The 115,343-nt window shown below is 71.7% G+C and carries 100 protein-coding genes and 1 tRNA gene (2 of these 101 running past the window's edge); 55 read left to right on the top strand and 46 right to left on the bottom strand.

Going from position 1 to position 115,343, the window contains the following annotated elements; genetic code table 11:
* From IE272_RS06215 to IE272_RS06200, 4 genes are all read right to left on the bottom strand, one after another.
* Positions 1-3,559, bottom strand: partial view of a multifunctional oxoglutarate decarboxylase/oxoglutarate dehydrogenase thiamine pyrophosphate-binding subunit/dihydrolipoyllysine-residue succinyltransferase subunit gene (locus tag IE272_RS06215; RefSeq protein ID WP_190006423.1) — the 5' portion only. 236 nt of this gene lie to the left of the window's left edge; the window shows 3,559 of its 3,795 coding nt (coding positions 1-3,559); it begins with the start codon at positions 3,557-3,559; its stop codon lies beyond the left edge, outside the window.
* 282 nt (positions 3,560-3,841) lie between these two features.
* Positions 3,842-4,918, bottom strand: a complete 1,077-nt coding sequence (locus IE272_RS06210; protein ID WP_007447635.1) for a HAMP domain-containing sensor histidine kinase — start codon at positions 4,916-4,918, stop codon at positions 3,842-3,844.
* Positions 4,915-5,652 carry a response regulator transcription factor gene (locus IE272_RS06205; protein WP_030079431.1) on the bottom strand — a complete coding sequence of 246 codons (738 nt, stop codon included), beginning with the start codon at positions 5,650-5,652 and terminating at the stop codon, positions 4,915-4,917. The genes IE272_RS06210 and IE272_RS06205 overlap by 4 nt, the downstream gene beginning before the upstream one ends.
* Positions 5,653-5,885: 233 nt before the next feature.
* On the bottom strand, positions 5,886-6,569 hold the full coding sequence (locus IE272_RS06200) for a spermidine synthase family protein (protein WP_056702484.1): 684 nt from the start codon (positions 6,567-6,569) through the stop codon (positions 5,886-5,888).
* A gap of 272 nt (positions 6,570-6,841) precedes the next feature.
* Here IE272_RS06200 and lon point away from each other — a divergent pair, with 272 nt between their 5' ends.
* Positions 6,842-9,262, top strand: coding sequence for an endopeptidase La (gene lon / locus IE272_RS06195; RefSeq protein WP_057665735.1), 2,421 nt, complete (start codon positions 6,842-6,844; stop codon positions 9,260-9,262).
* Positions 9,263-9,367: 105 nt separating this feature from the next.
* On the opposite strand, the gene IE272_RS06190 is transcribed toward lon, so the two are convergent.
* Positions 9,368-10,120, bottom strand: a complete 753-nt coding sequence (locus IE272_RS06190; protein WP_190006557.1) for a polysaccharide deacetylase family protein — start codon at positions 10,118-10,120, stop codon at positions 9,368-9,370.
* A 180-nt stretch (positions 10,121-10,300) separates the two neighbouring features.
* Complete coding sequence (locus IE272_RS06185; RefSeq protein ID WP_190006422.1) at positions 10,301-11,146, bottom strand: lysozyme; 846 nt, start codon at positions 11,144-11,146, stop codon at positions 10,301-10,303.
* A gap of 254 nt (positions 11,147-11,400) precedes the next feature.
* On the opposite strand from IE272_RS06185, the gene IE272_RS06180 reads away from it, so the two are divergent.
* Positions 11,401-11,883, top strand: a complete 483-nt coding sequence (locus IE272_RS06180) for a MarR family winged helix-turn-helix transcriptional regulator (RefSeq protein ID WP_047178779.1) — start codon at positions 11,401-11,403, stop codon at positions 11,881-11,883.
* Positions 11,884-11,904: 21 nt separating this feature from the next.
* Here the strand turns inward: IE272_RS06180 and IE272_RS06175 are convergent, their stop codons facing one another.
* Positions 11,905-12,699 carry a protein phosphatase 2C domain-containing protein gene (locus IE272_RS06175; RefSeq protein ID WP_190006421.1) on the bottom strand — a complete coding sequence of 265 codons (795 nt, stop codon included), beginning with the start codon at positions 12,697-12,699 and terminating at the stop codon, positions 11,905-11,907.
* A gap of 363 nt (positions 12,700-13,062) precedes the next feature.
* On the opposite strand from IE272_RS06175, the gene IE272_RS06170 reads away from it, so the two are divergent.
* The 5 genes from IE272_RS06170 to IE272_RS06150 are packed head-to-tail and all read left to right on the top strand — an operon-like array spanning position 13,063 to position 19,136.
* Complete coding sequence (locus IE272_RS06170; RefSeq protein ID WP_190006556.1) at positions 13,063-16,311, top strand: sensor histidine kinase; 3,249 nt, start codon at positions 13,063-13,065, stop codon at positions 16,309-16,311.
* Positions 16,308-16,799: a roadblock/LC7 domain-containing protein gene (locus IE272_RS06165; RefSeq protein ID WP_032790453.1), complete on the top strand. Its 492-nt coding sequence runs from the start codon at positions 16,308-16,310 to the stop codon at positions 16,797-16,799. The genes IE272_RS06170 and IE272_RS06165 overlap by 4 nt, the downstream gene beginning before the upstream one ends.
* Positions 16,796-17,212, top strand: a complete 417-nt coding sequence (locus IE272_RS06160) for a DUF742 domain-containing protein (protein ID WP_007447651.1) — start codon at positions 16,796-16,798, stop codon at positions 17,210-17,212. The genes IE272_RS06165 and IE272_RS06160 overlap by 4 nt, the downstream gene beginning before the upstream one ends.
* Positions 17,193-17,843, top strand: a complete 651-nt coding sequence (locus IE272_RS06155; RefSeq protein ID WP_050360430.1) for a GTP-binding protein — start codon at positions 17,193-17,195, stop codon at positions 17,841-17,843. Before IE272_RS06160 ends, IE272_RS06155 begins: the two co-directional genes overlap by 20 nt.
* 57 nt (positions 17,844-17,900) lie before the next feature.
* Positions 17,901-19,136 (top strand): styrene monooxygenase/indole monooxygenase family protein, encoded by a 1,236-nt coding sequence (locus IE272_RS06150; RefSeq protein WP_190006420.1) that lies wholly within the window; start codon positions 17,901-17,903, stop codon positions 19,134-19,136.
* An 89-nt stretch (positions 19,137-19,225) separates the two neighbouring features.
* Here IE272_RS06150 and IE272_RS06145 read toward each other — a convergent pair whose 3' ends face one another.
* The 5 genes from IE272_RS06145 to IE272_RS06125 all read right to left on the bottom strand — a co-directional run bounded on the left by IE272_RS06145 (position 19,226) and on the right by IE272_RS06125 (position 25,733).
* The gene (locus IE272_RS06145; protein WP_190006419.1) at positions 19,226-20,545 is read right to left on the bottom strand and encodes a C40 family peptidase; all 1,320 of its coding nucleotides are present in this window, start codon (positions 20,543-20,545) and stop codon (positions 19,226-19,228) included.
* Between the two features lie 171 nt (positions 20,546-20,716).
* Entirely contained in the window at positions 20,717-23,581 is a 2,865-nt protein-coding gene (locus tag IE272_RS06140; RefSeq protein ID WP_190006418.1) for an outer membrane protein assembly factor BamB family protein, read from the bottom strand.
* A 103-nt stretch (positions 23,582-23,684) separates the two neighbouring features.
* A complete protein-coding gene (locus tag IE272_RS06135) occupies positions 23,685-23,972 on the bottom strand; it encodes a DUF8847 domain-containing protein (RefSeq protein ID WP_050360426.1) in 288 nt (95 codons plus the stop codon).
* A 4-nt stretch (positions 23,973-23,976) separates the two neighbouring features.
* Positions 23,977-24,747 (bottom strand): TetR/AcrR family transcriptional regulator, encoded by a 771-nt coding sequence (locus IE272_RS06130; RefSeq protein WP_050360425.1) that lies wholly within the window; start codon positions 24,745-24,747, stop codon positions 23,977-23,979.
* Positions 24,748-24,797: 50 nt separating this feature from the next.
* On the bottom strand, positions 24,798-25,733 hold the full coding sequence (locus IE272_RS06125; protein ID WP_190006417.1) for an AurF N-oxygenase family protein: 936 nt from the start codon (positions 25,731-25,733) through the stop codon (positions 24,798-24,800).
* 237 nt (positions 25,734-25,970) lie between these two features.
* Here IE272_RS06125 and IE272_RS06120 point away from each other — a divergent pair, with 237 nt between their 5' ends.
* A complete protein-coding gene (locus tag IE272_RS06120; protein WP_050360422.1) occupies positions 25,971-27,080 on the top strand; it encodes a ferritin-like domain-containing protein in 1,110 nt (369 codons plus the stop codon).
* Positions 27,081-27,131: 51 nt separating this feature from the next.
* On the opposite strand, the gene IE272_RS06115 is transcribed toward IE272_RS06120, so the two are convergent.
* Complete coding sequence (locus IE272_RS06115) at positions 27,132-28,019, bottom strand: alpha/beta fold hydrolase (RefSeq protein WP_190006416.1); 888 nt, start codon at positions 28,017-28,019, stop codon at positions 27,132-27,134.
* A gap of 119 nt (positions 28,020-28,138) precedes the next feature.
* Here IE272_RS06115 and IE272_RS06110 point away from each other — a divergent pair, with 119 nt between their 5' ends.
* Both IE272_RS06110 and IE272_RS06105 read left to right on the top strand, forming a co-directional pair.
* Positions 28,139-29,038 carry an ADP-ribosylglycohydrolase family protein gene (locus tag IE272_RS06110; RefSeq protein WP_190006415.1) on the top strand — a complete coding sequence of 300 codons (900 nt, stop codon included), beginning with the start codon at positions 28,139-28,141 and terminating at the stop codon, positions 29,036-29,038.
* Positions 29,039-29,255: 217 nt separating this feature from the next.
* Positions 29,256-30,128 carry a hypothetical protein gene (locus tag IE272_RS06105; RefSeq protein WP_056700588.1) on the top strand — a complete coding sequence of 291 codons (873 nt, stop codon included), beginning with the start codon at positions 29,256-29,258 and terminating at the stop codon, positions 30,126-30,128.
* A 31-nt stretch (positions 30,129-30,159) separates the two neighbouring features.
* On the opposite strand, the gene IE272_RS06100 is transcribed toward IE272_RS06105, so the two are convergent.
* The 9 genes from IE272_RS06100 to ligD all read right to left on the bottom strand — a co-directional run bounded on the left by IE272_RS06100 (position 30,160) and on the right by ligD (position 40,777).
* Entirely contained in the window at positions 30,160-31,293 is a 1,134-nt protein-coding gene (locus IE272_RS06100; RefSeq protein ID WP_190006414.1) for an amidase, read from the bottom strand.
* 38 nt (positions 31,294-31,331) lie between these two features.
* Entirely contained in the window at positions 31,332-32,789 is a 1,458-nt protein-coding gene (locus IE272_RS06095; protein ID WP_190006413.1) for a peptidoglycan D,D-transpeptidase FtsI family protein, read from the bottom strand.
* Positions 32,786-34,165, bottom strand: a complete 1,380-nt coding sequence (locus IE272_RS06090; RefSeq protein ID WP_032790459.1) for an FtsW/RodA/SpoVE family cell cycle protein — start codon at positions 34,163-34,165, stop codon at positions 32,786-32,788. The genes IE272_RS06095 and IE272_RS06090 overlap by 4 nt, the downstream gene beginning before the upstream one ends.
* A gap of 190 nt (positions 34,166-34,355) precedes the next feature.
* Positions 34,356-34,856: an SH3 domain-containing protein gene (locus IE272_RS06085; protein ID WP_056700582.1), complete on the bottom strand. Its 501-nt coding sequence runs from the start codon at positions 34,854-34,856 to the stop codon at positions 34,356-34,358.
* A gap of 92 nt (positions 34,857-34,948) precedes the next feature.
* Positions 34,949-36,328 (bottom strand): ATP-binding protein, encoded by a 1,380-nt coding sequence (locus IE272_RS06080; protein WP_190006412.1) that lies wholly within the window; start codon positions 36,326-36,328, stop codon positions 34,949-34,951.
* The gene (locus IE272_RS06075; protein WP_050360413.1) at positions 36,325-37,050 is read right to left on the bottom strand and encodes a hypothetical protein; all 726 of its coding nucleotides are present in this window, start codon (positions 37,048-37,050) and stop codon (positions 36,325-36,327) included. Before IE272_RS06075 ends, IE272_RS06080 begins: the two co-directional genes overlap by 4 nt.
* A 145-nt stretch (positions 37,051-37,195) precedes the next feature.
* Complete coding sequence (locus IE272_RS06070) at positions 37,196-37,510, bottom strand: zinc ribbon domain-containing protein (RefSeq protein WP_050360412.1); 315 nt, start codon at positions 37,508-37,510, stop codon at positions 37,196-37,198.
* Positions 37,507-39,663 carry a HEAT repeat domain-containing protein gene (locus IE272_RS06065; RefSeq protein ID WP_190006411.1) on the bottom strand — a complete coding sequence of 719 codons (2,157 nt, stop codon included), beginning with the start codon at positions 39,661-39,663 and terminating at the stop codon, positions 37,507-37,509. Before IE272_RS06065 ends, IE272_RS06070 begins: the two co-directional genes overlap by 4 nt.
* 223 nt (positions 39,664-39,886) lie before the next feature.
* Positions 39,887-40,777, bottom strand: coding sequence for a non-homologous end-joining DNA ligase (ligD, locus tag IE272_RS06060; protein WP_190006410.1), 891 nt, complete (start codon positions 40,775-40,777; stop codon positions 39,887-39,889).
* Between the two features lie 78 nt (positions 40,778-40,855).
* Here ligD and ku point away from each other — a divergent pair, with 78 nt between their 5' ends.
* Both ku and IE272_RS06050 read left to right on the top strand, forming a co-directional pair.
* Complete coding sequence (gene ku, locus IE272_RS06055; RefSeq protein WP_190006409.1) at positions 40,856-42,046, top strand: non-homologous end joining protein Ku; 1,191 nt, start codon at positions 40,856-40,858, stop codon at positions 42,044-42,046.
* Positions 42,047-42,236: 190 nt separating this feature from the next.
* Positions 42,237-44,135 (top strand): serine/threonine-protein kinase, encoded by a 1,899-nt coding sequence (locus tag IE272_RS06050; protein ID WP_190006408.1) that lies wholly within the window; start codon positions 42,237-42,239, stop codon positions 44,133-44,135.
* Here the strand turns inward: IE272_RS06050 and IE272_RS06045 are convergent.
* Both IE272_RS06045 and IE272_RS06040 read right to left on the bottom strand, forming a co-directional pair.
* On the bottom strand, positions 44,104-45,771 hold the full coding sequence (locus IE272_RS06045) for a hypothetical protein (RefSeq protein WP_229897217.1): 1,668 nt from the start codon (positions 45,769-45,771) through the stop codon (positions 44,104-44,106). The two genes, IE272_RS06050 and IE272_RS06045, sit on opposite strands and share 32 nt — an antisense overlap.
* A gap of 128 nt (positions 45,772-45,899) precedes the next feature.
* Entirely contained in the window at positions 45,900-46,241 is a 342-nt protein-coding gene (locus IE272_RS06040; RefSeq protein ID WP_229897216.1) for a hypothetical protein, read from the bottom strand.
* 397 nt (positions 46,242-46,638) lie between these two features.
* Between IE272_RS06040 and IE272_RS06035 the strand changes: the two genes are divergently transcribed.
* The gene (locus tag IE272_RS06035) at positions 46,639-46,968 is read left to right on the top strand and encodes a hypothetical protein (RefSeq protein ID WP_056702478.1); all 330 of its coding nucleotides are present in this window, start codon (positions 46,639-46,641) and stop codon (positions 46,966-46,968) included.
* 215 nt (positions 46,969-47,183) lie between these two features.
* Positions 47,184-47,801 carry a hypothetical protein gene (locus IE272_RS06030; protein WP_050360407.1) on the top strand — a complete coding sequence of 206 codons (618 nt, stop codon included), beginning with the start codon at positions 47,184-47,186 and terminating at the stop codon, positions 47,799-47,801.
* Between the two features lie 158 nt (positions 47,802-47,959).
* Here the strand turns inward: IE272_RS06030 and IE272_RS06025 are convergent.
* Positions 47,960-48,031 (bottom strand) — tRNA-Arg (locus IE272_RS06025).
* A gap of 211 nt (positions 48,032-48,242) precedes the next feature.
* Between IE272_RS06025 and IE272_RS06020 the strand changes: the two genes are divergently transcribed.
* The 26 genes from IE272_RS06020 to IE272_RS05895 all read left to right on the top strand — a co-directional run bounded on the left by IE272_RS06020 (position 48,243) and on the right by IE272_RS05895 (position 76,523).
* Positions 48,243-48,656: a response regulator gene (locus IE272_RS06020; protein WP_050360406.1), complete on the top strand. Its 414-nt coding sequence runs from the start codon at positions 48,243-48,245 to the stop codon at positions 48,654-48,656.
* Between the two features lie 82 nt (positions 48,657-48,738).
* Positions 48,739-49,914 (top strand): ArgS-related anticodon-binding protein NrtL, encoded by a 1,176-nt coding sequence (gene nrtL, locus IE272_RS06015; RefSeq protein ID WP_190006407.1) that lies wholly within the window; start codon positions 48,739-48,741, stop codon positions 49,912-49,914.
* Positions 49,915-49,946: 32 nt separating this feature from the next.
* Entirely contained in the window at positions 49,947-51,338 is a 1,392-nt protein-coding gene (lysA, locus tag IE272_RS06010; RefSeq protein WP_050360404.1) for a diaminopimelate decarboxylase, read from the top strand.
* A 256-nt stretch (positions 51,339-51,594) separates the two neighbouring features.
* Entirely contained in the window at positions 51,595-52,896 is a 1,302-nt protein-coding gene (locus tag IE272_RS06005) for a homoserine dehydrogenase (protein ID WP_179233741.1), read from the top strand.
* A 7-nt stretch (positions 52,897-52,903) separates the two neighbouring features.
* On the top strand, positions 52,904-53,974 hold the full coding sequence (gene thrC / locus IE272_RS06000) for a threonine synthase (protein ID WP_007447697.1): 1,071 nt from the start codon (positions 52,904-52,906) through the stop codon (positions 53,972-53,974).
* A gap of 373 nt (positions 53,975-54,347) precedes the next feature.
* Positions 54,348-55,265: a homoserine kinase gene (thrB, locus tag IE272_RS05995; RefSeq protein ID WP_056700569.1), complete on the top strand. Its 918-nt coding sequence runs from the start codon at positions 54,348-54,350 to the stop codon at positions 55,263-55,265.
* A gap of 391 nt (positions 55,266-55,656) precedes the next feature.
* On the top strand, positions 55,657-57,708 hold the full coding sequence (gene rho, locus IE272_RS05990) for a transcription termination factor Rho (RefSeq protein ID WP_056700566.1): 2,052 nt from the start codon (positions 55,657-55,659) through the stop codon (positions 57,706-57,708).
* Positions 57,709-58,013: 305 nt separating this feature from the next.
* Complete coding sequence (locus IE272_RS05985) at positions 58,014-59,789, top strand: trypsin-like serine protease (RefSeq protein WP_050360401.1); 1,776 nt, start codon at positions 58,014-58,016, stop codon at positions 59,787-59,789.
* A 273-nt stretch (positions 59,790-60,062) separates the two neighbouring features.
* Positions 60,063-61,166 carry an LCP family protein gene (locus IE272_RS05980; protein ID WP_190006406.1) on the top strand — a complete coding sequence of 368 codons (1,104 nt, stop codon included), beginning with the start codon at positions 60,063-60,065 and terminating at the stop codon, positions 61,164-61,166.
* A gap of 154 nt (positions 61,167-61,320) precedes the next feature.
* The gene (rpmE, locus tag IE272_RS05975) at positions 61,321-61,545 is read left to right on the top strand and encodes a 50S ribosomal protein L31 (protein WP_003966263.1); all 225 of its coding nucleotides are present in this window, start codon (positions 61,321-61,323) and stop codon (positions 61,543-61,545) included.
* A 157-nt stretch (positions 61,546-61,702) separates the two neighbouring features.
* Positions 61,703-62,779 carry a peptide chain release factor 1 gene (gene prfA / locus IE272_RS05970; protein ID WP_007447709.1) on the top strand — a complete coding sequence of 359 codons (1,077 nt, stop codon included), beginning with the start codon at positions 61,703-61,705 and terminating at the stop codon, positions 62,777-62,779.
* Between the two features lie 46 nt (positions 62,780-62,825).
* The gene (gene prmC, locus IE272_RS05965) at positions 62,826-63,671 is read left to right on the top strand and encodes a peptide chain release factor N(5)-glutamine methyltransferase (RefSeq protein WP_050360399.1); all 846 of its coding nucleotides are present in this window, start codon (positions 62,826-62,828) and stop codon (positions 63,669-63,671) included.
* A gap of 52 nt (positions 63,672-63,723) precedes the next feature.
* Positions 63,724-64,371 (top strand): L-threonylcarbamoyladenylate synthase, encoded by a 648-nt coding sequence (locus IE272_RS05960; RefSeq protein WP_032763084.1) that lies wholly within the window; start codon positions 63,724-63,726, stop codon positions 64,369-64,371.
* Positions 64,368-65,009 carry an arsenate reductase/protein-tyrosine-phosphatase family protein gene (locus IE272_RS05955; protein WP_047178825.1) on the top strand — a complete coding sequence of 214 codons (642 nt, stop codon included), beginning with the start codon at positions 64,368-64,370 and terminating at the stop codon, positions 65,007-65,009. Before IE272_RS05960 ends, IE272_RS05955 begins: the two co-directional genes overlap by 4 nt.
* A gap of 150 nt (positions 65,010-65,159) precedes the next feature.
* On the top strand, positions 65,160-66,440 hold the full coding sequence (gene glyA, locus IE272_RS05950; RefSeq protein WP_069755415.1) for a serine hydroxymethyltransferase: 1,281 nt from the start codon (positions 65,160-65,162) through the stop codon (positions 66,438-66,440).
* A 108-nt stretch (positions 66,441-66,548) separates the two neighbouring features.
* Positions 66,549-67,943 (top strand): MraY family glycosyltransferase, encoded by a 1,395-nt coding sequence (locus IE272_RS05945; protein ID WP_179890796.1) that lies wholly within the window; start codon positions 66,549-66,551, stop codon positions 67,941-67,943.
* A 267-nt stretch (positions 67,944-68,210) separates the two neighbouring features.
* Entirely contained in the window at positions 68,211-68,651 is a 441-nt protein-coding gene (locus tag IE272_RS05940; RefSeq protein WP_050360396.1) for a Cg1360 family ATP-synthase-associated protein, read from the top strand.
* Positions 68,652-68,851: 200 nt separating this feature from the next.
* Positions 68,852-69,679, top strand: coding sequence for a F0F1 ATP synthase subunit A (gene atpB / locus IE272_RS05935; RefSeq protein WP_003966255.1), 828 nt, complete (start codon positions 68,852-68,854; stop codon positions 69,677-69,679).
* 94 nt (positions 69,680-69,773) lie between these two features.
* Positions 69,774-70,010 carry an ATP synthase F0 subunit C gene (atpE, locus tag IE272_RS05930; protein ID WP_003966254.1) on the top strand — a complete coding sequence of 79 codons (237 nt, stop codon included), beginning with the start codon at positions 69,774-69,776 and terminating at the stop codon, positions 70,008-70,010.
* Between the two features lie 37 nt (positions 70,011-70,047).
* Positions 70,048-70,584, top strand: coding sequence for a F0F1 ATP synthase subunit B (locus IE272_RS05925; protein ID WP_003966253.1), 537 nt, complete (start codon positions 70,048-70,050; stop codon positions 70,582-70,584).
* A complete protein-coding gene (locus IE272_RS05920) occupies positions 70,581-71,396 on the top strand; it encodes a F0F1 ATP synthase subunit delta (protein ID WP_007447728.1) in 816 nt (271 codons plus the stop codon). The genes IE272_RS05925 and IE272_RS05920 overlap by 4 nt, the downstream gene beginning before the upstream one ends.
* 128 nt (positions 71,397-71,524) lie before the next feature.
* On the top strand, positions 71,525-73,096 hold the full coding sequence (atpA, locus tag IE272_RS05915; RefSeq protein ID WP_007447730.1) for a F0F1 ATP synthase subunit alpha: 1,572 nt from the start codon (positions 71,525-71,527) through the stop codon (positions 73,094-73,096).
* A gap of 3 nt (positions 73,097-73,099) precedes the next feature.
* Complete coding sequence (locus IE272_RS05910) at positions 73,100-74,017, top strand: F0F1 ATP synthase subunit gamma (RefSeq protein ID WP_057665804.1); 918 nt, start codon at positions 73,100-73,102, stop codon at positions 74,015-74,017.
* The gene (gene atpD / locus IE272_RS05905) at positions 74,017-75,459 is read left to right on the top strand and encodes a F0F1 ATP synthase subunit beta (RefSeq protein WP_050360394.1); all 1,443 of its coding nucleotides are present in this window, start codon (positions 74,017-74,019) and stop codon (positions 75,457-75,459) included. Before IE272_RS05910 ends, atpD begins: the two co-directional genes overlap by 1 nt.
* Positions 75,460-75,568: 109 nt before the next feature.
* The gene (locus IE272_RS05900; RefSeq protein WP_003966248.1) at positions 75,569-75,943 is read left to right on the top strand and encodes a F0F1 ATP synthase subunit epsilon; all 375 of its coding nucleotides are present in this window, start codon (positions 75,569-75,571) and stop codon (positions 75,941-75,943) included.
* Positions 75,944-76,076: 133 nt separating this feature from the next.
* Positions 76,077-76,523, top strand: a complete 447-nt coding sequence (locus IE272_RS05895; RefSeq protein WP_056702475.1) for a DUF2550 domain-containing protein — start codon at positions 76,077-76,079, stop codon at positions 76,521-76,523.
* A 182-nt stretch (positions 76,524-76,705) separates the two neighbouring features.
* On the opposite strand, the gene IE272_RS05890 is transcribed toward IE272_RS05895, so the two are convergent.
* The 3 genes from IE272_RS05890 to IE272_RS05880 all read right to left on the bottom strand — a co-directional run bounded on the left by IE272_RS05890 (position 76,706) and on the right by IE272_RS05880 (position 80,604).
* Positions 76,706-78,580, bottom strand: a complete 1,875-nt coding sequence (locus IE272_RS05890; RefSeq protein ID WP_097932271.1) for a glycoside hydrolase family 18 chitinase — start codon at positions 78,578-78,580, stop codon at positions 76,706-76,708.
* Between the two features lie 153 nt (positions 78,581-78,733).
* Positions 78,734-79,396, bottom strand: a complete 663-nt coding sequence (locus IE272_RS05885; RefSeq protein WP_050360392.1) for a response regulator — start codon at positions 79,394-79,396, stop codon at positions 78,734-78,736.
* Complete coding sequence (locus IE272_RS05880; protein ID WP_190006405.1) at positions 79,393-80,604, bottom strand: sensor histidine kinase; 1,212 nt, start codon at positions 80,602-80,604, stop codon at positions 79,393-79,395. Before IE272_RS05880 ends, IE272_RS05885 begins: the two co-directional genes overlap by 4 nt.
* Before the next feature lie 150 nt (positions 80,605-80,754).
* Here IE272_RS05880 and IE272_RS05875 point away from each other — a divergent pair, with 150 nt between their 5' ends.
* Positions 80,755-81,324, top strand: coding sequence for a hypothetical protein (locus tag IE272_RS05875; RefSeq protein ID WP_057665806.1), 570 nt, complete (start codon positions 80,755-80,757; stop codon positions 81,322-81,324).
* A gap of 21 nt (positions 81,325-81,345) precedes the next feature.
* Here IE272_RS05875 and IE272_RS05870 read toward each other — a convergent pair whose 3' ends face one another.
* The 3 genes from IE272_RS05870 to IE272_RS05860 are packed head-to-tail and all read right to left on the bottom strand — an operon-like array spanning position 81,346 to position 83,474.
* Complete coding sequence (locus IE272_RS05870; RefSeq protein WP_050360390.1) at positions 81,346-81,918, bottom strand: cob(I)yrinic acid a,c-diamide adenosyltransferase; 573 nt, start codon at positions 81,916-81,918, stop codon at positions 81,346-81,348.
* 13 nt (positions 81,919-81,931) lie between these two features.
* Positions 81,932-82,681 (bottom strand): ABC transporter permease, encoded by a 750-nt coding sequence (locus tag IE272_RS05865; protein WP_050360389.1) that lies wholly within the window; start codon positions 82,679-82,681, stop codon positions 81,932-81,934.
* A 10-nt stretch (positions 82,682-82,691) separates the two neighbouring features.
* Positions 82,692-83,474 (bottom strand): ABC transporter ATP-binding protein, encoded by a 783-nt coding sequence (locus IE272_RS05860; RefSeq protein WP_190006404.1) that lies wholly within the window; start codon positions 83,472-83,474, stop codon positions 82,692-82,694.
* Between the two features lie 90 nt (positions 83,475-83,564).
* Here IE272_RS05860 and IE272_RS05855 point away from each other — a divergent pair, with 90 nt between their 5' ends.
* From IE272_RS05855 to IE272_RS05840, 4 genes are all read left to right on the top strand, one after another.
* Complete coding sequence (locus IE272_RS05855) at positions 83,565-84,206, top strand: TetR/AcrR family transcriptional regulator (protein WP_056700550.1); 642 nt, start codon at positions 83,565-83,567, stop codon at positions 84,204-84,206.
* 149 nt (positions 84,207-84,355) lie between these two features.
* Complete coding sequence (locus tag IE272_RS05850; protein ID WP_050360386.1) at positions 84,356-85,204, top strand: 3-hydroxyacyl-CoA dehydrogenase family protein; 849 nt, start codon at positions 84,356-84,358, stop codon at positions 85,202-85,204.
* Positions 85,205-85,475: 271 nt separating this feature from the next.
* Complete coding sequence (locus IE272_RS05845) at positions 85,476-85,799, top strand: STAS domain-containing protein (protein ID WP_003966237.1); 324 nt, start codon at positions 85,476-85,478, stop codon at positions 85,797-85,799.
* A gap of 271 nt (positions 85,800-86,070) precedes the next feature.
* Complete coding sequence (locus tag IE272_RS05840; RefSeq protein WP_190006403.1) at positions 86,071-88,566, top strand: ATP-binding protein; 2,496 nt, start codon at positions 86,071-86,073, stop codon at positions 88,564-88,566.
* A gap of 125 nt (positions 88,567-88,691) precedes the next feature.
* Here IE272_RS05840 and nucS read toward each other — a convergent pair whose 3' ends face one another.
* On the bottom strand, positions 88,692-89,363 hold the full coding sequence (gene nucS / locus IE272_RS05835; protein ID WP_030579851.1) for an endonuclease NucS: 672 nt from the start codon (positions 89,361-89,363) through the stop codon (positions 88,692-88,694).
* A gap of 275 nt (positions 89,364-89,638) precedes the next feature.
* Between nucS and IE272_RS05830 the strand changes: the two genes are divergently transcribed.
* Complete coding sequence (locus IE272_RS05830; protein WP_003966234.1) at positions 89,639-90,031, top strand: SCO5389 family protein; 393 nt, start codon at positions 89,639-89,641, stop codon at positions 90,029-90,031.
* A 124-nt stretch (positions 90,032-90,155) separates the two neighbouring features.
* Here IE272_RS05830 and IE272_RS05825 read toward each other — a convergent pair whose 3' ends face one another.
* On the bottom strand, positions 90,156-91,205 hold the full coding sequence (locus tag IE272_RS05825) for an LLM class flavin-dependent oxidoreductase (RefSeq protein WP_056700546.1): 1,050 nt from the start codon (positions 91,203-91,205) through the stop codon (positions 90,156-90,158).
* Positions 91,206-91,417: 212 nt separating this feature from the next.
* Between IE272_RS05825 and IE272_RS05820 the strand changes: the two genes are divergently transcribed.
* Positions 91,418-91,747: an Rv1322 family protein gene (locus tag IE272_RS05820; RefSeq protein WP_050360383.1), complete on the top strand. Its 330-nt coding sequence runs from the start codon at positions 91,418-91,420 to the stop codon at positions 91,745-91,747.
* A gap of 85 nt (positions 91,748-91,832) precedes the next feature.
* On the opposite strand, the gene IE272_RS05815 is transcribed toward IE272_RS05820, so the two are convergent.
* The 7 genes from IE272_RS05815 to mce form a co-directional block, all read right to left on the bottom strand.
* Positions 91,833-92,681 (bottom strand): ABC transporter permease subunit, encoded by an 849-nt coding sequence (locus IE272_RS05815; protein ID WP_056700544.1) that lies wholly within the window; start codon positions 92,679-92,681, stop codon positions 91,833-91,835.
* Positions 92,678-93,823, bottom strand: a complete 1,146-nt coding sequence (locus tag IE272_RS05810) for an ABC transporter ATP-binding protein (RefSeq protein WP_190006402.1) — start codon at positions 93,821-93,823, stop codon at positions 92,678-92,680. The genes IE272_RS05815 and IE272_RS05810 overlap by 4 nt, the downstream gene beginning before the upstream one ends.
* Positions 93,824-93,997: 174 nt before the next feature.
* Entirely contained in the window at positions 93,998-94,777 is a 780-nt protein-coding gene (locus IE272_RS05805; protein ID WP_050360700.1) for an ABC transporter permease, read from the bottom strand.
* Positions 94,778-94,782: 5 nt separating this feature from the next.
* A complete protein-coding gene (locus IE272_RS05800) occupies positions 94,783-95,787 on the bottom strand; it encodes an ABC transporter ATP-binding protein (RefSeq protein WP_190006401.1) in 1,005 nt (334 codons plus the stop codon).
* Positions 95,788-95,871: 84 nt separating this feature from the next.
* Positions 95,872-96,810 carry a coiled-coil domain-containing protein gene (locus IE272_RS05795; RefSeq protein ID WP_056700540.1) on the bottom strand — a complete coding sequence of 313 codons (939 nt, stop codon included), beginning with the start codon at positions 96,808-96,810 and terminating at the stop codon, positions 95,872-95,874.
* A gap of 184 nt (positions 96,811-96,994) precedes the next feature.
* Positions 96,995-100,888 carry a polarized growth protein Scy gene (scy, locus tag IE272_RS05790; RefSeq protein WP_190006400.1) on the bottom strand — a complete coding sequence of 1,298 codons (3,894 nt, stop codon included), beginning with the start codon at positions 100,886-100,888 and terminating at the stop codon, positions 96,995-96,997.
* 198 nt (positions 100,889-101,086) lie between these two features.
* On the bottom strand, positions 101,087-101,515 hold the full coding sequence (mce, locus tag IE272_RS05785) for a methylmalonyl-CoA epimerase (protein WP_018958964.1): 429 nt from the start codon (positions 101,513-101,515) through the stop codon (positions 101,087-101,089).
* A gap of 164 nt (positions 101,516-101,679) precedes the next feature.
* On the opposite strand from mce, the gene IE272_RS05780 reads away from it, so the two are divergent.
* A complete protein-coding gene (locus IE272_RS05780) occupies positions 101,680-102,855 on the top strand; it encodes an acetyl-CoA C-acetyltransferase (RefSeq protein WP_056700537.1) in 1,176 nt (391 codons plus the stop codon).
* A gap of 58 nt (positions 102,856-102,913) precedes the next feature.
* A complete protein-coding gene (gene meaB / locus IE272_RS05775; RefSeq protein WP_007452421.1) occupies positions 102,914-103,882 on the top strand; it encodes a methylmalonyl Co-A mutase-associated GTPase MeaB in 969 nt (322 codons plus the stop codon).
* A gap of 82 nt (positions 103,883-103,964) precedes the next feature.
* On the opposite strand, the gene IE272_RS05770 is transcribed toward meaB, so the two are convergent.
* Positions 103,965-104,708, bottom strand: a complete 744-nt coding sequence (locus tag IE272_RS05770; RefSeq protein WP_190006399.1) for a PepSY domain-containing protein — start codon at positions 104,706-104,708, stop codon at positions 103,965-103,967.
* Positions 104,709-104,825: 117 nt separating this feature from the next.
* Between IE272_RS05770 and IE272_RS05765 the strand changes: the two genes are divergently transcribed.
* Positions 104,826-105,488: a response regulator transcription factor gene (locus IE272_RS05765; protein ID WP_050360375.1), complete on the top strand. Its 663-nt coding sequence runs from the start codon at positions 104,826-104,828 to the stop codon at positions 105,486-105,488.
* Entirely contained in the window at positions 105,485-106,933 is a 1,449-nt protein-coding gene (locus IE272_RS05760) for a sensor histidine kinase (protein WP_073957648.1), read from the top strand. Before IE272_RS05765 ends, IE272_RS05760 begins: the two co-directional genes overlap by 4 nt.
* Before the next feature lie 12 nt (positions 106,934-106,945).
* Here the strand turns inward: IE272_RS05760 and IE272_RS05755 are convergent, their stop codons facing one another.
* From IE272_RS05755 to IE272_RS05740, 4 genes are all read right to left on the bottom strand, one after another.
* Positions 106,946-107,422, bottom strand: coding sequence for a MarR family winged helix-turn-helix transcriptional regulator (locus IE272_RS05755; protein WP_003966219.1), 477 nt, complete (start codon positions 107,420-107,422; stop codon positions 106,946-106,948).
* 149 nt (positions 107,423-107,571) lie between these two features.
* Positions 107,572-108,336: an AIM24 family protein gene (locus IE272_RS05750; protein ID WP_190006398.1), complete on the bottom strand. Its 765-nt coding sequence runs from the start codon at positions 108,334-108,336 to the stop codon at positions 107,572-107,574.
* A complete protein-coding gene (locus IE272_RS05745) occupies positions 108,333-108,983 on the bottom strand; it encodes an AIM24 family protein (RefSeq protein ID WP_050360372.1) in 651 nt (216 codons plus the stop codon). The genes IE272_RS05750 and IE272_RS05745 overlap by 4 nt, the downstream gene beginning before the upstream one ends.
* Positions 108,983-109,615: an AIM24 family protein gene (locus tag IE272_RS05740; RefSeq protein WP_190006554.1), complete on the bottom strand. Its 633-nt coding sequence runs from the start codon at positions 109,613-109,615 to the stop codon at positions 108,983-108,985. Before IE272_RS05740 ends, IE272_RS05745 begins: the two co-directional genes overlap by 1 nt.
* A gap of 222 nt (positions 109,616-109,837) precedes the next feature.
* Here IE272_RS05740 and IE272_RS05735 point away from each other — a divergent pair, with 222 nt between their 5' ends.
* The 4 genes from IE272_RS05735 to glxA all read left to right on the top strand — a co-directional run bounded on the left by IE272_RS05735 (position 109,838) and on the right by glxA (position 114,438).
* The gene (locus IE272_RS05735; RefSeq protein WP_007448011.1) at positions 109,838-110,188 is read left to right on the top strand and encodes a DUF3817 domain-containing protein; all 351 of its coding nucleotides are present in this window, start codon (positions 109,838-109,840) and stop codon (positions 110,186-110,188) included.
* Complete coding sequence (locus IE272_RS05730; protein ID WP_056700528.1) at positions 110,185-110,481, top strand: MTH1187 family thiamine-binding protein; 297 nt, start codon at positions 110,185-110,187, stop codon at positions 110,479-110,481. The genes IE272_RS05735 and IE272_RS05730 overlap by 4 nt, the downstream gene beginning before the upstream one ends.
* Before the next feature lie 189 nt (positions 110,482-110,670).
* A complete protein-coding gene (locus tag IE272_RS05725; RefSeq protein WP_179890799.1) occupies positions 110,671-112,479 on the top strand; it encodes a glycosyltransferase family 2 protein in 1,809 nt (602 codons plus the stop codon).
* 3 nt (positions 112,480-112,482) lie between these two features.
* The gene (gene glxA, locus IE272_RS05720) at positions 112,483-114,438 is read left to right on the top strand and encodes a radical copper oxidase GlxA (protein WP_057665821.1); all 1,956 of its coding nucleotides are present in this window, start codon (positions 112,483-112,485) and stop codon (positions 114,436-114,438) included.
* 24 nt (positions 114,439-114,462) lie between these two features.
* On the opposite strand, the gene IE272_RS05715 is transcribed toward glxA, so the two are convergent.
* Positions 114,463-115,343 carry the 3' portion of a glycoside hydrolase family 6 protein gene (locus IE272_RS05715; RefSeq protein ID WP_050360367.1) on the bottom strand. The gene runs 169 nt beyond the window's last position, so 881 of the gene's 1,050 nt are visible here — the last part of the coding sequence; its start codon lies beyond the right edge, outside the window; its stop codon occupies positions 114,463-114,465.

The raw sequence follows: 115,343 nt of genomic DNA, 5'->3' as shown, positions 1-115,343 counted from the left end.
ACTTCGCGATCTCGGCCTGGATCTCCGCACCCGGCAGCGGGTACAGGCGCTCCAGCCGGATGATCGCCGTCTCCGTGTCGCCGCGCTTCTCCCGCTCGGCGTCCAGGTCGTAGTACAGCTTGCCCGCGCAGAAGACGACCTTGCGGACGCTCGAAGGCTTGACCGACGCGTCGCCGATCACCGGACGGAAGCCGCCGGTGGTGAACTCCTCGATGGACGAGGCCGCGGCCTTCAGACGCAGCATCGACTTCGGGGTGAAGACGATCAGCGGCTTGTGGTGCGGGTTGTGCACCTGCCAGCGCAGCAGGTGGAAGTAGTTCGACGGGAGGGTCGGCATCGCGACCGTCATGTTGTCCTGCGCGCACATCTGGAGGAAGCGCTCGGGGCGGGCGGAGCTGTGGTCCGGGCCCTGGCCCTCGTAACCGTGCGGCAGCAGCAGCGTGACGCCGGAGGTCTGGCCCCACTTCTGCTCGGCCGAGGAGATGAACTCGTCCACGACGGTCTGCGCGCCGTTGACGAAGTCACCGAACTGGGCCTCCCAGATGACCAGCGACTCCGGACGGGCCAGCGAGTAGCCGTACTCGAAGCCCATCGCCGCGTACTCCGAGAGCAGCGAGTCGTAGACGTTGTACCGGGCCTGGTCGTCGGCCAGGTACAGCAGCGGGGTGTAGTCCTCGCCGGTGACCTGGTCGACCAGGACCGCGTGGCGCTGGCCGAACGTGCCGCGGCGGGTGTCCTGGCCGGCGAGCCGGACCGGGGTGCCCTCCATCAGCAGCGAACCGATGGCCAGCGTCTCGCCCATGCCCCAGTCGATGGTGGCGTTGTCCACCGAGGCCGCGCGACGCTGCATCTGCGGCATCAGGCGGGGGTGGACGGTGATCGAGTCGGGGATGTTGACCTGCGACTCGGCGATCCGCTTGACGACCTCGGCGGAGACGGCCGTCTCCACGGTCACCGGGAACGCGGCCTGCGGCTCCGGGACGTGCGGGGCGGCGGGCTGCGAGGTGGCCTCGCGGACCTCGGCGAACACCTTCTCCAGCTGACCCTGGAAGTCCTGGAGCGCCTGCTCCGCCTCTTCCAGCGTGATGTCGCCGCGACCGATGAGGGACTCGGTGTACAGCTTGCGCACCGAGCGCTTCTTGTCGACCAGGGTGTACATCTGCGGGTTGGTGAACTCCGGGTTGTCGGTCTCGTTGTGACCGCGGCGCCGGTAGCAGATGAGGTCGATCACGACGTCCTTGTTGAACGCCTGCCGGAACTCGAAGGCGAGCCGCGCGACGCGGACCACGGCCTCCGGGTCGTCGCCGTTCACGTGGATGATCGGCGCCTCGATCATGCGCGCCACGTCGGTGGCGTACATCGAGGAGCGCGAGGACTCCGGGGCGGCGGTGAAGCCGACCTGGTTGTTGATCACCACGTGCACGGTGCCGCCGGTGCGGTAGCCGCGCAGCTGCGACATGTTGAGCGTCTCGGCGACGACGCCCTGGCCCGCGAAGGCCGCGTCGCCGTGGAGCGCGACCGGCAGGACCGTGAAGTCCGTGCCGCCCTTGTTGATGATGTCCTGCTTGGCGCGGGCGATGCCCTCCAGGACCGGGTCCACCGCCTCCAGGTGCGAGGGGTTGGCGGCCAGCGAGACCTTGATCTGCTCGCCGTCCAGACCGGTGAAGGTGCCCTCGGCGCCCAGGTGGTACTTGACGTCGCCGGAGCCGTGCATCGAGCGCGGGTCGAGGTTGCCCTCGAACTCGCGGAAGATCTGCGCGTACGGCTTGCCGACGATGTTCGCCAGCACGTTCAGCCGGCCGCGGTGGGCCATGCCGATGACGACCTCGTCGAGGCGGGCCTCGGCGGCGGAGTCGATGACCGCGTCGAGCAGCGGGATGACGGACTCGCCGCCCTCCAGGGAGAACCGCTTCTGACCGACGTACTTCGTCTGCAGGAACGTCTCGAACGCCTCGGCCGCGTTCAGCCGGCGCAGGATGCGCAGCTGCTCCTCGCGCTCGGGCTTCGGACGCGCGCGCTCGACCCGGTCCTGGAGCCACTTGCGCTGACTCGGGTCCTGGATGTGCATGAACTCGATGCCGGTGGTGCGGCAGTACGACTCACGCAGCACGCCGAGGATGTCGCGGAGCTTCATCATCGTCTTGCCGGCGAACCCGCCGACCGCGAAGTCCCGCTCCAGGTCCCACAGGGTGAGGCCGTGCTCGGTGATGTCCAGGTCGGGGTGCTTGCGCTGGTGGTACTCCAGCGGGTCGGTGTCGGCCATGACGTGGCCGCGGACCCGGTAGGAGTGGATCAGCTCGAAGACCCGCGCGGCCTTGGTGACGTCGTCGTCGTGCGAGGCGTCGATGTCCTTGAGCCAGCGGACCGGCTCGTAGGGGATCCGCAGCGCCTTGAAGATCTCGTCGTAGAACTCGTTCTCGCCGAGCAGCAGCTGGGACAGGACCCGCAGGAACTCGCCGGAGGCGGCGCCCTGGATGACCCGGTGGTCGTACGTCGAGGTCAGCGTCATGACCTTCGAGATACCGAGCTTGTTCAGGGTGTCCTGCGACGTGCCCTGGAACTCCGCCGGGTAGTCCATCGCGCCGACGCCCATGATGAGGCCCTGACCGGGCATCAGGCGGGGCACCGAGTGGACGGTGCCGATGCCGCCGGGGTTGGTCAGCGAGGCCGTGACGCCGGTGAAGTCGTCCATGCCGAGCTTGCCGATGCGGGCACGCCGGACGATGTCCTCGTACGCCTGCCAGAACTCGAAGAAGTTGAGCGTCTCGGCCTTCTTGATGGCCGCGACGACCAGCTGGCGGTCGCCGTTCGGCTTCACCAGGTCGATGGCCAGACCCAGGTTGACGTGCTCCGGCTTGACCAGGGTCGGCTTGCCGTCCTTCTCCGCGAAGGAGTAGTTCATCGACGGCATGGCCTTGAGGGCCTGCACCATCGCGTACCCGATGAGGTGCGTGAAGGAGATCTTCCCGCCGCGGGCGCGCTTGAGGTGGTTGTTGATGACGATGCGGTTGTCGAAGAGCAGCTTCACCGGGACCGCGCGGACGGATGTGGCCGTCGGCAGCTCCAGCGAGGCGTTCATGTTCTTCGCGACAGCGGCCGAGGGGCCGCGCAGCGTCACGTACTCCGGGCCGGCCGGGGCCTCGGTGGAGGCGTCCGCCTTGGCCTTGGCGGGCGCGGCGGCGGGCTTCGCCGCCGCGGGCTTCGCCGGGGCCGGGGCGGCCTTGACCGGGGCCGGCTGCGCGGGAGCCGCCGGAGCGGCTGCGGGCGCGGCCTTCACCGGGGCCGGAGCGGCTGCCGGAGCAGGCGCGGCCGGGGCGGCGGGCGCCTCGGTCACCGGTGCGACGCCGGGAACGGGCTTGTCCGCCGTGCCGGAGGCACCCGGCTTGTAGTCGGCGAAGAAGTCCCACCAGGCGCGATCGACCGAACTGGGATCCTGGAGGTACTGCTGGTAGATCTCGTCGACGAGCCATTCATTGGCGCCGAACGCGGCGGCCGGGTTCGTACCCGGGCCGGCTTGATCGGTCGAGATGCTCGAGTTACTGGGGGACTGAGACGACACGGCGGCAACCGCCCTCTTCCGCTTCACAAGGTGATGGACAGCGGAAATCAAGGCTACGCCCCCCGAACCGTTCCTTGCAGGCCGGGCCGGTGCTTCGTCGTGCACATCACATCGGAAGGCGGGTTTCGGCGCAGGAAATGGCGGGAAACAAGCGAGGTTCCACTGCACTTCGGGTACGCAGGACCGTGGATACGGTCGTCCGACCGTATCCCTTTGAGGCCCCTTGCTGGCAGGACACGGATGAACGTGCCCTTCCGGTTCGACCCTATGTCAACCGCACCGTCAACTGCGCGGCTCGGGGATTCCCGGGAGGGTGACCTGGATGCGGCAGCCCTTCGCGGATTCGGCCACGCCGATCCGACCGCCGTGCAGATCGACCGCCCAGCGGGCGATGGCCAGCCCCAGCCCCGTACCGCCGTCGCTTCCCGGACCGTGCGGGGAGGGCGCCTGGCCCCGGTTGAAGCGCTCGAAGACCCGGTGGCGCTCCGCCTCCGGGATGCCGGGCCCCTCGTCGACGACCTCCAGCTCCAGCGACTCGGGGTGGGCCCCGCGCCGCGCGAGCACCGTCACACGGCCGTGCGGCGGGCTGTGCTTGACCGCGTTGTCGATGAGGTTGGCGACCACCTGGTGCAGCCGCTCGGCGTCCGCGTGCGCGGTGAGCTCCGGCGGCGAGACGTCCAGATGCAGATGGACGTCCGTACGGGAGTGATTGCCCGAACCCGACGACAGGCGTCGGTGGGAGGCGGCGAGATTGGCCTCTTTCAGTACGCCGGACAGATACGGCCAGACCTCGAAACGGCGGGCCTTGAGCGCCACCACCCCGTTGTCCAGCCGCGACAGGTCCAGCAGCGTCTCGACCAGCCGGCCGAGCCGCTCCGTCTGTTTCAGCGCCGTGCGCATCGTCTCCGGATCGGCGGCGGACACCCCGTCCACCACGTTCTCCAGCACGGCTCTCAGCGCCGCGATGGGGGTGCGCAACTCATGGCTGACATTGGCGACCAGCTCTTTTCGATGCCGGTCCTCCGCCTCCAGATCGTCCGCCATGCGATTGATCGTCTGCGCCAGGTCGCCCAGCTCGTCCCGGCGCCCGGCACCGCTCACCCGGCGGGTGTAGTCGCCGTGCGAGATCGACCGGGCCACCGCTCTCATCTCGTCCAGCGGCGCGGTCAGACCGTGCGCCACGAACTGGGTGATCAGCAGCGTGGCGATCACCGAGAACACCGTGATGAAGCGGAACTCCGTACGGGTCCGCAGCGCGACGATCAGCAGCCCCGTGGTGATGAACACCGAGACCACGACGAGCGTGCCGAGCTTGGCCTTGATCGAGAAGGGCCGCAGTCCGGACCCTGGCCGCGTCATGGCGCGGGAGTCTCCAGGGCGTAGCCCACGCCGTGCACGGTACGGATCCGCTCCGCGCCGATCTTCCGGCGCAGCGCCTTGATGTGGCTGTCGACCGTGCGGGTGCCCGAGGCGTCCGCCCAGTCCCACACCTCGGCCAGCAGCTGCTCCCGGGAGAGCACCGCGCGCGGGGTGTTGGCGAGGCAGACCAGCAGGTCGAACTCGGTCGGCGTGAGGTGGACGTCCTCGGCGCGCACCCGGACCCGGCGCTGCGCGTGGTCGATCTCCAGCTCACCCAGACGCAGTATCCCGCTCCGCGGGGTGACGGCGGCCAGCGCGGCCCGCTCCACCCGGCGCAGCAGCACGTGCACCCGGGCGGCCAGCTCCCGCATGGAGAACGGCTTGGTCATGTAGTCGTCGGCGCCGACCCCGAGCCCGACCAGCATGTCGGTCTCGTCGTCGCGTGCCGTGAGCATCAGCACCGGTACCGGGCGCTGCGCCTGCACCCGGCGGCAGACCTCCAGGCCGTCGAAGCCGGGAAGCATGATGTCGAGCACCATCAGGTCGGGCTGCCATGCCTCGGCCGCGTCCACGGCCGCAGGGCCGTCCAGCGCGGTCTGCACCAGGAAGCCCTCCGCCCGCAGCCGGGCGGAAATGGCGTCGACGATCGTGGCGTCGTCCTCGACCACCAGCACCCGGCGCTGAGCCCCCGGGGTGGCTGCGACGCCGTTGTGGGTGGTGTGTGTCTGTTCCATCGCCCCGCCCCTGCCCGTTCTCGCGGGAGCCATTCCCCCGGAGGCACGGTTTTCGCTCGTGGATTTCGTGGGTGATCCGTGTGCCGGTCAGCAGCGTAAAGGCAGCGGAGGGCTCCCGGCTACGCAGGGTGTTGCCCCGGAGGAGCGAGTTCACGCCGACCGGGGGGCCGGATCGTCGGCCTTGTGCCGGTTGGCCCGTGCCACCGCCGGTCCGCGCATACCGGGAGGGGGGTTCAGGCCGCCCGCAGTGCGAGATGGACCACGTCGGGCACACCTCGGGCAACGGCCACCTCTTCCGTCCTAACCCCGCTGAACCCGGCATTCCGCAACGCTTGTTCGAAGGCCGGAGACGGCTGCGCGGACCAGACGGCGAGCACTCCGCCCGGGGTCAGCCGGTCGTGGCAGTGCGCCAGGCCGGCGGGGGAGTAGAGGCTTCCGTTGTCCTCCGTGACGGTCCAGTCCGGCCCGTTGTCGATGTCCAGGCACAGGGCGTCGTAACGCTCCGTGGCGGTACGGAGGTGGGCGACGAGGTCCGTGTGCAGGATCCCGGTCCGGGGGTCGGCCAGCGCCGGCCCGGAGATCCGGTCCAGCGGCCCGGCCAGGTGCCAGTCCACGATCGCCTGCTCCCGCTCCACGACCACGATCCGCCCCCAGCGCCGCTCCTCGGCGGCCCGCACCAGGGAGAACCCGACGCCCAGGCCGCCGATGAGCACCGAGGGGCCGCTCCGCCCGGCGGGCAGGGCGGCCAGCGCGGCGTCGATCAGCAGCCGCTCGGAGCGCCCGTCCGAGGTGTCCATCAGGAAGCAGCCGTTGGCGATGATCTCGAAGTGCTCCCCGCGCTCCCGCAGCACGACTTCGCCGAACGGTCCCTCGCGGCGGTCGAGGACGACGGGGGTATCGGCGGAACGCGTCGGCATCGGGTCAGGGGCGGGCGTCGCGGGCATCGTGTGGCTCTCCGGTCTCCGGTCGTAGCGGTCGGTGTCCGTCATCCTGTCCCGCTCCCGGGGGCGAAGGCCAGCGAGTTCCCTTCCGGAGGCGGGGAACAACGGCCCGCCCCGCAGCGCTCCCGTAGAGACGATCCGAGGCCGGAAAGCTTCTGATCGCTCAGAGCGAACAAGTCATGGGGAACATTCGGCGGCTCAGGAGCATTGAGTCGACATAGCTCAACTTGCCTGCCGAAGGGGAGATCATGACTAACGAGTCCGAGGCGTTCACACCGATCGATCTGCCCGTGCTGCCGCTCGACGACGAGGTCGTCCTGCCCGGCATGGTGGTGCCGCTCGACCTGTCCGACACCGAGGTGCGCGCCGCCGTCGAGGCCGCGCAGGCCGCCGTCCGCCCCGGTGGCGGCAAGCCCGAGGTGCTGTTGGTCCCGCGGATCGACGGCACCTACACGGGGACCGGTGTCCTCGGCACCGTCGAGCAGGTCGGACGCCTGTCGGACGGTGACCCGGGCGCACTCATCCGGGCCCGCGACCGGGTCCGGATCGGCGCCGGGACCAGTGGTCCCGGCCGGGCGCTCTGGGTCGAGGGGACCGTGCTCGAAACCGCCGCCCCCGACCCCCTGCCCGGATCCGCCGCCGAGCTGGTCAAGGAGTACAAGGCACTCGCCACCAGCTGGCTGAAGAAGCGCGGCGCGTGGCAGGTCGTGGACCGGGTCCAGCAGATCGACGACATCTCCGCGCTCGCCGACAACTCCGGATACTCGCCGTTCCTCACCACCGCCCAGAAGGTCCAGCTCCTGGAGACCGCGGACCCGATCGCCCGGCTGAAGCTCGCCATCCAGTGGCTGAGCGAGCACCTCGCCGAGCAGGACGTGGCCGAATCCATCGCCAAGGACGTCCAGGACGGCGTCGACAAGCAGCAGCGCGAATTCCTGCTGCGCCGCCAGCTCGACGCCGTGCGCAAGGAACTCTCCGAGCTCAACGGCGACCCGGAGGACGAGTCCGACGACTACCGGGCCCGCGTCGAGGCCGCCGAACTCCCCGAGCACGTCCGCGAGGCCGCGCTCAAGGAGGTCGAGAAGCTGGAGCGGTCCAGCGACCAGTCGCCCGAGGGCTCCTGGATCCGCACCTGGCTGGATACCGTCCTCGAACTGCCCTGGACCGAGCGGACCGAGGACGCCTACGACATCCGCGGCGCCCAGGAGATCCTGGACGCCGAGCACGCCGGCCTCGCCGACGTGAAGGAACGCATCACCGAGTACCTCGCCGTGCGCAAGCGCCGTGCCGACCGGGGTCTCGGTGTGGTGGGCGGCCGCCGCGGCGGCGCGGTGCTGGCCCTCGTCGGCCCGCCCGGCGTCGGCAAGACCTCCCTCGGCGAATCCGTCGCGCACGCCATGGGCCGCAAGTTCGTCCGCGTCGCGCTCGGCGGTGTCCGGGACGAGGCGGAGATCCGCGGCCACCGGCGTACGTACGTGGGTGCGCTCCCCGGCCGTATCGTGCGGGCCATCAAGGAGGCCGGTTCGATGAACCCGGTCGTCCTGCTCGACGAGATCGACAAGGTCGGCTCCGACTTCCGGGGCGACCCGGCCGCCGCCCTCCTCGAAGTCCTCGACCCGGCGCAGAACCACACCTTCCGCGACCACTACCTGGAGGTCGAGCTCGACCTCAGCGACGTCGTCTTCCTCGCCACCGCCAACGTGCTCGACGCCATCCCGGAGGCCCTGCTCGACCGCATGGAGCTGGTCCGCCTCGACGGCTACACCGAGGACGAGAAGGTCGTCATCGCCCGGGACCACCTGCTCCCGCGCCAGCTGGAGCGGGCCGGTCTGGAGAAGGACGAGGTCGCCCTGGAGGAGTCGGCGCTGCGCAAGCTGGCCGGCGAGTACACCCGCGAGGCGGGCGTACGGAATCTGGAGCGGGCGGTGGCCCGGCTGCTCCGCAAGGTCGCGGCCCAGCACGAACTGGGCGACCGCGAGCTGCCGTTCGCGGTGACCGACGCGGACCTGCGCGGCCTCATCGGCCGTCCGCACCATGTGCCCGAGTCCGCCCAGGACCCGGCCGAGCGCCGCACCGCGGTGCCCGGCGTGGCCACCGGGCTCGCGGTGACCGGGGCGGGCGGTGACGTCCTCTTCGTCGAGGCGTCGCTCGCCGACCCGGAGACCGGGGCGTCCGGACTGACCCTGACCGGTCAGCTCGGGGACGTCATGAAGGAGTCGGCGCAGATCGCGCTGAGCTTCCTGCGGTCGCACGGAGCGGAGCTGGAGCTGCCGGTCGCGGACCTCAAGGACCGGGGTGTGCACATCCACTTCCCGGCGGGCGCGGTCCCCAAGGACGGCCCGAGCGCCGGCATCACCCTGACGACCGCGCTGGCCTCGCTGCTCTCCGGACGGCTGGTCCGCACGGATGTGGCGATGACCGGTGAGGTGTCGCTGACCGGACGGGTGCTGCCGATCGGCGGCCTCAAGCAGAAGCTGCTGGCCGCGCACCGGGCGGGCATCACCACCGTGGTGATCCCCCAGCGCAACGAGGCCGATCTGGACGACGTCCCGGCCGAGGTGCTGGAGAAGCTGGACGTCCACCCGGTCACCGACGTCCGCCAGGTGCTGGAGATCGCGCTCGCCCCGGCGTCGGCCCGGACGGAGCGGAGGGTCCCGGCCGCGGCCTGACCGCCACGCGGTGACGGGCGCGACGGCAGGTGCGCGACCGGTACGGACGGCCCGCTTCCCGAGTCGACGGGAGGCGGGCCGTTCCGCGTTGTCACGGGGGAGGGCTCAGGGGCGGTAGATGGTGCCCGGCTCCGGTACCGCCGGGGCCATCAGCTCGGGGACGGTCACGAAGGTGTAGCCGTCCTTCTGGAGCGCGTCGATGATCCCGGGCACGGCGGGGACGGTGCCCTTGTAGATGTCGTGCAGCAGGATGATGCCGTCCTTGCTCGCCTGGTCCAGGATCCGCTTCTTGATCAGCGCGGAGTCGTTCGTCGAGTAGTCCTTGGCGGTGGCGCTCCACAGCACCTGGGAGAGCCCCAGGTCCTTGCTGATCTCCGAGACCGTGTCGTCGGTGCGGCCCTGCGGCGGGCGCATCAGCCGGGGCTTCTTGCCGGTGATCTTCTCGATGGCCAGCTGCGTCTTCTCCAGCTCGGCGCGTATCTCGTCCGGCTTCCGGTCGGTCAGGATCTTGTGCGTCCAGGTGTGGTTGGCGACCTCGTGGCCCTCGTCCTCGATGCGCCGCACCGTGTCGGGGTGCTTGATGACGTGGTGCTTGCCCAGCAGGAAGAAGGTGGCGTGCACCTTCTTCTCCTTGAGGATGTCCAGCAGCCTCGGGGTGTCCTTGCCCGGACCCGCGTCGAAGGTCAGGGCGATGCACTTGGCCTTGCGGCAGTCCACCGGCCCGAACGAACCCTTGGCGTCGGAGGCCGCCTCGCCGCGTGCCGAGCCCGGCGCCGTGGTGTCCATGGAGCAGCCGCTCAACGTCAGTGTGAGCGCCGTCACCAGCGCCGCGGTCAACCCCATCGTGGACAACGGCATCTTTCTGGGCACGACACATCACTCCTCTGTGCGGGGAAATCCCGCACAGGTGTGCGGTACGCCGAGGACTATACATAGTGCGTATACATGCGGTGCATAGCGGGGGCTCGGGGTCGCGAAAGGCCCCGGTGACCTGGGGTGAGGCCGCCGGGGCGGGTCGAGCGGTCGATCGGCGCGGGGTCAGCCGTTGGCCAGCGCCTGTACGCGGTCGAGGGCGCCGTTGAAGCGGTTGTGGTCGCCGACCGTCGGGCCGGTCGAGGTGTACTGCCACATCGTGTGGAAGCCCCAGCCGGCGGGCAGCTCACCGACCGTCGTGTTGTACCGGGCCACCCACAGCGGGTTGGTGGCGCCGAAGCCCGCGTTGTTGCCGGTGCAGTCCTTCCACCAGCTGGTCGCGGTGTAGATCACCGCGTCCCGGCCGGTGCGCGCCCGGTAGGTGTTCGTGAAGTCGCGGATCCAGTTGACCATCGCCGCCTGGCTGAGCCCGTAGCACTGGGCGCCGTACGGATTCCACTCGATGTCCAGCACGCCCGGCAGGGTCCTCCCGTCCCGTGACCAGCCGCCCCCGTTGTCCACGAAGTAGTTCGCCTGTGCGGCGCCGCTCGTCGTGTTCGGGGTGGCGAAGTGGTACGCGCCGCGGATCATGCCGATGCCGTACGAGCCGTTGTACTGCTGCGCGAAGTAGGGGTTCTTGTAGTACGTCCCCTCGGTGGCCTTCACGTAGGCCCACTTCACGCCGCTGTTCCACAGGGTCCCCCAGTCCGCGTTGCCCTGGTGGCTGCTGACGTCGACCCCCTCGGTCTGGGCGGCCCGGGAGTCGCGCGGCAGGCCGCCCTGTCCGTCGTGCTCGATGACGCCCTGGCCCAGCCTGGCGGTGCCGCGCGCGGGGCTGTCGTCGGCCGGGGCGGCGGCGGTGGCCGCGCCGGGCAGGGTCAGGAGGAGGGCGAGGGCAGCCAGGAGCGTTCCCGCGGCGGCGAGGCGCGGACGGCGGGACGTGCGGGACGTACCGGATCTGTGCACAGGCATGAGCGTGCCTCCGAGGTGGGGTGGGGACCGGGAGGGGCGTGGGGTGCGGGTGCGGGGGGTGCGCCGGACCCATGGCATGGTGTGTGCATGTCATGAACCTGGTCGTCGTCGACGCTACGCACGTAGACCCGGGGTGCGGAAGAGGGCCAGGCTGCCGCCGTTGGTCTACTCCTGCGAAATACTGGCCGAACTGCGGCGTTGACCTGCCGCGGAAGAAACTTTCATCGGCAGGAAACCGTACGAGGGGTACTGACGTGCGCGGGAACGACAGCGAGCCGGAGCCGGGCGCGACGGACGGGAGTGGTGTGGACCACGAATTTCTGGCGCTGGAGCGTGAGTTGGCCGTGTTTCTGCGCCGGGCGCGCGCCACCTCGGGCGATATGGCCCGGGAGGTCCACCCCGAACTGGAGCCCGCCGCCTACGGTCTGCTCGTCCGCCTGGAGGCGGCGGGACGGCAGCGGGCCACCGAGCTGGCCGCCTACTTCGGCGTCGGCAAGGCCACCATGAGCCGCCAGCTGCGCTCCCTGGAGGACCTCGGGCTGGTGGCCCGCGAACCCGACCCGGCCGACGGGCGGGCCTGGCTCGTCCATCTCACCGACGACGGACTGGCCCGCTTCCGCAGCGTCCGGGACGCCCGCCGGGGGCGCTACGTGCGCAAGCTGGCCGACTGGGACCGGGCCGAGGTGGCCGAGCTGGCCCGGCTCCTGCACCAGCTGAACGCCCGCGCCGAGAGCTGAGCCGCCCGCCGCCCGTCGCGCTCAGTCCAGCTCCACCAGGAGCGCGGTGGCGTCGTCGTGCGTCTTGCCGCGCCGCAGCCGTACGCGCCCGGCCTCCACGTCGGCGTCCTCCAGCTCCCGCACCCGGTCGATCAGCCCCTGCGGCCCCGCCTTCCGCAGCAGCCCCAGCGCGCCCGCCCAGTCGCCCTCGCCGAACACCTCCGTCCAGCGGGCCGCGCCGTCCGTGAGCGCGGCGAGGGCCCGGACGCCGGCCACCGGGGTGCTGCCCGTCACCGCGCGCGCCGCCACCGACGGATCGGCGGCGGCGGTGAAGAAGCCGCCCTCCTTGTTGCGCACCGTGGCGTCGGCGATCTCGTTCGAGGCGAGCGAGCCCGGCGGCAGCCGGTCCAGCCGGTCGTCGAGGACCGCCCGGACCGTGCCGTCGGAGGACTCCAGCAACAGGACCGAGTCGGAGAGCACCAGGTGCTCGATCACGCGTTCGCCCCAACGTGCCACGGCCACGGTCGCCTGAGGCGTACGTACGTGAGAAAGGTCACAGGTGGCTCGATGTGTGTCGGCTGTACGGGAGATGGCCTCGGCCAGGACCTCGGCCAGGGGCAGGTCGGGGCGGGAACCGGACAGTTCCACCAGTGCGCCGCCCAGCCGTGCGGTGAACCACGGGACCGAGTGCACACAACCGTCGTCCCCCCGAGGCGGAGTGACGCCGTCGAGGAGGACCAGCACACCGCCCTGGCCGGACGCGGGAAGAGCCCCGGAGACCCAGTCCTCGTTGGGGCGTTCGGGGCTGCCGGGCGCGGTGGCGAGTTCGATACGCATGCCGCCAGTCTGCACGAGCCCTTCACCATCTCGTCACGCGACCGGAAATGGCCTGTACCAGCAGGTCAACGCGGGCGCGCGGGGCGGAAGGGGCGGCTCCGGACCGATGCGGGCGGGCATCCTGCCAAAGGCGGAGCGGAAGTTCCACCCCATGGCCCACGCATGGTCAGGGGCGCACCAGGGGAGACTTGTTCGCCAACTCAAGAGTGATGTTCACTCCTTCGAGTGGCGGAGCGGTTGATGCGCGCCCCCCTCTCAAAAGCGCTGGAATGGTCAGAAGCCGTACCAGGAGCGGGGCGCCCTTCCATGTGACCGTGCGTCACCTCTGCTTCAAGGGTGGACGAGTCAAGATTGCGAGCACCGGTGCAGAAGAAGCGGCCGCGGAGCAAGGGCACGACGCGCGACGGTTCCGGGGCGACGCCTCCGGAGCCCGGCGCGGACAAGCGGACCGTGCGGGTGCGCAGCCGACTGGTCGCCGGTGTCGCGGTCGTCGGCGTCATCGTCATAGCGGCGGGCGCCCCCGCCGTGCTCGGGGCCTCCACCGATCTGACCGAGTCCCAGCGGCTGGTCACCCTCGCGCAGCTGAACCAGCAGGCGGTCACCCTCGCGCACTCCCTCGCCGACGAGCGTGACGCCATCACCGCGTACATCGCCGACGGCCGGGACGAGAAGGCCGACGACAGCGCCGGCGCGAAGAACCGCACCGCCCGCACCACCCGGGTCGACCAGCAGATCGACGAGATCCACGAGGCGGCCTCCGCGGCCCTGCGCCGCGACCTCTCGACGGTTCCCTCGCTGCGCCGTGACGCGCTGACCGGCAAGGGCTCGGCTCTGGAGGCGCACCAGGCGTACTCCGACGTCATCGCCAAGCTGCACGGCATCGCCGCCGAACTGGCGGAGAAGACCCCGCCGCGCGCCGCCGACGCCACCCGGGCCCCGCTCACCCTCGGCGGCGCGTCCGAACAGGCCTCCGCCACCCGCGGGCTCCTCCTCGCCGCGCTCGCCGTGCCGAGCCCCGAGCCGCAGACCCGGACGGACCCCTTCACCGGGCTGCCCGTGGCGACCCAGGACGAGGGCGACACCCGGGCCGGCCGCGAACGCGACGAACTGAGCGCCGCCGCCCAGCAGGCCCGCGTCCGGGAGCTGGCCGCACTGGCCGACTTCGACCAGGCGGCGAACCCGGAGGCCCGCGACAAGCTCTCCGCCACCGTCACCGGATCCGAGGTCAACGACGCGGAGAAGTACCTCACCCGCCTCACCGACCGCCCCGAGCTCTCGGAGGCGGAGCGCAGGATCAGCCCCAAGAAGCTGGAGGCCGCGCTCTCCGCCCGCGTCGACCGGCTGCGCAGCGTCGAGTCCGCCCTGACCACCGGCCAGGTCCAGGACCTGGAGGGCCTCCGCGACGACGACGTCACCGCCCTCGAACTGAGCATCGCCCTGCTCGGCGGCTGCTTCCTGCTCGCCGTCGGCGTCTCCACCGCCGTCGCCCGCACCCTCACCCAGCCGCTCGCCGTCCTGCGCATCGGCGCCGCACGCCTCGCCGAGGACCCCGAGAGCGCCGAACCGGTCCGCTACACCGGCCGCAACGACGAGTTCGCCCAGGTCGTACGGTCGATGAACTCCCTGCACGGCAGGCTCACCACCCTGCACCAGGACGTCACCGGACGCGTCGAGAGCCTTACCGGGGAGCGCACCAAGCTGATCGAGGGCCGGGAGACCCTCGTCGCCCAGCGGGCCGAACTCCAGACGCGGACCACCGAGCTGGCCACGCAGCTGGAGCAGCTGAGGAATACGGTCAACCACACCTTCGTCAACCTCTCCCTGCGCACCCTCGGACTGGTCGAGCGGCAGCTCGGCGTCATCGAGGGCCTGGAGGAGCGCGAGCAGGACCCGGAGCGCCTGGCCACCCTGTTCAAGCTGGACCACATGGCCACGGTCATGCGCCGCCACAGCGAGAACATGCTCGTCCTCGCGGGCGCCGAGCACGGCCACGGCCACGCCGGGCCGATCCCGCTGGTCGACGTGGCGCGCGCGGCCGTCAGCGAGATCGAGCGGTACGAGCGGGTCACCATCCAGTCCCTGCCGCCGCACGCCCAGATCGCCGGGTTCGCCGCCGACGACCTCAGCCACCTCCTCGCCGAGCTCCTGGAGAACGCGACCTCCTTCTCGCCGCCCGACTCCCATGTCGAGCTGTCCGGCTGGCTGCTGGAGAGCGGTGAGGTGATGCTCTCCGTGTCGGACGCGGGCATCGGCATGTCGACGGTCCGGATGGGCGAACTCAATGCCAGGCTGGCCGACCCGGCCTCGTTCGAGCCGGGGGAGCGGCACATCGACATGACCGGGGCCGGACTCGGCCTCCAGGTCACGTCGTTGCTGGCCGCCCGGCACGGAGTGCGGGTCCAGCTGCGCGAGCAGAAGGGGAGTGGTGTGACGGCCGTCGTCGTCCTGCCGAGCGCCCTGCTGCCCAACTCCCTGCCCGCGTCCTCGCCGCCCGCCGTGCAGCTGCCCGGTGACGCGCCCACGCTCAACCTGCCGGGCTCGGTGGCGGAGGCGAACTCCAACGCCCTGCCCAGCCGTTCACCGCTCCCGCCCTCGGCCCCCGGTCCCGGGACGCCCGCCGAGGCGCAGCCGGCCCCGGCCCCGGAGCCCGAGGCGGAGAGCGCCCCCGAGGCGGCCGTCGAGCCCGTGCCCGCCGTCGACCCCCTGATCGTCGCCGCCGAGCGGACGATCCGCGAGAACGCGGCGGCCGAGGAGGCTGCGGCCGAGAACGCCGAGGCCGACGAGGACCCGGAAGCCACCGCCGTACCGCCGCGGGAGCAGGACGCGCGACAGCCGGTCGCGGAAGCCGAAGCCGAGGGCGGGACCGAAGCCGAAGCCGAAGCCGAAGCCGGACCCGAATCCGGAGCCGAGTCGGACTCCGAGATCACCCTTCAGGTCCGCCTCCCGAAGCCTCCTCCGGCCGACCCGAAGGTCCCGGCCGCCCCGAAGGTCCCGGCCGACCCGATGGCCCCGACCGACCCGACGGTCCCCGCGACCCCCGGCGTCCCGGCGGCGGTGGACACCCCGGCCGTGCCGGGCACCGCCGACCCGTACGCGATCGGCCCCGACCGCCATGAGCGCCCGGCCGAGACCGGCCCGGCGGAGCAGGACCCGGACGGGCCCGCGTTCCGCCCCGCGCCCCATGCCGAAGCGGCCGGCGCCCCCGCCGAGACCGTCCCCGGCCCCCGCCGCCCCGAGGCCGGACGGATCACCGACAAGGGGCTGCCGAAGCGCACCCCCAAGGTGGTCCGGCCCGACTCGACCCCCGCCCCCGGGCGTACCGGCAGCCTCGACCGGGACGCCCTGCGCCGCCGGCTCGGCAGCTTCCACCAGGCGGCGAAGGAGGGCCGGCGCGACGTCGAGGCGGAGATCGCCGAGACCGGCGGCGTCACCGTCGCCGACCCCGGGGGCGTACCCGCCGGGCGTACGGGGCACGAGAGCACCACCGCACACGCCACAGGCGCCGCACAGGACGCACGTAACGCAAGGACCGCACGGACCGCTGAGACCGGCGGCCGGGCGGACGGCCGGAACGAAGAGACGGGGGACACAGTCGAGGAGGCACGCAGTTGACTGCGCCCAGCACATTCGGGCTGAGTACCGAAGCCCGGAACCTTCACTGGTTGCTGAGCAATCTCGTGGAGGAGGTGCCAGGGGTCCACTCGGTCACCGTCGTCTCGTCCGACGGCCTGATGCTGCTCTCCTCCGACCCCGGCCATCTGACCGCGAAGGCGGCCGGACCGGCCGCCGGGATGTCGGACGGGCCCAAGGGATCCAGCGCCGACCTGGCGACGATCGTCTCCGGCATCGGTTCGCTGACGGTCGGAGCCGCGAAGCTGATGGACGGCGGCGGCGTCAAACAGACGATGGTCGCCATGGACGAGGGCAGCGTCTTCGTCATGTCGATCAGCGACGGCTCCCTCCTCGGCGTCCACGCCACCCCGGACTGCGACATGAGCGTCGTCGCCTACCACATGGCCCTCTTCGTCGGCCGGGCCGGACACGTACTCACCCCCGAACTCCGCAGTGAGCTGCGCAAATCGATGGAGAGCGCCCTGTGACCACCGCCGCCGCAGAACCCGGCCCCCGGCTCCCCGTCCGAGGGGCGGACAAACGCCCGGCCCGGGTCCGCCCGTACTCCCTCACCGGCGGTCGCACCCGGTTCGGGCACGTCCTGCTGGTCGAGACGTTCGTCGCGGCCCTCGAAGCACCCGACGAGCGCCGCGAACTCACCAACGGCAACCTCGCCTCGCGGGTCATGCCGGAGCTCCGGGCCATCGTCGAACTCTGCCGCCGGATGCGTACGGTCGCGGAGATCTCGGCCCTGTTGAAGATGCCGCTCGGAGTCGTCCGGGTGCTGCTCAGCGACTTGGCCGACCAGGGAAAGATCCGCGTGTACGGAACCGGCCACGGCGCCGGCCAGCCCGACCGCGCACTGCTCGAAAGGGTGCTCAATGGACTCCGCCGTCTCTGAGGCGCCGCTCTTCGCCCCGCGCCAGCCGGGGCCCCGGGAACAGGCCGAGGAATCACTCCAGGCCTGGCAGCTCGACCACACCCGCGCGCCCACCGCCACCAAGATCGTGGTGGCGGGCGGATTCGGCGTCGGCAAGACGACGTTCGTCGGCTCGGTCTCCGAGATCACGCCGCTGCAGACCGAAGCGCTGATGACCCAGGCCAGCGAGGAGACCGACGACCTCTCCGCGACGCCCGAGAAGACCACCACCACGGTGGCCATGGACTTCGGCCGGCTCACGCTGGAGGACGATCTCGTCCTGTACGTCTTCGGCACCCCGGGCCAGCAGCGCTTCTGGTTCATGTGGGACGACCTGGTGCGCGGGGCGATCGGCGCGGTCGTCCTCGCCGACACCCGGCGGCTGGAGGACTGCTTCCCCGCACTCGACTACTTCGAGAGCTGCGGACTGCCGTACATCGTGGCCGTCAACCACTTCGAGGGGACGCCCGGTTACGAGGCGGAGGACGTCAGGGAGGCCCTGACCGTACCCCCGCAGGTCCCGATAGTGATCATGGACGCTCGTAACAGGATCACGGTCGTCGAGTCGCTCCTGGCCCTCGTGGGCCATGCTCTCGACGCCACCCCCGCATAGCTCGGCGGCTCCGCACGGAGCGGCGGAGCGCTGGATCACACACAACGGAGAGCCGCGATGCGGAAGATACTCATAGTCGGAGCCGGCCAGTCCGGGCTCCAGCTGGCCCTGGGGCTGCAGTCCCAAGGCTACGAAGTCACCCTGATGTCCAACCGCACAGCCGACGAGATCCGCACCGGCCGGGTCATGTCGACGCAGTGCATGTTCCACACCGCGCTCCAGCACGAGCGGGACTACCAGCTGAACTTCTGGGAGTCCCAGGCCCCGAGGATCGAGGGCCTCGGCGTCTCCGTCGCCGCCCCCGACTCCTCGCGCGCCATCGACTGGGTCGGCAAGCTCGACGGGTTCGCCCAGTCCGTCGACCAGCGCGTGAAGATGGCCGGCTGGATGGAGACCTTCGCCCAGCGCGGCGGCCAGCTCGTCATCCACGGGGCGGCCGTCTCCGACCTGGACTACTTCTCCCGCACCTACGACCTGGTGATGGTCTCGGCCGGCAAGGGCGAGCTGGTCTCCATGTTCGGCCGGGACGCGGCCCGTTCGCCGTTCGACGCCCCGCAGCGGGCGCTGGCCGTCGCCTACGTCCACGGCATGGGCCCGCGCCCCGAGCACCCGGAGTTCGACGCGGTCCGCTGCAACCTGGTGCCGGGCGTCGGCGAGCTGTTCGTGATGCCGACGCTCACCACCTCCGGCCGCGCCGACATCCTCTTCTGGGAGGGCATCCCGGGCGGACCGCTCGACGCCTTCCAGGGCATCAAGGACCCCTCCGAGCACCTGGCGAAGACGCTGGAGCTCATGGAGAAGTTCACGCCCTGGGAGTACGCCCGCGCCACCAAGGTCGAGCTGACCGACGCCAACGGCACCCTCGCCGGCCGCTACGCCCCCACGGTCCGCAAGCCGATCGGGCGGCTGCCCGGCGGCGGCCTGGTCCTCGGCGTCGCGGACGTCGTCGTGGCCAACGACCCGATCACCGGCCAGGGGTCCAACTCCGCCTCCAAGTGCGCGAACGCGTACCTGGACTCGATCATCGAGCACGGTGGGAAGGAGTTCGACGCGGCGTGGATGCAGTCCACGTTCGACCGTTACTGGGAGACCGCGCAGCACGTCACGAAGTGGACCAACGCGATGCTCGGCGTCCCGCCGGAGCACGTGCTGAACCTGATCGGCGCCGCCGGCCAGCTCCAGCCCGCCGCGGACCGCTTCGCCAACGGCTTCAACAACCCGGCGGACTTCGAGAACTTCTTCTACGAGCCCGAGAAGACGAACGCCTACCTGGCCTCGCTCACCGGAGCCTGAGCGCCCCCCCAACGCTTCGGCGGCCGGACCCGCACCGCCGGTCCGGCCGCCGAGGTCTGTCCGCGACACGCTTGAGGAACGTCCGGCGGCTAGGGGGTGTCCGGCGCCGCGTCCGTGCCGTACCCGGTGTCCGCGCCGTCGCGTGCGCCCTCGGGCAGTTCCGGGGGCGTGTACGTGGACAGCGGGGCGCCGCCGGGGTCGGGCCGGACGGCGCCCAGCAGCGGGTTCGACGCCAGCGGTGAGACCTTGACCTTCGTGCCGGGGCGGGGCGCCTGCACCACCAGGCCGTTGCCGATGTACAGCGCCACGTGGGTCGCCTTCGGGAAGTAGATCACCAGGTCTCCGGGGCGCAGCGCGGAGACCGGCACCTTCGGGAGCTGCTTCCACTGTTCCTGCGAGGTGCGCGGGATCGTCCGCCCCGCCGCCGACCAGGCCTGGGACGTGAGCCCGGAGCAGTCGAAGGAAGCGGGGCCCTCGGCCCCCCACACGTACGGCTTGCCGATCTGCCGGACCGCGTACGCGACGGCGTCGCCGCCCTGGCGGGTGGGCGGCCGGGTGGAGCTGAGCGCCCCGGAGGCCACCAGGTCGCGCTGTGCCTTGTCCACGCCCCGCTGTTCGAGACCGGCGAGCTGGGTCATCTGCTCCTCGGAGAGCGTGGCCAGCAGCCCCTCGACCTCCTTGAGCTTCCCGCGCACGGTGTCGCGCTGCTTCTTCTGCCGGTCGGCCAGCTTCTTCTGCTGGTCCAGCGCCTTGCGGGAGGCGGCGGCCAGGGTGTCGGCCCGCCGGGCGTCGTCGGTCAGCCGGTCCACCGTCGCGGCCCGGTTCGCGGCCAGCCGCCCCACCACATGGGTCTGGTCCAGGGCCCGCAGGGGATCCCGGGACAGCAGCAGCCGGAGGTACGCGGAGAACTCGGTACGCCCCTGGTACTGCTCCCGGGCCAGCCGCCCGGCGTCCCCGCGGCTGAGCTCCAGCGCGGCCCGCGCCTTCGCCAGGTCCGCGTTCACCTTCTTCACCTGCGCGGTCCGCTGCTTCAGCTTCTCCGCGGTGGCGTTGTAGGTCTCGCTCGCCTCCTCCGCCGACCGGTAGCGGGTCTGCAGCTCGCGCAGCAGGGCGGTGATGCTCCTGGGCGCATCGGGCGCGCCGAGGGCGGTCTCGGCGTCGACCTCCGCCGCGTCCGGATCGGTTGTGCCGGGGGAATCCTCCTCAGCGTCCGTAGCGTCTTCTGCGTCCGCAGTGTCCGCAGCGTCTTCCGTGTCCGTGGAGGCCGTCCCCGCGGTCTCCTCGGTGAGCGGCGCGGATTCCTCGGACGGTACGGGGCCCGGCTCGGCCGACGCGGCGGTGGCGGGGGAGACCGTGAGCGCCGCGCACAGCGCGGTCGTGCAGACCACGCGCAGGAGCCTGCCTGACACGACATCACCTCCGTGACGGAGACGTAGCCCGGCTACGGGCTCGTCCATAAATGGGCGAATCCGATAATCCGGTCACGTGATGTCAGGTGGCGCAAGCACCGGGCGGCGCGCCGTCCGGGGGGTCCCCCGGACGGCGGCGGTGGTGATGATGGTGAAAGGAGGGGCCGGACCTCAGGCGACCGGGAAGGCGTAGAAGGCCCGGTCCCGCTGGACCACGACGGTCTCCCCGGCGGCGAGCGCCCGGTACTGCGCGCTCACCGTCGCCCCCTTCGGGTCGGCCGACCCGATGTCCTGGAACTTCCACAGCCGTTCGCCGTCGGCCGCCGAGAACGCCGTGACCTGGACGGCGTCGGCGGCGACCAGGGTCTTCTCGCTGCCGCTGAGCGTGAGCGACGGGGCGTTGCCGGTGCCCGGCACCTCCGTGGACCGCCGCCACACGAGCCTGCCGCTCTCCCGCTCCACCGCGCCGACCAGCTGGCTGCGCTCGGTGGTGTGGATCAGGGGCCCGGCGACCAGCGGGGTACCGAACACCGAGCCGTCGCTGCCCTCGACGCGCCACAGCGGCTTCGTCGTGTCCGTCTCGAAGGCCTGGAGGTCCTTGCCGACCGCCGCGTACAGCGTCCCGTCCTCGTCGCCCCCGGTGGCCGCCTCGGGGGAGACCGCGGCGTACTGCTTGGTCCACAGCAGCTTGCCGGTCTTCTGGTCGAACGAGCGGATGGATCCCTTCCCCTTGGCCGCCTTGACCTCGGCCGCCGTCAGGCTGACCGCGTCCTGCCGTACGAGGACGTCGGCGGAGCGGTCCACGACCACCCGGTAGGCAGGGGTGCCCGGGGCGCGCCCCGCGGGCACGGGGGTCCGCCACAGCTCCTTGCGCTGCACGATGTCGTACGCGAAGAAGTGGGCCTGGACGACCTCCTTGTCCTTGCCCTTCTTCTTGCCCTTCTTCGGCTTCGGGGCCTTCACGGTGACCGTGTGCGAACCGGTGAACCAGACGACCGGCCCGGAGTTCCCGGCCAGTGGCCCGACGGCGAGGCCCGGCAGGTCGGCGAAGGCGTCCGTGTAGCGCACGCGGTGCACGACCTTGCCGTTCTTCGGCGACAGCCACAGGAACTCCGACGGGCTCGCCACGAAGACCAGATCGGCGCCCGCCGCCAGCGCGGCCTGCCCCTTCGCGCCGTCCGCGCGCTGCCACAGCCGCTTGCCGGTGCGCAGGTCCACGGCGCTGGCCTGGCTCTCGCTGGTCACCAGGAGGAGCTTGTCCCGCCAGACGGCGGTCGTGAGCGGGGACGACTCGGAGGCCGGGTGCGTGTAGATCCAGCGCGGCTCGGGGGGCTGCCCGGGAAGTGTGCGGCGGGGCTTCGGCGCGGGCTTGTCGTCCGTCGCCACCGCGGTGTCCCCGGAGCCGAGAGCGGCGACCGAACCGCCGCCCACGATCAGCCCGCCGACGGCGGCCGCCGCGATGGTCAGCAGGGTCCGACGGCTCGCGGCGGGGTCGGGTACGGGGGCCGGCGCGGGAGGCAGCGGCAACGACACCATCGGGCCCCCGCCGGCGCCGCCGGAACCGGCGGGCCCGGCCGGGAGCGCCGCCGCGGGGTACGGGGCGGGCCCGCCGTGCGTCGGGCCCGGATGCTGCGGGGCGACGGGAGCGACGGGCAGGGCGGGCGGTATCGGCTGTGCCACCGGGGCGGGGGCGGTCCCCGGGGGTGCGACGAGTTCGGCGGGGAGGGAGAGCTGCGTCGTCGGACGGTCGTTCTGCGGCGGCCTCGGCCCGGTGTTGAGGAACCGCGTGGTGCCCCGGTCCTCCCCGATGTCCCCGTCGCCCCCGGCCGCCGACGCGGCGGGCTCCCGGGGTGCGGGCGCGTCCACCGGCCGGGCATCCTCCGGTTCCGCGGTCGCGGGGCTTCCTGCGGGCGCCGGGGCCACGGAGGTCTCCACCGGCGAGGCGGGCGCGTCCACCGGCGCCGCGTCCTCGGGCCGCGCGTCCTCGGGCTGCGCGTCCTCCGACTGCGGGGCCGTGGTGCCCTCTGCGGGCTCCGGGGCCGCCGTGTCCTTCACGGGCTCCGGGGCCTCCGCCGAGACAGGAGCCGGGGCCTTCTCCGGTGTCTCCGGGTTCTCCTCCGGCGCCTCCAGGGCCAGGACCCGCGCCTCTTGGTCCGCGACCGCCGCCGCGAGCCGCTCGGGGAGCCAGCCGCCCCGGGCGAGGCCCGCCGCGCCTTCCAGGGCCAGTTCGGCGGCGACCGTGCCGGCCGTGGGCCGCGCGGCCGGGTCCTTCGCCAGGCAGTTCGTGATCAGTTCGCGCAACGCCTCCGGTACGGCGTCGAGTTCGGGCTCGTCCCCGGCGATCCGGCGGGCGGCCTCCTCGGCCGGGCCCTCCGTGAACGGGGTCGTCCCGGTCGCCGCGTACGCCAGCAGCAACCCCAGCACGAACAGGTCGGAGGCGGCGGAGACCTCCTTGCCCTCGATCTGCTCGGGCGTCAGATAACCGAGCCGCACCGAGAGCTGGCCGCCAGGACGGGCCTCCGCCGAGGCCGCCGCGCCCAGCGGGCCGAAGGCGGTGAGGCGCGGTCCGTCGGCGGCCAGCAGCACCGTGCCGGGAGCCAGCCCCTGGAGCACGGCCCCGGCGGCATGCACCCGGGAGAGGATCTCGGCGATGCCCGCGCCCAGTATCCGCAGGGCCCGCTCGTCCAGCGGACCGGCGATCCCGATCGCCTCGGCCAGCGGCAGCGCGGGGACGTAACCCGCCGCCGTCCACAGGGGTTCCGGCCCGTCGCCCGGGGTCTCCGGCTCCTCGCCGGTGTCCAGGGACGGGGCCACCCAGCCGCCCGCGAGGCGTTCGGCGGTGCGCGCCTCGGCCTGGAAGCGGCGACGGTACGCCGGTACGGCGGCCAACTCGGGGCGCGCGGCGGTGATGAGGGCCACCTCGCCGGATGCGGTGTCCCGCGCCACGTACCGCACGGCGCTCGCGCCTTCGTGGAAGCGGGCCAACGCGGTGAAGCGGCCGAAGCGGCGTGGATCGTCCTGACGCAGCGCCTCCATGGCGCACCCCCCTAGTGACCGTCTTCCGGCGACCGAGTGAGCCGTCCTTCGGCGCCTGACCGTCGATCTTAGGGCCTGTGGTCCACGGGCGGTCGCCCGCCGCTCAGTCGCGGCCCGGGGAGCTCGGGGGAGTCCTGGACCAGGGCCACTTGAGGGCGCGCTGCTCGCGGCCCCCGGGGGCGTACTCGTACACCCAGCCGCGCTGGAGCCCGAGCCGCTTGGTGTAGCCGGCCGGAACCCGCTGGTAGGCGTACACGGTGGCGGGGCCGCCGTCGGGGGAGGGCACCGGGACCTCGTACCACTTCGGCGGATGGCCGGTCGGGCCGAGCAGGATCGGCAGGACCCGGCCGTCCAGGGGCCCGCCTCGGAAAGGGGTGTTCTCGCTCTTCACCCGGTCAGTCTGACGCAGCGGCGGCGGGCAGCAGGTGCGCCGCCTCCGCGACGATCGGAATCACCCGTTCCGCCAACTGTCCGGCCGGGCCGTCGGAGGTCTCCAGGGCCAGCAGGTCGTTCACCACCGCCGCGGTCTCCGGGTCGGTGGCGGCGGTCGCGGCGAGCAGGGCGATCAGGTGGTCGACCAGCCAGCCGCGCAGCTCGGAAGCGGCCGGCCGCTTCCCGTCGTCCAGCCAGATCAGCGAGGCGGCCTCGACGGCGGCGATCCAGCTGCGCACCATCATCCGGAGTCTCGGCCCGGCGGGCTGCTCCCCGCCCATCCGCCCGAGGTGGCGCAGGATCTCGTCGGCCGCCGCCCTTCGCACCCCGTCCACGATCGTCGTCGTACGGGAGGTCTCCACGACGCTGCCGCCGCGCAGCAGGGCGCTGAATCCGGTGTCGTGCTCGTCGACGAAGCGCAGATAGCGGTCCAGTACCCGGGCGACCCGCTCGGTGGGCGGGCCCACCGGCGGCTCGGTGAAGCACAGCGTCAGCTCGTCGGCCGCCGAGCCGAGCGCCGCCTCGTACAGTTGCTGCCGCCCGCCCGGGAAGTAGCGGTAGACGAGCGGCCGGGACACCCCGGCCGCCACCGCCACCTCGTCGAGCGAGACCTCGTCGGGCGCCCGGTGGGCGAAGAGGCCGAGCGCGGCGAGCAGCAGCTGGGCGCGGCGCTCCTCGACGCTGAGCCTGCGGTACGTCGCCCGGGGCGGCGGGACTGCGGCGGTGGAGGTCATGCCACCGACCCTAAGGCCACCGGGGACCGCGCCTCCCGTCCGCACGGGTTTCAGGCCAGCAGGCCGGAGCTGCGCCACAGCCGGCGGCCGACGCCGTTCAGCAGGCCGATGTCGTCGAAGAAGTCGGTGAGCCGTTTCGCGCCGGACCGCATCACCTCCGCGCGGTGGCCGCTGGCCTTCACCTGGGCGACGGCCTCGCGGCGGTCCAGGCCGACGTTCTCGTACACCTGCGGGTTCACGAAGCAGACGGAGAAGACCCGGGCCGCCTCGCCGCAGCTGACCTTGGTGAGTTCTCGCTCCCAGCGCGGGGCGGTCACCAGCTGGCGGCGCAGCTCCTCCCGGGCGTAACGGACGTGCCGGGCCTCCTCGATCACATGGATCCGGGTCACACCGCGCACCAGGGTCTGCACGCGGTCGTCCGGGAAGGTCAGGCGCTGCATCCAGTCGAGGATCTCCTCGCCGAGCAGGGTCGCGGCGAACGAACCGGGGGTCGTGGAGACGGTCTTCAGGACCCGCGCCAGATTGTGGTAGACGCGCGGCACCTGGTACGTCGGCGATCCGCCCCAGTCGATCATGCGGCCGAACATCATCGAGTGCCGGCACTCGTCGGCTATCTCCGTGAGCGCGTAGCGGACGTGGTTGCTGGTCACCGGCTTGTCGTAGACGTGCCGGACCAGCAGCTGCATCAGGATGATCTCGAACCAGATGCCGAGCGAGGCCAGCGCGGCAGCCTCGTGCCGGGAGAGGTCCAGGCGCTGTTCCTCGGACATGCGCTCCCACATCGGGGTCCCGTACAGCGAGATCAGCTCCGGCGGCCAGAACCACTTGCCCTGCTCGACGGCCGCGTCCCAGTCGAGTTCGGTGTCGGGGTCGAAGGAGTGCTTGGCCGAGGATTCGAGCAGTCGCAGGGCGACCTGCTCGCGGTCGCGGAGCGGGCCGAGTGCGTCGCGGAGCACGGCGACATCGCGAGCGGTGACGGGCGTCATGACGGGAGCACCTCACACGGGGGTTGCCGGGAACAGGAGTTACCGGCGGTTACTTCTTATGAGACTGCCCGTCAGCAAGGCCGTCAATCCCTTGGGTGCGACTCGGTACGACTTGTTGACCCGCTGTCTACCAACGTGTGAACCTGCCAGGGAGGCGGCCGACGAGCGCGCTCAACTGCCCTCGGCGTCACGGAACTTGTCGATCAAGTCGAGCCATGCGAGGCAAAGGAGCCGTCCGTGTCCACCCATGACCTCTACACCACCCCGCCCGCCGAGCCGATCTGGCAGGTCCCCGCCACCGGTGCCGCCCGGTTCAGCTGGGACTACGACGACGGCCGCGAACGCCTCCTCGCCCTCTACCAGAAGGGCAAGGACAAGCAGTGGGACGGCAACAAGCGCATCGACTGGTCGCTGGAGGTCGACCCCACCGACCCGCTCGGCACCCCCGACGAGGCGCTCACCCTGTACGGCACCCCGCACTGGACGAAGATGACGGAAAAGGACCGGGGCGAGCTGCGCAAGCACTACACCTCCTGGCAGTTCAGCCAGTTCCTGCACGGCGAGCAGGGCGCGATGGTGTGCGCGGCGCGCATCGTGGAGTCCGTCCCCGACCTGGACGCCAAGTTCTACTCCGCCACGCAGACCATGGACGAGGCCCGGCACGCCGAGATCTACGGCCGCTTCCTGCACGAGAAGATCGGCATGCTCTACCCGGTCAACGACAACCTCCAGGGGCTGCTGGGCGACACCCTGCGCGACTCCCGCTGGGACATGCCCTACCTCGGGATGCAGGTCCTCATAGAAGGCCTGGCGCTGGCCGCCTTCGGGATGATCCGCGACACCACGACCAAGCCCCTGCCCAAGCAGATCCTGGCGTACGTCATGCAGGACGAGGCCCGGCACGTCGCCTTCGGGCGGATGGCGCTGCGCGACTACTACAAGCAGCTGAGCGACGCCGAACTCCGCGAGCGCGAGGAGTTCGTCATCGAGGGCTGCTACCTGATGCGCGACCGGCTCAGCGGCGTCGAGGTCCTGGAGAACTTCGGCATCGGCAAGCAGGAGGCGAAGGACCTCTCGGAGCACTCCGAGTTCCTCCAGCTCTTCCGCAAGCTCCTGTTCAGCCGGATCGTCCCGTGCGTCAAGGACATCGGCCTGTGGGGCCCGCGGCTCCAGAAGGCGTACGTCGACATGGGCGTCCTCGAACTCGGCGACTCCAACCTCGACCTGTTGATGTCCCAGGACGAGGAGATAGCCGAGGAACTGGACCGCGAACGCTTCGCCGTCGAGGAGGAGGCCCGGGTGGCGGAGGTCGCGGAGGCGATCGGGGAGGGCGCGGCCGCCGCCTGACGGGGCGCGGGGCGGTACGGCGGGGGCCGGGGCGCGGTCCCGGCCCCCGCTTCACCCCCCGCCGGCCGACCGGGCGAGGAAGTCCCCGACCAGCGAAGCCACCCGCTCCGGGGCCTGGAGGAGCATCGCGTGGGTGGCCGCGACGCCCTCGACCACGACCCGGGGTTCCCGGGCCGCCAGCGCGGCCAGATCCCGGTCCAGGCCCCGCCCGTACGCGACCAGGAGATCGTCCATCCACTCCGGACCGTGCGGCATCGGGGGCAGGTCCAGCGCCCGGACCAGCAGCAGCGGACAGCTCACGCGCCGGAACACCGCGAACAGGTCCAGCCCGTCCATCGCGTCCAGCATCTCCACGGCGCCCGGCCGCTCGGGCAGCAACTGCCACTCACCACGCGGAAGTTCACGGACGCTCGCCCGGCAGGTCTCCTCCGCCGGCCCCCGGGGGATGCCGAGGCCGGCGCTGTACGCCACCTGGTCCGCCACGTACCCGGCGGGCATCCGGGCCCCGGCCGCCGCCCGGGACATCGCCCCGATCTCCGCCAGCCGCCGGGCGGCCTCCTCCTCGGGCACCCCGGGGTACTGATCGGGCCGGCCCCATCCGAAGCCGTCCAGATCGACCGAGGCGGCCACCCGGTCCGGACGCGTCGCCGCGTACACCGAGGCCACCATGCCGCCCAGCGAGTGACCCGCCACCGCCACCCGGCCGGCGGACCCGGCCGCCGCCAGGGTGTCGTCCAGGTCGGCGCAGACCTCGGCGAAGTCCCAGGAGCCGACCGGTGCGCTGCGGCCGTGGCCGGGCAGGTCCACCGCGAGCACCCGGTGCCGTCCGGTCAGTCGCGGCGCGGCGGCGGACCAGTCGGCCGACGACCGGCCCGCGCCGTGCAGCAGAAGGAGAAGCGGCCCGTCGCCGCCGTGGTCGCGGGAGTGCAGAACTGTCATACGGGCCACCGTAGGCCGCCGGAAGTCCCACAAGATCATCTGCCGGAACGATGTGCGCGGGGGGCCCGAGGGCCGATAATGGATGTACGCCACCGGGTCCCGGCGGTCACGATGCGGGCATGACGACGAACCCGCCCGCAGCCACCGACGCCGGTCGCGCCGCCGCCCGCCGCAGCCTCGAAGCCCTCGCGCTCGGCGACGCGTTCGGGGAGCGCTGGTTCCCGCTCTTCCGCGAGCCCCGGCAGTCCGTGAACGAGATCCGCGCCCGCCGCACCCCGCCCGAGCCCCGCTGGCACTGGACCGACGACACGGCCCTGGCCCTCGCGCTGAACCGCTCCCTCGACGAGCACGGCCACGTCGACCAGGACCACCTGGCGCTCAGCTACGCCCTGGCCTTCGACGCCGACCAGGCGCGCGGCTACGGCCACGGCATGCACCTCCTGCTGCCCCGGCTGCTGGAGGCCCCGGCCGACTGGCGCACGCTGGCCCCCGAACTCTTCGACGGCGGCAGCCTCGGCAACGGCGCGGCCATGCGGGTCGCGCCGCTCGGGGCCCGGTTCCACGAAGACCTGGACCATGTCGCGGCGCAGGCCGCGCTGTCGGCGGAGGTCACCCACGCCCACCCGGACGGCATCGCGGGCGCGGTGGCCGTCGCGGTGGCGGCGGCGCTCTCGGCGCGCGGCGAACTGACGCTGGACGCGGTCGCGGACCGGACGCCCGAAGGGCCGGTACGCGACGGAGTGCGGCGCGCCGCGCGGACGCCGTTCACCACGGAACCGTGGAAGGCCGCGGACCTCCTCGGCAACGGACAGCGCATCAGGGCCGACGACACCGTGCCCTTCGCGCTGTGGACCGCGACCCGCCACGGGGACGACCTGGAGGCGGCGCTCTGGGCGACGGCCGAGGGCCTCGGCGACGTCGACACCACGTGCGCCATCACCGGGGGCGTGGTCGGGGCGGCGACCGGGACGGCCGGGGCGCCGGAGGGCTGGCTGCGCAGGCGCGAGCCGTTGGGCTGAGGCGACGGCGGGCCGCGACGGGCCGAGGCGCCGGCCGCGGCGGTGGGGTGGTGGAGTCGGGGCGATGGGGCCCGGACGACAGGGCCGGGTCGACAGGGCCGGGTCGACAGGGCGCGGGGCGATGGGCGGGCCGGTCGATCGGGGCCGATGCTCTCGACCTGATACCGATATCGGACGCATCGAAATTCCGTTCGCAAACGTGTCGTACCGTGAGCGCATGACCACCCCGCCGCACCCGCCGCAGGGCCCGTACGGGCCGCCGCCCCCGCAGAACCCCTACGGCCAGAACCCCTACGGCGCGCCGCCGGCCGCGCCGGGGGCCGTGCCGCAGCAGCCCTACGGCTACCCGCAACAGCCCCCGCCGCCGCCCCAGCAGGGCGGCTGGGGCCAGCCCGGCATACCCGGCGGAGGCGGCCCGGGCGCGGGCGGCGGCTGGCCGCCCCTGGGCCCGCAGCCGCCGCGGAGGAAGCGGACCGGGCTCATCGTCGGGATCGCGGTCGGCGCGGTGGTGGTGGCGGGCGGGATCGTCTTCGGCGTCACCCAGCTCGCCGACAAGGGCACCGACCTGGCGTACCCGAAGGCGGAGTACGAGCTCCTCGTGCAGCAGAAGCTCCTGGACGGCGAGTTCAGCCTGGGCCAGGACCTGTCGGAGACCGAGGGCAAGGAGATCGAGGACACCCCCGACCCCAGCATCCGGGACGGCGAGGCGGTCGTCGCGCACTACACGTCGGCCAAGGGCGGAGCCCTGGTGCTCTCGGGGATGTACGGGCGGCTGGCCAGCCCCGACTTCATGCGCGGCAAGATCATGGAGGGGGCGGCGGAGGCCGACGGCGCGAAGCTCGTCGTGCCCGCCAAGAAGTTCACGCCCGAGGGGTACGGCATCACGATCGAGTGCCAGGTCGTGCAGTCGAACGAGGGCGGCGGCGTCGCGAACATCCCCATGTGCGCCTGGGGCGACGACAACACCGCCGCGATGATCGCGGTGATCCGCCCGGAGAGCGTGCTCAAGGACGCCAAGTCCATCGACCTGGCGGCGGTCGCGGCGGAGACGGCCAAGGTCCGCGAGGAGGCCCGCAAGCCGATCGGCTGACCGGAGCCCGGAACCGGAGGCCCCCTGCCGGTCAGCGCCCCGCCGCCGCCCGCCCGGCGGCGGGCGGCACGGGCGCGGCGGGCAGGGCGTCCTCCACCGCGCGGGCTGCGGCGAGCAGCCGGACGTCCGCGCCGCGCGCCGCCGCCAACTGGAGCCCCACCGGGCAGCCGTCCCCGGTGAATCCCGCGGGCAGGCTCGCCGCCGGATGTCCGCTCAAGTTGAACGCCCAGGTCAACGCGGTGGAGTAGAGGTCCCCCGGGCCCTCGTGGCCGTGCGGCCGGTTCGGGGTGGCCGGGGTCAGGAGGACGGCCCCACCGGCGAGAAGCGCGTCCAGCCGATCGTCGTTCGTCCGCCGCACCCGCACCGCCTCCGGGTCGTCCGGCGACCCGCCCCGTATCGCGGTCCAGGCCCTCACCGGGTCGAGCAGCGCGGCGTCACGCCCCAGCAGGCGTACGGTCCCCGCCGCGACGAGCCGGTCCATCGCCGCCCGGACGACGGCCGCCACCTCCGGGTCCACCTCCGCGAACCCGAGGTCCTCGCTGTACACAGCGGGCAGGGGCAGTTGCAGGGGCAGTGGCAGTGCGGGGGCGGCGTCCGGCCCTCCACCGCCCAGCACATGGCGCAGATACGGTTCCGCCGCCGCCGCGGACCGGGCCAGCACCCCGGCCGAGGCCAGCCCCGACCGGTCGGGGGAGGGGAGCAGCCCGTTCGTCGTCTTCAGCCCGAACACCGCGCACCAGGCGGCCGGGATGCGGACCGACCCGGCCCCGTCGCTGCCCGTCGCCAGCTCCGCCATCCCCGTCGCCACCGCGACCGCCGACCCGGCCGACGATCCGCCCGGAGTACGGTCCGCCCGCCACGGGTTGACCGTACGGCCGTGCGCGCCCAGGCCCCAGGTCTGCCAGTGGGTGCCGGGTCCCGGCACCGAGGTCGCGCCCACCGGGGAGCCGCCCGCCGCGATCAGCCGACGGGCCGCGAAGGACCGGATCCCGGAGGGGCCCTTCACCGCGAACGGCAGCCCGCCCAGGGGGAGTCGCCGCGCCGCGGCCTCCCGTTCGCGGGCGAGCGCCTCGTCCGGCCAGACCTCGACGAACGCGTGCAGCGCCGGGTCCAGCCGGCCGATCCGCTCCAGGGCCCGCGCCACCGCGGAGGTCGTCCGTGTCATGGGCCCAGTCTGCCGGTGCGCCCCTCCGGGCGCCCCGGTTACTCCTCCAACGCCGCTTCCATCACGGCCCGGGCGATCGGGGCCGCGCTGCCGCCGCCGCTGATGTCGTCCCGGTCGGCGGCGGCGTCCTCCACGACCACCGCCACCGCGACGGCCGGGCGGCCGGAGTCGGGTGCCTGGGCCCAGGAGATGAACCAGGCGTACGGCAGACCGGAGTTGTCGACGCCGTGCTGGGCGGTACCGGTCTTGCCGCCGACCGTCACCCCGTCGATCGCCGCGTTCGACCCGGTGCCGTCCTCCACCACGTCGACCATCATCCGCTGGAGCTGCACGGCCGTGGACGGGCTCATCGCCCGTTCGTACGGCTCCGACCGCTCCTGCCGGACCGTGTCCCCGTCGTTCGTGGTGATCCGGTCGACCAGATGCGGGCGGCGCAGGTCCCCGCCGTTGGCCACCGCCGAGGCGACCATCGCCATCTGGAGCGGGGTCGCGGTCGTGTTGAACTGCCCGATCGAGGACAGGGCCAGCTGGTCCTCGCTCATGTCCGTGTCGAAGTTGCTCCTCGCCACCCCGGACGGAATGCGCAGCCCGGCGTCGTTGAAGCCGAACTTCTCCGCCGTCTCCACCATCCCGTCCAGGCCGACCTCGACCCCCAGATGGGCCATCACCGTGTTGCAGGAGACCCGGATCGCGTCCGCCAGCGACGCGTTCTCGCAGCCTCTCGCCTCGTTCGGCAGGGTCGTGCGCGTCCCCGGCAGGACGTACGGCGACGGCGTGTCCGTAGCCGCGTCGGCGTCCGTCACCACCCGCTCGTCCAGGGCCGCCGCCGCCGTCACGATCTTGAAGGTGGAGCCCGGCGGATAGGTCTGCCGGATGGCCCGGTTGAGCATCGGCATGCTCCTGGCCGCGTTCAGCCGGGCCCACGCGTCGGTCACCGCGGAACCGGTCCCGGACAGCCGCTCGGGGTCGTACGACGGGGTCGAGACGAGCGCCAGGATCTCGCCGGTCGACGGATCCAGCGCCGCGACCGCCCCCCGCCGCCCGCTCAGCCCGTCGTACGCGGCCTGCTGCATCGACGCCCTGATGGTGGTGACGACGTTCCCGCCCGGCTGCCGGCCCCGCGTGAACTCGTTCCAGAAGGGCAGCGGCGCCAGCAGGGAGTCCGTACCGGACAGGACGGCGTCCTCGGCGTTCTCGATGAGTGTCGTGCCGTACGTCTGCGAGGCGTATCCGGTCACCGGGGCGTACAGCGGGCCGTGCAGATAGGTGCGCTCGAAGCTCAGCAGTTCGCCGGTCTCCTTGCTGCCGGTCACGGGCCGGTCGCCGACCACGATGTTGCCGCGCGGCTGGTCGTAACGGGCGATGGTGTTGCGGCGGTTGGCCGGATTGGCGTCCAGTTCGTCGGCCTCGAAGACCTGGATCCGGGCCGCGTTGACGAGCAGCGCCACCAGCAGCAGCAGACAGAAGGCGGCGGCCCACCGGATGTAGCGGATCACCGGTCCTCCTCCACGGCCGCCGCGATGACCCCGGTCTCGGCCTGTTCCGGGTGGGGTCTGCGCGAGACGTCGCTGACCCGGATCAGCAGCGCCACGATGATCCAGTTGGTGACGACCGACGAGCCGCCCTGCGCGAGGAACGGCATCGCCATCCCGGTCAGCGGGATCAGCCCCATCACCCCGCCCGCGATCACGAACACCTGGAGCGCCAGGATCGACGCCAGACCGATCGCGAGCAGCCGTCCGAACGGATCGCGCAGGGCGAGCCCCGCCCGGTAGCCGCGCGCCACGAGCAGCGCGTAGAGCAGGAAGATCGCCGTCAGCCCGCTCAGCCCCAGCTCCTCGCCCGCGGTCGCCAGGATGAAGTCGGACTTGGCGGCGAAGCCGATCAGGATGGAGTGGCCCGCGCCGAGCCCGGTCCCGAGCATCCCGCCCGCGGCGAAGGCGAACAGCGACTGGGCGAGCTGGCCCGGCCCCTGCCCCGCGTCGATCGAGGCGAACGGGTCCAGCCAGTCCTGCACCCGGCTGTGGACGTGCGGTTCGAAGGAGCCGACGACGAAGGCCCCGACGGCTGCCAGGAGCAGGCCGACCGCGATCCAGCCGGTCCGGCCGGTCGCCACGTACAGCATGATGACGAAGAGCCCGAAGAACAGCAGCGAGGTGCCCAGATCGCGCTCCAGCACCAGCACCCCGACGCTCAGCAGCCAGATCGCCACGATCGGCCCGAGCACCCGGCCGGAGGGCAGTTGCAGCTTCCAGAAGGTGCGGCCGGTGTACGCGAGCGCGTTGCGGTTGGCGGCCAGATAGGCGGCGAAGAACACCGCGAGCAGGATCTTGGCGAACTCGCCGGGCTGGAAGGAGAGTCCGCCGATCCGGATCCAGATCTTCGCCCCGTTCACCGCCGGGAAGAAGATCGGCACGATCAGCAGCGCGAGCGCCGAGGCCACCGAGAGATACGCGTACCGCTGGAGTACCCGGTGGTCGCGCAGCAGCACCACTACGGCGGCGAACAGCGCGACGCCGAGCGTGGACCAGACGAGCTGGGTGGGCGCGGCCTGGTCCTTCGGGGTCTCCAGGTCGAGCCGGTAGATCAGCACCAGGCCGAGCCCGTTGAGCAGGACGGCGATCGGCAGCAGCAGCGGATCGGCGTACGGGGCCCGGAAGCGGACCGCGACATGGGCGAGCAGGGCGAGCGTGCCGAGCCCGGCCCCGTACCCGGCGACGTCGGGAGGCACGGCGCCGTCGTGGGCGAGGCCGACCGCCGCGTAGCCGAAGACGGAGATCAGGACGCCCCCGACGAGGAGGGCGAGCTCCACCCCGCGCCGCTTGGGCAGGCGTAGCTCGGGCGGGGGAGCGTCCGCCGTCGTTGCGGTCATGCCCCGCAACGTAGCAAGAGGTGCGCGGTATTTCCCTTATGTCACACCTTTGCCCATGTCAGTGCCCACCGGAGACGCCGTCAGCGCCCACCGGAATGCCGTCGGCGCCCACCGGACATACGCCCGCCCGCGGAGCCGACGGCGACACGGCCGGGCTCCACGGGCGGGCGGATGTGCGGGTGACGTGAGGTCAGCACCACTTCGGCGCGGAGCCGATGTTCTCGATGTAGCGGGCCGAACCCCAGGCCCACGTGCCGTTGGTCAGCAGGTACCAGCGGTTGTTGCCGTCGACGTTGTCGCCCTTGGTCTTGCAGAAGATGTGGACGATCTCGCCGTACTCGACCGAGCCGACGATGCGGCTGCTGCGGGTCGGCTTGTCACGGAGCAGCAGGTACGGCTTGGCGATGACGCGTCCCTTGTAGGTCCGCTTCGGCGCCTGGGGGCGCGCCTGGCCCTGCTTCTGTGCCTCCTCGCGGGCCTGCTTCTGCTGCGCCTCGTGCTCGCGCTGCAGCGCCGAGGCGGAGAGCTCGTCGGACGTCGGGTCCGGAGCGGCGGCCTCCGCGCGCTGGCCGACGGGCTGGGGGTCGGCCGCCATCGCGGCGGGAGCGGCGGCGGTGAGCGCCGCGAGCGTGCCGGTGGCGACGCAGAGACCGAGCCGGCGGAGCCGCGAGGGGCGGGACAGGGGGGACATGCTGCCTCCATGCGATGAGGAAGGGACCGTGGGGGACACGAGCTGGGCTCGTGCTCGTCACGCTAGGTTCGCCACTCACGGTCGGCAACGCGTCACGGTCCGTGAGGTGCGCTCCCTGTTGAGCCGTCCGGGTCGTCCCGGCCCTCCGGACCCCCGTCACCACCGGGATTCCGGTCGCATTCCCCGTCATCCAGGCGTACGTACTCCGGCAGGGTCAACCGGGCGAGCGCCCCGCCGTCCGGCGGATTGCCGAAGTCCAGCCGGGCGCCGATGACCTCGGCCTGGCCGAGGGCGATGGTCAGCCCGAGCCCGTGCCCCTTGCCCGCACCGTCCGTCCGGAACCGCTGCGGCCCGCCGTCCAGCAGATACGCCGGGAATCCCGGGCCGCGGTCGGTCACGGAGACCACCGCGCCGTCCACGCTCAGCACCACCGGAGGGCGCCCGTGCCGATGGGCGTTGGTCACCAGATTGCCGATCACCCGCTCCAGGCGCCGCCGGTCCGTCTCCACCCGGGCCGCGCCCGTCACCCGCACCTCGGTGTCGGTGCCCGACGCCCGGACGACCCGCTCCGCCACGGGGGCGAGCTCGTGCACGGCGAGGTCGACCTGCTCGGTGCGGGCGTCGAGGCGGGAGATCTCCAGCAGGTCCTCCGTCAGCGCCCGCATGGCCCGCACCCGGTCGCGCACCAGCTCCGCCGGGCGGCCCGGCGGCAGCAGTTCGGCGGCGGCCGACAGGCCGGTCAGCGGGGTGCGCAGCTCGTGCGCCACGTCGGCGGTGAACCGCTGCTCGGTCTGGAGCTTGCGCTGGAGGGTCGAGGCCATGGTGTCGAGCGCGCCCGCCACGATCGCCACCTCGTCCTGGGCCCGGACCGGGCGCGCGGTCCGGGGGTCGCGCACCCGGGCGTCGAGATCGCCCGCGCTGATCCGGCGGGCCACCCGGGCGCTCTGGTGGAGCCTGCGGGTCACCCGGCCGACGGCGAACAGGCCGACGAGCAGGGTGGCGGCGATGGCCAGCAGCGAGGAGCCGATGATCGCCCGGTCGAGGCCGCCGATGGTGCGGGCGCTGTGGCTGTAGTCCGTCCAGGTGGCGAGCGCCCGCCCGTCCGCCGGGCCCGCCGCCCACATGGCGGGTCCGCTCCGCCCGTCCGGGTCGCCCGGCCGGTGCGGTCCGTCCGCGACGAGGGTGCCCCGTTCGCCGCCCGAGGCCAGGGCGCGCAGCGAGGCGGGCAGGCCCGGCGGGTCGATGCCGGACCCCGGGGGCAGCGGCTCCCCGGCCTCGTACGCGTCGGTGACCACCTCCAGCCGGCTCAGCGTCTTGTCCCGGGCCTGTTCGACCGTCTGCCGGGTGACCGCCGTGTGCACCAGGAAGCCGAGGAGGGCGGCCAGGGTGCAGCACATGACGGTCAGGAAGACCGCGGACTTCCAGGTGAGGCTCGCGGTCCAGGAGGGCGAGCGGAGGACGCGCCGCCTCATCGCGTCCCCGCGGAGGACGCGGTGGACTCCGGGGAGGGTTTCGGGGCCTTCCGGTGCTCGGGCGTCCGCAGGATCTCGTCCCGGGTGGGCAGCATCGCGCGCTGCCGGTCGTCCCAGGACCACGCCGTGCGGTACTCGTACCCCGGGATCACCGAGGGCGCCCGCATGATCAGGTCCCGGCCCGCCAGCTCCACGCTGATGACGGCGTCGTAGGTGGACATGATCCGGGTCAGCCGGCCCTCGTCCGGCATGTAGACGCGCACGGCGAGCTGCCGGTCGGGCATCCGGATACCGAGCACCAGTTCGTCCCTGCCGTCGCCGGTCAGGTCGCGGTAGTACGGCGGGAGGACCGGGCAGTCGTCCGGGGCGGTCCGGCACGCCTCGATCTGCTTCACCGTCTCGTCCGGCAGCTCGTCCAGGCCGCTGTCCCGGTCCGTCTTCGCCTTCAGCCCGGCCTGCGCCACGGTCACCGGATCCAGCCGCCGCACATCGCCGCCGGCCACCCGGATCCCCGGGATGCGCGCGGTCTCGCCCTCGCCGTAGTCGTACGGGGCGGAGGAGGCGGGCGGCAGCTCCGGCCAGAGGCTCTTGGGCTCGACGGCCGACGGCGCGTCCCCCGCGCTCTTCAGCCCGCCCGCCGCGCCGCAGCCGGTCAGCAGGGCGAGCCCGGCGAGGGCGAACACGGCGGTACGGGTCGCCGCCGGGACGCGGTGCGGGCGCAAGGCTCGCCTCCTCTTCGACGACGACAGCGGTCTCACACCCTAATCGGACGACCGCACGCAATGCCGACTTCGTACCCCTGTGTGACGTTACGCGGCCCCGCGGTCGCGGGACCACGGGGCCGGGGCGGTCAGGAGGGCCGCCGGGTCAGCGCTGGTACGGGTTCTGCCCGGGAGGTGTGAAACCGGGCTGCGGGGCCTGCCCATGGGCGTTGCCGTCCTGCCCGGCCGAGGCCTGCGCGAGCAGCCGGTCCGCCTCCTCCTGGGGTATCTGCCGCTCCCCGCCGCAGAACGTGCACTGCGTGGCGTACTTCGTCGAGAACGGGAACAGCGGCACGAAGAACAGCGTGAACTTCGTGACCCGCTTGCGCAGGGTGTGCGCCGCCGGATTGCCGCACCAGCCGCACACCATCGTCAGGACGGCCAGCTGGTAGAGGTAGCCCTTGGTACCGAAAATGATCATGCCGTGGTTCCTTTCCCCGTCCCCCGGAGTGCCTGTCGGCACAGCGCCAGGAGCTTCTCGTCCTCGTGGATGTCATGACTGCCGTACCCGCCGTCCATCGCGTTGTGACGGCGTACGGAGGCGAGCTCGCTCCGCAGGACGTGTGCTGCGGCCGACCCCTCCGGGACCGGCCCCATCCGTGCCACGCATTCTGCCACCCGGACCCGCACATGACGGCTCCGCTCCCAGCCGGCGAGCAGTGCCTCGACGGTCTCCTGCGACCTGCCGGACACCTCCCACAGCGCGATCGCCGCGTCGACCCGCAGCCACAGCTCCTCGTGCGCCAGCAGCCCGCGCAGCCGGGGCGCGACCACCGCGGCGCGCGTCCCGAGGGCCCCCAGCGCCACCGCCGCCGCCCGCCGGTCGTGGACATGGTGCGACTGGAGGCCCTCGATCAGCACCGGCAGCACCGCGTCGGCGTCCCCGGAGATCGCCCACAGCGCCTCGGCCGCCTCCGTCGCGGAGGCCGTCCCCGGGCTGCGGATCAGCGCCCGCAGCTCCGGGACGGCCTCCCGGGCCGCGGGCCCGAACGAACCCAGCGCCCGCAGCGCCGCCGTACGCAGCCACTCGCCCCGGTAGTCCGGCGCCCCGCGCAGCACCCGCAGCACCTCGGGGGTCGCCTCGCCCGCCCGCAGCCCGGTCAGCCCGGCCAGTAGCGGGCTCGCCCGGTCGTAGGCCCCCTCGTCCAGCTCCACCTCCGCGAGCCTGCCCCGCAGCGCCCCGGCGAGGGGCTCCGCCGCCGCCCCCAGGTGGCCCACCGCGAACCCCACGTCGTGCGCCACCTGCGGCAGCTCCAGCGCCGCCGCCAGCGCCGGCAGCGCCCGGGCGTCCCCGAGGCGTGCCAGGGCCTTCACGGTGGAGCCGAGCCCGGGCGGACCACTGGGCCAGGACTTCACCCAGTCCCCGGGGCGGTCGGCCAGCCGGGCGGCCAGGGCGTCCGCGGCGGGCGCGGCCAGGCCGAACAACTCCTCCAGGACATGGGACGCGGCCTCGGCCAGCCGGGGCTCGGGGTCGGACAGCTGATCGCCGACGAGCGCCACCAGCTCCTCGTAGGGGCCGCGCCAGGCCCGTATCAGCCCGCCGCTCATCCGCACGGCGTCGATGCGCTGCCGGCGGTCGGGGCTGCGCAACTGGTCGGCGAGCAGCGCCGTACGGTCGCCCACCCGGTCGTCGAGGCCGACGTGCAGGGTGCGCAGCAGATCCGCGGCCCAGGGGGCGCCGCGCCCGGCGTTCTCCTGCGCGGACAGCGACCGCAGCTGCCCCACGAGCGTCGGCGTCGCGACCTGCTCGCCCCGACAGGTCTCCGCGGCGGCCACCGGCTCCGGGTCCACCGGCTCCGCGTCCGGGTCCGCCGGCTCGTCCCCCTCCTGCGCGGACTCCTCCGGCGGGGAACGCATCTCGCGCAGCAGCCCCGAGACCACCGGCACCACATCGCCGGGCAGCCCGTCGGGCGAACAGCGCGCCAGCTGGGCCAGGGCCGCCAGCCGCAGCCCCGGGGAGTGCGCCCGGGACGCCAGCCGGCCCAGCCACTCCGCGACCCGCCCCGCCAACGGCCGGTGCCGCAGCGCGACCCGCCCGGCCGCCTCCACGAGGGCGAGCCGCACCTCCTCGTCGGGCTCCACCGGCAGCCGCTCCCGCAGCAGCGCGAGCACCCGCACGGGGTGGCGGTGCAGTGTGGCGAGCGCCAGCGGGGCCGCGAGCCGCACGCCGGGGTCCTCGTCGGCGATCAGCTCGAAGAAGACCCCCGCGCCCGCGGTGACCGCCGCCGCCGCCATCGCGTAGTTCGCGGCGCCCTCGATCTCGTCCTCGTCGATCTCCGCCTCGTCGTCCTCGTCGAGGTCGAAGCCGCCGATGCTGGTGAGCAGTTCGACCACGCTGCCGCGGTCCTGCACCCCCGGGTCGACGGCCAGCTCGAACAGGAACGGGATGCACGCGAGCGTGCACGCGTACACATCGCCCTGGTGGTGCACCGCGCCGTACATGCCGTCGAGCGCCGCCTCGCGCTCCGCCGGATCGTCGGACGCGAGCCCCCGAAGAAGCTCCGGCACATCGTCGGCAGGCCCGTAGGCATGCTCCATCGAGGCCCAGTCGACCTCGTCGATCCCCGAGAACACGCCATCCCCTCCCCACGATCACGACAGCGCCCGGACCGGCGCGCCCCGTGGCGCGCCCTGTCCGTCACACCCCTCCCGGCGCGCCCTGGAGAAAGCGCCTGCGCAGAGTGTGCACCACGGGTCCGACAATCCACCCGCCACTTGTGGCCTTTCCTCAGGCCGTAACCAGGTCATGACCCGGTCAAGACGATCCGGCTGTGGATTCCTGTGAACCGGGGGCGTGTCACGCAGGAAGCGGACGAGCCTGTTCCGGGTCGTTCAGCGGGGCGAGCAGATCGCCGTGCCGGTCCAGCCGGGCGGCCAGGTCCCCGGCACGGAACACCAGCGCGCCCGCCTCCCGGCACCCCGCGATCTCGTCCCAGGTGACCGGGGCCGACACGGTGGGCTCGGGCCGGGCGCGCAGGGTGTAGGGCGTGGCGGTCGTCTTCGACGCGGCGTTCTGGCTGAAGTCGACGAAGACCTTGCCCGGCCGCAGGGAGCGCTTCATCCGGTGCAGGGCCAGCCCCGGAAGGGCCGCCTCCGCCTCCACGGCCAGCCGTTTCGCGTACGCGGACACCTCGCCGGACGGGGTGGGCTCCAGCGGGACCAGCAGATGCATCCCCTTGGACCCGGACGTCTTCCCGTACGCGGCCAGCCCGTCGGCCGCGAGACGATCCCGCAGCCAGAGCGCCACCGCGCAGCACTCCACGACGGTCGCGGGGGAGCCGGGGTCCAGGTCGAAGACCATCCGGTCGGCGATCTCCGGTGCGTCGTCACGCCACTGCGGGGTGTGGAACTCCACCACCAGGTTGGCCGCCCACATCAGGGAGGCCAGATCCCGCACGACCACCTGCCGGGCGCCCGGGTCCTCGCTCCGGGGGACTGCGGTGGTCTCCACCCAGGCGGGCGTACCGGGCGGCGGATTCTTGGTGAAGAAGAGCTGCCCGTCCGGCCCGTCCGGGTAGCGCAGGAAGGACACGGGGCGTTCGCGCAGATGGGGCAGGATCACGCCGCCGACGGTGGCCGCGTAGTAGTGCAGGACCTCGCCCTTGGTCGTCCCGGTGGCCTGATACAGGACCTTGTCGAGATTGCTGAGCGAGACCCGTCGCCCCTCCACCTCGGTGATCGGCGTCATACGATAAGAGTCACACGAAACCATGCCAAAGCGTCTCCGACGCCTCAAGGGTGCTCAACGGTCGGCAAGGGGTGAACGGTGAGGTCCATATGGAACGGCGCGATCTCCTTCGGGCTGGTCAGCATCCCCATCAAGCTGGTCAACGCCACCGAGAACCACTCGATCAGCTTCCGGCAGATCCACCTCGCCGACGGTGGCCGGATCCGGTACCGCAAGGTCTGTGAACTGGACGAGGAGGAGGTCTCCGGCGGCGAGATCGGCAAGGCCTACGAGGACGCCGACGGCACGATGATCCCGATCACCGACGAGGACCTGGCCCAGCTCCCGCTGCCCACGGCGAAGACCATCGAGATCGTCGCCTTCGTGCCCGCCGACCGGATCGACCCGCTCCAGATGGACGCGGCGTACTACCTCTCCGCCAACGGAGTCCCGGCCGCCAAGCCGTACACCCTGCTCCGCGAGGCCCTCAAACGCAGCAACAGGGTCGCCGTCGCCAAGTACGCCCTGCGCGGCCGCGAACGGCTCGGCATGCTCCGCGTGGTGGACGACGTGATCGCCATGCACGGCCTTCTCTGGCCCGACGAGATCCGCGCGCCGCAGGACGCCGCGCCGGAGGGCGACATCACGGTCCGCGACGCCGAACTCGACCTGGCGGACGCCCTGATGGACACCCTCGGCGAGGTCGACATGGACAGCCTCCACGATGACTACCGGGAGGCGGTGGAGGAACTCGTCGCCGCGAAGGCCGCCGGCGAGACCGTGCTCCCGGCCGAGCCCGAGGACACCGGCGACGGCAAGGTCATCGACCTGATCGCGGCCCTGGAGAACAGCGTGCGGGCGGCCAGGAAATCCCGGAACGTCGAGGGTGCGGGCGACGGCGACGGCGGCATGGCGGACGTCCACCCCATCAAGAAGACGTCGTCGAAGACCTCCGGGAAGACCGCGCGGACCACCGAGGCCGAGCAGACGACCAAGGCCGAGCAGACCACCGGGACGGCGAAGAAGACCACGCACCGCACCCCGACCGGCAAGACGGTCACCCGCTCCGGAAGCTCCACGGCCAAGAAGTCCGCCCCCAAGTCCACCGGCGCGAAGAAGTCCACGTCGACGGCGAAGAAGTCCGCCGGGAGCGCCGGGAGCCGGACGACCGCGAAGAAGTCCACGACGAAGACCGCGACGAAGACCGCGACGAAGAAGCGGACGTCGTCGTCGAGCAGCGGCACAACGGCGAAGAAGACGGCGCCCTCCCGCAAACGCACCTCGGCCTGACGGAGGCGCGGCCTGACGGAGAGGCGGACGGAGGGGCAAGCCCCGAGGGGGAGGCGGACAGGGGCAAGTCCCGGGGGAGGCGCGGCCCGTGGGAGGCGCGCGGCGGACCACGGCCGATGGCGTGTTGCGTTTCGGCCGTCCGTACGGCCCTGTCTCCCCGCTGTCGTACGCCCCCCGTACGCTACGGCCCATGAGCGCAGAGGCCCCCTCGGGACGGGTGATCGACGGCCGCTTCACGCTGGTGGAGCGGCTCGGCAGCGGTGGCATGGGCATGGTCTGGCGGGCCCGCGACGAGGCGCTGCACCGTGATGTCGCCCTCAAGGAGGTACGGCCCCCGGACCCGGCGCTCGCGGAGTACGACCCCGAAGGCGCCCGCACCCTGCGTGCCCGGGTGCTGCGCGAGGCCCGTGCCCTGGCCCGGGTCGACCATCCCAACGTGGTCACCGTCCACCACATCGTCGACCCCGGCGAGGACGGCTACCCGTGGATCGTGATGGAGCTGGTGGCCGGCTCCTCCCTGCACGACCGGCTCGCCGCCGGCCCCATGGAGCCCGCCGAGGCAGCCGAGTTGGGACGCGGCATCCTCTCCGCCCTCCGCGCCGCCCACGCCTCCGGCATCCAGCACCGCGACGTCAAGCCCGCCAACGTGCTGCTGCGTGCCGACGGCCGGCCCGTCCTCACGGACTTCGGCATCGCCGCCATCCGCGAGTCGACCAGCCTCACCATGACGGGCGCCCTCATCGGCTCGCCCGACTACATAGCCCCCGAGCGGATCCGGGGCACCGAGGGCGACCCGTCCTCCGACCTCTGGTCGCTCGGCATGATGCTGTACGTCGCCGTCGAGGGCCGCCACCCGCTGCGCCGGGCCACCACCCTGGCCACGCTGGCCGCCGTGCTCGACGAGGAGATCCCGCCGCCGGTACGGGCCGGGTCCCTCACCCCGGTGCTGAACGCGCTCCTCACCAGGGACATCCCGGCCCGCCCGGACGCCGAGGCCCTCGACCGCCTGCTGGCCGAGGCCGCGCGCACGGGCGGGAGCCCCGCCCCGACGCCCACGGAGCCCGTACGGGAACGGCCCGCGTCCGGCCCCGGGTCGGTGCACGCCACGCCCACGCAGACGGCCGCCACGCCGCCGCCCCGGCCGGGACCCGCGTCCGAGTCCGTGCCGCCCCCGTCACCCGTGTCCGACCGCAAGCCCCCGGCGTCCGCCCGGCCCGGCGGATCCTCCGCCGCGCCCTCCTCCGCCGCGTCCTCCTCGGCCGCGGGCCCGGAGGACCGTATCCCGACGGGCTACGGCTTCCCGCCGCCCGCTTCCGCCTCCACGCCCGCATCCGGCGGCAACCCGTACCAGCAGCCCGCCACCGACCCCTACGACGCCCTGCACGAGCGCGGCCGCCGCGTCGAGCGCCGGGTCTGGCGGATCAGCGCCGCATCGTCCGTCGTCTCGGCCGTGGTGATCGCGGGCGCCATCATCTGGACGGCCGACCCGTTCTCGTCCAGGGGCTCCGACAGCGACGACCGCCCGCGCGACCGGGCGAGCGCCCCTCAGGCCTCCGTTCCGGCGCCGGACCCGGTGGCCGACGACTCCGACGGGTCCGGAGACACCGGCGGTTCCGAGGAGGAGGTACCGGAGGCCGAGGACCTGCTGACCCCGGAAGGGGCGCGGGCCGCGATCAAGGCGATGAAGCCGGTCATGGGCGGGACGAAGGTCACCGACTTCACCCTCTACGGCGACCACGCCTCCGCCGACGCGCCGCTGAAGTCCAACGCCGCGCTGTACGACAGCTTCAGCTACCGCGACGGCCGGGCGAAGAACGACGACAGGGGCGGCACCCTGACGTCCGGGTCCACGACGATCGACCTGAACTCCGTCGACTGGGACGTGCTGCCCGCCCTGCTGAAGACGGCGGAGAAGACGCTCAACGTCGACGAACCGGAGAGCCGTTACGTGATCGTGGACCCCTCGTCGCCCTTCCACGAGGACCGCCCGGTGCTGCGCGTCTACGTCTCCGACTCGCACGGCGGCGCCTTCCTCACCGCCGGGCTGGACGGCCGGGTCATCGATAAGAACCCGCGACCCAAGGGCTGAGCACCGGCTTCACCGGGTCCGGGATCAGGGGCAGGTCCAGCCCGAAGGGATTCCGCTCGATGACGTAGGTGCAGCTGGTGTAGGTGTAGCCAGGCTGGACCTTCGTCCCCGAGGAGTAGCTGTCCACCCCGGCGGTCGCGCCCGTGCCGTGCTTGTAGAGGAAGTGGTACTCGCCGGAGGGAAGCCGAAGCCGCGCCTTCGGGTAGCTCCTGCCGCTCGCCTTGCACGCCTGCCGCGCTCCGGCGGAGGCGCTGTAACGCTCGCAGCCCGCGCAGGCCTTCAGGGTGACGGTCCCGGTGACCGGCCCGGTGTAGAGCACCTCGACCGAGTTCGGCGCGTCATTGCTGATGACCAGCTCCATGCGGGACCCGCCGGGCCGCTTCGACGGCGGCAGCCGCTTGCCCGCCGCCGGCCGGTCGTCGGCGATCTCCGCGGCTATGGCGATGTTCCGCGCCTGCCGCACCCGGCCGTCGCTCTTGTACGTCCGCGCGAAATCGGTCAGCGTCGTGCGCGCGTCGCCGAACTTCCCGTCCTCGAACTGGTCAACCCCGCAGGCGTACACCCCGTCCACGACACCCCGGTCGGCATCGGCGCGCAGCGCCTTCACACCCTCGGCGGGGAGTTCGGACGCGGTGGCGCCGAGGCCCCGCAGCACCTCGGTGGCCGCACACGGCTCGGCCCCCTTCAACGCCGCGACCTGGTCCTTGATCCGCTTCCCGATCGCGGGCCCCACCTGCTGCGCGGAGGCGGAATCGGGGAACGTGCGCAACAGCTCCCCCAACTCCGTGCCGCCGCCGCCCGGTCCACCCAGACGCGACACACCGCACCCGTACAACGACGTGGCCAGCGGTTCGTCGGGCCATGCGGCGAGCGCGCCCAGCAGCTTCCCGTCCACCGAGTCCGGAAGCGTCCGCAGATAGGTCAACGGCGCGACGGCTTCACAGTGCCGCTTCTCGGCGTACGGGGCGGAGACGGCGTCGTAGTAGGTCTTCAGGCGGTCCGGGACGAGCTTCGCCGCCCGGGAGCCGGGATGGTCCTCGCCGAGCGCGCGGTAGACGTCGAGCGCCCCCGCGTACTCGCCCTTCACCGAGCCGAACGGCTGCCCCGAGGCCGCCCGGACCCGTTCGTCCCCGGCCGCCAGCCGGTCCAGCAGCATCTGCTCCCGCGCCTCGTCCCGCGCGGAGCCGTACACCGCGGCGCCGCCCGCCGGCACGGCCAGCAGCACCACGCCGAGCCCGACCGCCAGGACGGGCCGCCACGCCCCGCCCAGCGCCGAACGCCGGGCGATCCGGGCCCCGTCGGCGGCGGCGAGCACCAGCACGAGCAGATACCCGACGAGGACGCCCCCGGGCACCCCGTCCGGATCGGCCGGCAACGCCGCCCACAGCAGCACCGCCGTGGCCGCCCAGCACACAGCGGCCCGCGCCCAGCGCCCCAACAGGGCGTAACCGAGCCCGAGTCCGGTCAGATTGAGCAGCGCCGCGCCGACCGCACGCAGGGGCGCACCGGGCGGCGGCGGCCCCACGTCCGGCGCGCGGGAGGGCGGCGGAGGCACAGCCCCACCGAACCCGGCCCCGTCGAACCCGGCCCCGTCGTCTCTCTGCCCCGCGGCCCCGTACCGATCGTCGGACTCCATAACGGTCCCCCCACCGTCGAGCCGAAAAGTCACCATGACTCTGCCCGGTTCGGCCCCGCTCCACGCACGGCGTCACCGGAGTTCGCCGTGCGGTCGGCTCGAAGGTCGGCCCGGCCCGCTCGGCAGGCTTATGGAGCCTTGCTCACGGGAGGCTCCATGGATGGTTCGATGGTCGACCGGACGTAGATCCGCGTGGTGCCCGCTTCGCGTTCATGGGTGAAGAGATCGACGCACCGCTGGAGGTACGTGCCCTCCGGAGTGGTGAGGTCGTCGAGGCAGAGACGGATCTTCCGCACGCCCTGTACGAGCGTCTCCGGCTCGGGAAGTCCGAGGTGGCCGAAGGCAGCCGCGGGCCGATAGCCCTTCTCCTCGGGATGAGAGTTCCCGATCATCTCGGTGCCTTTCCGGATGAGCCGGCCGGTGTAGCGCTCTGCTTCCTCGCTCGGCAGGACGAAATGGGAGGTGTCCATCAGTGATCCTCTGTCGCGCTTCCTGTTGCTCACGACCGGATCCGTCCGGTCGCCCTCGCGCCCTGGTTCGTCCGGCTGCGGCAGAGGATCCTGGTTCGGGGCGGGTCCGCCCGGATCGTAGTGCCAGACGGAGCTGCTGCCCGCCATGTCGAACTCCTGGGCGACGCCCGTTGTGTGGAGGCGGGCGACCTGTGGCACGTGGCCCAGTTCACCCGACCGAGTGCCGTGGGCCGACCCCGCGGTGTCCCCGACACGGTGGGGCCGCCCCGGAAACGCGGCGCGCATGTGGCGCTCCGTGCGCCATCTTCACTCGTTCTCCGCCCTCCGCCTCGCGCGCTGTGGCACCGTGGGTCAACTGACGACTCGGATGTCGGGGCGTCCGCGTAGGGGGATCTTCATGCGATTTCGCACCGTCGCGGTCTCGGCCGCACTCGTCCTGTGCGCCACGGCGGGCGGAGCCGCCTGGTCGTCCTCGTCGGACACCGCCGACGCCACCCGGCCCGAAGGTCCCGCCGCCTCCACGACGGCTGTTCCCGTGGACGGCATGGCGGGCCACATCGAGACGGGCGAGCGTCGCGCCGGTCCGCCCGAGACGGACGGACGGGTCGGGGCGGGCCCCGCGGAGTGCGAGACCTCCGCCGCCGCGATCCCTGCGGAGTGCGCCCTCGATCTCTCGTTCCACGACATCGCCGAGGGGGAACCGGCCGCAGGGCCTCCCGCGCGGTGACTTCGGTACGAAGGAGGGGCGGGCGCACGCAGGTGTGCCCGCCCCTCCTGCTGTGCCCGCGGCGTGCCCGCCGCGTGTGCATCATCCGCACCATGGAGCCCCTGCGTCACAGAAGCCCCTTCCATCCGTCACGGCGATCTCTTAGTCTCACACTCTGTTCACATATTGATATTTGATGATCTTGCAACAGAGGTCAGGCGCGGGGGTAGTGAAGCATGCGTGAAAACTGGCGCTCGAAGTTGAGCGTTCTCGCCGGTGCGTCAGCACTTGCGCTCTCGGCGGTCACCGCGACGCCGGCGCTGGCCGACGACGCGCCGGTGAGCCCCCAGGAAGTGCAGATGCCGGCGGACGTGAAGATCGTCGAGGGCGGGGCCACGGACCCCGGGGCGGCAGTTCTCTTCCCGGCGGACCAGGAGGACCAGGCGGGACCGGTGGAGTCCGTGGATCCGGCGGGACCGGTGGGAACCCCGGTACCGGGCGGCCAAGTGGAAGCCGTCGGAGCGGCCAAGGCATCTCCGTCGTCGAGCACATGCCTCGGTTCGACCGCCGCCTACGGCGTCAGCGGGTGCTTCCAGCACAACGGCGACATCGTCTGGGCGGGCGACACGAAGAAGGACGGCATGTCCGCGGCCGTCGGGGTCTACACCGACTACGGGCGCGCCGAGGAGGTCTGCGTCAACAAGCTCGGCGCGGACACCTGGGCGACGTGCAACAAGGACTACCGCGAGGGCGGGGACGTACGCCTCCGCGTCCTGCGCTACGACGGCGACACCGGCAAGTTCTACCAGCCCGAGACCTGGTCCGGCTGGATCCCGGTCGACGGGAAGTACTGAGTCGACGGCAGGTACTGAGTCGACGGGAAGTGCTGACCCGCCACCTCGTGGGGCGAGCCGGACCACGCTCCGCTCGTCCCCGCGAGGGCGCGGCGTACCCGCAACACGCACGAAAAAACCGGACCAGCCTCTGCTGGTCCGGTTCTTCAATCCGGAAGTGCCCCCGGCAGGATTCGAACCTGCGCACCCGGCTCCGGAGGCCGATGCTCTATCCCCTGAGCTACGGGGGCGTATCGCGGTGCTGCTCTGCGACGGGTGAAACACTACCAGCTCCCACGGGGTGTCCGTGAACAGGTATTCCGCCGTGCCTCCGTGCCTCTTCCTCCCGGCCGGGAGGCCCGTGCATGCGGTGGCCACCCGTCCGGGGCGGAAGTGGACAAAACCCGGACGCCGCCCCTCCGGCCGACCTACTCTCGAAGAGTGTCAGGGGCGTACGGCCGCGTGCTTGTTGTCGACGACAACAAGGTCATCCGGCAGCTGATCAGGGTCAATCTCGAGCTGGAGGGCTTCGAGGTCGTGACCGCGGCCGATGGTGTCGAGTGCCTGGACCTGGTCGAGCGGGTCCGCCCCGACGCGATCACCCTCGACGTGGTGATGCCCCGGCTGGACGGTCTGGAGACCGCCACCCGCCTGCGCTCCGACCCCCGGACCCGCCGTCTCCCCATCGCCGTCATCAGCGCCTGTACGCCCTACGAGGTCGACGCGGGCGTGGCGGCCGGGGTCGACGCGTTCCTGGCGAAGCCGTTCGAGCCGAGCGAGCTGGTGCGGATCATGCGCCGGCTGGTGACGGGGGAGGAAGAGCCCTCGGTGGACGGCCGGCGCGGTGCCGGGCGGGCGGGGAGCGCCACCGGCTGACCCGGGCGGCGAACCGGGTCCGGCTGACCGGATGGCGAAACCGGGTCGCGGAGTGCCCCCCTCTCTCACCTACGCTTGACCCGTGACCCCCGCCGACCTCTCCCGGACCGTGCTGCACGCCGTGCGCCGCGCGGTCGACGAGGATGCGTTGCGCGCACCCGTGCCCGCGCGCGTGCGGGTGGAGAGGACCCGGCCCGGCGGCAGCGGGGACTACGCCTGCGCCGTCGCACTCCAGCTCGCCGGGCCCGCCGCGCTGCCCGCCCTGGAGATCGCGGCCATCCTGCGGGAACGCGTCGCCGCCGAGCCCGGCGTCGGGCGGGTCGAGATCACCGGACCGGGGTTCCTGAGCTTCACCCTCGACGCCCCGGACGCGGGCGACCGGGCCGTGCTCGACGCCGTACGGGAACAGGGGCTCGCGTACGGACACGGGGACGCGCTCCGGGAGGAGATCCTCCAGTTCCACCACGCGCGGGAGGTCCGCGCCGCCGTCACCGCCCATGCCGTGCGCCGGCTCGTCGTCGCCCAGGGCGCCCGGGTCCGGGTCAGCTGCGAGGAGGCGTCCGATCCGGACTGGGCGCGCCTCGGCGTCACCGTCGACGCGCACGGGACGCCCCCCGTACCGCTCACCGGGATCCGGCCCGTCCCCGCCGGGGTCACCGCGGGGGAGCTGCTGGAGCGGCTCGGGCCCGACGCGGCCCGCTGGGGGCTCCTGCGGCCCGCCGGGCACGACCGCGCCGCCCTCGGCCCCGCACTGCTCGTCCAGGGCGAGGCCAACCCGCTCTTCCGGGTCCGTTACGCCCACGCCAGGGCCCGTGCCCTCACCCGCGGGGCCGCCCTCCTCGGCTTCACCGCAGGGCACGCCCCGTACGCCGGACCCGGCCCGGACAGCGAGAGCCACGCCGGGACCGCCCAGGGCGCCGGGCACACCCAGCACACCCCGGGCGCCCCGCACGCTCCGTACGGCGAAGACTCCTTCCCGTACGACGGTGCGGCCCGTCCCCTCCTCGACCTCATCGCCGACCACCCCGGCGTCCTGCTCGCCGGGGCCCGTCACCGCGCGCCCGACCGGGTCGCCCGGCAGTTGGAAGCCGTCGCGCACGCGTTCTTCGACTTCCACGACTCCTGCCCGCCCCTGCCCGCCGGTGACGAGAAACCCTCGGCCGCCCACCGTGCCCGGCTGGCTCTCGCCGAAGCCGCCGGGACGGTGCTGGCAGGCGGCCTGTCCCTGCTCGGCATCCGCGCGCCCGAACACCTCTGACGCGATCAGAACAGACCCGAGAGAACATCACGATGAGCCGCTCCGCACACCCCGCAGGACCCCGTCACGCCGACGTCCTCACCGAGGGGCACTACTCCGCGCCCGCCGCCGACCTCAACGTCCTCGACGAGAAGGTCTGGTCGCGCACCGTCACCCGCGACGCGGACGGCGCCCTCACCGTCGGCGGGATCACCGTCGCCCGGCTCGCGGAGGAGTTCGGCACCCCCGCCTACTTCCTCGACGAGAGCGACTTCCGGGCCCGTTGCCGCGCCTGGTCCGAGGCCTTCGGCCCGGACGCCGACGTCTTCTACGCCGGGAAGGCCTTCCTCTCCCGCGCCGTCGTGCGCTGGCTGAAGGAGGAGGGGCTGAACCTCGACGTCTGCTCCGGCGGTGAGCTGACCACCGCGCTGGACGCCGGAATGCCCGCCGAACGCATCGCCTTCCACGGCAACAACAAGACCGTCGCCGAGATCGAGCGGGCCGTCGAGGCGGGCATCGGGCGGATCGTGCTCGACTCCTTCCAGGAGATCGTCCGCGTCGCCCACATCGCCCAGCGGCACGGCGTCCGCCAGCGGGTGCAGATCCGCGTCACCGTCGGCGTCGAGGCCCACACCCACGAGTTCATCGCCACCGCGCACGAGGACCAGAAGTTCGGGATCGCGCTCGCCGACGGGCAGGCCGCCGAGGCGGTGCGCCGTGCCCTCTCCCTCGACGGCCTCGACCTCATCGGCGTCCACTCGCACATCGGCTCGCAGATCTTCGACATGGCCGGATTCGAGGTCTCCGCCCGGCGCGTGGTGCAGCTGCTCGCCGAGATCCGCGACGAGCACGGCGTCGAACTGCCCGAGATCGACCTCGGCGGCGGCCTCGGTATCGCGTACACCTCCGAGGACGACCCCCGCGAGCCGCACGAGATCGCCAAGGCGCTCAGCGACATCGTCACCCGCGAGTGCGAGTCCGCGAAGCTGCGCACCCCCCGCATCTCCGTGGAGCCGGGCCGCGCCATCGTCGGACCGACCGCGTTCACGCTGTACGAGGTCGGCACGATCAAGCCCCTGGAGGGGCTGCGGACGTACGTCAGCGTCGACGGCGGCATGTCGGACAACATCCGCACCGCGCTGTACGACGCCGAGTACAGCGTCGCGCTCGTCTCCCGCACCTCGGACGCCGAACCCATGCTGGTCCGGGTCGTCGGCAAGCACTGCGAGAGCGGCGACATCGTGGTCAAGGACGCGTTCCTCCCCGCCGACCTGGCCCCCGGCGACCTGATCGCCGTCCCCGCCACCGGCGCGTACTGCCGTTCCATGGCGAGCAACTACAACCACGCGCTGCGCCCGCCGGTCGTCGCGGTCCGCGACGGAGAGGCACGCGTCATCGTCCGGCGCGAGACGGAGGAAGATCTCCTGCGTCTCGATGTCGGCTGATGAAATAGTCATCTCAGGATCCGGACGAGGGTCAGAAACCCCCGTCCGGTGAGTGAGACTGGTCCCCAATGAGCATGACCCTCCGGCGATTGGGGGGTGGGAGAAGGAGCGGTTCTGGGTGCGTGCAGCTGCAAGGCGGAGGATTGAGGCATGGCGGAGCCATGGTGATTGACGACAACGCCGCAGATGCGCGTGCCCGGAGCCGCGACGCCGCCCCCCAATCTCCGGAGGGTCTAGGTATGAGAAACGAGGTCGGATGATGCGTACGCGTCCGCTGAAGGTGGCGCTGCTGGGCTGTGGAGTGGTCGGCTCAGAGGTGGCGCGCATCATGACGACGCACGCCGACGACCTCGCGGCGCGCATCGGCGCGCCCGTCGAGCTCGTCGGCGTGGCCGTCCGCCGGCCCTCGAAGGTGCGTGAGGGCATCGACCCCGCACTGATCACCACCGACGCGACCGCGCTCGTACAGCGCGGCGACATCGACGTCGTCATCGAGGTCATCGGCGGTATCGAGCCGGCCCGGACGCTCATCACCACCGCCTTCGAGAACGGCGCGAGCGTCGTCTCCGCCAACAAGGCGCTGCTCGCCGAGGACGGCGCGGCCCTGCACGCCGCCGCCGAGAAGTACGGCCGCGATCTGTATTACGAGGCCGCCGTCGCCGGGGCCATCCCGCTGGTGCGGCCGCTGCGCGAGTCGCTCGCCGGGGACAAGGTCAACCGGGTGCTCGGCATCGTGAACGGCACGACCAACTTCATCCTCGACAAGATGGACACCAGCGGCGCCGGCTACTCCGAGGCGCTCGACGAGGCCACCGCCCTCGGGTACGCGGAGGCCGACCCGACCGCCGACGTCGAGGGCTTCGACGCCGCCGCGAAGGCCGCGATCCTCGCCGGGATCGCCTTCCACACCCGCGTGAAGATCGGCGACGTGCACCGCGAGGGCATCACCGAGGTCACCGCCGCCGACATCGCCTCCGCCCGCCGGATGGGCTGCACGGTCAAGCTGCTGGCCATCTGCGAGCGTGCCGCCGACGGGGCCTCCGTCACCGCCCGCGTCCACCCCGCGATGATCCCGCTCAGCCACCCGCTGGCCTCGGTCCGCGAGGCGTACAACGCGGTCTTCATCGAGGCCGACGCGGCCGGGCAGCTCATGTTCTACGGTCCCGGCGCCGGCGGCTCGCCGACCGCCTCCGCGGTCCTCGGCGACCTCGTCGCGGTCTGCCGCAACAAACTGGGCGAGGCCACCGGTCCCGGTGAGTCCGCCTACACGCGCCTGCCGGTCAGCCCCATGGGCGAGGTCGTCACGCGCTACCACATCAGCCTCGACGTGGCCGACAAGCCGGGCGTGCTCGCCCAGGTCGCGACGGTCTTCGCCGAGCAGGGCGTATCGATCGACACCGTCCGCCAGCAAGGACGTCCAGACGGAGGCGGCGAGGCGTCCCTCGTCGTCGTCACCCACCGCGCGCCCGACGCCGCCCTCTCCGGGACCGTCGAAGCGCTGCGCAAGCTCGACACCGTGCGCGGTGTCGCCAGCATCATGCGTGTTGAAGGGGAGTAAAGGACCCATGACCAGCAAGGGCACCCACCAGTGGCGCGGCATCATCGAGGAGTACCGGGACCGGCTTCCGGTCACGGCCACGACGCCGGTCGTCACACTTCGTGAGGGCGGTACGCCGCTCGTTCCGGCGCAGGTCCTCTCCGAGCGCACGGGCTGCGAGGTGCACCTCAAGGTCGAGGGCGCCAACCCCACCGGTTCGTTCAAGGACCGCGGCATGACCATGGCCATCACCCGGGCCAAGGAGGAGGGGGCGAAGGCCGTCATCTGCGCCTCCACCGGCAACACCTCGGCCTCCGCCGCGGCGTACGCCGTGCGCGCGGGGATGGTCTGCGCCGTCCTCGTACCGCAGGGCAAGATCGCGCTCGGCAAGATGGGCCAGGCGCTCGTGCACGGCGCCAAGATCCTCCAGGTCGACGGCAACTTCGACGACTGCCTGACCCTGGCCCGCTCGCTCTCGGACAACTACCCCGTGGCGCTGGTCAATTCGGTCAACCCGGTTCGTATCGAGGGCCAGAAGACCGCCGCGTTCGAGATCGTCGACGCGCTCGGCGACGCCCCCGACATCCACGTCCTGCCGGTCGGCAACGCGGGCAACATCACCGCGTACTGGAAGGGGTACACCGAGTACGCCGGTGACGGCGTCTCGACCCGCTCCCCGCGCATGTGGGGCTTCCAGGCCTCCGGCTCCGCGCCCATCGTGCGCGGCGAGATCGTCAAGGACCCGTCCACCATCGCCACCGCGATCCGGATCGGTAACCCGGCCTCCTGGAACTACGCGCTGGCCGCACGCGACGAGTCGGGCGGCTTCATCGACGAGGTGACGGACCGGCAGATCCTGTCCGCGTACCGGCTGTTGGCCTCCCAGGAGGGCGTCTTCGTGGAGCCCGCGTCGGCCGCGTCCGTCGCCGGCCTGCTCAAGGCCGCCGAAGAGGGCAAGGTCGACCCCGGCCAGCGCATCGTCTGCACGGTCACCGGAAACGGCCTCAAGGACCCCGACTGGGCCGTCGCGGGCGCACCGCAGCCGGTCACGGTCCCGGTCGACGCGGCCACCGCCGCGGAGAAGCTCGGACTCGTCTGATCCGGTCCCGGGCCGGGCGCCGGCAGGCGCCGCGGCCGGCCCGGGCAACCGCGACAACCCGCTCAACCAGCCCCTTTCCGGGGCGGAGAGCGCATGGGAGGCGGGCGACACGCATCGTGCGCCTCCTGTGCGCCCTATGTCGCCACAGAACCTTCCTTCGATAAGCTGTACCCCATCCGCCCGGCATCCGCCCGCCGGACCGCCACGCCTGCGGTCCCCGTCGTGGCCGTCGGGCCGGCCGCCGGATTCCCGCACCGCTTCGGAGCCCTCCGCACAGCCGCGACCCCCACCGCCATGACCCCCGCCGTTCGTCCCGCCGCCGCAGAGCCACCCGCACTGCATCCCCGCCGCCTTACAAGGAGTGGTCCGACCGATGGCCGGTCCCGCGTTCCGAGCCGCCGCCGTCAGGGTGCGCGTCCCCGCAACCAGCGCCAACCTGGGTCCGGGCTTCGACGCCCTGGGCCTCTCGCTGGGGCTGTACGACGACGTCGTCGTCCGGGTCGCCGACTCCGGGCTGCACATCGACATCGCAGGTGAGGGCAGTGAGACGCTGCCCCGCGACGAGAGCCACCTGCTCGTGCGCTCCCTGCGCACCGCGTTCGACCTGCTCGGCGGCCAGCCCCGCGGGCTGGAGATCGTCTGCGCCAACCGCATCCCGCACGGCCGCGGCCTCGGCTCCTCCTCCGCCGCCATCTGCGCCGGAATCGTCGCCGCCCGCGCCGTGACGACGGGCGGCGACGCCCGCCTCGACGACGCGGCCCTGCTGGAGCTGGCGACCGAGATCGAGGGACACCCCGACAACGTCGCGGCCTGTCTGCTCGGCGGCTTCACGCTCGCCTGGATGGACGGCGGCGCGGCCCGGGCGATCAGGATGAACCCCGCCGAATCCGTCGTCCCGGTGGTCTTCGTCCCCGGGCGCCCGGTGCTCACCGAGACGGCGCGCGGCCTGCTCCCGCGCACCGTCCCGCACGTCGACGCGGCTCTCAACGCCGGCCGGGCGGCCCTGCTCGTCGAGGCCCTGACCCGCCGCCCCGAGCTGCTGCTCGCCGCGACCGAGGACCGGATCCACCAGGAATACCGGGGCCCCGCCATGCCGGAGAGCGTGGAACTGGTCAACCGCCTGCGCGCCGACGGCGTGCCCGCGGTCATCTCCGGTGCGGGGCCCACGGTCCTCGCGCTGACGGAGGAAGGCTCGGCCGACAAGGTCGCCCGACTGGCGGGGGAGGGCTGGGCGGCGAACCGGCTGGCCCTCGACGCGACGGGCGCCAGTGTGCTGCCGCTGGCCGCGTAACCGCATGTGATTACCGGTGAGCGAGAGGGGGAATGTTTGTTGGAGCCGGTAGTGTTAACCTCAAGTCTGCAACCGACGTCTTTGAGGCGCGTTGCTTCGTGTCCCCCTCCGGGACCACCATTCTTCCGGGAGCCTCCCCAACTGCCTGAGCAGCCTGCCTGAGCAGTTTCGAGCACGCTCCGGAACCGGCACGACACCCCTCGCTCGTCCAGGAGTGGGCCGAGCAGGGGGATCTCGCGCCGGACCCCGCACGTTCATCTCTCCGCCGTACACCCGGCGGACCACCGCCCCGGCAAGGTCCGCGATCCAGCAAGATCAACAGACCGCAGTCGGACAGCACAACCGGTCGCCGAGCCAGAAGGCCGACGTCCGCTCCAGGGAAGGACCCTTCGTGAGCGACACCACCGATCTGATGGGCGTGACTGCCGACAAGAGCGTCGACAGCGCCGCGCCCGCCGAAGGTGCTGCCACTGGCACCACCGCACGGCGCCGCCGCTCCGGCACCGGCCTCGAGGGCATGGTCCTGGCCGAGCTGCAGCAGGTCGCGTCCGGCCTCGGCATCAGGGGCACTGCGCGGATGCGCAAGAGCCAGCTGATCGAGGTCATCAAGGAGGCGCAGGCGGGTGGCGGATCCGCCGCCCCCAAGGCCTCCTCCAAGTCCGCAGAGGCCCCCGCCGAGGCGGAGACCAAGCCGAAGCGCCGCGCGACCTCGAAGGCGCGCACCGGGGACGAGGCAGCCGCTGCCGCCGCCGAGAAGGACACGGCGCAGCAGCAGATCGACATCCCCGGTCAGCCGGCCAGCGACGACCAGCCCGCGGGCGAGCGTCGTCGTCGCCGTGCGACCGCGCAGGCGGGCAGCCCGGACACCAAGACCGAGGCGAAGACCGAGGTCAAGGCCAAGGCGGAGCCCCAGGCCGAGCAGAAGACCGAGGAGCGGGGCGAGCCGAAGGGCGACGCCAAGGCCGAGGCCGCCGCCGACACGGCCGAGGGCCGTCGCGGAGACCGTCGCGACCGCGGTGAGCGGGGCGACCGGGGTGAGCGCGGCGAGCGCCGCGAGCGTCAGCGCGACCGCCGGGGCAAGGGCGACGACCAGGGCCAGCAGGGCGGCGGCGGGCAGCGCCCGCAGCGCCAGGGTCAGGGGCAGAGCCAGGGCCAGGGCCAGCAGAACCGCGACAACGGTCCGCAGGACGACTTCGACGACGAGGCGGGCGGCCGTCGCGGCCGTCGCGGCCGCTACCGCGACCGCCGTGGCCGCCGTGGCCGCGACGACTTCGCCAGCGATGTGCAGGTGGCCGACGACGACGTCCTGATCCCCGTCGCGGGCATCCTGGACATCCTCGACAACTACGCGTTCATCCGGACCTCCGGCTACCTGCCGGGCCCGAACGACGTGTACGTCTCGCTCGCCCAGGTCCGCAAGAACGGCCTGCGCAAGGGCGACCACGTCACCGGCGCGGTGCGCCAGCCCAAGGACGGCGAGCGGCGCGAGAAGTTCAACGCGCTGGTCCGCCTCGACTCGGTCAACGGCATGGCCCCGGAGTCGGGCCGTGGCCGCCCCGAGTTCCAGAAGCTGACCCCGCTCTACCCGCAGGACCGGCTCCGTCTGGAGACCGACTCCAACATCCTGACGACGCGGATCATCGACCTGGTGGCCCCGATCGGCAAGGGTCAGCGCGGGCTCATCGTGGCCCCGCCGAAGACCGGCAAGACCATGATCCTGCAGGCCATCGCCAACGCGATCACGGTCAACAGCCCCGAGTGCCACCTGATGGTCGTCCTGGTCGACGAGCGTCCGGAAGAGGTCACCGACATGCAGCGGTCGGTGAAGGGCGAGGTCATCTCCTCGACCTTCGACCGTCCCGCCGAGGACCACACCACCGTCGCCGAGCTGGCCATCGAGCGCGCCAAGCGCCTCGTCGAGCTGGGTCACGACGTGGTCGTCCTGCTCGACTCGATCACCCGCCTGGGCCGCGCGTACAACCTCGCGGCGCCGGCCTCCGGCCGCATCCTGTCCGGTGGTGTCGACTCGACCGCGCTCTACCCGCCGAAGCGCTTCTTCGGCGCCGCGCGCAACATCGAGGACGGCGGCTCGCTGACCATCCTGGCCACCGCGCTCGTCGAGACCGGCTCGCGCATGGACGAGGTGATCTTCGAGGAGTTCAAGGGCACCGGCAACATGGAGCTCAAGCTCGACCGGAAGCTCTCGGACAAGCGCATCTTCCCGGCGGTGGACGTCGACGCGTCCTCCACCCGTAAGGAAGAGATCCTGCTCGGCACCGACGAGCTGGCGGTCGTCTGGAAGCTGCGCCGGGTGCTGCACGCGCTCGACCAGCAGCAGGCGATCGAGCTCCTCCTGGACCGGATGAAGAAGACCCAGTCCAACGCGGAGTTCCTGCTCCAGATCCAGAAGACGACGCCGGGCAGCGGAAACGGCAACGACTGACCGACCGGACACCGGCACAGTCCGTTTCCAAGGCTCCGCCCCCTCACTTCGGTGAGGGGGCGGAGCCCTTTTCCGTCCCCGGGGTTCCCTTTTCCTCTCCTTTTCCTTCTCCACACATTCCTCTTCCGTTGTCGCTCACGTAATATCTGGGCCAGTTGAGGTGGGGGGCCATCGAGGCGGAACGGCAGAGGCGTGAGCCCTGCGGCGATCCGCCCTGCGCTGCGGGCAGTTCGCGCGCACCCCCCCGCCGTTTCCCGACCGGCGGGGCTCTCGTGCGCCACCGGTTCCTATCCGAAGGATCACGCGTGCACATACGCACCACGGGGGGCCGGCACGCGCGCCGGCTCAGACTCGCCGTTCCGGCGGCGGCCGTCACCGTCCTCGCCCTCGTCGGCACCGCGCTGACGATGTCCGCGTCGCAGGCCGGCGAACCGGCGCCCTCCTTGCCGACGGCCGCACCCGAACGGCCCGTCGCCCCGGCGGAGTCGGAGCTGCGCGAGCGCGTGGCCGACTCGGCGGTGGCGGACCGCGAGGCCCTCCCGCCCGCCAAGTTCGCCGGCGACGAGCCGGGCACCGCGGCCCCGATGGTCATCGGCGGCACGCAGACCTCCATCGCCGGCGCCCCGTGGATGGCGCAGCTCTGGTACCACGACGACCGGGGCACCCCGGGCGACGAGACCGACGACACCGGCTTCTTCTGCGGCGGTGTCGTCATCGCGCCCACGAAGATCGCCACGGCCGCGCACTGCGTCAAGGGCTTCGACTGGAACGCGAACGGGGTGGTCGTCACCGGCAGCACCTCCACCGAGCCGAACAGCAGCGGCACCGTCTCCTGGCCCTACCGTCAGTGGAACAGCCCGCTCTACAAGGACGTGCAGGGAGCGGCCGACAACGACGTCGCGGTGCTCACCCTCTTCGACCCGGTCGCGGCCAAGCCCCTCCCGGTGATGGCGAACACGGACACGGGCCTCTACGCGCCGGGCACCCAGGCCAAGGTCTACGGCTGGGGCCGCACCACGTCCACCAACGACGACATCTCCACGACCCTGCGTTCGGCGACGCTCCCGATCGTCTCCGACGCGACGTGCCGGGGTTCGTACGGAAGCTCCTTCGTTCCGGGCCACATGGTCTGCGCGGGCAAGACCGGCGCGACCGACGCGGAGACCGTCGGGGCCTGCAACGGTGACTCCGGCGGCCCGCTGGTGATCGGCGGCAAGCTGGCCGGCATCGTGTCGTGGGGCGTCCTGGACTGTGTCGGGGAGGGCGCGTACAGCGTCTTCGCCAAGGTGAGCACCTATGTGCCCGCCATCAAGGCGCGGGCCTACGACACCAACATGAACTGGGACCACCGCGCGGACCTGATGGCCCGCAACGCGTCCAACAAGACGATGTACCAGTTCAATTCGACCGGCACCGGCATGTCGAAGGCCACGTACAGCAGCGGCTGGGGCGACATCAACGTCCTCCTGCAGACGGACCTGAACCGGGACGACAACCAGGACCTGCTCGTCCGAGGCACGGACGGCAACCTGTACTGGCAGTGGTACAGCTCGGCGGCCGAGGCGTGGCAGACCAAGCGCCTGGCCACCGGCTGGGGCACCCGCAAGCAGATCCTGGCCCCCGGCGACCTGACGAGCGACGGCCACCCCGACATTCTCTCGACCGACTCCTCCGGCGGCTTCTGGCTGTACCCGGGCAAGGGCGACGGCAACTTCGCCGCCCGGACCAGGATCGGCGGCGGTGGCCTCAACTTCAGCATGGTCCGGGGCAGCGGCGACTTCACCAACGACGGCAAGGCCGACATCATCGCCCGGGGCAGCGGCGGCAAGCTGTACCTCTTCAAGGGCACCGGCAAGGCGAGCGCCCCGTTCGCGGCCAAGGTCCTCGTCCGGACCTGGGACGTGGCCACGGCCCTGGTCACCACCGGCGACTTCACCGGCGACGGCCACGCGGACATCGTCGTCCGGGTGAAGAGCGGAGAGCTGTACCTCTACCCGGGCACCGGCAGGTCCGACAGCGGCATCTTCGGCGCCCGCAAGCGGCTGGGCACCGGAGCCAACAACTACAACCTCTTCGGCTGACCCCGGCCGGCCCCGGCCGACCCGAGACCTTGGCCACACCGGCCCCGGTCCCCGAACCGTCCGCCATATCGCTGTACCGAGCACGAAACCCCAGGTGAACGCAGCCTCACGGCCAGCTCGCCCGGACGCCCTGTGGCCCCCGTCCCCCGACGGGGGCCACAGGCGCGTGTGCAACCCTTCTTGCTGCTTCGGCCGTCCCTCCAGGAGAGGCCGACCGCGCGTGGAACACCACGGCAGGGGGCAAGACGGGCCACAGGAGTGACGAGGAGACGCGTGAGCGAGCAGAGCAGGAGCACCGGCCGCATACGCGGCACCGGCAGCCGGCGGAGGAAGCCGTCCCGCAGGCACCGTGCCAAGGTCGTCGCGGCCTGGACGGTCGCGGGTGTCGTGGTCGTCGGCGGGGCCGGACTCGGATACGCGTACCTGGCGCTCGACGGCAACCTCTCCAGCATCGACATCGACGCCAAGCTCGGCACCGACCGTCCCGACGACGTGGACGACGGCTCGCAGGACATCCTGGTGCTGGGCTCCGACTCGCGCTCCGGCGACAACGGGAAGTACGGCGAGGACGAGGGCGCGGCCCGCTCCGACACGGCGATGGTCATGCACATCGACAAGGGCCACAAGTCCGCGAGCGTCGTCTCGATACCCCGCGACACCCTGATAGAGCGCCCCGCCTGCGAGAGCGACACCACCGGCGACCAGGTCCCCGCCGAGCACCGGGCGATGTTCAACACCGCGTACGAGGTCGGCGGGCCCGCCTGCGCGGTGAAGACGGTCGAGTCGATGTCCGGCATCCGCATGGACCACTACCTGGAAGTCGACTTCACCGGCTTCACCAAGCTCATCGACGAGCTCGGCGGCGTCGAGATCACCACGAAGACCGCGATCGACGACTCCAAGAGCCACCTCGACCTGGAGCCGGGCACCCACACGCTGAACGGCGAGCAGTCCCTCGGCCTCGTCCGTACGCGCAAGAGCGTCGGCGACGGCAGCGACCTCGGACGCATCCAGCTCCAGCAGGCGTTCATCAAGGCGCTGATGGACCAGACGAAGAGCGTCGGGGTGTTCACCAGCCCCACCAAGCTCTACGGCCTCGCGGACGCCGCCACCAAGGCCGTCACCACCGACTCCGGGCTCGGCTCCGTCAAGAAGCTCACCGGTTTCGCCAACGGACTCAAGGGACTGAGCGCCGAGAACGTCCACATGGTGACCCTGCCCGTGGAGTACGACCCGGCCGACCCGAACCGGGTCCTGCCGCAGGAGAAGGCTGGCCGGCAGGTCTGGGCCGCCCTCAAGAACGACCGGCCGATCCCCGCCTCCGCCACCGAGAAGTCGGCCGGCGACAAGGGCGACGCCGACGCGGTCGTCGAGTAGCCACCCACCCGTCACGCTCCGTCGGGGAATACCTGCGCTCCGCCCCCGGTTTTGGGAGATACGGCCGGTCCTGGCAGACTGGTACGTCGGCCCCGGTTCACGGCCGCGCAATCCGCGCGGACGACCCGGCGCCCTCCCGAAACTAGGAGACACCTTGAAGCGCGACATTCACCCCGAGTACGTCGAGACGCAGGTCAGCTGCACCTGCGGTGCGTCGTTCACCACCCGGAGCACCATCGACAACGGCACCATCCGTGCCGACGTCTGCTCCGAGTGCCACCCGTTCTACACGGGCAAGCAGAAGATCCTCGACACCGGCGGCCGCGTGGCCCGCTTCGAGGCCCGCTTCGGCAAGGCTGCCGGCTCCGCCAGCAAGTAGCGAGCCACTGCGCCGGTTCTCGGCGCCCTCTTCCCGGGGGCGTCGGAACCGGCGTTTTTTCCGGTCGGGTGTACGGGGGAACCCCCCGCCGTACACCCCACCGGGCAGTACGCCCCCAAGCAGGCCCGCAGACGCACAACCAACCAGGAGCCCCCGAATGTTCGAGGCGGTCGAGGAACTGATCGGTGAACACACCGGTCTTGAGAAGAAGCTCGCCGACCCGTCGGTTCACGCCGACCAGGCCAACGCGCGGAAGCTGAACAAGCGCTACGCGGAGCTGACCCCGATCGTCTCCACGTACCGGACCTGGAAGCAGACCGGTGAGGACATCGGGACCGCCCGCGAGTTCGCCGCGGACGACCCGGACTTCGCCGCCGAGGTCAAGGACCTGGAGAAGCAGCGCGAAGAGCTCACCGAGAAGCTCCGCCTCCTCCTCGTCCCGCGCGACCCCAGCGACGACAAGGACGTGCTCCTGGAGATCAAGGCGGGCGCCGGCGGCGACGAGTCCGCCCTGTTCGCGGGCGACCTGCTGCGCATGTACCTGCGCTACGCCGAGCGCGTCGGCTGGAAGACCGAGATCATCGACTCCACCGAGTCCGAGCTCGGCGGCTACAAGGACGTCCAGGTCGCCGTGAAGACCAAGGGCGGCAACGGCGCCACCGAGCCCGGCCAGGGCGTCTGGGCCCGGATGAAGTACGAGGGCGGCGTGCACCGCGTGCAGCGCGTGCCCTCCACCGAGTCCCAGGGCCGCATCCACACCTCCGCCGCGGGCGTGCTCGTCACCCCCGAGGCCGAGGAGGTCGACGTCGAGATCCACGCCAACGACCTGCGCATCGACGTCTACCGCTCCTCGGGCCCCGGCGGCCAGTCCGTCAACACGACCGACTCCGCCGTCCGCATCACGCACCTGCCCACCGGCGTCGTCGCCTCCTGCCAGAACGAGAAGAGCCAGCTCCAGAACAAGGAGCAGGCCATGCGCATCCTGCGCTCCCGGCTCCTGGCCGCCGCCCAGGAGGCCGCCGAGCAGGAGGCCTCCGACGTACGCCGCAGCCAGGTCCGCACCGTCGACCGCTCCGAGAAGATCCGGACGTACAACTTCCCGGAAAACCGCATCTCGGACCACCGCGTCGGCTTCAAGGCGTACAACTTGGACCAGGTGCTCGACGGAGAGCTGGACGCCGTCATCCAGGCATGCGTCGACGCCGACTCCGCCGCCAAGCTCGCCAACGCGTAAGCGACCCGCCCGCCCCGCACACCCGTAACCCGTACGGAGAACCGCGATGAACCTGCTGCTCGCCGAGGTGGCCCAGGCCACCCAGCGGCTGGCCGACGCCGGTGTCCCCTCACCGCGATTCGACGCCGAGGAACTCGCGGCCTTCGTCCACGGGGTGAAGCGGGGCGCGCTGCACACGGTGCCCGACACGGACTTCGACGCCCGGTACTGGGAGACCATCGCCCGCCGCGAGGCCCGCGAACCGCTCCAGCACATCACCGGCCGGGCCTTCTTCCGCTACCTGGAGCTCCAGGTCGGACCCGGCGTCTTCGTGCCCCGCCCGGAGACCGAGTCCGTCGTCGGCTGGGCCATAGACGCGGTGCGCGCGATGGACGTCGTCGAGCCCGTCGTCGTCGACCTGTGCACCGGTTCGGGCGCCATCGCGCTCGCCATGGCGCAGGAGGTCCCCCGCTCCAAGGTGCACGCCGTGGAGCTGTCCGAGGACGCCCTCAGGTGGACCCGGAAGAACGCCGAGGGGTCCAGGGTCACCGTCCACCGCGGAGACGCCCTGAGCGCCCTTCCGGAGCTCGACGGCCAGGTCGACCTGGTCATCTCCAACCCGCCGTACATCCCGCTCACCGAGTGGGAGTACGTCGCCCCCGAGGCCCGCGACCACGACCCGGAGATGGCCCTGTTCTCCGGCGAGGACGGCCTCGACACCATCCGCGGCATCGAACGCACCGCCCACCGCCTGCTGCGCCCCGGCGGCCTCGTCGTCATCGAGCACGCCGACACCCAGGGCGGCCAGGTGCCGTGGATCTTCACCGAGGAGCGGGGCTGGGCGGATGCCGCCGACCACCCCGACCTGAACAAGCGACCCCGGTTCGCCACCGCCCGCAAGGCCATGCCGTGACCGGCCCCCGGCACCACCACCCCTACCCGTACCCGCTCCAGGAGGCCGGCTGATGGCTCGGCGATACGACTGCAACGACGCCACCGACCGGACCACGGGCCTGCGCGAGGCCGCATCGGCCGTCCGCCGGGGCGAACTGGTCGTGCTGCCCACCGACACCGTGTACGGGATCGGTGCGGACGCCTTCACCTCGGAGGCCGTCGCGGACCTGCTGGACGCCAAGGGCCGGGGCCGCAACATGCCCACCCCCGTCCTCATCGGCTCGCCGAACACGCTGCACGGCCTGGTCACCGACTTCTCCGAGGAGGCCTGGGAGCTCGTCGACGCCTTCTGGCCCGGCGCCCTCACCCTCGTCGCCCGGCACCAGCCCTCCCTCCAGTGGGACCTCGGCGACACCCGGGGCACCGTCGCCATCCGGATGCCCCTGCACCCCGTCGCCATCGAGCTGCTGACCGAGGTCGGCCCGATGGCCGTCTCCAGCGCCAACCTCACCGGACACCCCTCGCCGGAGGACTGCGACGCCGCCCAGGGCATGCTCGGCGACTCCGTCTCCGTCTACCTCGACGGCGGCCCGACGCCCGGCATCGTGCCGTCCTCGATCGTCGACGTCACCGGCGCCACCCCGGTCCTGCTGCGCGCCGGCGCCCTCTCCGCGGAGGAGCTGCGCAAGGTGGTCCCCGACCTCGAGGTGGCCAATTGACCGCCCCCGAGGGGCGTGGCATAGCGGGGCGGACCGACACCTTCCGCATCCTCCACGTCAGCACCGGCAACGTCTGCCGCTCACCGATCACCGAGCGGCTGACCCGCCATGCCCTGGTGGACCGGCTCGGCGACCCGCTCAGCGGCGGCCTCATCGTGGAGAGCGCGGGCACCTGGGGCCACGAGGGCGCGCCCATGGAGGCCAACGCCGAGGTCGTCCTCGCCGACTTCGGCGCGGACGCCACCGGCTTCGTCGGCCGCGAGCTGCTGGACGAGCACGTGATCCGCGCCGACCTGGTCCTCACCGCCACCCGCGACCACCGCGCCCAGGTCATCTCCATGGGCCACTCCGCGGGCCTGCGCACCTTCACGCTCAAGGAGTTCACCCGGCTGGTGCGGGCCATAGACCCGGCCACCCTGCCCGACCCGCGCGACGAGGGCGTCGTCGAGCGCGCCCGCGCCCTGGTGCGCGCCGCCGCCGCGCTGCGCGGCTGGCTGCTGGCCCCGACCGCCGAGGCGGACGAGGTCTACGACCCCTACGGCGCCCCCATCACCTTCTTCCGCTCCATCGGCGACGAGATCAACCAGGCGCTCGACCCCGTCGTCACCGCGCTCACCGGCGTACGCGCCCCGCACTGACGGGACGTATCCGCGCTCCGACGGGGGCGGGTGCGCCGACCGGCGTACGGCACCCCGCGACAGCGGGCACGGCGCCCGGCCCCGGCCTACATTGGAGCTGACACCGGCACCCCTCGCCGGCGCACCCACCTCCAGGCCCGGAGCCGTCCCATGCCGGTCACCTCTCCCGCCGCACCCGCAGCCGTGTCGCCCGCGCCCGACGCCCTGCCCCAGGACTTCGGCGCCCTGCTCCGTCAGGACCCCGAGATCGCCGGGGTCCTCCTCGCGGAGAGCGACCGGCAGGCGAACACCCTCCAGCTGATCGCCGCCGAGAACTTCACCTCGCCCGCGGTCCTCGCGGCCCTCGGCTCCCCGCTCGCCAACAAGTACGCCGAGGGATACCCGGGCGCCCGTCACCACGGCGGCTGCGAGCACGCGGACGCCGCCGAACGCATCGCGGTCCGCCGGGCCACCGCCCTCTTCGGCGCCGAACACGCCAACGTCCAGCCGCACTCCGGCTCCTCGGCCGTCCTCGCCGCCTACGCCGCGCTGCTGCGGCCGGGTGACACGGTGCTCGCGATGGGACTCCCGTACGGGGGACACCTCACCCACGGGGCGCCGGGCAACTTCTCCGGCCGCTGGTTCGACTTCGTCGGCTACGGGGTGGACCCGGACACCGGGCTGATCGACTACACCCGGCTCCGCGCCCTGGCCCGCGCCCGCCGCCCCAAGGCGATCGTCTGCGGCTCGATCTCCTACCCCCGCCACCCCGACTACGAGCTGTTCCGGGAGATCGCCGACGAGGCCGGGGCGTATCTGATCGTGGACGCCGCCCACCCGATGGGGCTGATCGCCGGGGGAGCGGCGCCAAGCCCGGTCCCGTACGCCGACGTGGTCTGCGCCACCACCCACAAGGTGCTGCGCGGGCCGCGCGGCGGCATGATCCTCTGCGGCGCGGAGCTGGCCGAGCGGATCGACCGGGCGGTGTTCCCGTTCACCCAGGGTGGCGCGCAGATGCACACGGTGGCGGCGAAGGCCGTCGCGTTCGGGGAGGCGGCCACCCCCGCGTACACCCTCTACGCCCACCAGGTCGTCGCCCACGCCCGGGTGCTCGCCGCCGGCCTGGAGGCGGAGGGCTTCGAGGTGACCACGGGCGGCACGGACACCCACATCGTCGTCGCGGACCCGGCCCCGCTCGGCGTCGACGGCCGCACGGCCCGGGAGCGGCTGGCGGCGGCCGGTGTGGTCCTGGACACCTGCGCACTGCCGTACGGGGACGCCCGGGGCATCCGGCTGGGCACCGCCGCCGTCACCACCCAGGGGATGGACGACGGGGACATGGCCCGGATCGCGGCCCTGTTCGGAGCGGCCGTACGGGAGCCGGGCGATGTGAGCCCGATCGCGGCGGAGGTCCGTGAACTGGCCGCGCGCAATCCGCCGTATCCGGGGTAGTGGACTCCGCCCTGTCCGGGGCACACGAACCCTGTGCAACCATCACCCGTACCGTGGAGTCCTTGTTTCAGAGACTAGGGTGTGGTTTTTGGATGGCCGGCGAGTTCTGTGGGGCAGCCCGTGCGTGATTACCTGCTGACGCTCTGTGTCACGGCAGCGGTGACCTATCTGCTGACCGGACCGGTGCGTAAGTTCGCCATCGCGGTCGGGGCGATGCCCGCGATCCGTGCGCGCGACGTCCACCGCGAGCCGACACCCCGGCTCGGTGGGATCGCCATGTTCGGCGGACTGTGTGCGGGACTGATCGTCGCCGACCACCTCTTCAATCTGAAGGGCGTCTTCGAACTCTCCAACGAGCCGCGGGCGTTGCTCTCCGGCGCCGCCCTGATCTGGTTGATCGGCGTGCTCGACGACAAGTTCGAGATCGACGCCCTGATCAAGCTCGGCGGTCAGATGATCGCCGCCGCCGTCATGGTCATCCAGGGGCTCACGATCCTGTGGCTGCCGATCCCCGGCGTCGGCACGGTCGCCCTCACCCAGTGGCAGGGCACGCTGCTCACGGTGGCGCTGGTCGTCATCACGATCAACGCGGTCAACTTCGTCGACGGCCTGGACGGGCTCGCGGCGGGCATGGTGTGCATCGCGTCGGCGGCGTTCTTCCTGTACGCGTACCGCCTCTGGATGGGGTACGGGATCGAGGCGGCGGCCCCCGCGACGCTGTTCGCGGCGATCCTGATGGGCATGTGCCTCGGCTTCATGCCGCACAACATGCATCCGGCGCGGATCTTCATGGGCGACTCGGGCTCGATGCTGATCGGGCTGGTGCTGGCGGCGGGCGCGATCTCGATCACGGGCCAGGTCGACCCGGACCTCATGCAGATCTTCGAGGGCAGTGAGCGCGGGGCCACCCACGCGATGCTCCCGGTCTTCATCCCGCTGGTGCTGCCGCTGACGATCATCGCGATCCCGGCCGCCGACCTGGTCCTCGCCATCGTCCGGCGCACCTGGAACGGCCAGTCGCCGTTCGCCGCCGACCGGGGGCACCTGCACCACCGGCTGCTGGAGATCGGCCACTCGCACAGCCGGGCCGTGCTGATCATGTACTTCTGGTCGGCCCTCATCGCCTTCGGCGCCGTCGGCTACTCGGTGCACTCGGCGTCCTCGTGGATCGTGTTCGTCATCATCGCGGCGAGCGCGGTGGGCCTCGTCCTGCTGCTGATGCCGCGCTTCACCCCGCGCGCCCCGCACTGGGCCAACCGCTTCGTGCCGCCGCGCTACCGCCACCGTGGAGCGGAGCCGGAGTCCGCTCCCTCGTCCTCCTACGGCGAGAAGCCGGTGCCCGTGGCCTCCGGGGCCCAACAGGGCCCGTCAGACGCTCAGATGGGCGAGGAGGCCGTCGAACGGGCTCCCGTGGCGGTCGGAGTGTCCGGCGTCAACGGCGCTACCGCGATCGGCGCCCGTTCTCGGTTCCCGGATCGCCGCTCGATCGATTCCTCGCGTTGACGATTCGGAACTCGCGGTGCATTACCAGACATTACGCCGTCTTGTCGTGCACACACGCGCGGATTAACTCTCATGTGTGACAGTTGGCACACCTTTGAGGTAAAGACCTCATCAAATAGTTTGTGATACCGTTCACGAGACCCGGTGACGGAGCCGAAGGACCCTTGTAGGACGGTCCATTGGCCCGAAAATCCGCCTCGCGGACCGGGCCTACGCTCGTCCATGACGACGCCCCATTCCTCCCCTCAGACCAGTGGAGCTGCCGCCATGCAGTCCGACATGCGCGAACTACTGCGCATCGCCACCCCCACCGCCGCAGTGGGAGCCATCGCCACGCTTGTCGGCGGTCTGCTCGCCGGCGGCGAGGGGGCGATCGGTGCCGCGGTGGGCTGCGTGGTCGTGATCGTCTTCATGGCGCTCGGACTGCTGGCGCTCAACTGGGTCGGCAAGACCATGCCTCACCTGTTCCAGGGCATGGGGCTGATGATTTACTCGGCTCAGCTCGTGCTCCTGCTCATTTTCATCCTGAGCATCAGGAACACCTCGCTCTTCGATCTTCAGGTCTTCGCCCTCTCGCTGGTCGCGGCCGTCATTACGTGGATCACCACGCAGGCCGTACTGCACTCCCGGAGCAAGACCCTTTACGTCGACCCCGACGCGGACACCCGGAAGCGTCCGGGCGGCCCTGGGGGAGATCGTGATGAGTAGGGGCGGAATAAAGCCATGTTCGACGTGCTGCTATCGTCCGGTCTCGGTTGCGGTAGTGCGAGCGCGGGCAACAAGGCGGTCGCTTGATTCATCGCGAGGCTTCGGGCCCGGCCGCCGCCTCCTCACCGTAAGAACCAGTCCGGTGCCGACCTGCGGCCACCCGCCGCTCCGACACAACGAGGTAGCCGCATCCATGCGCCATGCAGAAGGAGCTCTTGGTGACTGACGCCCAGACGCTCGCCTTCGAGACGAACTGCCACCTGTTCAAGGACTGCGGGTTCCAAGCTCCCAGTGTGTGGTCGTTCATCTTCGACCCGCTCTTCACTGTCGGGTCTGTCGAGTTCAACAAGCCCATGTTGCTCGCGATCATCGGAACCTTCGCGATCCTGGCCTTCTTCTGGGCCGGTTTCTCGAAGCCGAAGGTCGTCCCGGGCAAGCTGCAGATGGTCGCCGAGGCGCTGTACGACTTCGTCCACCGAGGTATCGCCAAGGAGGTCATCGGCAAGAAGGGCGAGCCCTTCGTCCCGCTGCTGGTCTCCCTGTTCTTCTTCGTCTGGATCCTGAACCTCTGGGCCCTCATCCCGCTCGCCCAGTTCCCGGTCAGCTCCGTCATCGCCTACCCCGTCGGCCTCGCGCTGGTGGTCTGGGTCACGTACATGACGGTGACGTTCCGGTCGAACGGATTCGTCGGGGGTATCCGCAACCTCTGCGTCCCGAGCGGTCTGCCCAAGCCGATCTACGTGCTGCTGACGCCGCTGGAGTTCATCTCCAACGTCATCGTCCGCCCGTTCACGCTGGCTGTCCGACTCTTCGCGAACATGTTCGCGGGCCACATCCTGATCCTGATCTTCACGATCGCCACCTGGTACATGCTCGGAACGGTCCTGGGCACGGTCTACGCCGGCGCGTCGTTCATCATGACGCTGGTCATCACCGTGTTCGAGATGTTCATCCAGGCCCTTCAGGCCTACGTGTTCACCGTGCTGACCGCCACGTACCTCTCCCAGGCGCTCGAAGAAGCCCACTGAGGACCTGCCGGCCCCCGGCTCCCGCCCTCAGATCCCCAGTCGCCCGGTGCGAAGACCATTTCCACCGGACCCACCAAGAGAAGGAACCACAGACATGTCTGCTGCTTTCGAGACCCTCGCGGCCGTGAACGGCAACGTCGGCACCATCGGCTACGGCCTCGCCGCGATCGGCCCCGGCATCGGCATCGGCATCATCTTCGGTAACGGTGTGCAGGCCATCGCCCGCCAGCCCGAGGCTGCCGGCCTCATCCGCCAGAACATGCTGCTCGGCTTCGCCGTCGTCGAGGCCCTGGCCCTGATCGGCTTCGTCGTTCCGTTCATCGTCAAGTGACGTTGTGGCTGTAGCCCCATTCGACGAAAGGTCCACCATGATGTACCTGGCAGCCGAGGAACCGCAGATGCCTCTGCTCCCGGTCTGGCCTGAAGTCGTCATCGGCTTGATCTGCTTCGGCATCGTCTTCTTCGTCTTCTCGAAGAAGCTGCTTCCGGTGATCAACAAGACCCTGGAAGAGCGCCGCGAGGCGATCGAGGGTGGCATCGAGAAGGCCGAATCGGCTCAGATCGAGGCCCAGAGCGTTCTTGAGCAGTACAAGGCTCAGCTCGCCGAGGCCCGCCACGAGGCCGCCCGTCTGCGCCAGGAGGCGCAGGAGCAGGGTGCCGTCATCATCCAGGAGATGAAGGCGGAAGGTCAGCGGCAGCGCGAAGAGATCATCGCCGCCGGCCACACCCAGATCGAGGCCGACCGCAAGGCCGCTGCCTCGGCGCTGCGTCAGGACGTGGGCAAGCTCGCCACCGACCTGGCCGGCAAGCTCGTCGGCGAGTCCCTCCAGGACCACGCCCGGCAGAGCGGCACCGTCGACCGTTTCCTCGACGAGCTCGAGGCGAAGGCCGAGGCAGCCCGATGAACGGCGCGAGCCGCGAAGCACTGGCTGCCGCACGCGAGCGTCTCGACGCGCTGACCGACAACACGTCGGTCGACGCGGCGAAGCTCGCCGAGGAGCTGGCATCGGTCACCGCGCTGCTCGACCGCGAAGTATCCCTGCGCCGGGTCCTCACCGACCCGGCCCAGAGCGGCGAGAGCAAGGCCGAGCTGGTCGCGCGCCTGCTCGGCGGGCAGGTGGGCGGCGAGACCGTCGACCTGGTCTCCGGACTGGTCCGGTCCCGCTGGTCGCAGTCGCGTGACCTGGTGGACTCGGTCGAGGAGCTGGCGAACACCGCAGACCTCACCGCGGCCCAGCGTGGCGGCAGCCTCGACGACGTCGAGGACGAGCTGTTCCGGTTCGGCCGGATCGTCGGCTCCGACAAGGAGCTGCGCTCCGCGCTCACCAGCCGTACGGCCACGGCGTCCGCCAAGGGCGAGCTGCTCCGCAGCCTGCTCGGCGGCAAGGCGCAGCCGGTCACCGAGCGGATCATCGTCCGCCTGGTCACCCAGCCCCGTGGACGTAGCCTGGAAGCAGGGCTGGACTCGCTGTCCAAGCTCGCCGCGGAGCGCCGGGACCGCATGGTCGCCGTCGTCACCTCGGCGGTGCCGCTCAGCGACCGGCAGAAGCAGCGCCTCGGCGACGCACTGGCGAAGCTCTACGGCCGGCAGATGCACCTGAACCTGGACGTGGACCCCGCGGTCCTCGGCGGGATCTCGGTGCGCGTCGGTGACGAGATCATCAACGGCACCGTCGCGGAACGCCTCGAAGAGGCGACCCGACGCATGGCCGGCTGACACAGAGCAAGAACAAGCAAGACCAGCGGCCCGGTTGGGCCGTGCAGAAATTGCAGAAGATTCCTGGGGGTCGGCCCCCAGACCCCCTTAAGAAACTTCGGGCCCAACAAGGAGAGCAGGGAACCCAGATGGCGGAGCTCACGATCCGGCCGGAGGAGATCCGGGACGCACTGGATAACTTTGTCCAGTCGTACCAGCCGGACGCGGCCTCGCGCGAGGAGGTCGGTACGGTCAGCGTTGCCGGCGACGGCATCGCGAAGGTGGAGGGTCTTCCCTCCGCCATGGCGAACGAGCTGCTGAAGTTCGAGGACGGCACCCTCGGTCTCGCCCTCAACCTCGAGGAGCGCGAGATCGGTGCGATCGTCCTCGGCGAGTTCAGCGGCATCGAGGAGGGCCAGCCGGTGCAGCGCACCGGTGAGGTGCTCTCCGTCGGCGTCGGCGAGGGTTACCTCGGCCGCGTCGTCGACCCGCTCGGCAACCCGATCGACGGTCTCGGCGAGATCGCGACCGACAGCCGCCGCGCCCTCGAGCTGCAGGCCCCTGGCGTCATGGTCCGCAAGTCGGTGCACGAGCCGATGCAGACCGGCTACAAGGCCGTCGACGCCATGGTGCCGATCGGCCGCGGCCAGCGTCAGCTGATCATCGGCGACCGTCAGACGGGTAAGACCGCTCTGGCCGTCGACACGATCATCAACCAGCGCGACAACTGGCGCTCGGGCGACGTGAACAAGCAGGTGCGCTGCATCTATGTCGCCATCGGTCAGAAGGGTTCCACCATCGCCTCCGTGCGTGGTGCGCTCGAAGAGGCCGGTGCGCTGGAGTACACGACCATCGTCGCCGCCCCGGCGTCCGACCCGGCCGGCTTCAAGTACCTGGCGCCGTACACCGGTTCGGCCATCGGCCAGCACTGGATGTACGACGGCAAGCACGTCCTGATCATCTTCGACGACCTCTCGAAGCAGGCCGACGCCTACCGCGCCGTGTCCCTGCTGCTGCGCCGCCCGCCGGGCCGCGAGGCCTACCCGGGTGACGTCTTCTACCTGCACTCGCGTCTGCTGGAGCGCTGCGCCAAGCTCTCCGACGAGATGGGCGCCGGTTCGATGACGGGCCTCCCGATCGTCGAGACCAAGGCGAACGACGTGTCGGCGTTCATTCCGACCAACGTCATCTCCATCACCGACGGCCAGTGCTTCCTGGAGTCCGACCTGTTCAACGCGGGTCAGCGTCCGGCGCTCAACGTCGGTATCTCGGTCTCCCGAGTCGGTGGCTCCGCCCAGCACAAGGCCATGAAGCAGGTCTCCGGCCGGCTTCGCGTGGACCTCGCCCAGTACCGCGAGCTGGAGGCCTTCGCCGCCTTCGGTTCCGACCTGGACGCGGCCTCGAAGGCCTCGCTGGAGCGCGGTAAGCGCATGGTCGAGCTGCTGAAGCAGCCGCAGTACGCCCCGTTCCCGATGGAGGAGCAGGTCGTCTCGGTCTGGGCCGGCACCACGGGCAAGATGGACGACGTCCCGGTCGAGGACATCCGTCGCTTCGAGGCCGAGCTGCTGGAGTACCTGCGCCGTGAGCGCAAGGACCTCCTGACCAGCATCGCCGAGGGCGGCAAGATGTCCGACGACACGCTGCAGTCGATCGCCGACGCGATCGCCGCCTTCAAGCAGCAGTTCGAGACCTCGGACGGCAAGCTCCTGGGCGAGGGCTGATCGATGGGCGCTCAGCTTCGCGTTTACAAGCGCCGCATCCAAGCCGTCACCGCGACCAAGAAGATCACCAAGGCGATGGAGATGATCGCCGCCTCGCGCATTGTCAAGGCACAGCGCAAGGTGGCGGCGTCCAAGCCGTACGCGACCGAGCTCACCCGTGCGGTGACCGCGGTGGCGACCGGCTCCAACGCCAAGCACCCGCTCACCACCGAGGTCGAAGCCCCGACCCGGGCCGCGGTCCTGCTCGTCACGAGCGACCGCGGTCTGGCCGGCGGCTACTCCTCCAACGCCATCAAGGCCGCGGAGCGACTGCGGGAGCGCCTTGCCTCCGAGGGCAAGGAGGTCGACACGTACATCGTCGGCCGTAAGGGTGTCGCGTACTACGGCTTCCGCGAGCGCAAGGTCGAGGACTCCTGGACCGGCTTCACCGACAACCCGGCGTACAGCGATGCCAAGAGCGTCGCCGCCCCGTTGATCGAGGCCATCCAGAAGGAAACGGCCGAGGGCGGCGTCGACGAGCTGCACATCGTCTTCACGGAATTCGTGTCGATGATGACGCAGAACGCGGTCGACGACCGGATGCTGCCGCTTTCGCTCGACGAGGTGGCGGAGGAGAGCACCCGCAAGGGCGAGATCCTTCCGCTGTTCGACTTCGAGCCGTCGGCCGAGGACGTCCTCGACGCCCTTCTGCCGCGCTACGTCGAGAGCCGCATCTACAACGCACTGCTGCAGGCAGCCGCTTCCGAGCACGCTGCCCGCCGCCGCGCGATGAAGTCGGCCACCGACAACGCCGGGGACCTCATCAAGAGCCTGTCCCGGCTTGCCAACGCGGCCCGACAGGCCGAAATCACCCAGGAAATCAGCGAGATCGTCGGCGGTGCCAGTGCTCTGGCCGACGCGACCGCGGGGAGTGACAAGTAATGACGACGACAGTTGAGACGGCCGCTGCCACGGGCCGCGTCGCCCGGGTCATCGGCCCGGTCGTCGACGTGGAGTTCCCCGTCGACGCGATGCCGGAGATCTACAACGCCCTCCACGTCGAGGTCGCCGACCCGGCCGAGGACGGCGCCCGCAAGACGCTGACCCTCGAGGTCGCCCAGCACCTGGGTGACGGCGTGGTCCGCGCGATCTCGATGCAGCCCACCGACGGCCTGGTCCGCCAGGCCGCGGTGACCGACACGGGTGCGGGCATCACCGTCCCCGTCGGTGACATCACCAAGGGCAAGGTGTTCAACACCCTCGGTCAGATCCTGAACGAGCCGGAGGCCGAGGCGCAGATCACCGAGCGCTGGCCGATCCACCGCAAGGCCCCGGCCTTCGACCAGCTCGAGTCGAAGACCGAGATGTTCGAGACCGGCCTGAAGGTCGTCGACCTGCTGACCCCGTACGTCAAGGGCGGCAAGATCGGTCTGTTCGGTGGTGCGGGCGTCGGCAAGACGGTCCTCATCCAGGAAATGATCATGCGTGTGGCGAAGCTGCACGACGGTGTGTCGGTGTTCGCCGGTGTCGGCGAGCGCACCCGTGAGGGCAACGACCTCATCGACGAGATGACCGAGTCGGGCGTTCTGGAGAAGACCGCGCTCGTCTTCGGCCAGATGGACGAGCCGCCGGGGACGCGTCTGCGCGTGGCCCTGTCCGCCCTGACCATGGCGGAGTACTTCCGCGATGTGCAGAAGCAGGACGTGCTGCTCTTCATCGACAACATCTTCCGCTTCACGCAGGCCGGCTCCGAGGTCTCCACGCTGCTCGGCCGCATGCCGTCCGCGGTGGGTTACCAGCCGACCCTGGCCGACGAGATGGGTGTGCTCCAGGAGCGCATCACCTCGACGCGTGGTCACTCGATCACCTCGATGCAGGCGATCTACGTCCCCGCGGACGACCTGACCGACCCGGCCCCGGCCACCACGTTCGCCCACCTCGACGCGACGACGGTTCTCTCCCGTCCGATCTCCGAGAAGGGCATCTACCCGGCCGTGGACCCGCTGGACTCCACGTCCCGCATCCTGGACCCGCGTTACATCTCGCAGGACCACTACGCCGCGGCCAGCCGCGTCAAGGGAATCCTGCAGAAGTACAAGGACCTCCAGGACATCATCGCGATCCTCGGTATCGACGAGCTGGGCGAGGAGGACAAGCTCGTTGTCCACCGTGCCCGTCGCGTCGAGCGCTTCCTGTCGCAGAACACCCACGCCGCCAAGCAGTTCACCGGCCTGGACGGTTCGGACGTTCCGCTCGACGAGTCGATCTCCGCGTTCAACGCGATCTGCGACGGGGACTACGACCACTTCCCCGAGCAGGCGTTCTTCATGTGCGGTGGCCTGGACGACCTCAAGTCCAAGGCCAAGGAGCTCGGCGTCTCCTGAGCCTCCGGCTCACCGAGGGGGGTGGGTGTGTCCCGCCCCCCTCACCACGCCCCGTAGAATTGAACCGACACCCGGCCGGGCGGCCGGGTGGTGACCCGAGGAGCCACCCTTGGCTGCTGAGCTGCATGTCGAGCTGGTCGCCGCCGACCGAAGTGTCTGGTCCGGCGAGGCCACCCTGGTCGTCGCGCGCACCACGTCCGGCGACATCGGCGTCATGCCCGGTCACCAGCCGCTTCTCGGTGTGCTGGAATCGGGCCCGGTGACGATCCGCACGAGTGAGGGCGGCACCGTCATCGCCGCTGTGCACGGTGGATTCATCTCGTTCGCGGACGACAAGCTGTCGCTGCTGGCCGAGATCGCCGAGCTGGCCGACGAGATCGATGTCGAGCGCGCCGAGCGGGCGCTGGAACTCGCGAAGTCGGACGCGGACGCCGCTGCCCAGCGGCGCGCCGACGTACGACTGCGCGCGGTGGCGGTGCGCTAGCACCCCCACTGACAGATGTCTTTACTCAGCCGCGGCCCGAGCTGGAGCAATCCAGCCGTGTCGCGGCTGAGGCGATGCAGGTGCAATACGGTTTCGGTGTACGTAACTCGACGATGCGAGGAGGTCGGTGGAGATGGTCCTCGCGTTGTGGGTGGGCGCGTCCGTCATCGTCACGGTCCTGTTGGGACTGTTCGTCTTCGGCCTGCGCCGGAGGCTGATCCAGCGGTCCGGAGGGACCTTCGACTGCAGCCTGCGCTGGGACGTGTCGGAGGAACCCGATGCGCTCGGCAAGGGCTGGGTGTACGGGGTCGCCCGCTACAGCGGTGACCGCGTCGACTGGTTCCGGGTCTTCTCCTACGCTCCTCGCCCCCGCCGGGGCCTGGAGCGTTCTGCGATCGAGGTGATCGCCCGCCGGCTGCCGGAGGGCGAGGAGGAGCTCGCGCTCCTGTCCGACTCCGTCGTGCTCGGCTGTCTCCATCGGGGGACGCGCCTGGAGCTGGCGATGAGCGAGGACGCCCTGACCGGCTTCCTCGCCTGGCTGGAGGCGGCGCCGCCCGGCCAGCGGGTCAACGTGGCCTGATAAGCGGCCCCGCTGGAAGGGGGTCCCCCCGGACGAAGTCCGGGGGCGGGTCAACGTGGCCTGACGGCGTCGCGTCATCGCACGTACACAGCGAAAAACCGGGGAGACGGGGGGCGGACCCGTCTCCCCGGTGCTTTTCCGGGGTGGTGCTTGCCGTTACGGCGTGGGGAGCACCGCGGTGCTTACTGGAGGCCGGTCTTGATCGCGTTCACCAGTTCACCGTTGCTGGTGTCACCGGAGAACTCCCAGAAGAACGCGCCACCGAGGCCCTGGTTCTTCGCCCAGGTCATCTTGGTGCCGATGGTCGCCGGGGTGTCGTAGCTCCACCAGTTGGTGCCGCAGTGCGCGTAGGCCGTACCGGCGATGGTGCCGGTGGACGGGCAGGTGTTCTTCAGGACCTTGTAGTCCTCGTTGCCCGCCTCGTACGTGCCCGGGGCCGCACCGGTCGCCGTGCCGCCGGGGGCGGACTGGGTGACGCCGGTCCAGCCTCGGCCGTAGAAGCCGATGCCGAGGAGCAGCTTCTTGGCCGGGACGCCCTTGGCCTTCAGCTTGGCGATGGCCTCGGAGGAGGAGAAGCCGGCCTGCGGGATGCCGGTGTACGGGGTCAGCGGCGAGTGCGGGGCCGTCGGGCCCTTGGCCGCCCAGGCGCCGAAGAAGTCGTACGTCATCACGTTGTACCAGTCGAAGGACTGGGAGGCGCCGCCGTAGTCGGCCGCGTCGATCTTGCCGCCGTTGGAGCCGTCCGCGGTGATGGCGGCGGTGACCAGGTTCTTCGTGCCGAACTTCGCCCGCATGGCGTCGGCCATGGTCTTGAGCGCGGCCGGACCGCTGGTGTCACAGGTCAGACCACAGGCGTTGGGGTACTCCCAGTCGAGGTCGATGCCGTCGAAGACATCGGCCCAGCGGGGGTCCTCGACCAGGTCGTAGCAGGACTGGGCGAAGGCGGCGGGGTTCTGCACGGCCTGGCCGAAGCCGCCGGACCAGGTCCAGCCGCCGAACGACCAGAGGATCTTGATGTGCGGGTACTTGGCCTTCAGCTTGCGCAGCTGGTTGAAGTTGCCGCGCAGGGGCTGGTCCCAGGTGTCGGCGACGCCGTCGACGGACTGGTCGGCGGTGTACGCCTTGTCGTAGTCGGCGTACGAGTCGCCGATGGTGCACTTGCCGTTCTGCACGTTGCCGAAGGCGTAGTTGATGTGCGTGATCTTCGCGGCCGAGCCGGACGTCACCAGGTTCTTGACGTGGTAGTTGCGCCCGTAGACGCCCCAGTTGGTGAAGTAGCCCAGGTTGACCTTGTCGCCGCCGGGCTGCTCGCCACCGCCGCCGGTGGTGCGCACGGAGACGGCGCCGGAGACCGGGCCGGTCTGGTCGGCGGTGTCCCGGGCCTGCACGGCGTAGGAGTAGTCGGTGCCCGCGGTCAGGCCGGTGTTGGTGTACGTGGTGCCGGTGACCGTGGCGACCTTCGCGCCGTCCCGCAGGACGTCGTAGTTCTTGACGCCCTTGTCGTCGGTCGCCGCGCTCCAGCTGAGCTTGACCGACGTGTCGGTGACGTCGCTGGTGGTCGGGGCGCCGGGGGCCGTGGGCGGGTTGTCACCGGGGACGGTGGGGCCGCCGTCGCAGGAGGCGCCGTTCAGCTTGCAGCCCGTGGGGGAGCCGGAGCCGGTGCCGTTGAAGCCGAAGCTGATGCTGGCGCCGGGCGCCACGGACCCGTTCCAGGAAAGGTTCTTGGCGGTGTAGTGGCCGCCGCTGCTGGTGAGGGTGGCGTCCCAGGCGGAGCCGGCCGTGGTGCCCGAGGGGAAGTCCCACTCGATCGTCCAGGAGGAGAGCGCGGTGGTGCCGGTGTTCTTCACCGTCCACTGGCCCTCGAAGCCGCTGCCCCAGTCCGACTTCTTGGTGTACGTGGCGGTGGCCGACGCGGCTGCCGAGGCCGGGGCGGCGAGCCCCACCATCGCGGCCAGCGGCACGACCAGCGCGGTCAGGCCCGCGACGACCTTGGACCGGCCGCTCCGGACGGGGATCCATCTGAATCTGGATCGGCGTTGGGGGGTATCAGTGCTCAACGGTGCTCCTCGGGTGAGGTCCAACAAACGGGGGTGATTCGTGGACTGCAAACCCTGCGCCGCCCTGAGTACGGGTGCTCTCGTACTCACCGCAGTGTGTGACGGTGACAGTAGGAAGGTCTGGACCAATCGTCAAGAGGTCTGGACCAAAGATCAGGAGGTGGCTCGAATCCCCAACTCCTGCGCCAGGACGGCCGCCTGAACGCGGCTCCGCAGCTCCAGCTTGCCCAGCAGCCTGCTGACGTGGGTCTTCACCGTGGCCTCGGCCATCGCGAGGCGCAGCGCGATCTCCGCGTTCGACAGGCCCTCGCCCAGGCACCCCAGCACCTCGCGCTCGCGCCGGGTGAGCACGTCCAGCACCGCCGGATCGGCCGTCCCCCGGCCGCGTAGGGCCGTCGCCCCGGCGAACTCCGCGATCAGCCGACGGGTCACGGCCGGGGCGATCAGCCCCTCGCCGCGCGCCACCGTCCGTACCGCCTCCAGCAGATCGCGGGCGTCGGTGTTCTTCAGCAGGAAGCCGGAGGCCCCCGCGCGCAGCGCCCCGAAGACGTACTCGTCCAGATCGAACGTGGTCAGCACCAGGACGTCCGCGAGCTCCTCCTCGACCACCTGCCGTGTCGCCGCCACCCCGTCGAGGCGCGGCATCTGCACATCCATCAGCACCAGGTCCGGGCGGAGTTCACGTGCCAGGCGCACCGCCGCCTCGCCGTCCCCCGCCTCTCCGACGACCTCGATGTCCGGCGCGCTGGAGAGGATCAGCACCAGCCCCGCGCGCACCGCCGACTGGTCCTCCGCGACCAGTACCCGGATCGTCATTCCCGCATCGTCCCTTCCGTCACGGGCAGTTGAGCCCGCACCCGCCAGATCTTGGCTCCGTCGCCGTCGCCGGCGTCTCCCGGCTCGGCCTCGGCGTCGAACATCCCGCCGAGCAGCGTCACCCGCTCCCGCATGCCCACCAGGCCCGCCCCCGAACCGGGCGCCGTGGGGCCGGGGCGGCTGCCGAACACACTGGTCACCTCGACCGTCAGCAGCTCCCCGGTCCGGCCGATCCGCACCACCACAGGGCCGGGCGCGGCGTGCTTGAGGGCGTTGGTCAGGGACTCCTGGACGATCCGGTACGCGGCCAGCTCGACCGGCGTCGGCAGCGCCCCGGCCGTCTCCTCCCGGGTGTCCTCCAGGGTGCAGACCAGCCCGCCGGACGCCCCGTTGACGTTTGTCTGCTCGATCAGGCTGTCCAGGGCGGCGAGCGTCGGGGCCGCGGCCGGGGTCTGGTCCTCGCCGCCCTCCCGCAGCAGCCCGATCAGTCGGCGCATCTCCGACAGCCCTTCGACGCTGTTCTCGCGGATCACCTTCAGGGCGTTCCGGGAGGTGTCCGGGTCGTCGATGGACAGGGCGGCGGTGGAATGGATCGCCACGGCGGAGAGGTGGTTGGCCACCATGTCGTGCAGCTCCCGCGCCATCCGCGCGCGCTCGGCGACCACCGCCTGCGTCCGGTCCATCTCGGCGAGCCGCGCCGTCTGCGCGGCGGCCAGCCGGGCGGCTTCGGCGGAGGTGCGGTGGGTGCGCACGCTGACGCCGGTGAGGGCGGGGATGAAGGAGACCAGCCCGATGACCAGGCCGATCAGCAGCGCCTCGGGCTTACGGAACCAGGCCAGGAAGCCGATCGTGGACGCGACGGTGACCAGCAGCGTGGCCACCGGGAGGCGGCGGGCGGCGGCCGGGGTCCCGTACAGCACGGCCGCGTACATGACGTCCGTGAACATCAGGATGGTGGCGAGGTTGCCCCAGGTGAACTGGTCCGCCACCAGCGCGAGAGTGCCGACCGTCAGTGCCGTGGCCGGGGCGGTGCGGCGCAGCAGTTCGGCCGCGGCCATGGCGGTCAGCGGTACGAGGGTGACCCAGGCCGCGGAGAAGGACTGGCCGCCCTGGGTGTGGAGGCCCAGCAGCCACAGCAGCAGCCCGCCGAGCAGCCCGGAGACGGCGAGGGACACCGCGTCGCGGTCGGGGCGGATCGAGGTGAGCACCCCTCCATCCAACACGCACCGCCGTCCCCGGACCTCCCTTCGCGGGCCGATCCGCGACTACATCGAAGGATGCAGTCCCGTTTCGTCACTGCCGACGACGTGTCCGCGCCCGGCGGCGGGGAGGCTGGAGGGGAACGGGAGGAGAGAGTCGTGATCGCCCTACTGGTCGTGGCCTGCGAGGTCGCATTCTGGGTTCTGCTGGCCGCCGGACTCGCCCTGCGGTACGTCGCGAGGAAGCCGAGGCTCGGCGCGGCCCTGCTGCTGTGCGAGCCGCTGCTGGAGGTCGTGCTGCTGGTGGTGACGGCCATCGACCTGAAGAACGGGGCCGAGCCGGACTGGAAGCACGGCCTGGCCGCCGTCTACATCGGCTTCACGGTCGGCCTCGGCCACCACACCATCAAGAAGGTGGACGCCTGGGTCGCCCACCGCTGGTTCGGCGGCCCGCCGCCGGTGAAGCCGCCGAAGTACGGCATGGCACGCGCCGTCCACGAGTGGCGCACCGCCGCCCGCTGGATCCTGGCCGCGGTGGTCGCGGCGGGACTGCTCCAGGCGGCGATCTGGTACGTCGGCTCCGGCGGGGAGACCGACTCGCTGCGGAACTGGCAGCAGAAGATGGGCTGGGTGATCGGCATCAACCTGATCATCGCGGGCGGCTACACGGTGTGGCCGAAGCAGGCCCCGAAGGACGCGGTGACGGACCGCGAGCCGGCCGACCGCTAGGCGGCCGACCGCTTCTGGGGCCTAGCGCTCGCCGCCCGGCACCCACAGCACGTCCCCGACCTCCTTGTTCGCGCTCCGCGCCAGGATGAACAGGAGGTCGGAGAGGCGGTTGAGGTAGGTGGCGGTCAGGGTGTTCATCGCATCCCCGTGCACCTCCAGCGCCGCCCAGGTGGACCGCTCGGCACGCCGGACCACGGTGCACGCCTGGTGCAGCAGGGCCGCGCCGGGCGTACCGCCGGGGAGGATGAAACTGCGCAGCTTCTCCAGCTCCTCCAGGAAGGTGTCGCAGTCCGCCTCCAGCTTGTCGATGTAGGACTGCTCGACCCGCAGGGGCGGGTACTTCGGGTCCTCGACCACCGGGGTGCACAGGTCCGCGCCCACGTCGAAGAGATCGTTCTGGACACGTACGAGGACCTTCACCAGCTCCTCGGGAAGCTGCCCCAGCGCGATGGCCGCGCCGATCGCCGCGTTGGCCTCGTTGGCGTCCGCGTACGCCGAGATCCGCAGATCGGTCTTGGCGGTGCGGCTCATGTCGCCGAGGGCCGTGGTGCCCTGGTCGCCGGTCCGGGTGTAGATGCGCGTCAGATTGACCATGGCCCCAGCGTAGTTACGCTCCGGCCCGCCGGAAGACCCGTGTGCCCACTGTCACGGCCGCGGCGGCGAGGCCCACGGCGACGAGGACCCCGTAGAGCATGTGCGCGGTGGCGTACGAGCCGGCGTAGGCGTCCCGTACCGCGTCCACCAGATAGCGGAACGGGGTGAAGTGCGAGACGACGTCCAGCCAGCCCGGGCCCAGGGTGATGGGCAGCATCAGGCCGGAGAGCAGCATGGCCGGCATCGTCACCGCGTTGATCACCGGACCGAACTCCTGCGGGGTGGTGACCCGCATGGCCAGGGCGTACGAGAGGGAGGCGAGCGAGAGCGCCAGCACCCCGGTGAACGCGAAGCCGATGAGGATGCCCGCCAGCGGGGCGCGCAGGCCCATGAGCAGCGCGGCGAGCACCAGCAGGACGGCCTGGAAGGTGAACAGCAGGGCGTCGCGCAGCACCCGCCCCAGCAGCAGGGCCAACCGGCTGACCGGGGTCACCCGCATCCGCTCCACCACGCCCGTGGACTTCTCGACGATGATCGCGAAGCCGGCGAAGGACGCGCCGAACAGGCTGAGTTGGAGAAGCAGGCCGGGCACGAGGATCTGCCAGGAGTCGGCGGGGGAGCCGAGCGGCAGGTCCCGCAGCAGTGGGCCGAAGAAGAGGAGGTAGAGCAGCGGCATCAGCATCCCGAAGAAGATCTGGAAGCGTGAGCGCAGGGTCTGCCGGGCGTACCGCCCGAAGATGATCGCGGTGTCGTGGAAGAGCACGGGAGGGGTCCTATACGGCTGCGGGGGCGGAGTCGGCGGGGGTGACGGGCCGGCCGGTGGCGGCCAGGAACGCGTCCTGGAGGGAGGCGTCGGGGGAGCCGGCGTACCGGGCCTTCAGCTCGGCGGGGGTGCCTTCCGCGACCACCGTGCCGCCGTCGACGAGGATCAGCCGGTCCGCCAGCGCGTCGGCCTCGTCGAGGTAGTGCGTGGTCAGGACGACGGTGGTGCCGTGGTCGTCGCGCAGGCTCCGCACCAGGTCCCACAGGTCGGCCCGGCTGCCGGGGTCCAGGCCCGTGGTGGGCTCGTCCAGGAAGAGCACGGCCGGTCGGTGGGTGAGGCCCATGGCGATGTCGAGCCGCCGGCGTCGGCCCCCGGAGAGGCTCACCGCCTTCCGGTCGAGCAGCCCGTCGAGGCCCAGCCCGGCGGCCAGTTCCTCGGCGCGCGCGGCTGCCTCCGCCCGGCTCAGCCGGTACAGCCTGCCCTGGGTGACGAGCTCCTCCCGGACGGTCAGATACGGGTCGACGCCGCCGGACTGGGCGACGTACCCGCAGACCGCGCGGACGGCCGTGGGGTCGGTGAGCAGGTCGTGGCCGGCCACGGTGGCCGCGCCGCCGGTCGGGGCGAGGAGCGTGGTGAGCATGCGCAGGGTCGTCGTCTTGCCCGCGCCGTTGGGTCCGAGGAGGCCGACGATCTCCCCGGCGCGGATGGTCAGGTCGATGGAACGGACGGCTTCCACCGGGCCGCTCGGCGTCGTGAAGGTCCGGGTCAGCCCGGAGGTGCTGATGACGGTCATGGGGTCAGAAAAACAGAGTGAGCCTAAAATTGCAATGACACCAAAAACCAATCGACACCATGATCGTTGGGGTCGTCCTACGATGGGGGCATGGCTGAGGGACTCAGGGAACGCAAGAAGCGCCAGGCCAAGCAGCGCATCTCGGACATGGCGACCGGGCTGTTCCTCCAGCACGGCTTCGTCACGGTGACCGTCGCCGAGATCGCCGACCTGGCCGACGTCTCCGTGAACACCGTCTACAACTACTTCCCGGCCAAGGAGGACCTCTTCCTCGACCGGATGAAGGGCGTCACCCAGCGCGTCGCCCGGTACGTCCGCGCCCGCGACCCGGGGGAGTCGGCCGCCGAGGCCGTCCTGCGCGAGGTGCGGGCCGCCGTCGTCGCCGTCTCCCCGGAGTTCGGACTGATGGACGGCTTCGCCGACTTCATGCGCGTCATCGAGGACGCCCCCACCCTCAAGGCCCGCCTCTGGTACCTCCAGCAGGAGGTGCTCCAGTCCGTCGTCGCCACCCTGCGCGAGGACACCGGCGCGAGCGGGGACGACCCGCTGCCGCTCCTCGTCGGCGGCCAGATCGCCTGGATCGAGAGCGCCCTCGTCGGCTACGTCAGCCAGGAGATGATGAAGGGCCGCAAGGCCGTCGAGGTCTCCCACGACGCCCTCGGCGTCCTCGACGACATCGAGGGGCTGCTCGGCGACCAGGTCCTCAACTACGCGCGGCGCGGAGCCGAATGACGCGTCCCGGTGTGATGTCCGTCATCTGAGACGTGACGCGCATCTCTTCACCGCCCCAGCACGCCCGACGGGTACTAACCTCCGCCGGAGAGTATGTGAACCGCCGTGAACAGAAGCGCACGGGCGAACAGAAACCAAGGGGTGCGAACGTGGCCAGGAAGCTCGCCGTCATCGGGGCCGGACTCATGGGATCCGGAATCGCACAGGTCTCCGCGCAGGCGGGCTGGGACGTCGTGCTGCGGGACGTCACCGACGCCGCGCTGACCCGGGGCCGTGACGGCATCAAGGCCTCGTACGACAAGTTCGTCTCCAAGGGCAAGCTGGACGCGGCCGACGCCGAGGCCGCGCTCGCCCGCATCACCACGACCACCGACCTCGACGCCGTGGCCGACGCGGACATCGTCGTGGAAGCCGTCTTCGAGAAGCTGGAAGTCAAGCACGAGATCTTCCGGGCCCTGGACAAGGTCGTCGGCGAGAACACCGTCCTCGCGTCCAACACCTCCGCCATCCCGATCACCAAGATCGCGGCCGTGACGGAGCGTCCGGAGCGCGTCGTCGGCGTGCACTTCTTCTCGCCGGTCCCGATGATGCAGCTCTGCGAGCTGGTGCGCGGCTACAAGACCAGCGACGAAACCCTCGCCGCCGCCCGGGAGTTCGCCGAGTCGGTCGGCAAGACCTGCATCGTCGTCAACCGCGACGTGGCGGGCTTCGTCACCACCCGGCTGATCTCGGCGCTCGTCGTCGAGGCCGCCAAGCTGTACGAGTCGGGCGTCGCGTCGGCCGAGGACATCGACATCGCCTGCAAGCTGGGCTTCGGCCACGCCATGGGCCCGCTCGCCACCGCGGACCTGACCGGCGTCGACATCCTCCTGCACGCCACCGGCAACATCTACACCGAGTCGCAGGACGAGAAGTTCGCCGCCCCGGAGCTGATGCGCCGGATGGTCGACGCAGGTGACATCGGGCGCAAGAGCGGGCAGGGCTTCTACACGTACTGACCGGACCCGCCTCCTCCGGCCCGTCGGCCCGCCGTCGTCCGGGCCGGAGGAGCCGGGGATTTTACCCGGCAGGGACCGGATTCCGACGAACCGGAGTCACTCCACCGAGTGAATTCGGTATCGGTTCGCTTACAGACGGCAACTTCCCTGTCGTCGCGACAGTCAGTGGTGGCAGAGACCCGGCCACTCGTGGGCGGAGACAGGGCCGACGGCGGAGCCGACGACAGAACAGACAGACGGACTTTCTACGGAGCATGACCGGGGAGCGCATATGCACATCAGGGGCGACCACGCCGAGCTGGTCGTCGGGGGCCGCCTCGACGTCCGAAGCGCGGCGGACGCCCGTACGGTCCTGCACTCGGCCGTGGACGACGGAGTCGGCGACCTCGTGCTGGACCTGACCGAGCTGGATTCCTGGGACGCCACCGGACTCGGCGTCATCATGGGGGCCCACCGCAGGGCCGGACGGGCCGGACGCCGCCTGGTGCTGCGCGGCGTGCCGCCGCAGATGCAGCGCCTCCTGGTGGCCACCCGGCTGCACCGCATCCTGGCCATCGAGGGCGGCATCGCCGCGGAGTCGCTGCCGCGCGTCTGACGGACGTGCGCGCGGCCGCCTCCCGCCGGGACGCGGCCGGCCGGACGGACGGACCGCGCCCGGCGGTAGAAGTCACGCAATCCTCACCGGAACGTGACGTCCTGGACGGCGTGGCACCCCGGCGGTTCATGAATACTGTGCCAAGGTCTAGGGTTCGGCCGTCCGCCGAATGACAACGAACCCATGGGCGGACACCGGACCGGAAGCGACAGCGGGGCGCGAGTGAGGCCGGGAGGGGCAACCGCGCACGACGCGTCTGGGGGACTTTGCGATGGACCCGACACACCGGGCATCCGATGAGTACGGGCAGGGCCACGACCGCTCCGGCGGTGAGCCCGGCCACCGGCGGCCGTCCCGCGAGTCCGGCGGCGCCGACTTCGGCCCGGGGACACCGCAGCAGGTCCGCGTCGTCCAGCTGACCGCGGGCGACCTGCTGCTCACGGTCAACCCCGTCGACGGCAGCGAGGTCGAGGCCTGCCCGCCCGGCTCGGGCCCCGACGCCCCGGTCCGCCGCACCCCCGCCGAACGCGCCGACCACGAACGCGCCGGAGCGCCCCCGGTGCCCGCAGGACCGCCCGCCCCGCAACTGCCGCTCCTGGAGCGCCAGGAGGAGCGCGAGCGCCTGGTCGGCCTGCTGGCGCGCGGCCGCAGCGTCCGCCTCACCGGCCAGGCAGGCTCCGGCCGCACCGCGGTGCTGGACGCCGTCGCCGCCGACTGCGCGGACCTGGCCCCCGACGGGGTCGTCCGCCTCAACGGCCGGGGCCGCACCGGCGCCGACCTGCTGCACGCCCTCTTCGACACCGTGTACAAGGCCCCGAGCCACCGCCCCGACCGCGACGAACTGCTCGCGCTCGTCCGTTCCATCGGCGCCGTCGTCACCGTCGACGACCTGGAGATCGGCGGAGCGGCCCTCGACGAACTGCTCGCCGCCACCCCCGAGTGCGCCTTCCTGCTCGCCGCCACCCCCGACGTCACCACCCCCGGCGTCGACGCCCACCTGGAGGAGGTGCTCCTCGCCGGACTCGGCCGCGGCGCCTCGCTGGCCCTGCTGGAGAAGGTCGTCGAGCGCTCCCTCACGGAGGAGGAGCGGAACTGGGCGGGCGACCTCTGGTTCGAGTCCGAGGGCCTGCCGCTCCGCTTCGTCCAGGCCGGATCGCTCCTCGTGCAGCGCGACCGGCTGCGCGCCGGCCCCGAAGCCTTCGACGAGTACGACTACTTCGAGCCACGCGCGGACGGCGCGCCGCAGGCCCCCGCTCCACCCGCCGCCGAAGCCCTCGACGTCCCCCTGCCGAGCCTCGGCGAGGGCGCCGCGCCCGCCGTGCTGCTCGCCTCCCGGCTCAGCGAGGCGGCCCGCGCCACCCTGCGCTTCGCCGTCGCCCTCGGCGGCGAGGTGCCCCACCAGGCCCATCTGCCGGCCCTCGTGGGCGACACCCACGCGGACGCCGCGCTCGGCGAGCTCGCGGGCTGCGGCCTGCTCTCCCCGGCCGGCCCCCGCTACCGCCTCGCCGCCGGAGTCCTCGCCCAGCTCGCCGCGGCGGGCTACGAGGACGACGCCGCCGCCCAGGCCCGTACCGCCGCCCAGCACTACGCCTGGTGGGCCTCGCACCCCTCGGTCACCCCGGAGCGGGCCGTCGCCGAGGCCGACGCGATCGTCGCCTCCCTGACCCGGCTGGTCCCGGGCGACGAGGCGGGAGCGGCCAGCGCGGCCGTCCTGCTGGCCCGCAGCGCCTCCCCGGCCTTCGCGGCGGGCCTGGGCTGGGGAGCCTGGGAGCGGGCCCTCAGGATCGGCCAGGAGGCCGCCAGGATCGCCGGTGAGGTCGCCGAGGAGGCGTACTTCCACCACGAGTTGGGCGTCCTCGCGCTCTGCACCGGCAATCCGGACCGGGCCAGGACCGAGCTGGAGACCTCGATCGGGATGCGCGGCGCGCTCGCCGACAAGTCCGGGGCCGTGGCCGGACGCCGCGCGCTCGCCCTGGTCGCGGACCGCTCCGGCGACTTCGCCCCCATCGGCCGCACCTCGTCGGGCGACGAGGTGCCCATGGTGCGCCAGGACGCTCCGGGCACGCCGCCCGGCGGGTTCCCGGCCGCGCCTGTGTTCCTGCGGCAGCCGGCCGAGGAGGAGCCCACGGTCGTCTCCTCGCTGCCCGCCGGCCCCGCCGCGCGCAAGGGCCCCGGCCGCGCCGTCCTGGGCGGCGCCCGGCGCAACCTGGCCGCCGCGGGCGCGGGCGCCGTGCTGATCGCGGTGCTCGGCACCGTCGTCACGCTCGGCGTCACCTCGGGCGACGGCGACGAGCCGGGCAGCCGCAACGTCACCACCGAGCAGACGGCCACCGACGACCCGGCCGACGACGGCCTGCCCGCGGACGACCCCGCGGACGGCTCCGCCCCGGCGGGGGAGACGACCCCCGGCGCGACGCCCACGACTCCCGGCCCCTCGGATTCGGCGAGCCCGAGCACGTCCGGCTCCCCGTCCCCGAGCGCCTCCACGTCGGACGGTACGTCGCCGGGCACGGGCGACCCGACGGACGGCGGGAGCAGCTCGCCGGGCAAGCCGACGCCGACGAAGACCTCGCCCCGGCCGACGGAGACCGACAGCGAGAGCCCGAGCCCCACGCCGTCCGAGTCGGACAGCGAGTCGCCGGACCCGTCCCCGACGCCCACCGACGACACGCCCCCGCCCCCGCCCCAGGGCTCCTCCTCCGCGAGCGGCCCCGTCGAGTCGGAGAGCGCCCCGGAGTCCGGAGCGGCCACCGACCCGGCGGCCTGAGGCGTCGGGCGGCCGGACGTACGAGGGCCGGGCGGCTCACGCGGAAGCGTGAGCCGCCCGGCCCCCGTTGCACTGTTGCTGGGAACAGCCGTGCGCCGTTGCTCAGTACAGCCGCGCGCCGCTGCTCAGAACAGCCGCAGCTTGTCGTCCTCGATGCCCCGCATCGCGTCGTAGTCCAGGACCAGACAGCCGATGCCGCGGTCCGTCGCCAGCACCCGGGCCTGCGGCTTGATCTCCTGCGCGGCGAAGACGCCCCGGACCGGCGCGAGGTGCGGGTCGCGGTTCAGCAGCTCCAGATAGCGCGTCAGCTGCTCCACGCCGTCGATGTCACCACGCCGCTTCAGCTCCACGGCCACCGTCTGCCCGTTCGCGTCCCGGCACAGGATGTCCACCGGTCCGATCGCGGTGGGGTACTCACGGCGGATCAGGGTGTGACCCTCGCCGAGGATCTCGATCCGGTCCGCGAGCAGCTCCTGGAGGTGCGCTTCGACGCCGTCCTTGATGAGCCCCGGGTCGACGCCCAGCTCGTACGACGAGTCGTGGAGGACTTCCTCCATCGTGATGATCAGTTTTTCGCCCGCCTTGTTCACCACGGTCCAGACGCCTTCCTCACCGTCGGCGCCCTCCTTCAGGGTGCACGGCGGGGACATCCAGTTGAGCGGTTTGTACGCCCGGTCGTCGGCATGGATGGAGACGCTTCCGTCCGCCTTCACCAGGATCAGTCGGGGGGCGGAGGGCAGGTGGGCTGTGAGCCGGCCCGCGTAGTCCACGGAGCAACGGGCGATGACGAGACGCATGGTCGGCAACGCTACTCGACGACGGGGGCTCGACGCGATTTCCCCACCCGCCGCCCCCTGTCACTCGGTGCACACCGCAGCACGGCCGAGCGGGCTTGCCCCTCTTTGCGCCCCTTCGTTATTGGCCGGTTGTGTTCCCAATCTCCTGGTGCGGCCCCGACTGCGCGCTTACCGTGGAAGCAGGAGGTCGCCGTCCGTGCACGCTGCGTCGTCGCCGCCCCCCTTCCCTGCCCGTAAGGCCCCGGCCCTTGCCCGGGGTCGCGAGAGGAGAACCCATGTCGCTCGACGTCTCACCGGCGCTGTTGGAACAGGCCGAGCGAGGCGAGGTCGACGAAGCCGACTTCGTCGACTGCGTCCGGACCTCCCTGCCCTTCGCATGGGAGATGATCAGCTCGCTGGTGGCTCAGCTGAAGGTCGACGGTGGACAGTTCGCCGACAACCAGACGCCGCCGCCGGACGAGCAGGCACGTGGTCAGCTGCTGCGCGCGCTCGCGAGTGATGCGATACGCGGTGCGCTCCAGCGGCACTTCGGAGTGCGTATCGCATTCCAGAACTGCCACCGCGTCGCGGTGTTCCCGCTGGACGCCTCGGTCGACGACCGACTGGCCAAGTTCACCTCGGTGAGGGGCCAGTTGCTCAACCAGTCGCCCGAACTACGGGACTGCTGAACGCTTCTGCTGCCGTCCCGGGCCGCGGGAGGTGCAACTGGCTCCGGGGCGGCAGCTCCTGTACCACCGCACCACATGTCCCACCGATGTCAGATGTCTCCGAGGAAACACCGGCATGCGCAGGTCAGGTGAGCAGCGGCAGCACGTCGGCGCCCAGCCGCCGGACGTTCTCCTCGGTCGCCGCGAGATCGCCCGACCCCTCCACCAGGAGGGCGAAGCGCGTGATTCCGGTGCGCTCGGCCGTGGCTGCCAGCCGGTCGGCCGCCAGCCGCGGCGGGCCCACCGGGTGCAGCCCGCACAGCAGTTCCGTGTACGCGACGGGGTCCCGCATCACGCGGTGCCTGCCGTCGACCGTGACATGCGCGTCGAGTCCCTGGCGCAGCCAGCCGGGCATCGCTTTCACCAGCAGCTCCGTGGCCTCCCCGGCGCCGTCCTCGATCTGGGCCACCCCGGCGGACACATGTGCGGCCCCCTCCACCACCTCGGGCGGATGGCCGGCCTCCCTGGCGGCCGTACGCCACAGGGCGACCATCTCCGCCTTCTCCTCGTCCCCGCAGTGCATGCCCAGCAGCATCGGGAGCGCCCGCCCGGCCGCGAGCCGCACGCTCTTCGGCGAGGTGCACGCCACGACGACCTCGGGCCCCGCCGCGCCCGGCCCCGCGCCCGCCGGGCCCTCCAGCAGCTCGTCCGCGCGCGGCACCACCGCCACCTCGCGGAAGCCGAACCGCTCGCCGCGCCCCGCGACGCGCGGCTCCCGCAGCCAGTCGAGCACCAGGCCGAGCGCCTCGGGGAAGCCGTTCTCGTACGCGTCGAGACCGCCGCCGAACACTTCCAGGTCCACCCACGGACCGCCCCGGCCCACCCCGAGCGAGAAGCGCCCGCCGCTGGTCAGATGCAGCAGCGCGGCCTGCTCGGCGAGCGCGACCGGGTGGTGGTTGGGCAGCACGCTGACCGCCGTGCCGACCCGGATTCTGCTGGTGCGGCCCAGCAGCAGCGCGGCCAGCGTGGTCGCCGACGGGCAGACCCCGTACGGCACGAAGTGGTGCTCGGCCAGCCATACCGAGTCGAGACCGCTCTCCTCCGCTGCCTCGGTGGACCGGACGGCCCGGTGCAGGGCCTCACCCGGCCCCTGTCCCGGGAACTGGGCTGCCAGAACGAACGTTCCGATGCGCATCGCCTATTGCCTCCTTGCGGCCGACGCGTTTCTCCCCCACCGGCAACAACGTCTGACACGTGCCAAAGGCACGGTCCCGGAGGAAGTTGTTGCGATTTTCCGCTAACTCACCCCACTGCCGGACCGGACCGCCCGGCCGCCCGACGGCTGCCCCCCCACGCCAGGCTCTAGGCTTGGGCGAACCGTGTCCGATCCGCCCCGTGAGGTGTCCTGTGTCCCCGCGCCGTAACCGCCCCCGTGGCGGCGAGAGTCACGACGAACGCCCCGGCCCGGCGTCCGGCAGGTACGGCGGGGGAGGGGACACCGAGAGCTGGCAGGGCGAGGAGTGGTCGGTGCGTCCGGTCAGCGGCGCGAGTGCCCAGGGCAAGCGGTACCGCTGCCCCGGCTGCGACCAGGAGATCCCCTCCGGGGTCCCGCACCTCGTGACCTGGCCCGAGTTCAGCGGCATCGACGACCGCAGGCACTGGCACAAGGCGTGCTGGAACGCGAAGGACCGCCGCACCACCAGGGTGCAGCGGTCCCGCAACGCTCCGCGCCACTGAGGGCGCGCGGCCCCCGGGCGTACGAGGTCCCCCGGACGTCGCCCGGCCCCCGGAGGTCACCCGGCCCCGGACGTCGCCCGGCCCCTCAGACGTCGCGCCGGTTCAGTATCGCGACCGCCCCGCCCAGCGCCGCGGCGGCCACGCACAGCATCAGCAGCAGCGGCTCCCAGCCGGACGGGCCGGTACTGGTCATCGTCGTGCCGTACAGCCCGCCGATCTGGTTCGGGATCGAGTAGTCGATCAGGAAGCGCTGAACGCCCCGCAGGCTGTCGGCGAACATGAACAGCGCGAGGACCAGGGGCAGCAGCACCACGCCGATCATGATGGTGATCGCGCCCGCCGAATGCCGCACGATCGCGCCGATTCCGAGCGCCAGCAGGCCGAGGGCCGCGATGTAGAGCCCGATCCCGACCGTGCCGCGCAGCCAGTCGTCGGCCGACGCGGGAGCACCGTCCAGGATCAGGTTCTGGAGCCCCGCCACGACCGTGGCGGTCACCGTCGTGACGGTGAAGGCCAGCGAGGAGAAGACGATGGCCTTCGCCGCGAGCACCCGGCCCCGGCTCGGGCACGCTGTCAGCGTCGTACGGATCATGCCGGTGCTGTACTCGGATCCGATGGTCAGCACACCGAGCGTGATCACACAGATCGAGCCCAGCAGCACTCCGAAGAAGCCGAGGCCCAGAACCGGATCGTTCGCCAGAGTGCCGCCGTCCGTCGCGACCAGCAGCGCGGTGCCGAGCCCGATCGTCAGCATCAGCACGACCATCACGCCGAGCGTCCAGATCGTGGCGCGCACGGAACGGATCTTGGTCCACTCCGAGGCGACCGCGTCGCCGAGGGTCGCGGGCCGGATCGGGATCGGCGACTCGTAGGGACCCGGCGGACCGGCGTCCGGCGCCTGCTGGTGGGCCTGCGGGGTGGCCGGCGTCGTCATCGGAGGTCCTTGCTCGTCTGCTCTCCGGCCGGAGCGGCGGAAGAGGGCTCGGCTGCGGGAGCGGGGGAGGGCAGGGCGGCGGGAGCCGGGCTCCGGCCCGGAACGGGCGCGGGCGGGGCGTACCAGCCCTCCTGCGGCACCTCCACCGGCTCGGGGTGCGCATAGCCGTCGGTGCTCCCGTACGCGTCCTGGGGCGGCGGCTCCACGAGGCCCGCCTTGGCGTCCTCCGTCGAGCGGTAGTCCACCAGGCCCTGCGTCAGCCGCATGTACGCCTCCTCCAGGGAGGCCTGGTGCGGCGAGAGCTCCCAGAGCCGTACGTCGCACCCGTGGGCCAGCTCGCTGATCCGCGGCAGCGGCAGCCCGGTGACCCGCAGGGCCCCGCCCGGCTCCGTCATGACCCGGCCGCCCGCCTCGATGAGCGAGGCCGTCAGCTTCTGCCGTTCCTCGGGGCGGTCGTCCGGCACCCGGACCCGGGCGAAGTCGGCGGAGTTGGCGGAGATGAAGTCCGTGACGCTCATGTCGGAGAGCAGCCGGCCGCGCCCGATCACGATCAGATGGTCGGCGGTGAGGGCCATCTCGCTCATCAGGTGGGACGAGACGAAGACCGTGCGCCCTTCGGCGGCGAGCGCCTTCATCAGATTGCGGACCCAGTGGATGCCCTCCGGGTCGAGACCGTTGACCGGCTCGTCGAACAGCAGCACCTGCGGATCGCCGAGCAGCGCCGCCGCGATCCCGAGCCGCTGCCCCATGCCGAGCGAGAAGCCCCTGGAGCGCTGCTTGGCGACGTCCTGGAGGCCGACGACGCCCAGCACCTCATCGACCCGGGCCGCCGGGATGCCGGCCAGCTGCGCGAGGGACAGCAGGTGGTTGCGGGCGGTGCGTCCGCCGTGCACGCCCTTGGCGTCCAGCAGCGCGCCCACCTGGCGCGGGGCGTTCGGCAGGTCGCGGTAGGGGTGGCCGCCGATCGTGACGTGACCTGCGGTGGGGCGGTCCAGGCCGAGGATCATGCGCATGGTCGTGGACTTGCCCGACCCGTTGGGACCGAGGAAGCCGGTGACGGCCCCCGGCCGAACCTGGAAGGAAAGGTCGTCCACGGCCGTCTTCACGCCGTAGCGCTTGGTCAGGCCGACTGCCTCGATCATTCTCCAGCCCCATCGACTCACTCTGTCGTTCGGGGCTCGGGCCACCCGGCCGCGCACCCCCGTAAGAGTTAGGAGGATAACCAGGCACTGACGGTTCCGGCCAAGTTGCGCACAGCCCGCTACCGCGCCGTCACACGGATCAGGACACGGGTCGGGACCCGTGCCGGGGCGCCTCTACGCGTCCCGGTTCTTCAGGACCAGGAAGCCGCCGAGCACCGCCGCCAGCACCCAGAGCACCATGATCCCGAGCCCCGCCCAGGGGCCGTACGGGGCCGGATCGCTGTTCATCGCGTCCGGGACCACCTGCATGATCTTCGAACCGGCCTGGTCGGGGAAGTACCGGGCGACGCTCTTGGCGCCCGGCACCGCCGCGAGGATCTGCGAGACCAGGAAGAAGAACGGCATCAGGATGCCGAGCGACAGCATGGAGCTGCGGAGCATCGCCGCCACCCCCATGGAGAAGATCGCGATCAGCCCCATGTAGAGCCCGCCGCCGACCACCGCGCGCAGCACGTTCTCCGCACCGAGGTCGGTGCCCCGGTCGCCGAGCATGGCCTGGCCGAGGAAGAACGAGACGAAGCTGGTGAGCAGCCCCACGAAGAGGGCCAGCGCACCGGCCACCGTGATCTTGCTGAGGAGGAACGTCGCACGCTGGGGCACCGCCGCCAGCGAGGTGCGGATCATGCCGGAGCTGTACTCCGTGCCGACGACGAGCACCCCGAACACGACCATCGCGAGCTGGCCGAGAATGGTCCCGGAGAAGCTGACGAAGGTCGGGTCGAACGTCGCCTGCTCGGCCTCGGAGAGGTCGTCGAACTGCGCGTTCAGCAGGGCGGCGAGCGCCGCGCCCATCACGACCGTGACGGCGAACGCGGAGATGAGGGTCCAGGTGGTCGAGGAGACCGACCGGATCTTGGTCCATTCCGAGGTGAGAACCGCGGGTACCGATGCCATGGTCGTCACGCCCCCTTGCCGTCGGTGCGGTCGGTGCCCTCGGGCTTGTTCCAGCTCTCGCCCCAGCCCGCTCCCACCACGGGTGGTTCGGCCGCCGGGTCCCGTTCCGAATGGGCGTGGTACTCCACCGAACCGGCGGTCATCTGCATGAACGCCTCCTCCAGGGAGGCCCGCTGGGAACTCAGCTCGTGCAGCACCAGTTGGTGCCGGGCGGCCAGTTCACCCAGCTCCTCGGTGGTGGCGCCGTCGATCTCCAGGACGCCGCCCGCCGTCTCGACCACGGTGAAGCCCTCCTGGTGCAGCACGTCGCGCAGCCGCTCCTGCTGCGGGGAGCGCAGCCGCGCGTAACTGCGGGAGTTCTCCTGGATGAAGTCCGCCATCGAGGTGTCGGCGAGCAGCTTGCCCTGGCCGATCACGATCAAATGGTCGGCGGTCAGCGCCATTTCGCTCATCAGGTGGGACGAGACGAAGATCGTCCGGCCCTCCGAGGCGAGCGCCTTCATCAGATTGCGGATCCAGTGGATGCCCTCGGGGTCCAGTCCGTTGACCGGCTCGTCGAACATCAGGATCTCGGGATCGCCCAGCAGCGCGGACGCGATGCCGAGCCGCTGGCCCATGCCGAGGGAGAACCCCTTGGACTTCTTCTTCGCCACCGCGCTCAGACCGACCATGTCGAGGACCTCGTCGACCCGGCTGCTCGGGATGCGGTTGCTCTGCGCCAGGCACAGCAGGTTGTTGTACGCGCTGCGGCCGCCGTGCATCGCCTTGGCGTCCAGGAGCGCCCCGATGTACTTCAGCGGTTCCTGGAGTTCGCGGTAGTGCTTGCCGTCGATGCGCACCGTACCGCTGGTCGGGTTGTCGAGATCGAGCATCATCCGCATGGTGGTGGACTTGCCCGCCCCGTTCGGGCCGAGGAAGCCCGTCACGATGCCCGGCCTGACCTGACACGACAAATGATCGACGGCGATCTTGCTGCCGAACCGTTTGGTGAGTCCCTCGAGCTCGATCATGCGTTCACGCTAGAACGCCCGAGCGCCCGGCGCCACCACAAAGGCGGAACCGGGCGCACACGGGGGTATTACACGCGCCGGAGGTCAGCGGGTCTGCTGGGCCGGGACACCGCGGGTGGCGGGCTCGTCCTCCACCGGGGAGCCGGCGGCGGCCACGGCGGCGCCGGTCAGCGTCGCCAGCATCTCGCGGACGTTGGTCAGCTGCGCGTTGATCGAGTCGCGGCGGTTGGTGAGCGCCGCCAGCTCGCGCTCCGACTCGCTGCGGATCCGGTCGGCCTTGGCGTTGGCGTCGGCGACGATGTCCTCGGCCTGGCGCTGGGCGGTCTCCACCGTCTGGCGGGCCCGGCGCTCGGCGTCCGTGCGGAGCTTCTCGGCCTCCAGGCGGAGCTGCTCGGCGCGGTGCTCGATCTCGGCGAGACGCTTCTCGGCCTTGGCCTGACGGGACGCGAGGTCGCGCTCCGACTGCTCGCGGCGCTTGGCGAGGTTGGTCTCGAAGTCGGCCGCGGCCTGGGCGGCCTTGGCGCGGGTCTCCTCGAAGAGGGCGTCGGCCTCCTCGCGCTTCTGCTGGGCGTCCTTCTGGGCGTCGGTGCGCAGCGTGTTCGCCTCGCCCTGGGCCTTCTCGACGATCCGGACGCCCTCGTCCTCGGCCTTCGCCTTGCGCTCGGAGGCGAACGACTCGGCGTCGTTGCGCACCTGCTGGGCCGCCGACTCGGCGAGCTCCCGGTGCTGCTCGGCCGCGCGACGGGCCTCCTCGCGCAGGTCCTTGGCCTCCTCCTCGGCGAGGCGGAGAATCTTCTCGACACGGGCGCCGAGACCGGCGTACGACGGCTCGGCGTCGTTTACCTGGGCCTGGGCGTTCTGCGTCTCGAGGTGCAGCTCCTCGATGCGCTTTTCCAGAGAGGTGATTCGGGCCAGGGCACTGTCACGGTCGGCGACGAGCTTGGTGATGCGGTCGTCCACCTGACCGCGGTCGTAGCCTCGTCGCACGAGCTCGAAGCCGAAGGGGGAGGAAGGGTCACTCATGAGGTTCCTGTCGAATGAGACCGGTGAGGTGATAGGGGGAATCCTAGGGGCCATGGCGGCGTGTCAGCGTGAAGATGCCGGTTTGATCTGGAGAATGACACCCCTTTTGAGTGGCTGACCCCCGGAGTGCTTGCCACTCGAAGGCTTGAATGTCCATGACGAAGCACGGCGCACCGCGGATCGGCTACCGCTCGGACGACTTGCCCCCCGATCGAGTGCCCGCCGCCGCCGGGGCCTTGGCGCCGGCCGCGGAACCGCCGGCCGGTTTCCCGCCCCCGGTCGGAGCCTCGAAAGACTCCAACGCTTCGAGCACGTCCTGGACACGGGAGATCTCCGCATTGATGTCCTCGCGCCTGCGCACCAGGACGTCCAGCTCGCGCTTGCCCTCGTCGACCGTCTGCTTGGCCTCGGCCTCGGCGTCGGCGCGCAGCTTCTCCGCCTCGCGGATCAGCCCGGCCTTCTTGGTCTCGGCCTCCTTCAGCAGCGACTCGGCCCGTTTCACCGCGGCGATACGGACCTTGCTCGCCTCCGAATTGGCCTCCGCCATCAGTTCCTTGGCCTTCGCCTCGGCCTCGTCGCGCTGCTCGGTCGCCGCCTTCATCAGGTTGTCGACACGCTCGCCGGCGGTCTTCATCTGCTCGGACGTCTCCCGGCGGGCCCGCTCGTGCAGCTCCTCGATCTCGCTCTCCAGCCGGGCCCGCAGCTCCTCGGCCCGCTCCCGGATCGCCGTCGCGTCGCGCCGGGCGCCGACCAGCAGTTCATCGGCGTCGGCACGGGCGCGCTCGACCAGGGTGTTGCCCTCGACGGTCGCCTCCGAGGTGATGCGCACGGCCTCCTTGCGGGCCGCGCCGACCATCGTGTCGGACTGCCCCTCGGCCTCGGTGGCCGTACGCAGCGCCTCTTCCCGCGCCTTGTTGATGAGCTGGTCCGCCTGCTCGGCCGCGTCCGCCCGGCGCTTGGCCGCCGCCTCGCGGGCCTCGTCCAGCAGCCGGTCCGCCTCCTGGCGGGCCTCCGAGCGCATCTCCTCGGCCGCCGACTCCGCCTCCGCGCGCAGCCGTGTGGCCTCCTCGCGGGTGCGGACGGCGTGCTCCTGCGCGGAGCCGAGCCGCTCGGCCGCCTCCGCGCGCATCCGCTCGGACTCGCCGGTCGCCTCGGCCAGCATCCGGTCCGCCTGCTCGGTGGACTCGGACCGGCGGCGGTTGGCCTCCGTGGTGGCCTCGACGACGAGCTGCTCGGAGGCCTGGGCCGCCTCGTTGCGGATGCGTTCGCTCTCGTTGGCCGCCTCGGCCATCAGCCGGTCCGACTGGGCCGCCGCCTCCGAACGGATCCGGTTGGCGTCCTGCCGGGCCTCGGCACGGGCCTTCGACGCGTCCTGCTCCGCCGACGCCAGCGCGTCGGACGCCTCGGTGCGCATCCGCTGGCTGTACTCGGAGGTGTCCGCGCGCAGCCGTTCCGACTCGCCGATCGCGTCGGAGACGGTCCGCTCGGCCAGCGCCTTCGCGGCGGCGGTCTCCTCCTCGGCCTCCCGCCGGAGACGGGCCGCCTCCTCGTTCGCCTCGCGGCGCAGGCGGATCGCGTCCTCGGAGGCCCGCTCCCGCTCCGCGTGCGCGTCGGCGCGGACCCGGTCCGCCTCCTCCTGCGCCTCGCCCCGGGTGCGCTCCGCGACATGCTCCGCCGTCGAGCGCAGCCCGGCGATCTCCTCCTCGGCCTGCTCCTGCAGACCGGCGACGGAGTCCCGTACCTGCTGGGCCGTCTGCTCGGCCGCCGAGACCAGCTCGGTCGCCCGGGCGTCCGCCTCCTCGACGAGCCGGCGCGCCTCGGCCTCCGCGTCCTCGACCCGCTTGCGGGCGGAGGCGAGCAGCTCCTCGCTCTGCTCGCGGGCCCGCTCGCGCTCCTGCTCCGCCTCGGTCCGGGCGGCGCCGAGGATCTCCTCGGCCTCCCGGCGGCGGCGCGTGGCCTCCTCCTGGGCGGCGTTCAGCGCCTCGGCGGCCTCGGCGGCGACCCGCTCGGCGGCGGCCGCGGCCTCCGCGCGCACCCGGTCGGCGCTCTCCTGCGCCTCGGACTTGAGCCGCTCCGCCTCGGCGGCGGCCTCACCGCGCAGCCGTACGGCGACGCTCTCGCCCTCCGCACGGGACTGGGCGGCGTCGGCGGCGGCCTCGTCGCGCAGCCGTTCGGCCTCCGTCCCGGCCTGCTCGGTCAGCACCCGTACGCGCTCGGCGGCCTCGACGCGCTGCCGCTCCGACTCCTCGTTCGTCTCGCGGCGGATCCGCTCGGCCTCGGTCCGGGCCTCGCCGAGCGCCTCCTCGGCGGCGGCGAGCCGGGACTCGGCCTCGGTGTGCAGCCGGGTCAGCTCCTCGGCGGCCTCGGCCTGCCGGGCGGCGACACCGCGCTCGGTCTCCTCGCGCAGCTCGGCCGCGGCCCGCTCGGCCGCCTCCGTGACGGCCGCCGCCTGCTCCTCGGCCTCGGCCCGCAGCTTGTCGGCCTCGGTACGGGTGCGCTCCAGCGTCTCCTCGGCCTGCTTGCGCAGGGTCGCGGACCGCTCGGCGGCCTCGGTGCGGATGCGCTCGCTCTCGCCGTTGGCCTTGGTGCGCAGCTCGTCCGCGTCGGAGCGGGCCTCGGTCAGCAGCTCCTCGGCGGTGCGCGCGCCCTCCTCCAGCTGCTGGACCGCCTCGCGGCGGGCCTCGCCCCGGATCCGCTCGCCCTCGGCGACCGCCTCGGAGCGCAGCGTCTCGGCCTCGCCGCGCAGCCGGCGGGCCTCCTCCTGGAGCTCGACCGTCTTGGCCCGGTACTCCTTGGTGTCGTCCTTGGCCGCGCCCTTGAGCTCGTCGGCCTGCTCGGCCGCCTCGCCGCGCAGCCGGTCCGCCTCGGCCTCCGCCTCGCGGCGGATCCGCTCGGCCTCCTCGCTCGCGGCCTTCGTCGTCGACTTCGCGTCCTCGGAGGCCTTGGTGAGCACCTCCTCGGCGCTGCGGGCCGCCTTCGCCAGCTGGGCGGCGGCGTCCTCGGCGGCGACCGTACGGGCCTTCTCGCCCGCCTCGGCGACCAGCCGCTCCGCCTCGGCGCGCGCGTCGACGAGGGCCTGCTCGGCCTCTTCCTTCAGCGCCTCGGTGCTCTTGGTGGCCTCGCCGACCAGCCGGGCGATCTCCGACTTGGCCGTACGGGTGCGCTGTTCGTTCTGCGACTCGGCGGTGGCCAGCTGCTTGGCGGCGGCGTCCTTCGCCTCGGAGAGGAGCTTCTCCGCCTCCAGGCGGGACTCGCGCAACCGGGTCTCGGCCTCCGAGAGGCGCTGCTCGGCGGACCGGTTCAACTCGGCGGTCTGCTGGCGGGTCTGGTCGGTCTCCGCGGTCGTGCTGGAGCGCAGCTGCTCCGCGTGGCTGGTGGCCTCCTGAGCCTGGGCGGAGGCGGCCCCGAGGAGGCGCTCGGCGTCCTTGCGGGCGCGCAGCAGGATCGCTTCGGCCTCGGCCCTGGCGGACTCGGTCTCCGAGCCGGCGCGCCGACGGGTCTCCTCGGCAAGCCGGGCCGCCTCGTCGCGGGCGGCGGCCAGCGCCTGTTCGGCCTCGGCGCGGGACTCCTCCAGCAGCCGGCGGGCCTGCGACTCGGTGCGGGCGCGCAGCTGTTCGGCCCAGGCGACGTTCTCGTTGACGTGCGACTCGACGGTCTGGCGGCGTTCCGCCAGCTCCTGGTCGAGCCGCTGTCTGCGCTGGACGGCCTCGGTGTGCAACTCGGCCTGCAGGCGCGCCTGGTGCTCGGCGTGCTCCTGCAGGATCCGCTGCGTCTGGGCCCGTGCCTCGCGCAGTTCGCGTTCGGCGTCGCTGCGCATCTGCTCGGCCTGGGCCTGGGCGTTCCGCAGCATCTGCTCGGTCTGGTAGCCGATGTCCGCGCTGTCGTAGGCGGGGCGGGTCGCGAGATTGCGCCGGGCCTCGTGCAGCTTGGCACGCAAGACCTCGACCTGGTAACCGAGGTCCTCGGCGTGCTGGACGGCCTTCTCCCGGTCGGTCTTCAGCCGGTCCATCTCGGCTTCGAACCGCGAGAGATGGTCGTCTTCAGCCCGGTGGCTCTCCTGGCGTTCGTAGCCCCGCACTGCGCGGTCCCATCCTTCCCCGAGCTCTCAACATTGTTCGAGCGGGGGAGACCCCAACCCTGGTCGCGACTCCGCACGAACTGCTCGCCGGCGGGAGTCCCCCGGGGAATGGTGACAGACGAACGACGAGGACGCGGTACGGCCCCGACCCGGCCCCGGCCCGGAACCGCCCACTCTACCGGGCCGGGTATGCGGTGGTCAGTGCTCCGCCCGGCTCGTGACCAGTTCGGTCAGGACGCCGTGGCAGTCCTTGGGGTGCAGGAACGTGATCCGGGACCCCATCGACCCCGTCCTGGGCTCGTCGTACAGCACCCGGACGCCCTTCTCGCGGATGTCCGCGGCGTCCCCGTCCACGTCCTCCGTACCGAAGGCGATGTGGTGCACACCCTCCCCGTTCTTCGCCAGCCACTTGCCGACGGCCGAGTCCTCCCGGGTGGGCTCCAGCAGCTGGAGGTAGGAGGCCCCGCCGTCCGAGGTCCCGTTGATCCTGAGCATCGCCTCCCGGACGCCCTGCTCCTCGTTGATCTCGGAGTGATACACCTCGAACCCGTACGTGGCACGGTAGAACTCGACGGTCCTGTCCAGGTCGAAACAGGCGATCCCGATGTGGTCGATTCGCGTCAGCATGGATCCAGTGCAGCGCTACCGCCATGGTTACGCAACGTGCGCGCCGTCACACCGGTTGCCGGATGACGGGCGCGGTACCTCTCAGTACATTCAGGTAAACCCTCGTTCACATCCGATCCCAAGGGGCCGTGCCCATGCCAGCAACGACCGGTACCACCACCTCAGTGATCGTCGCGGGCGCCCGGACGCCCATGGGCCGTCTCCTCGGCTCCCTCAAGAGCTTCTCCGGCGCCGACCTCGGAGGCTTCGCCATCAAGGCCGCCCTGGACCGGGCCGGCATCGGCGGTGACCAGGTCCAGTACGTGATCATGGGCCAGGTGCTCACGGCCGGTGCGGGCCAGATGCCCGCCCGGCAGGCCGCGGTCAAGGCCGGCATCCCGATGAACGTCCCCGCGCTCACCGTCAACAAGGTGTGCCTGTCCGGGCTCGACGCCATCGCGCTGGCCGACCAGCTCATCCGCGCCGGGGAGTTCGACGTGGTGGTCGCCGGCGGCCAGGAGTCCATGACCAACGCCCCGCACCTGCTCCCCAAGTCCCGCGAGGGCCACAAGTACGGCGCGATCGAGATGCTGGACTCGATGGCGCACGACGGCCTCACCGACGCGTACGAGAACATCCCGATGGGAGAGTCGACCGAGAAGCACAACGGCCGCCTCGGTCTCGACCGCGCCGCCCAGGACGCGATCGGCGCGCAGTCCCACCAGCGGGCCGCCGCCGCCCAGAAGAACGGTCTCTTCGAGGCCGAGATCACCCCGGTCGAGATCCCGCAGCGCAAGGGCGACCCGGTCCTCTTCGCCAAGGACGAGGGCATCCGCGCCGAGACGACCGCGGAGACCCTCGCCAAGCTGCGCCCGGCCTTCGCCAAGGACGGCACGATCACCGCCGGCACTGCCTCGCAGATCTCCGACGGCGCCGCCGCGGTCGTGGTGATGAGCAAGGCGAAGGCGGAGGAGCTGGGCCTCGACTGGATCGCCGAGATCGGGGCCCACGGAAACGTCGCGGGCCCCGACAACTCCCTCCAGTCGCAGCCCTCCAACGCCATCCGGCACGCCCTGAAGAAGGACGGCCTCGGCGTCGAGGACCTCGACCTGATCGAGATCAACGAGGCGTTCGCGGCCGTCGCCGTCCAGTCCATGAAGGACCTGGGCGTCACCTCGGACAAGGTCAACGTCAACGGCGGCGCCATCGCGCTCGGCCACCCCATCGGGATGTCCGGCGCCCGGATCGTCCTGCACCTGGCCCTGGAGCTGAAGCGGCGCGGCGGCGGCACCGGCGCCGCGGCGCTGTGCGGCGGCGGCGGTCAGGGCGACGCGCTGATCATCCGCGTCCCGGGCAAGTAGTACCCGTACGGATTCCGGACCCGTACGGGTACCGGGGCAGAGCGAGAGATACGGAGCGGTGAACGTGGACGTGGACGTCCCCACACTGGTCGAGCAGGCGCGAGCAGGCAGGCCGCGTGCGGTGGCCCGGCTGATCTCGCTGGTGGAGGGGGCGTCCCCGCAGCTGCGGGAGGTGATGGCCGCGCTGGCGCCGCTGGCGGGCCACGCCTACGTCGTCGGGCTCACGGGCTCGCCGGGCGTCGGCAAGTCCACCTCCACCTCGGCCCTGGTCACCGCCTACCGCCGGGCGGGCAAGCGGGTCGGCGTCCTCGCCGTCGACCCGTCCTCGCCGTTCTCCGGCGGGGCGCTGCTGGGCGACCGGATCCGGATGGCGGACCACGTCTCCGACCCGGGCGTCTACATCCGCTCGATGGCGACCCGGGGCCACCTGGGCGGCCTCGCCTGGTCCGCGCCGCAGGCCATCCGGGTGCTGGACGCGGCGGGCTGCGACGTGGTCCTCGTCGAGACGGTCGGCGTCGGCCAGTCCGAGGTGGAGATCGCCTCCCAGGCGGACACCTCCGTCGTGCTGCTCGCCCCGGGCATGGGCGACGGCATCCAGGCGGCCAAGGCCGGGATCCTGGAGATCGGCGATGTGTACGTGGTCAACAAGGCGGACCGGGACGGCGCGGACGCCACCGCCCGCGAGCTGAACCACATGCTGGGCCTGGGGGAGTCCCGGGGCCCCGGCGACTGGCGCCCCCCGATCGTGAAGACGGTCGCCGCCCGGGGCCAGGGCACGGACGAGGTCGTCGAGGCCCTGGAGAAGCACCGGGCCTGGATGGAGGAGCACGGCGTCCTGGCCGAACGCCGCACCGCCCGTGCCGCGCACGAGGTCGAGACGATCGCCGTCACCGCGCTCCGCGAGCGGATCGCCGACCTGCGCGGCGACCGCCGTCTGCACGCCCTGGCCGAGCGCATCGTGGCGGGGACCCTGGACCCGTACGCGGCGGCCGACGAGCTGGTGGCGGGGCTGACGGAGGGCTCCTGAGCGACACGGCGAAGGCCCTCGGAGCGGTGTGTGCCGCTGCGAGGGCCTTCTCCTGCTCCACGGGCGTCCGCCCGGGCTTCCGTCAGCTGTCGTCGCCGTCCCGGTCGTCCCGGTCGTCGCCGCGGTCGTCGCGGTCGTCGTCACGGTCGTCCGCGCGGTCGTCCCGGTCGTCGTCACCGTCGTCGTCGTGGTCCACGGTGACCTTGCCGGTCTTCGCGTCCACGCGCAGCTCGTGCTGCTTGCCGTCCTTGCCCGTGATGTCGATGTCCCAGCGCAGGACGTTGCCCCGGCGGTCGTCGTCATCGTCGTCGTCCAGGTCGATCGACGTGATGCTGCCCGGCGCGGTCCTCAGGGCCGCGTCCGCCGCCTGGTTCAGGGTGACGGCGGAGGAGCGGGGCGCGTGGCGGTCGCGGTCGTCGTTGTCGTCGTCGCGGGTCTTCAGGACCTTGCCGTTGCCGGCGTCCACCGTCACGTCGTGCCACTTCTTGTCGGTGCCCCGGACGTCCAGCTCCCAGACCGCGCGGTCGTTGTCGTCGTCATCGTCCAGCTCGGCCTCGGTGACCGTGCCCGGGACGCTCTTCAGGGCGGCGGCGACGGCCTGGTCGAGGGTGATCCGGGTGCTCTTCGCGCCGCCGTCCGTCCGGGGGGCCTCCGCGTCGGCGTAGGACCGGTCGTCGTCGCGGTTGTCGCGGTCCGTGCCGGCCGGCTGCTGCGTGGACGTGCCGCCCCGGCGGTCACCGTCGTCCGCGAAGGCGACGGTGGCGGCGGTGGTGCCGCCGATGAGCACGGCCGCGGTGATCGCTGCGATGGTGACGTTGCGCTTCATGAGGGTTCCTCCCGAGAGCTGCTGCTGTTCGACGTGACCCACACTGCCGGGACGTTGCTGAACGCAACCTGAAGCCACCTGAAGGCGCCTTCAGGTGGAGTTTGCGAGGCTGTGCGCATGCGCCTGTTGATCGTGGAGGACGAGAAGCGCCTCGCGGTGTCCCTGGCCAGGGGACTGACCGCCGAGGGTTTCGCCGTGGATGTCGTGCACGACGGTCTCGAAGGGCTGCACCGGGCGAGTGAGGGCGCCTACGACCTGGTGATCCTCGACATCATGCTGCCCGGCATGAACGGCTACCGCGTCTGCTCGAACCTGCGCGCCGCCGGACACGAGGTGCCGATCCTCATGCTGACCGCCAAGGACGGCGAGTACGACGAGGCCGAGGGCCTGGACACCGGCGCCGACGACTATCTGACCAAGCCCTTCAGCTACGTCGTCCTCGTCGCCCGGGTCCGCGCCCTGCTGCGCCGCCGGGGAGCCGGCACCGCCGCACCCGTCCTGACCGTCGGGTCCCTGCGCATCGACACCGCCGCCCGCCGGGTGATCCGCGGCGAGGACGAGATCGCGCTCACCGCCAAGGAGTTCGCGGTGCTGGAGCAACTCGCCCTGCGCGCGGGCCAGGTGGTCAGCAAGGCGGAGATCCTCGAGCACGTCTGGGACTTCGCCTACGACGGCGATCCGAACATCGTCGAGGTCTACATCTCCACCCTGCGCCGCAAGCTCGGCGCGACCGCCATCCGTACCGTGCGCGGCGCGGGCTACCGGCTGGAGGCGAAGTGAGGTCCGTACGGGCCAGGGCCGCCATCGGGGCCACCCTGGTCGTCGCCGTCGCCCTGGTGGCGGCCGGCCTCGCCGTGCTCCTGGTCCTGCGGGCCAACCTGATCGACCAGGCGGACCTCCAGGCCGAGGTGGCGGCCCGTGAGGTGGCCGGGCAGCTGGCCACGGGCACCCCGTACGACGAACTGGAACTGGACGACGAGGAGGACCACCCGGTCCAGGTGACCGACGAGGAGGGCCGGGCCGTCGTCGTCTCCAAGGACCTGCGGGCCATCACCGGCACCGGCACGAGCGGTGTCACCCCGGCGCCCTCGGCCTCGGCGGGGGCCTCCCCGTCGCCCGGCGACGGGGACGACGACGATGCCGACGACGACGATGACGGCAGCCGCCCCGGCCGGGGCGAGGTCTCCTCCGACGACCCGGACTTCTCCGACGGCACCGCCACCGTCGACGGCACCACCGCGGACTACCGTTTCGCCGCCGTCGAGGCGACCACCCCCGACGGGGTCACGCTGACCGTGTACGCGGGCGCACCGCTCGCCGCCGAGCAGGAGGCGGTGAACACGGTGCGCGGGGCGATGCTCACCGGGCTGCCGCTGCTCCTGGTGGTCGTCGCCGGGGTGACATGGCTGGTGACCCGCCGGGCCCTGCGGCCGGTCGAGGGCATCCGCCGTGAGATGGCGGCGATCACCGCCTCCGAGGACCTGGCCCGCCGGGTGCCGGAGCCCGGTTCGCGGGACGAGATCGCGGCGCTGGCCCGGACGACGAACGAGACGCTCACGGTCCTGGAGGCGTCCGTGGAGCGCCAGCGGCGGTTCGTCGCGGACGCCTCGCACGAGCTGCGCTCCCCGATCGCCTCGCTGCGCACCCAGCTGGAGGTGGCCGAGGCCCATCCGGAGCTGCTGGACCTCCCGGGCGCGGTCGCCGACACCGTACGGCTCCAGGTGCTGGCGGCGGATCTGCTGCTGCTGGCCCGGCTGGACGCGGGGGAGAAGCCCGGCAGCGCGACGGTGGAGCTGGGCGCGCTGGTGCGGGAGGAGGTGTCGCAGCGGACCGGGGACCGGATCGCGGTGAGCGTCGAGGTGCCGCAGGGCGGTGCGTTCGAGGTGAACGGGTCGCGCGGGCAGCTGTCCCGGGTGATCGGCAATCTGCTGGACAACGCCCAGCGGCACGCCGAGGGGAGCGTCGCGGTGTCGGTGGCGGCCGACGGGCGCGGCGTGCGGGTGGAGGTCAGGGACGACGGGGCGGGCGTTCCCGAGGACGAGCGGGAGCGGATCTTCGAACGGTTCGTCCGGCTCGACGACGCCCGCAGCCGGGACGACGGCGGCGCGGGTCTGGGCCTGGCCATCGCCCGGGACGTCGCCTCGCGCCATGGCGGGACGCTGACGGTGGACCGGGCGGCCGAGGGCGGTGCGGCCTTCCGGCTCTGGCTGCCCCGCTCCGCCTGACGGCCCCGGGACCTACAGCTTGCCGCGCTTGCCGCGCAGGTGTTCCGCGATCGGGGTCAGCGCCGCGTGCAGGTCGGCGAGCGCCTCGGGGGACAGCAGGTCCATGAAGTGCTGCCGCACCGATGCGACGTGGTGCGGGGCGACCTTGCGCATGGTCTCCGCGCCGTGCTCGGTGAGGACGGCGAACAGTCCGCGCCGGTCCGACTCGCAGTGGGTGCGGCGGACCAGCCCGGCGGTCTCCATACGGGTGATCTGGTGCGAGAGCCGGCTCTTGGACTGGAGAGTGGCGGCGGCGAGGTCGCTCATCCGCATGCGCTGGTCGTCCGATTCGGAGAGGTTGACCAGGATCTCGTAGTCGTTCATGGTCAGGCCGAACGGCTGGAGGTCCTTCTCCAGTTGGTGCATCAGCAGTCTGCTGACGTCCAGGTGGGTGCGCCAGGCGCACTGCTCCGTGTCGCTCAGCCAGCGGGTGGCCGTCTCGGTCTCCATATATGGATTCTACCTAAGAAGTTGAAAGCCGGACGAAATGGGGGAGTGTGACGACCGGCACCCCCGGCCCGCGGGAGTACCGACAGGCCCCTCGGCAAGCACCGACGGCTGGGCGCAGACGTTCGACGTCACACTCCGCAGACTACCGCTCACAACCCGAAGCGACGCTGGAGGTCCCCCAGCTGGCCGGGCATGCGCGGAGCGGATCCGTGTTGACCCCCGCCGCCCGGAACGCCGGGCTCGTTCGGTACGACGCCCGCCGCCTGCTCCGCCATCAGTGCCTCGCTCGACTGGAGCAGTACCGTGCCCGCCCCGACGAACTCGAACTGGTGCTCCTCGCCCGACGTCCCGCCGATCCCGGTGAGTGACCGGATACCGCCCATCACGCCCGTCATATAGCCGTGGTCGTAGTGGTGGCACGGGGAGGGGCAGTCGGCCCAGCCCACCAGCGCCTGCGGATCCACCCGCAGCGGCGGCTCCATGAACACCACCGGGCCGTTCGACGCGGCCACGAACTTCCCCGTGCCGATCAACGTCACGAACCCCGGCACGATCGACTGCTTCAGCGCCATCGTCGGCTGGTACGCCAGCAGGTTCCCGGAGCGGATGGTGAGGTTCCCGTCCTCCAGGTCGAAGGAGTTCACATCGAACGCGCGGTCCGCCAGCAGCATCTTCCCGCTGCCCTCGGCCACCACCCAGTCGCTCGCGTGCAGCGGCGAATGGAAGCTGGAGCGCACCAGCCGCTCGAACCGGCCGTGCCCGATGCCGTCGAACTGGATCTGCCCGTAGTAGGCGATCATCTTGCCCTTCTGCAGGAACCACCGGCTCCCCTTGAGCTCCACGCAGAAGGTGTACGCGTTGACGTTGTCGTCCGACGGCAGCGTCATCGGGTCGAGGACCACGGGCGTGCTCACAGCTTCTCCTCCGACGCCTGGACGTACACCGCACCACTGCCGCTCAGCTCCAGCTGGAACGCCTCGCCGGAGCCCCGCCCCACCATGTCCCGCCAGCCGACCGCCGTGGACAGCTTGTTCCGGACCTCGCCGTGGTGGGCGACGTAGGCCTGCGGGTCCACATGGACGTCCCGGCCCGGCGTGATCGGCAGTTCGATGACCCCGCCGTGCGCCATCACCGCGACCGCGCCGTGCCCCTTGAGGGTGGTGGTGAACAGGCCCTGGCCGGTCACCTGGCCGCGCACCATGCCCATCACCCCGCCCTGCGAGCCCATGAACATCGTGCCCTGCTGGAGCGTCCCGTCGAACGCGAGCAGCCGGTCGGCCTCCACGTACAGGGTGTCGCCCGCCAGCTCGATCACCTGGATGTGGTGGCCGCCGTGGCCGAACATCACCGTGCCCGAGCCCTCGACCGTCATCAGCGGCGTCGACTCGCCCGCCACCCGGCGGCCGATCATCGACGCGACGCCGCCCTGGCCGCCCTGGATGTTCGGGGTGAAGGACACCTCGCCCCGGTACGCCAGCATCGCGCCGCGCTGGCTGAACAGCTTCTGGCCCGGGGCCAGGGTGGCCTCGACCATCTTGGAGTTGATCTCCCGGAACGGCATCAGACATCGCCCCCGACGGTGTTGCGCTCGCTCGGCTGCACATAGACCAGGCCGTCGCCCTCGAAGCGGATCTGGAACGCCTCGCCGGAGCCCTCGCCCATCAGCGTCCGGAAGTTCACCCCCGCCTGGAAGTTCTGCTGCAGCCTGCCCTGGTGGGCGATGTACGCCCCGGGGTCGACCATCAGCGGATACTGCGGGGACACCCGCAGCAGGACCGCCGTGCCGTCCGACAGGATCGCCGCCTGCCCGGTGCCCTCCACCGTGGTGGTGAACAGGCCGTTGCCGCTCGCCCCGCCGCGCAGCCCCGTGAACGTGGTGCCCGTGCGCAGCCCGGCGTCGGTGGCCAGCAGATTGCTCGCCTCCACATAGAGGGTGTCGCCGTGCAGCGAGACCAGGTTGATCTCGCTCGCCCGGTCGGCGAAGTAGCAGGTGCCCTGCCCGGACACCTCCATCACCGTCATCTGCTCACCGGCCAGCCGGCGGGTCACCATGCCGCGCAGGCCCTCGCCGCCGCCGGACATCTTCTTGAAGGTCATCCGGCCGTCGTACGCGACCATCGAGCCGTTCTTCGCCTTGACGGCATCGCCCGTCAGATCGACGGCGAGCGTCTTGCTGCCTTGGAGTCGGAACATCGCCACGCGACGAAGGTAGCCGTCCGCGCCGCGCCCCGGCCAGAGGCTCCGGAACCGTTACGTCCCTGATGCGCACGCGGACCGGCCCTGATATGCGGCGATACGCGCACCGGCGGACGGGGCGGCCCCCGCCGCCGGGCGCGCCCCGGCGCGATGCCACAATGGGGGCGGCTTGTGCCTCGGTTCACAAGCCCTCGCGACCCTCCCACCGAAGGTGCCCCTGTGGACATCAAGACCGCTTCCGCCCTGCACCGGCTGCGCCTCATCTCGATTCCCGAGGCGCTGTCCTTCCCCGCCCTGATCCTCTTCGGCTCGGTCCTCAGCCGCGTCTCGGACATCGACTTCCTGATGATGCCGCTCGGCATGATCCACGGCGTGCTCTTCGTGATCTACGCCGTGTTCCTGCTCGACGTGTGGATGAAGGCCAAGTGGCCGCTCAAGCGCGTCGCCCTCTTCTTCGTCCTGTCCCTGATCCCCTTCGGCGGGCTCTACGGCGACAAGCTCCTCAAGCAGTACGAGGCCGACGGCGTCATCGCCGCCCGCGCCCGCCGCGAGGGCACGGTCAGCGCATGATCGTCGCGTTCTCCGTCTCCCCGCTCGGTGTCGGCGAGGACGTCGGGGAGTACGTCGCCGACGCCGTGAGGGTCGTCCGCGCGTCCGGTCTCCCCAACCGCACCGACGCCATGTTCACCTCCATCGAGGGGGAGTGGGACGAGGTCATGGACGTCGTCAAGCGTGCCGTGGCCGCCGTCGAGGCCCGCGCCGGCCGCGTCTCCCTGGTGCTGAAGGCCGACATCCGGCCCGGTGTCACCGACGGCCTGACCTCCAAGGTCGAGACCGTGGAGCGGCACCTCGGGGGCGCCTGACCTCCTGACGCACCGTCCGCACAGGACGTCCCGCGTTCACCGCGTTCACCCGAAAAGCCCCCGCCGCCACACGGCCGGGGGCTTTTCCGGTTCCGGATCCAAAACCGCTCACTCGGACCTGCCAAGTCGACACACCGTTAGCCGTCCCCTTCTGTGGGGATATCAACCCGTTCGACAGTGGGAGGCACGGTGCGGTCGGAGGGCTACGACTACGACACCTACAGCCGGCTCGCGGGTCCGCTCACGGAGCCGGAACCGACGGGGTACCGGGTGCGGTACAAGAGCCTGCTCTCGACGGAGAAGCACCGAATAAGAGCCGTCCTGCTGATGACCCTGGCCCCGGTGCTCACCGGGATCCTCCTGCTGTACCTGGTCTGGCCCACGCACTGGACCGAGCGGGAGAACGGGGAGCGCTGGCTGGTCGTCGCCGACACCGTGATGCTGGTGTCGATCGCCCTGATCGAGCTGTTCATGCTGGTCAACGTGGTCTCCATCGCGCACGCCACGCTCGTCGCGCGGGACCCGGTCCCCGTGACGCCCGAGCCCGGCACCAAGGTCGCCTTCCTGACCACGTACGTCCCCGGCAAGGAACCGCTCTCCATGGTCCGCGCCACCCTCAAGGGCGCCGTACGCCTGAAGCACTCCGGCCCGCTGGACGTCTGGCTGCTCGACGAGGGCGACGACCCCGGGGCCCGGATGCTCTGCGCCGAGCTGGGCGTCCACCACTTCACCCGGCGCGGGGTCCCCGAGTGGAACCGTGACAAGGGCGTCCACAAGGCGAAGACGAAGCACGGCAACTACAACGCCTGGATCGCCCTGCACGGCGGCGACTACGACTTCTTCGCCTCCGTCGACACCGACCACGTGCCCATGCCCAACTTCCTGGAGCGGATGATGGGCTACTTCCGCGACCCGGACGTCGCCTTCGTCGTCGGACCGCAGGTCTACGGGAACTACGACTCGGCCGTCACCAAGGCCGCCGAGTCGCAGCAGTTCCTCTTCCACGCCCTGATCCAGCGCGCGGGCAACCGCTACGGCGCCCCGATGTTCGTCGGCACCAACAACGTCGTGCGCATCGCCGCGCTGCGGCAGGTCGGCGGCCTGTACGACTCGATCACCGAGGACATGGCCACCGGCTTCGAGATCCACCGCCGCCGCAACCCGCGCACCGGACACTACTGGCGCTCCGTCTACACCCCCGACGTGCTGGCCGTGGGCGAGGGCCCCGCCTCCTGGACGGACTTCTTCACCCAGCAGCTGCGCTGGTCCCGGGGAACGTACGAGACGCTGTTCAAGCAGTACGGCAAGGCGCTGTTCCGGGTGCCCCCCGGCCGCCTCCTCAGCTACACGCTGATGCTCGTCTACTACCCGATGACCGCGGTCAACTGGCTGCTCGGCGTCCTCAGCTGTGTGCTGTTCCTCTGGTTCGGGGCGTCCGGCACCCAGGTCGCCGCCTCCATCTGGCTGATGCTCTACAGCGACGCCGCCGCCCTCCAGATCGGGCTCTACCTCTGGAACCGCCGGCACAACGTCTCCCCGCACGAGCCCGAGGGTTCCGGTGGCCTCGCCGGCATGGCCATGTCCGCGCTCTCCGCCCCGATCTACCTGAAGTCGCTGGGCTCGGCCGTGCTGCGCACCGACGGCCGGTTCGTCGTCACGCCCAAGGGCGGCCAGGCCTCCCCGGACCGGCTGCTCACCTTTCGTATCCACCTCTCCTGGGCGGCGGTCCTGCTCTCCTCGCTCGCCGCGTCGGTGTACCTGGACCACACCCATGTGGCGATGCGGACCTGGGCGGCGCTGGGTCTGGCGATATCCCTCTCCCCGGTCGCCGTCTGGGCCTGGACCGTCCGGCAGGACAAGCGCGCCGAGACCGCGCGCGCCGTCCCCGTCCCGTCGCCCCCGCCGCCCGAGCCGGTCTACGCCACCGGCCCCACCCCGTCGGCGACCACCGCGGCGAGCGCCGGCACCACCGCCACCACCACCGCAGGAGGGAACTGACCCATGGCCTACCGGCCCTCGAAGCAGATGAGGAAGACGCTCCTGGGAGGCGGCGCGGTGGTGCTGCTCGCCGGGCTGAACGCTCCAGCGGCCCTGTCCTTCGCCGAGGACAGGTACCACGCGTACAAGATCGACCAGCCGGAGTACAAGGCGGAGTACGGCTCCTGGGAGCGCGTGAACATTCCGAAGGAGTACCGGACCAACGCGATCCACGCGGCGCTCCTGCACACCGGGAAGGTGCTGATCGTCGCGGGCTCCGGCAACGACGAGAAGAACTTCGACGCGGGCACCTTCGACACGGTCCTGTGGGACCCGGCCGAGAACACCTTCCAGAAGATCCCCACCCCCGAGGACTTCTTCTGCGGCGGCCACGCCCAGCTCCCCGACGGCCGCCTCCTGATCGCGGGCGGCACCGCCCGCTACGAGGTGCTCGACGACAAGGTGAAGCGGGCCGGCGGCGGTATGCGGGTCAAGAACGAGAACCCCGACAAACCGCTGAAGCTCAAGAAGGGCACGGTCTTCCGCTCGCCCTCCGGAGTCGAGTACGTGGCCAAGTTCGACGTCACCGTCCCCAAGGCCAAGCGCGAGTTCGAGGTCGACTACTTCAAGAGCGGCCAGATGAAGCCGTGGAAGACCAAGGTGACCGCCGCCGAGCAGCGGGTCTTCGTCGAGGCGGCGGACGACGGCCCCGAGGCGGTGGCGACGGACGCCGCCCAGTACGAGATCGTCGGGCTGAAGGGCAAGGAAGCCGACAACTCCTACGGCCTCGCCGAGAAGATCACCATGGACAAGCAGGACTTCCAGGGGATCCGCGCCGCCTACGAGTTCGACCCGACGGCGGAGAAGTACATCAAGGTCGACCCGATGAAGGAGGCCCGCTGGTATCCGACGCTCGTCGGTCTGGAGGACGGCAGGGTGCTCGCCGTCTCCGGCCTCGACGACGTCGGCGCGATCCTCCCGGGAGACAACGAGATCTACGACCCGAAGACGAAGAAGTGGACCAAGGGCCCCTTCCACTACTTCCCGACCTACCCGGCGCTCTTCCTGACCAAGGGCGGCAAGCTCTTCTACCCCGGCGCCAACGCCGGTTACGGCCCGGCGGACAAGGGGCGCGAGCCCGGGATCTGGGACATCAAGAAGAACACCTTCACCAAGGTGCCCGGACTGACCGACACCGACGAGCTGGAGACGGCGGCCTCGCTGCTGCTGCCGCCCGTGCAGGACCAGAAGGTGATGGTGCTCGGCGGCGGCGGGGTCGGCGAGTCCAAGAAGTCCACCGCCCGCACGGCGGTCATCGACCTCAAGCAGGACAGCCCGGCCTTCGAGCCCGGCCCCGACCTGCCGCAGGGCACCCGCTATCTGAACAGCGTGATCATGCCCGACGACACCGTCTTCACCAGCGGCGGATCCGAGGACTACCGGGGCCGCGGGGCCAGCAACATCCTGAAGGCGCAGTCCTACGACCCGAAGACCAACACGTTCAAGGAGGCGGCCGAGCCGACGGTGGGGCGCAACTACCACTCCGAGGCGCTGCTGCTGCCCGACGGGCGGGTGGCGACCTTCGGCTCCGACTCGCTCTACGGCGACAAGGACAACACCAAGCTCGGCAAGTTCGAGCAGCGGATGGAGGTCTACACCCCGCCCGCCCTGCACCGCGGCAAGGACGAGCGCCCGGTGATCGGGAACGGCCCCGAGGCCGCCGAGCGCGGCACGACGGTCACGTACGAGAGCGCCGACGCGGACCGGATCGCCACCGCCCGGCTGATGCGGCCGAGCGCCGTCACCCACACCACCGACGTGGAGCAGCGCTCCATCGAACTGGGCCTGAAGAAGGGGGACGGCAAGCTGAGCGTGACCGTGCCGGACGACCCCACGCTGGTGCCGCCCGGCTGGTACATGCTCTTCGTCACGGACGCCGACGGCATCCCCTCCGAGGCGAAGTGGGTCAAGGTCGCCTGACCCCGAAAGCGCCCCGGGACCGCTTCAGGAAGCGGCGCGCCTCGCCAGGCCGAGCGCGTACTCCGGCCACCAGTCGCCGGCCGGCGGGCCGCCCCGGCAGGTGCCGTCGGAGTCGCCCGGCCGCTTGATCCACAGATACGCGTCGAGCCGGTCGTCGCCGGTGTCGGTGGTCGGCGGAGTGCCGAGCCCCCGGCCCGGCGGATTGCACCAGGCCTCCTCACGGCCCCCGGACAGGGGGCCGTTGCCGTTGCGGCTGGTGTCGATCACGAAGTGCGAGCCGCCCACGGCGTCGGAGAGCCGGCCGGCGTACGCCTTCACGCTCTCGTTCGACTGGAAGTTGGACACGTTCAGCGAGAAGCCGTCGGCCCGGTCGATGCCGGCCTGTCGCAGCGGCTGCGCCATCTTGGACGGCTCGTCGATCCAGTCCGGGTTGCCCGCGTCCAGGTAGACCTGGGTCTTCGGCAGGGCCTTGAGCGTGTCCACCGCCTCGGAGAGGAGCTGGTAGCGCTCGGCGTGGTGCTCGGGCGGGGTGCAGCCGTCCGTGATGTGGGGGAGGGCGTCCGGCTCCAGGATCACGGTCGCGGGCGCGTCCCCGATGGCGTCGGCGAACTCCCCGATCCAGGAACGGTAGGAGTCCGCGTCCTTCGCGCCGCCCGCGGAGTAGAGCCCGCAGTCGCGGTGCGGGATGTTGTACGCCACCAGCAGGATGGTCTTCTTCGTGCGGGCGGCGGACCTCGCCGCGGCCCGGATCCCCGGGGCCGGGTCGTCCCACGCGGGCCAGTCGGCCACCGGCCGCCCGGAGATCCGCCGCAGGATCTTCGCCTCCGTCTCGCGCCCCTGCTTCTCCCAGGTGCGCACCTGGCGGGCGGCGTCGCTGTTCGGGTCGACCCAGTACGGGGATGCCG

It is taken from the genome of Streptomyces anulatus (assembly GCF_014650675.1).
Taxonomy (GTDB): Bacteria; Actinomycetota; Actinomycetes; order Streptomycetales; family Streptomycetaceae; genus Streptomyces; species Streptomyces anulatus.
This window is presented reverse-complemented; position numbering and strand designations above follow the sequence as displayed.

Coding starts and splice junctions, on each gene's coding strand:
- IE272_RS06210 (WP_007447635.1), bottom strand. CDS start 4,918: ATGACGCGGCCAGGGTCCGGACTGCGGCCCTTCTCGATCAAGGCCAAG.
- IE272_RS06205 (WP_030079431.1), bottom strand. CDS start 5,652: ATGGAACAGACACACACCACCCACAACGGCGTCGCAGCCACCCCGGGG.
- IE272_RS06200 (WP_056702484.1), bottom strand. CDS start 6,569: ATGCCGACGCGTTCCGCCGATACCCCCGTCGTCCTCGACCGCCGCGAG.
- lon (WP_057665735.1), top strand. CDS start 6,842: ATGACTAACGAGTCCGAGGCGTTCACACCGATCGATCTGCCCGTGCTG.
- IE272_RS06190 (WP_190006557.1), bottom strand. CDS start 10,120: ATGCCGTTGTCCACGATGGGGTTGACCGCGGCGCTGGTGACGGCGCTC.
- IE272_RS06185 (WP_190006422.1), bottom strand. CDS start 11,146: ATGCCTGTGCACAGATCCGGTACGTCCCGCACGTCCCGCCGTCCGCGC.
- IE272_RS06175 (WP_190006421.1), bottom strand. CDS start 12,699: ATGCGTATCGAACTCGCCACCGCGCCCGGCAGCCCCGAACGCCCCAAC.
- IE272_RS06155 (WP_050360430.1), top strand. CDS start 17,193: ATGGACTCCGCCGTCTCTGAGGCGCCGCTCTTCGCCCCGCGCCAGCCG.
- IE272_RS06150 (WP_190006420.1), top strand. CDS start 17,901: ATGCGGAAGATACTCATAGTCGGAGCCGGCCAGTCCGGGCTCCAGCTG.
- IE272_RS06140 (WP_190006418.1), bottom strand. CDS start 23,581: ATGGAGGCGCTGCGTCAGGACGATCCACGCCGCTTCGGCCGCTTCACC.
- IE272_RS06130 (WP_050360425.1), bottom strand. CDS start 24,747: ATGACCTCCACCGCCGCAGTCCCGCCGCCCCGGGCGACGTACCGCAGG.
- IE272_RS06125 (WP_190006417.1), bottom strand. CDS start 25,733: ATGACGCCCGTCACCGCTCGCGATGTCGCCGTGCTCCGCGACGCACTC.
- IE272_RS06115 (WP_190006416.1), bottom strand. CDS start 28,019: ATGACAGTTCTGCACTCCCGCGACCACGGCGGCGACGGGCCGCTTCTC.
- IE272_RS06110 (WP_190006415.1), top strand. CDS start 28,139: ATGACGACGAACCCGCCCGCAGCCACCGACGCCGGTCGCGCCGCCGCC.
- IE272_RS06105 (WP_056700588.1), top strand. CDS start 29,256: ATGACCACCCCGCCGCACCCGCCGCAGGGCCCGTACGGGCCGCCGCCC.
- IE272_RS06100 (WP_190006414.1), bottom strand. CDS start 31,293: ATGACACGGACGACCTCCGCGGTGGCGCGGGCCCTGGAGCGGATCGGC.
- IE272_RS06090 (WP_032790459.1), bottom strand. CDS start 34,165: ATGACCGCAACGACGGCGGACGCTCCCCCGCCCGAGCTACGCCTGCCC.
- IE272_RS06085 (WP_056700582.1), bottom strand. CDS start 34,856: ATGTCCCCCCTGTCCCGCCCCTCGCGGCTCCGCCGGCTCGGTCTCTGC.
- IE272_RS06080 (WP_190006412.1), bottom strand. CDS start 36,328: ATGAGGCGGCGCGTCCTCCGCTCGCCCTCCTGGACCGCGAGCCTCACC.
- IE272_RS06070 (WP_050360412.1), bottom strand. CDS start 37,510: ATGATCATTTTCGGTACCAAGGGCTACCTCTACCAGCTGGCCGTCCTG.
- ligD (WP_190006410.1), bottom strand. CDS start 40,777: ATGACGCCGATCACCGAGGTGGAGGGGCGACGGGTCTCGCTCAGCAAT.
- IE272_RS06050 (WP_190006408.1), top strand. CDS start 42,237: ATGAGCGCAGAGGCCCCCTCGGGACGGGTGATCGACGGCCGCTTCACG.
- IE272_RS06045 (WP_229897217.1), bottom strand. CDS start 45,771: ATGGAGTCCGACGATCGGTACGGGGCCGCGGGGCAGAGAGACGACGGG.
- IE272_RS06040 (WP_229897216.1), bottom strand. CDS start 46,241: ATGGACACCTCCCATTTCGTCCTGCCGAGCGAGGAAGCAGAGCGCTAC.
- IE272_RS06035 (WP_056702478.1), top strand. CDS start 46,639: ATGCGATTTCGCACCGTCGCGGTCTCGGCCGCACTCGTCCTGTGCGCC.
- IE272_RS06030 (WP_050360407.1), top strand. CDS start 47,184: ATGCGTGAAAACTGGCGCTCGAAGTTGAGCGTTCTCGCCGGTGCGTCA.
- lysA (WP_050360404.1), top strand. CDS start 49,947: ATGAGCCGCTCCGCACACCCCGCAGGACCCCGTCACGCCGACGTCCTC.
- IE272_RS06005 (WP_179233741.1), top strand. CDS start 51,595: ATGATGCGTACGCGTCCGCTGAAGGTGGCGCTGCTGGGCTGTGGAGTG.
- thrC (WP_007447697.1), top strand. CDS start 52,904: ATGACCAGCAAGGGCACCCACCAGTGGCGCGGCATCATCGAGGAGTAC.
- thrB (WP_056700569.1), top strand. CDS start 54,348: ATGGCCGGTCCCGCGTTCCGAGCCGCCGCCGTCAGGGTGCGCGTCCCC.
- prfA (WP_007447709.1), top strand. CDS start 61,703: ATGTTCGAGGCGGTCGAGGAACTGATCGGTGAACACACCGGTCTTGAG.
- prmC (WP_050360399.1), top strand. CDS start 62,826: ATGAACCTGCTGCTCGCCGAGGTGGCCCAGGCCACCCAGCGGCTGGCC.
- IE272_RS05960 (WP_032763084.1), top strand. CDS start 63,724: ATGGCTCGGCGATACGACTGCAACGACGCCACCGACCGGACCACGGGC.
- glyA (WP_069755415.1), top strand. CDS start 65,160: ATGCCGGTCACCTCTCCCGCCGCACCCGCAGCCGTGTCGCCCGCGCCC.
- IE272_RS05940 (WP_050360396.1), top strand. CDS start 68,211: ATGCAGTCCGACATGCGCGAACTACTGCGCATCGCCACCCCCACCGCC.
- atpB (WP_003966255.1), top strand. CDS start 68,852: ATGCAGAAGGAGCTCTTGGTGACTGACGCCCAGACGCTCGCCTTCGAG.
- atpE (WP_003966254.1), top strand. CDS start 69,774: ATGTCTGCTGCTTTCGAGACCCTCGCGGCCGTGAACGGCAACGTCGGC.
- IE272_RS05925 (WP_003966253.1), top strand. CDS start 70,048: ATGATGTACCTGGCAGCCGAGGAACCGCAGATGCCTCTGCTCCCGGTC.
- IE272_RS05920 (WP_007447728.1), top strand. CDS start 70,581: ATGAACGGCGCGAGCCGCGAAGCACTGGCTGCCGCACGCGAGCGTCTC.
- atpA (WP_007447730.1), top strand. CDS start 71,525: ATGGCGGAGCTCACGATCCGGCCGGAGGAGATCCGGGACGCACTGGAT.
- IE272_RS05910 (WP_057665804.1), top strand. CDS start 73,100: ATGGGCGCTCAGCTTCGCGTTTACAAGCGCCGCATCCAAGCCGTCACC.
- atpD (WP_050360394.1), top strand. CDS start 74,017: ATGACGACGACAGTTGAGACGGCCGCTGCCACGGGCCGCGTCGCCCGG.
- IE272_RS05895 (WP_056702475.1), top strand. CDS start 76,077: ATGGTCCTCGCGTTGTGGGTGGGCGCGTCCGTCATCGTCACGGTCCTG.
- IE272_RS05885 (WP_050360392.1), bottom strand. CDS start 79,396: ATGACGATCCGGGTACTGGTCGCGGAGGACCAGTCGGCGGTGCGCGCG.
- IE272_RS05870 (WP_050360390.1), bottom strand. CDS start 81,918: ATGGTCAATCTGACGCGCATCTACACCCGGACCGGCGACCAGGGCACC.
- IE272_RS05860 (WP_190006404.1), bottom strand. CDS start 83,474: ATGACCGTCATCAGCACCTCCGGGCTGACCCGGACCTTCACGACGCCG.
- IE272_RS05855 (WP_056700550.1), top strand. CDS start 83,565: ATGGCTGAGGGACTCAGGGAACGCAAGAAGCGCCAGGCCAAGCAGCGC.
- IE272_RS05845 (WP_003966237.1), top strand. CDS start 85,476: ATGCACATCAGGGGCGACCACGCCGAGCTGGTCGTCGGGGGCCGCCTC.
- IE272_RS05840 (WP_190006403.1), top strand. CDS start 86,071: ATGGACCCGACACACCGGGCATCCGATGAGTACGGGCAGGGCCACGAC.
- nucS (WP_030579851.1), bottom strand. CDS start 89,363: ATGCGTCTCGTCATCGCCCGTTGCTCCGTGGACTACGCGGGCCGGCTC.
- IE272_RS05830 (WP_003966234.1), top strand. CDS start 89,639: ATGTCGCTCGACGTCTCACCGGCGCTGTTGGAACAGGCCGAGCGAGGC.
- IE272_RS05825 (WP_056700546.1), bottom strand. CDS start 91,205: ATGCGCATCGGAACGTTCGTTCTGGCAGCCCAGTTCCCGGGACAGGGG.
- IE272_RS05815 (WP_056700544.1), bottom strand. CDS start 92,681: ATGACGACGCCGGCCACCCCGCAGGCCCACCAGCAGGCGCCGGACGCC.
- IE272_RS05810 (WP_190006402.1), bottom strand. CDS start 93,823: ATGATCGAGGCAGTCGGCCTGACCAAGCGCTACGGCGTGAAGACGGCC.
- IE272_RS05805 (WP_050360700.1), bottom strand. CDS start 94,777: ATGGCATCGGTACCCGCGGTTCTCACCTCGGAATGGACCAAGATCCGG.
- IE272_RS05800 (WP_190006401.1), bottom strand. CDS start 95,787: ATGATCGAGCTCGAGGGACTCACCAAACGGTTCGGCAGCAAGATCGCC.
- IE272_RS05795 (WP_056700540.1), bottom strand. CDS start 96,810: ATGAGTGACCCTTCCTCCCCCTTCGGCTTCGAGCTCGTGCGACGAGGC.
- mce (WP_018958964.1), bottom strand. CDS start 101,515: ATGCTGACGCGAATCGACCACATCGGGATCGCCTGTTTCGACCTGGAC.
- IE272_RS05770 (WP_190006399.1), bottom strand. CDS start 104,708: ATGAAGCGCAACGTCACCATCGCAGCGATCACCGCGGCCGTGCTCATC.
- IE272_RS05765 (WP_050360375.1), top strand. CDS start 104,826: ATGCGCCTGTTGATCGTGGAGGACGAGAAGCGCCTCGCGGTGTCCCTG.
- IE272_RS05755 (WP_003966219.1), bottom strand. CDS start 107,422: ATGGAGACCGAGACGGCCACCCGCTGGCTGAGCGACACGGAGCAGTGC.
- IE272_RS05745 (WP_050360372.1), bottom strand. CDS start 108,983: ATGCCGTTCCGGGAGATCAACTCCAAGATGGTCGAGGCCACCCTGGCC.
- IE272_RS05740 (WP_190006554.1), bottom strand. CDS start 109,615: ATGTTCCGACTCCAAGGCAGCAAGACGCTCGCCGTCGATCTGACGGGC.
- IE272_RS05730 (WP_056700528.1), top strand. CDS start 110,185: ATGATCGTCGCGTTCTCCGTCTCCCCGCTCGGTGTCGGCGAGGACGTC.
- glxA (WP_057665821.1), top strand. CDS start 112,483: ATGGCCTACCGGCCCTCGAAGCAGATGAGGAAGACGCTCCTGGGAGGC.